The organism is Dissulfurirhabdus thermomarina (assembly GCF_012979235.1).
Taxonomy (GTDB): Bacteria; Desulfobacterota; Dissulfuribacteria; order Dissulfuribacterales; family Dissulfurirhabdaceae; genus Dissulfurirhabdus; species Dissulfurirhabdus thermomarina.
This window is the reverse complement of sequence record NZ_JAATWC010000001.1, coordinates 369,685-478,170: the sequence shown is the minus strand read 5'-3', so window position 1 is coordinate 478,170 and position 108,486 is coordinate 369,685. Positions and strand designations below refer to the sequence as shown.

113 protein-coding genes and 1 tRNA gene (2 of these 114 cut by a window edge) are annotated in these 108,486 nt (G+C 71.9%); 49 read left to right on the top strand and 65 right to left on the bottom strand.

Annotated features, from left to right (window positions below):
* Both aroD and HCU62_RS02300 read left to right on the top strand, forming a co-directional pair.
* Nucleotides 1–423, top strand: the 3' portion of a protein-coding gene (gene aroD / locus HCU62_RS02305; protein ID WP_163298417.1) for a type I 3-dehydroquinate dehydratase. Its footprint begins 282 nt before the window's first position; only the last 423 of its 705 coding nucleotides appear in the window; the start codon falls outside the window, past its left edge; it ends in the stop codon at nt 421–423.
* 104 nt (nt 424–527) lie between these two features.
* Entirely contained in the window at nt 528–815 is a 288-nt protein-coding gene (locus HCU62_RS02300) for an integration host factor subunit alpha (RefSeq protein ID WP_163298416.1), read from the top strand.
* Between the two features lie 35 nt (nt 816–850).
* Here HCU62_RS02300 and fliW read toward each other — a convergent pair whose 3' ends face one another.
* The 17 genes from fliW to mutS form a co-directional block, all read right to left on the bottom strand.
* Nucleotides 851–1,342: a flagellar assembly protein FliW gene (gene fliW, locus HCU62_RS02295; RefSeq protein ID WP_163298415.1), complete on the bottom strand. Its 492-nt coding sequence runs from the start codon at nt 1,340–1,342 to the stop codon at nt 851–853.
* A gap of 35 nt (nt 1,343–1,377) precedes the next feature.
* Nucleotides 1,378–1,617, bottom strand: coding sequence for a carbon storage regulator CsrA (gene csrA / locus HCU62_RS02290; RefSeq protein WP_163298414.1), 240 nt, complete (start codon nt 1,615–1,617; stop codon nt 1,378–1,380).
* A gap of 74 nt (nt 1,618–1,691) precedes the next feature.
* Nucleotides 1,692–2,588 (bottom strand): flagellar hook-associated protein FlgL, encoded by an 897-nt coding sequence (gene flgL / locus HCU62_RS02285; protein WP_163298413.1) that lies wholly within the window; start codon nt 2,586–2,588, stop codon nt 1,692–1,694.
* Nucleotides 2,589–2,637: 49 nt separating this feature from the next.
* On the bottom strand, nt 2,638–5,457 hold the full coding sequence (gene flgK / locus HCU62_RS02280) for a flagellar hook-associated protein FlgK (RefSeq protein ID WP_163298412.1): 2,820 nt from the start codon (nt 5,455–5,457) through the stop codon (nt 2,638–2,640).
* Nucleotides 5,457–6,026, bottom strand: coding sequence for a flagellar protein FlgN (locus HCU62_RS02275; RefSeq protein ID WP_163298411.1), 570 nt, complete (start codon nt 6,024–6,026; stop codon nt 5,457–5,459). The genes flgK and HCU62_RS02275 overlap by 1 nt, the downstream gene beginning before the upstream one ends.
* The gene (locus tag HCU62_RS02270; protein ID WP_163298410.1) at nt 6,023–6,382 is read right to left on the bottom strand and encodes a rod-binding protein; all 360 of its coding nucleotides are present in this window, start codon (nt 6,380–6,382) and stop codon (nt 6,023–6,025) included. Before HCU62_RS02270 ends, HCU62_RS02275 begins: the two co-directional genes overlap by 4 nt.
* Before the next feature lie 36 nt (nt 6,383–6,418).
* Complete coding sequence (locus tag HCU62_RS02265; protein WP_163298409.1) at nt 6,419–7,606, bottom strand: flagellar basal body P-ring protein FlgI; 1,188 nt, start codon at nt 7,604–7,606, stop codon at nt 6,419–6,421.
* A 57-nt stretch (nt 7,607–7,663) separates the two neighbouring features.
* Complete coding sequence (locus HCU62_RS02260) at nt 7,664–8,401, bottom strand: flagellar basal body L-ring protein FlgH (protein ID WP_163298408.1); 738 nt, start codon at nt 8,399–8,401, stop codon at nt 7,664–7,666.
* A gap of 24 nt (nt 8,402–8,425) precedes the next feature.
* Complete coding sequence (flgA, locus tag HCU62_RS12445) at nt 8,426–9,199, bottom strand: flagellar basal body P-ring formation chaperone FlgA (RefSeq protein WP_163298407.1); 774 nt, start codon at nt 9,197–9,199, stop codon at nt 8,426–8,428.
* A 28-nt stretch (nt 9,200–9,227) separates the two neighbouring features.
* Nucleotides 9,228–10,010: a flagellar basal-body rod protein FlgG gene (flgG, locus tag HCU62_RS02250; RefSeq protein WP_163298406.1), complete on the bottom strand. Its 783-nt coding sequence runs from the start codon at nt 10,008–10,010 to the stop codon at nt 9,228–9,230.
* A gap of 51 nt (nt 10,011–10,061) precedes the next feature.
* The gene (gene flgF / locus HCU62_RS02245) at nt 10,062–10,814 is read right to left on the bottom strand and encodes a flagellar basal-body rod protein FlgF (RefSeq protein ID WP_163298405.1); all 753 of its coding nucleotides are present in this window, start codon (nt 10,812–10,814) and stop codon (nt 10,062–10,064) included.
* 69 nt (nt 10,815–10,883) lie between these two features.
* A complete protein-coding gene (locus HCU62_RS02240) occupies nt 10,884–11,252 on the bottom strand; it encodes an EscU/YscU/HrcU family type III secretion system export apparatus switch protein (RefSeq protein ID WP_163298404.1) in 369 nt (122 codons plus the stop codon).
* 13 nt (nt 11,253–11,265) lie between these two features.
* The gene (fliK, locus tag HCU62_RS02235; protein WP_163298403.1) at nt 11,266–11,766 is read right to left on the bottom strand and encodes a flagellar hook-length control protein FliK; all 501 of its coding nucleotides are present in this window, start codon (nt 11,764–11,766) and stop codon (nt 11,266–11,268) included.
* Nucleotides 11,767–13,145: 1,379 nt separating this feature from the next.
* Nucleotides 13,146–13,706: an OmpH/Skp family outer membrane protein gene (locus tag HCU62_RS02230; protein ID WP_163297825.1), complete on the bottom strand. Its 561-nt coding sequence runs from the start codon at nt 13,704–13,706 to the stop codon at nt 13,146–13,148.
* Between the two features lie 248 nt (nt 13,707–13,954).
* Complete coding sequence (gene pal, locus HCU62_RS02225) at nt 13,955–14,530, bottom strand: peptidoglycan-associated lipoprotein Pal (RefSeq protein ID WP_169755388.1); 576 nt, start codon at nt 14,528–14,530, stop codon at nt 13,955–13,957.
* 167 nt (nt 14,531–14,697) lie between these two features.
* Complete coding sequence (locus HCU62_RS02220; protein ID WP_163297826.1) at nt 14,698–16,515, bottom strand: N-acetylmuramoyl-L-alanine amidase; 1,818 nt, start codon at nt 16,513–16,515, stop codon at nt 14,698–14,700.
* An 11-nt stretch (nt 16,516–16,526) separates the two neighbouring features.
* Nucleotides 16,527–19,205: a DNA mismatch repair protein MutS gene (mutS, locus tag HCU62_RS02215; RefSeq protein WP_163297852.1), complete on the bottom strand. Its 2,679-nt coding sequence runs from the start codon at nt 19,203–19,205 to the stop codon at nt 16,527–16,529.
* A gap of 156 nt (nt 19,206–19,361) precedes the next feature.
* On the opposite strand from mutS, the gene HCU62_RS02210 reads away from it, so the two are divergent.
* From HCU62_RS02210 to HCU62_RS02200, 3 genes are read left to right on the top strand one after another with little or no spacing between them, the layout of a single operon-like run.
* Nucleotides 19,362–20,348 carry a polyprenyl synthetase family protein gene (locus tag HCU62_RS02210; protein ID WP_163297827.1) on the top strand — a complete coding sequence of 329 codons (987 nt, stop codon included), beginning with the start codon at nt 19,362–19,364 and terminating at the stop codon, nt 20,346–20,348.
* Nucleotides 20,349–20,379: 31 nt separating this feature from the next.
* Nucleotides 20,380–21,063: a polysaccharide deacetylase family protein gene (locus tag HCU62_RS02205; protein ID WP_163297828.1), complete on the top strand. Its 684-nt coding sequence runs from the start codon at nt 20,380–20,382 to the stop codon at nt 21,061–21,063.
* Nucleotides 21,064–21,072: 9 nt separating this feature from the next.
* Nucleotides 21,073–21,267 carry a hypothetical protein gene (locus HCU62_RS02200; protein ID WP_163297829.1) on the top strand — a complete coding sequence of 65 codons (195 nt, stop codon included), beginning with the start codon at nt 21,073–21,075 and terminating at the stop codon, nt 21,265–21,267.
* Between the two features lie 5 nt (nt 21,268–21,272).
* On the opposite strand, the gene HCU62_RS02195 is transcribed toward HCU62_RS02200, so the two are convergent.
* Nucleotides 21,273–21,773, bottom strand: coding sequence for a 3D domain-containing protein (locus HCU62_RS02195; RefSeq protein ID WP_163297830.1), 501 nt, complete (start codon nt 21,771–21,773; stop codon nt 21,273–21,275).
* Between the two features lie 132 nt (nt 21,774–21,905).
* Here HCU62_RS02195 and HCU62_RS02190 point away from each other — a divergent pair, with 132 nt between their 5' ends.
* Together HCU62_RS02190 and HCU62_RS02185 are read left to right on the top strand one after the other, a co-directional pair.
* A complete protein-coding gene (locus tag HCU62_RS02190; protein WP_163297831.1) occupies nt 21,906–22,388 on the top strand; it encodes a CarD family transcriptional regulator in 483 nt (160 codons plus the stop codon).
* A 52-nt stretch (nt 22,389–22,440) separates the two neighbouring features.
* Nucleotides 22,441–23,385, top strand: a complete 945-nt coding sequence (locus HCU62_RS02185; protein ID WP_163297832.1) for an RluA family pseudouridine synthase — start codon at nt 22,441–22,443, stop codon at nt 23,383–23,385.
* On the opposite strand, the gene HCU62_RS02180 is transcribed toward HCU62_RS02185, so the two are convergent.
* Nucleotides 23,382–24,749 carry a 4Fe-4S binding protein gene (locus HCU62_RS02180; protein ID WP_163297833.1) on the bottom strand — a complete coding sequence of 456 codons (1,368 nt, stop codon included), beginning with the start codon at nt 24,747–24,749 and terminating at the stop codon, nt 23,382–23,384. The two genes, HCU62_RS02185 and HCU62_RS02180, sit on opposite strands and share 4 nt — an antisense overlap.
* A gap of 428 nt (nt 24,750–25,177) precedes the next feature.
* Here HCU62_RS02180 and HCU62_RS02175 point away from each other — a divergent pair, with 428 nt between their 5' ends.
* Nucleotides 25,178–25,921, top strand: coding sequence for a lysophospholipid acyltransferase family protein (locus HCU62_RS02175; RefSeq protein ID WP_163297834.1), 744 nt, complete (start codon nt 25,178–25,180; stop codon nt 25,919–25,921).
* A gap of 6 nt (nt 25,922–25,927) precedes the next feature.
* Nucleotides 25,928–26,818 (top strand): sulfite exporter TauE/SafE family protein, encoded by an 891-nt coding sequence (locus HCU62_RS02170; RefSeq protein ID WP_163297835.1) that lies wholly within the window; start codon nt 25,928–25,930, stop codon nt 26,816–26,818.
* Here the strand turns inward: HCU62_RS02170 and nagZ are convergent.
* On the bottom strand, nt 26,815–27,831 hold the full coding sequence (nagZ, locus tag HCU62_RS02165; protein WP_163297836.1) for a beta-N-acetylhexosaminidase: 1,017 nt from the start codon (nt 27,829–27,831) through the stop codon (nt 26,815–26,817). The two genes, HCU62_RS02170 and nagZ, sit on opposite strands and share 4 nt — an antisense overlap.
* 108 nt (nt 27,832–27,939) lie before the next feature.
* On the opposite strand from nagZ, the gene uppP reads away from it, so the two are divergent.
* Nucleotides 27,940–28,740 (top strand): undecaprenyl-diphosphatase UppP, encoded by an 801-nt coding sequence (uppP, locus tag HCU62_RS02160; RefSeq protein WP_163297837.1) that lies wholly within the window; start codon nt 27,940–27,942, stop codon nt 28,738–28,740.
* Nucleotides 28,737–29,825, top strand: coding sequence for a S1C family serine protease (locus tag HCU62_RS02155; RefSeq protein WP_163297838.1), 1,089 nt, complete (start codon nt 28,737–28,739; stop codon nt 29,823–29,825). Before uppP ends, HCU62_RS02155 begins: the two co-directional genes overlap by 4 nt.
* 9 nt (nt 29,826–29,834) lie before the next feature.
* On the opposite strand, the gene HCU62_RS02150 is transcribed toward HCU62_RS02155, so the two are convergent.
* From HCU62_RS02150 to mobB, 6 genes are all read right to left on the bottom strand, one after another.
* Nucleotides 29,835–30,692 carry a hypothetical protein gene (locus HCU62_RS02150; RefSeq protein ID WP_163297839.1) on the bottom strand — a complete coding sequence of 286 codons (858 nt, stop codon included), beginning with the start codon at nt 30,690–30,692 and terminating at the stop codon, nt 29,835–29,837.
* A 10-nt stretch (nt 30,693–30,702) separates the two neighbouring features.
* The gene (locus HCU62_RS02145; protein WP_163297840.1) at nt 30,703–32,175 is read right to left on the bottom strand and encodes a sigma-54-dependent transcriptional regulator; all 1,473 of its coding nucleotides are present in this window, start codon (nt 32,173–32,175) and stop codon (nt 30,703–30,705) included.
* A gap of 242 nt (nt 32,176–32,417) precedes the next feature.
* Nucleotides 32,418–33,071, bottom strand: a complete 654-nt coding sequence (gene cybH, locus HCU62_RS02140) for a Ni/Fe-hydrogenase, b-type cytochrome subunit (protein ID WP_163297841.1) — start codon at nt 33,069–33,071, stop codon at nt 32,418–32,420.
* A 16-nt stretch (nt 33,072–33,087) separates the two neighbouring features.
* A complete protein-coding gene (locus HCU62_RS02135) occupies nt 33,088–34,788 on the bottom strand; it encodes a nickel-dependent hydrogenase large subunit (protein WP_163297842.1) in 1,701 nt (566 codons plus the stop codon).
* 29 nt (nt 34,789–34,817) lie between these two features.
* Entirely contained in the window at nt 34,818–35,909 is a 1,092-nt protein-coding gene (locus tag HCU62_RS02130; protein ID WP_163297843.1) for a hydrogenase small subunit, read from the bottom strand.
* A 123-nt stretch (nt 35,910–36,032) separates the two neighbouring features.
* Nucleotides 36,033–36,710 (bottom strand): molybdopterin-guanine dinucleotide biosynthesis protein B, encoded by a 678-nt coding sequence (gene mobB, locus HCU62_RS02125; RefSeq protein WP_169755387.1) that lies wholly within the window; start codon nt 36,708–36,710, stop codon nt 36,033–36,035.
* Nucleotides 36,711–36,967: 257 nt separating this feature from the next.
* Between mobB and HCU62_RS02120 the strand changes: the two genes are divergently transcribed.
* The 4 genes from HCU62_RS02120 (at nt 36,968) to HCU62_RS02105 (ending at nt 39,043) form a co-directional block, all read left to right on the top strand.
* Nucleotides 36,968–37,525 (top strand): hypothetical protein, encoded by a 558-nt coding sequence (locus HCU62_RS02120; protein WP_163297845.1) that lies wholly within the window; start codon nt 36,968–36,970, stop codon nt 37,523–37,525.
* The gene (locus HCU62_RS02115; protein ID WP_163297846.1) at nt 37,504–37,884 is read left to right on the top strand and encodes a c-type cytochrome; all 381 of its coding nucleotides are present in this window, start codon (nt 37,504–37,506) and stop codon (nt 37,882–37,884) included. The genes HCU62_RS02120 and HCU62_RS02115 overlap by 22 nt, the downstream gene beginning before the upstream one ends.
* A gap of 4 nt (nt 37,885–37,888) precedes the next feature.
* A complete protein-coding gene (locus tag HCU62_RS02110) occupies nt 37,889–38,812 on the top strand; it encodes a cation diffusion facilitator family transporter (RefSeq protein ID WP_163297847.1) in 924 nt (307 codons plus the stop codon).
* 72 nt (nt 38,813–38,884) lie between these two features.
* The gene (locus tag HCU62_RS02105; protein ID WP_163297848.1) at nt 38,885–39,043 is read left to right on the top strand and encodes a hypothetical protein; all 159 of its coding nucleotides are present in this window, start codon (nt 38,885–38,887) and stop codon (nt 39,041–39,043) included.
* A 105-nt stretch (nt 39,044–39,148) separates the two neighbouring features.
* On the opposite strand, the gene HCU62_RS02100 is transcribed toward HCU62_RS02105, so the two are convergent.
* The 5 genes from HCU62_RS02100 to HCU62_RS02080 form a co-directional block, all read right to left on the bottom strand.
* Entirely contained in the window at nt 39,149–39,421 is a 273-nt protein-coding gene (locus tag HCU62_RS02100; protein WP_163297849.1) for an HU family DNA-binding protein, read from the bottom strand.
* Between the two features lie 358 nt (nt 39,422–39,779).
* Nucleotides 39,780–40,337: an O-acetyl-ADP-ribose deacetylase gene (locus HCU62_RS02095; protein WP_169755386.1), complete on the bottom strand. Its 558-nt coding sequence runs from the start codon at nt 40,335–40,337 to the stop codon at nt 39,780–39,782.
* Nucleotides 40,334–41,359: an HlyD family secretion protein gene (locus tag HCU62_RS02090; protein ID WP_163299795.1), complete on the bottom strand. Its 1,026-nt coding sequence runs from the start codon at nt 41,357–41,359 to the stop codon at nt 40,334–40,336. The genes HCU62_RS02095 and HCU62_RS02090 overlap by 4 nt, the downstream gene beginning before the upstream one ends.
* Nucleotides 41,356–42,039, bottom strand: a complete 684-nt coding sequence (locus HCU62_RS02085) for an ABC transporter ATP-binding protein (RefSeq protein ID WP_163299792.1) — start codon at nt 42,037–42,039, stop codon at nt 41,356–41,358. Before HCU62_RS02085 ends, HCU62_RS02090 begins: the two co-directional genes overlap by 4 nt.
* Nucleotides 42,036–43,169, bottom strand: coding sequence for an ABC transporter permease (locus HCU62_RS02080; RefSeq protein WP_163299789.1), 1,134 nt, complete (start codon nt 43,167–43,169; stop codon nt 42,036–42,038). Before HCU62_RS02080 ends, HCU62_RS02085 begins: the two co-directional genes overlap by 4 nt.
* Before the next feature lie 93 nt (nt 43,170–43,262).
* Between HCU62_RS02080 and hgcA the strand changes: the two genes are divergently transcribed.
* Both hgcA and hgcB read left to right on the top strand, forming a co-directional pair.
* Complete coding sequence (gene hgcA, locus HCU62_RS02075) at nt 43,263–44,480, top strand: mercury methylation corrinoid protein HgcA (RefSeq protein WP_246325176.1); 1,218 nt, start codon at nt 43,263–43,265, stop codon at nt 44,478–44,480.
* Nucleotides 44,471–44,761, top strand: a complete 291-nt coding sequence (gene hgcB, locus HCU62_RS02070) for a mercury methylation ferredoxin HgcB (protein ID WP_163299160.1) — start codon at nt 44,471–44,473, stop codon at nt 44,759–44,761. The genes hgcA and hgcB overlap by 10 nt, the downstream gene beginning before the upstream one ends.
* Here the strand turns inward: hgcB and HCU62_RS02065 are convergent.
* Complete coding sequence (locus tag HCU62_RS02065) at nt 44,758–45,633, bottom strand: NAD(P)-dependent oxidoreductase (protein ID WP_163299159.1); 876 nt, start codon at nt 45,631–45,633, stop codon at nt 44,758–44,760. The two genes, hgcB and HCU62_RS02065, sit on opposite strands and share 4 nt — an antisense overlap.
* 11 nt (nt 45,634–45,644) lie before the next feature.
* Nucleotides 45,645–46,010 (bottom strand): VanZ family protein, encoded by a 366-nt coding sequence (locus tag HCU62_RS02060; RefSeq protein ID WP_169755385.1) that lies wholly within the window; start codon nt 46,008–46,010, stop codon nt 45,645–45,647.
* 46 nt (nt 46,011–46,056) lie between these two features.
* Between HCU62_RS02060 and lysS the strand changes: the two genes are divergently transcribed.
* Complete coding sequence (gene lysS, locus HCU62_RS02055) at nt 46,057–47,673, top strand: lysine--tRNA ligase (protein WP_163299157.1); 1,617 nt, start codon at nt 46,057–46,059, stop codon at nt 47,671–47,673.
* 2 nt (nt 47,674–47,675) lie between these two features.
* Nucleotides 47,676–48,971 (top strand): FtsX-like permease family protein, encoded by a 1,296-nt coding sequence (locus tag HCU62_RS02050; RefSeq protein ID WP_163299156.1) that lies wholly within the window; start codon nt 47,676–47,678, stop codon nt 48,969–48,971.
* Nucleotides 48,972–48,974: 3 nt separating this feature from the next.
* Here HCU62_RS02050 and HCU62_RS02045 read toward each other — a convergent pair whose 3' ends face one another.
* From HCU62_RS02045 to HCU62_RS02035, 3 genes are read right to left on the bottom strand one after another with little or no spacing between them, the layout of a single operon-like run.
* A complete protein-coding gene (locus tag HCU62_RS02045; RefSeq protein WP_169755384.1) occupies nt 48,975–49,961 on the bottom strand; it encodes a DUF4340 domain-containing protein in 987 nt (328 codons plus the stop codon).
* 42 nt (nt 49,962–50,003) lie between these two features.
* Entirely contained in the window at nt 50,004–52,403 is a 2,400-nt protein-coding gene (locus HCU62_RS02040; protein ID WP_163299154.1) for a Gldg family protein, read from the bottom strand.
* Nucleotides 52,393–53,358 (bottom strand): ABC transporter ATP-binding protein, encoded by a 966-nt coding sequence (locus HCU62_RS02035; RefSeq protein ID WP_169755383.1) that lies wholly within the window; start codon nt 53,356–53,358, stop codon nt 52,393–52,395. The genes HCU62_RS02040 and HCU62_RS02035 overlap by 11 nt, the downstream gene beginning before the upstream one ends.
* Before the next feature lie 264 nt (nt 53,359–53,622).
* On the opposite strand from HCU62_RS02035, the gene HCU62_RS02030 reads away from it, so the two are divergent.
* Entirely contained in the window at nt 53,623–54,135 is a 513-nt protein-coding gene (locus HCU62_RS02030; protein ID WP_163299110.1) for an FKBP-type peptidyl-prolyl cis-trans isomerase, read from the top strand.
* Nucleotides 54,136–54,241: 106 nt separating this feature from the next.
* Nucleotides 54,242–54,832, top strand: coding sequence for a flavodoxin family protein (locus HCU62_RS02025; protein WP_163299111.1), 591 nt, complete (start codon nt 54,242–54,244; stop codon nt 54,830–54,832).
* Here the strand turns inward: HCU62_RS02025 and HCU62_RS02020 are convergent.
* A complete protein-coding gene (locus HCU62_RS02020; protein ID WP_163299112.1) occupies nt 54,829–56,655 on the bottom strand; it encodes a GAF domain-containing sensor histidine kinase in 1,827 nt (608 codons plus the stop codon). The genes HCU62_RS02025 and HCU62_RS02020 overlap by 4 nt on opposite strands.
* A 349-nt stretch (nt 56,656–57,004) precedes the next feature.
* Between HCU62_RS02020 and HCU62_RS02015 the strand changes: the two genes are divergently transcribed.
* Nucleotides 57,005–57,250 (top strand): hypothetical protein, encoded by a 246-nt coding sequence (locus tag HCU62_RS02015; RefSeq protein ID WP_163299109.1) that lies wholly within the window; start codon nt 57,005–57,007, stop codon nt 57,248–57,250.
* 82 nt (nt 57,251–57,332) lie between these two features.
* A complete protein-coding gene (locus HCU62_RS02010) occupies nt 57,333–57,692 on the top strand; it encodes a PilZ domain-containing protein (protein WP_163299113.1) in 360 nt (119 codons plus the stop codon).
* Nucleotides 57,693–57,840: 148 nt separating this feature from the next.
* On the opposite strand, the gene HCU62_RS02005 is transcribed toward HCU62_RS02010, so the two are convergent.
* Together HCU62_RS02005 and HCU62_RS02000 are read right to left on the bottom strand one after the other, a co-directional pair.
* Entirely contained in the window at nt 57,841–58,374 is a 534-nt protein-coding gene (locus HCU62_RS02005) for a C-GCAxxG-C-C family protein (protein WP_163299114.1), read from the bottom strand.
* Nucleotides 58,367–59,407 carry a zinc-dependent alcohol dehydrogenase family protein gene (locus tag HCU62_RS02000; RefSeq protein ID WP_163299115.1) on the bottom strand — a complete coding sequence of 347 codons (1,041 nt, stop codon included), beginning with the start codon at nt 59,405–59,407 and terminating at the stop codon, nt 58,367–58,369. Before HCU62_RS02000 ends, HCU62_RS02005 begins: the two co-directional genes overlap by 8 nt.
* Nucleotides 59,408–59,606: 199 nt before the next feature.
* Between HCU62_RS02000 and HCU62_RS01995 the strand changes: the two genes are divergently transcribed.
* The 5 genes from HCU62_RS01995 to scpB all read left to right on the top strand — a co-directional run bounded on the left by HCU62_RS01995 (nt 59,607) and on the right by scpB (nt 63,732).
* Complete coding sequence (locus tag HCU62_RS01995) at nt 59,607–60,269, top strand: hypothetical protein (protein ID WP_163299116.1); 663 nt, start codon at nt 59,607–59,609, stop codon at nt 60,267–60,269.
* Nucleotides 60,270–60,516: 247 nt separating this feature from the next.
* Nucleotides 60,517–62,214 (top strand): indolepyruvate ferredoxin oxidoreductase subunit alpha, encoded by a 1,698-nt coding sequence (iorA, locus tag HCU62_RS01990; RefSeq protein ID WP_163299117.1) that lies wholly within the window; start codon nt 60,517–60,519, stop codon nt 62,212–62,214.
* The gene (locus HCU62_RS01985) at nt 62,211–62,816 is read left to right on the top strand and encodes an indolepyruvate oxidoreductase subunit beta (RefSeq protein ID WP_163299118.1); all 606 of its coding nucleotides are present in this window, start codon (nt 62,211–62,213) and stop codon (nt 62,814–62,816) included. The genes iorA and HCU62_RS01985 overlap by 4 nt, the downstream gene beginning before the upstream one ends.
* On the top strand, nt 62,813–63,112 hold the full coding sequence (locus HCU62_RS01980) for a hypothetical protein (protein WP_163299119.1): 300 nt from the start codon (nt 62,813–62,815) through the stop codon (nt 63,110–63,112). The genes HCU62_RS01985 and HCU62_RS01980 overlap by 4 nt, the downstream gene beginning before the upstream one ends.
* 26 nt (nt 63,113–63,138) lie before the next feature.
* Nucleotides 63,139–63,732: an SMC-Scp complex subunit ScpB gene (gene scpB, locus HCU62_RS01975; RefSeq protein WP_163299816.1), complete on the top strand. Its 594-nt coding sequence runs from the start codon at nt 63,139–63,141 to the stop codon at nt 63,730–63,732.
* A gap of 16 nt (nt 63,733–63,748) precedes the next feature.
* On the opposite strand, the gene eno is transcribed toward scpB, so the two are convergent.
* Nucleotides 63,749–65,032 (bottom strand): phosphopyruvate hydratase, encoded by a 1,284-nt coding sequence (gene eno, locus HCU62_RS01970; RefSeq protein ID WP_163299823.1) that lies wholly within the window; start codon nt 65,030–65,032, stop codon nt 63,749–63,751.
* A gap of 210 nt (nt 65,033–65,242) precedes the next feature.
* Here eno and HCU62_RS01965 point away from each other — a divergent pair, with 210 nt between their 5' ends.
* The 4 genes from HCU62_RS01965 to thrC all read left to right on the top strand — a co-directional run bounded on the left by HCU62_RS01965 (nt 65,243) and on the right by thrC (nt 69,057).
* Nucleotides 65,243–65,440, top strand: coding sequence for a CooT family nickel-binding protein (locus HCU62_RS01965; RefSeq protein ID WP_163299826.1), 198 nt, complete (start codon nt 65,243–65,245; stop codon nt 65,438–65,440).
* An 89-nt stretch (nt 65,441–65,529) separates the two neighbouring features.
* Nucleotides 65,530–67,293 carry a diguanylate cyclase gene (locus HCU62_RS01960; RefSeq protein WP_169755382.1) on the top strand — a complete coding sequence of 588 codons (1,764 nt, stop codon included), beginning with the start codon at nt 65,530–65,532 and terminating at the stop codon, nt 67,291–67,293.
* A 109-nt stretch (nt 67,294–67,402) separates the two neighbouring features.
* Nucleotides 67,403–67,660: a DUF8180 domain-containing protein gene (locus tag HCU62_RS01955; RefSeq protein ID WP_163299646.1), complete on the top strand. Its 258-nt coding sequence runs from the start codon at nt 67,403–67,405 to the stop codon at nt 67,658–67,660.
* Entirely contained in the window at nt 67,657–69,057 is a 1,401-nt protein-coding gene (thrC, locus tag HCU62_RS01950) for a threonine synthase (RefSeq protein WP_163299651.1), read from the top strand. Before HCU62_RS01955 ends, thrC begins: the two co-directional genes overlap by 4 nt.
* A 33-nt stretch (nt 69,058–69,090) precedes the next feature.
* Here the strand turns inward: thrC and HCU62_RS01945 are convergent, their stop codons facing one another.
* From HCU62_RS01945 to HCU62_RS01935, 3 genes are all read right to left on the bottom strand, one after another.
* Nucleotides 69,091–70,653, bottom strand: a complete 1,563-nt coding sequence (locus HCU62_RS01945) for an ASKHA domain-containing protein (protein WP_169755381.1) — start codon at nt 70,651–70,653, stop codon at nt 69,091–69,093.
* A gap of 289 nt (nt 70,654–70,942) precedes the next feature.
* Complete coding sequence (locus HCU62_RS01940) at nt 70,943–71,320, bottom strand: PilZ domain-containing protein (RefSeq protein WP_163299971.1); 378 nt, start codon at nt 71,318–71,320, stop codon at nt 70,943–70,945.
* Between the two features lie 24 nt (nt 71,321–71,344).
* Entirely contained in the window at nt 71,345–71,749 is a 405-nt protein-coding gene (locus HCU62_RS01935; RefSeq protein ID WP_246325174.1) for a PilZ domain-containing protein, read from the bottom strand.
* A gap of 485 nt (nt 71,750–72,234) precedes the next feature.
* Here HCU62_RS01935 and HCU62_RS01930 point away from each other — a divergent pair, with 485 nt between their 5' ends.
* The gene (locus HCU62_RS01930; protein WP_163299890.1) at nt 72,235–72,981 is read left to right on the top strand and encodes a rhodanese-like domain-containing protein; all 747 of its coding nucleotides are present in this window, start codon (nt 72,235–72,237) and stop codon (nt 72,979–72,981) included.
* A gap of 57 nt (nt 72,982–73,038) precedes the next feature.
* On the opposite strand, the gene HCU62_RS12440 is transcribed toward HCU62_RS01930, so the two are convergent.
* Nucleotides 73,039–74,010, bottom strand: a complete 972-nt coding sequence (locus tag HCU62_RS12440; RefSeq protein ID WP_169755379.1) for a biotin--[acetyl-CoA-carboxylase] ligase — start codon at nt 74,008–74,010, stop codon at nt 73,039–73,041.
* Nucleotides 74,011–74,031: 21 nt separating this feature from the next.
* On the opposite strand from HCU62_RS12440, the gene amrB reads away from it, so the two are divergent.
* Complete coding sequence (amrB, locus tag HCU62_RS01920; protein ID WP_169755378.1) at nt 74,032–74,835, top strand: AmmeMemoRadiSam system protein B; 804 nt, start codon at nt 74,032–74,034, stop codon at nt 74,833–74,835.
* Here amrB and bioB read toward each other — a convergent pair.
* The 7 genes from bioB to HCU62_RS01885 all read right to left on the bottom strand — a co-directional run bounded on the left by bioB (nt 74,825) and on the right by HCU62_RS01885 (nt 80,959).
* A complete protein-coding gene (bioB, locus tag HCU62_RS01915) occupies nt 74,825–75,790 on the bottom strand; it encodes a biotin synthase BioB (protein ID WP_169755377.1) in 966 nt (321 codons plus the stop codon). The two genes, amrB and bioB, sit on opposite strands and share 11 nt — an antisense overlap.
* Complete coding sequence (bioA, locus tag HCU62_RS01910; protein ID WP_169755376.1) at nt 75,787–77,133, bottom strand: adenosylmethionine--8-amino-7-oxononanoate transaminase; 1,347 nt, start codon at nt 77,131–77,133, stop codon at nt 75,787–75,789. Before bioA ends, bioB begins: the two co-directional genes overlap by 4 nt.
* Nucleotides 77,130–77,825, bottom strand: a complete 696-nt coding sequence (gene bioD / locus HCU62_RS01905) for a dethiobiotin synthase (protein WP_169755375.1) — start codon at nt 77,823–77,825, stop codon at nt 77,130–77,132. Before bioD ends, bioA begins: the two co-directional genes overlap by 4 nt.
* Entirely contained in the window at nt 77,813–78,586 is a 774-nt protein-coding gene (locus tag HCU62_RS01900; RefSeq protein WP_163299202.1) for a methyltransferase domain-containing protein, read from the bottom strand. The genes bioD and HCU62_RS01900 overlap by 13 nt, the downstream gene beginning before the upstream one ends.
* 60 nt (nt 78,587–78,646) lie before the next feature.
* Complete coding sequence (locus HCU62_RS01895) at nt 78,647–79,168, bottom strand: metallophosphoesterase family protein (RefSeq protein ID WP_343066717.1); 522 nt, start codon at nt 79,166–79,168, stop codon at nt 78,647–78,649.
* 194 nt (nt 79,169–79,362) lie between these two features.
* Nucleotides 79,363–80,388, bottom strand: coding sequence for a DUF2235 domain-containing protein (locus tag HCU62_RS01890; RefSeq protein WP_163299204.1), 1,026 nt, complete (start codon nt 80,386–80,388; stop codon nt 79,363–79,365).
* A 10-nt stretch (nt 80,389–80,398) separates the two neighbouring features.
* Nucleotides 80,399–80,959 (bottom strand): hypothetical protein, encoded by a 561-nt coding sequence (locus tag HCU62_RS01885; RefSeq protein ID WP_163299205.1) that lies wholly within the window; start codon nt 80,957–80,959, stop codon nt 80,399–80,401.
* A 183-nt stretch (nt 80,960–81,142) separates the two neighbouring features.
* On the opposite strand from HCU62_RS01885, the gene HCU62_RS12435 reads away from it, so the two are divergent.
* The 3 genes from HCU62_RS12435 to HCU62_RS01870 all read left to right on the top strand — a co-directional run bounded on the left by HCU62_RS12435 (nt 81,143) and on the right by HCU62_RS01870 (nt 83,423).
* Nucleotides 81,143–82,159: a pentapeptide repeat-containing protein gene (locus HCU62_RS12435; protein ID WP_163299206.1), complete on the top strand. Its 1,017-nt coding sequence runs from the start codon at nt 81,143–81,145 to the stop codon at nt 82,157–82,159.
* 4 nt (nt 82,160–82,163) lie between these two features.
* Nucleotides 82,164–83,018, top strand: coding sequence for an HDOD domain-containing protein (locus HCU62_RS01875; RefSeq protein WP_163299207.1), 855 nt, complete (start codon nt 82,164–82,166; stop codon nt 83,016–83,018).
* A gap of 96 nt (nt 83,019–83,114) precedes the next feature.
* Complete coding sequence (locus HCU62_RS01870) at nt 83,115–83,423, top strand: DF family (seleno)protein (protein ID WP_419722439.1); 309 nt, start codon at nt 83,115–83,117, stop codon at nt 83,421–83,423.
* On the opposite strand, the gene HCU62_RS01865 is transcribed toward HCU62_RS01870, so the two are convergent.
* Both HCU62_RS01865 and bioF read right to left on the bottom strand, forming a co-directional pair.
* Nucleotides 83,386–84,081 carry an alpha/beta fold hydrolase gene (locus HCU62_RS01865; RefSeq protein WP_169755374.1) on the bottom strand — a complete coding sequence of 232 codons (696 nt, stop codon included), beginning with the start codon at nt 84,079–84,081 and terminating at the stop codon, nt 83,386–83,388. The two genes, HCU62_RS01870 and HCU62_RS01865, sit on opposite strands and share 38 nt — an antisense overlap.
* Complete coding sequence (gene bioF / locus HCU62_RS01860; protein ID WP_169755373.1) at nt 84,071–85,246, bottom strand: 8-amino-7-oxononanoate synthase; 1,176 nt, start codon at nt 85,244–85,246, stop codon at nt 84,071–84,073. Before bioF ends, HCU62_RS01865 begins: the two co-directional genes overlap by 11 nt.
* Before the next feature lie 96 nt (nt 85,247–85,342).
* Here bioF and HCU62_RS01855 point away from each other — a divergent pair.
* Nucleotides 85,343–85,416 (top strand) — tRNA-Gln (locus HCU62_RS01855).
* A 51-nt stretch (nt 85,417–85,467) separates the two neighbouring features.
* Nucleotides 85,468–86,094 carry an ANTAR domain-containing response regulator gene (locus tag HCU62_RS01850; protein ID WP_163298778.1) on the top strand — a complete coding sequence of 209 codons (627 nt, stop codon included), beginning with the start codon at nt 85,468–85,470 and terminating at the stop codon, nt 86,092–86,094.
* Between the two features lie 14 nt (nt 86,095–86,108).
* Here the strand turns inward: HCU62_RS01850 and HCU62_RS01845 are convergent, their stop codons facing one another.
* The 7 genes from HCU62_RS01845 to fbp form a co-directional block, all read right to left on the bottom strand.
* Nucleotides 86,109–86,996: a hypothetical protein gene (locus HCU62_RS01845; protein ID WP_163298777.1), complete on the bottom strand. Its 888-nt coding sequence runs from the start codon at nt 86,994–86,996 to the stop codon at nt 86,109–86,111.
* Nucleotides 86,997–87,055: 59 nt separating this feature from the next.
* Entirely contained in the window at nt 87,056–88,849 is a 1,794-nt protein-coding gene (locus HCU62_RS01840) for a RiPP maturation radical SAM C-methyltransferase (protein ID WP_163298776.1), read from the bottom strand.
* 216 nt (nt 88,850–89,065) lie between these two features.
* Nucleotides 89,066–89,941 carry an EamA family transporter gene (locus tag HCU62_RS01835; protein ID WP_309474806.1) on the bottom strand — a complete coding sequence of 292 codons (876 nt, stop codon included), beginning with the start codon at nt 89,939–89,941 and terminating at the stop codon, nt 89,066–89,068.
* Nucleotides 89,938–90,483 (bottom strand): FKBP-type peptidyl-prolyl cis-trans isomerase, encoded by a 546-nt coding sequence (locus tag HCU62_RS01830; RefSeq protein WP_163298775.1) that lies wholly within the window; start codon nt 90,481–90,483, stop codon nt 89,938–89,940. Before HCU62_RS01830 ends, HCU62_RS01835 begins: the two co-directional genes overlap by 4 nt.
* A gap of 13 nt (nt 90,484–90,496) precedes the next feature.
* Complete coding sequence (locus HCU62_RS01825) at nt 90,497–91,351, bottom strand: zinc metalloprotease HtpX (RefSeq protein ID WP_163298774.1); 855 nt, start codon at nt 91,349–91,351, stop codon at nt 90,497–90,499.
* Nucleotides 91,348–91,980 (bottom strand): histidine phosphatase family protein, encoded by a 633-nt coding sequence (locus tag HCU62_RS01820; protein WP_163298773.1) that lies wholly within the window; start codon nt 91,978–91,980, stop codon nt 91,348–91,350. The genes HCU62_RS01825 and HCU62_RS01820 overlap by 4 nt, the downstream gene beginning before the upstream one ends.
* A gap of 7 nt (nt 91,981–91,987) precedes the next feature.
* Entirely contained in the window at nt 91,988–93,001 is a 1,014-nt protein-coding gene (gene fbp / locus HCU62_RS01815) for a class 1 fructose-bisphosphatase (RefSeq protein ID WP_163298772.1), read from the bottom strand.
* A gap of 148 nt (nt 93,002–93,149) precedes the next feature.
* Between fbp and HCU62_RS01810 the strand changes: the two genes are divergently transcribed.
* From HCU62_RS01810 to lgt, 6 genes are all read left to right on the top strand, one after another.
* On the top strand, nt 93,150–94,487 hold the full coding sequence (locus HCU62_RS01810; protein ID WP_163298771.1) for a YhjD/YihY/BrkB family envelope integrity protein: 1,338 nt from the start codon (nt 93,150–93,152) through the stop codon (nt 94,485–94,487).
* 117 nt (nt 94,488–94,604) lie between these two features.
* The gene (locus HCU62_RS01805) at nt 94,605–95,393 is read left to right on the top strand and encodes a sulfide-dependent adenosine diphosphate thiazole synthase (RefSeq protein WP_163298770.1); all 789 of its coding nucleotides are present in this window, start codon (nt 94,605–94,607) and stop codon (nt 95,391–95,393) included.
* A 77-nt stretch (nt 95,394–95,470) separates the two neighbouring features.
* Nucleotides 95,471–97,084, top strand: coding sequence for a sigma-54 interaction domain-containing protein (locus tag HCU62_RS01800; RefSeq protein ID WP_374001943.1), 1,614 nt, complete (start codon nt 95,471–95,473; stop codon nt 97,082–97,084).
* A 1-nt stretch (nt 97,085) separates the two neighbouring features.
* The gene (gene pcnB / locus HCU62_RS01795; protein WP_169755372.1) at nt 97,086–98,468 is read left to right on the top strand and encodes a polynucleotide adenylyltransferase PcnB; all 1,383 of its coding nucleotides are present in this window, start codon (nt 97,086–97,088) and stop codon (nt 98,466–98,468) included.
* The gene (locus tag HCU62_RS01790; RefSeq protein WP_163298340.1) at nt 98,465–98,905 is read left to right on the top strand and encodes a hypothetical protein; all 441 of its coding nucleotides are present in this window, start codon (nt 98,465–98,467) and stop codon (nt 98,903–98,905) included. Before pcnB ends, HCU62_RS01790 begins: the two co-directional genes overlap by 4 nt.
* A 1,014-nt stretch (nt 98,906–99,919) precedes the next feature.
* Nucleotides 99,920–100,765: a prolipoprotein diacylglyceryl transferase gene (lgt, locus tag HCU62_RS01785; protein WP_169755371.1), complete on the top strand. Its 846-nt coding sequence runs from the start codon at nt 99,920–99,922 to the stop codon at nt 100,763–100,765.
* On the opposite strand, the gene HCU62_RS01780 is transcribed toward lgt, so the two are convergent.
* The 5 genes from HCU62_RS01780 to gatC are packed head-to-tail and all read right to left on the bottom strand — an operon-like array spanning nt 100,717 to nt 104,661.
* Nucleotides 100,717–101,664 (bottom strand): GGDEF domain-containing protein, encoded by a 948-nt coding sequence (locus tag HCU62_RS01780; RefSeq protein WP_309474784.1) that lies wholly within the window; start codon nt 101,662–101,664, stop codon nt 100,717–100,719. The two genes, lgt and HCU62_RS01780, sit on opposite strands and share 49 nt — an antisense overlap.
* A gap of 5 nt (nt 101,665–101,669) precedes the next feature.
* Entirely contained in the window at nt 101,670–102,536 is an 867-nt protein-coding gene (locus tag HCU62_RS01775) for an HDOD domain-containing protein (protein WP_163298341.1), read from the bottom strand.
* Nucleotides 102,533–102,877, bottom strand: a complete 345-nt coding sequence (locus HCU62_RS01770; protein WP_181448003.1) for a hypothetical protein — start codon at nt 102,875–102,877, stop codon at nt 102,533–102,535. Before HCU62_RS01770 ends, HCU62_RS01775 begins: the two co-directional genes overlap by 4 nt.
* Before the next feature lie 11 nt (nt 102,878–102,888).
* Entirely contained in the window at nt 102,889–104,349 is a 1,461-nt protein-coding gene (gatA, locus tag HCU62_RS01765; RefSeq protein WP_163298342.1) for an Asp-tRNA(Asn)/Glu-tRNA(Gln) amidotransferase subunit GatA, read from the bottom strand.
* A gap of 18 nt (nt 104,350–104,367) precedes the next feature.
* Nucleotides 104,368–104,661: an Asp-tRNA(Asn)/Glu-tRNA(Gln) amidotransferase subunit GatC gene (gene gatC, locus HCU62_RS01760; RefSeq protein ID WP_163298343.1), complete on the bottom strand. Its 294-nt coding sequence runs from the start codon at nt 104,659–104,661 to the stop codon at nt 104,368–104,370.
* A 177-nt stretch (nt 104,662–104,838) separates the two neighbouring features.
* Here gatC and HCU62_RS01755 point away from each other — a divergent pair, with 177 nt between their 5' ends.
* The 4 genes in view from HCU62_RS01755 to HCU62_RS01740 are tightly spaced (at most 5 nt apart) and all read left to right on the top strand, a layout consistent with a single transcriptional unit that may run on beyond the window.
* Nucleotides 104,839–106,203, top strand: a complete 1,365-nt coding sequence (locus tag HCU62_RS01755) for a TolC family protein (RefSeq protein WP_163298344.1) — start codon at nt 104,839–104,841, stop codon at nt 106,201–106,203.
* Nucleotides 106,204–106,208: 5 nt separating this feature from the next.
* Nucleotides 106,209–106,826 (top strand): TetR/AcrR family transcriptional regulator, encoded by a 618-nt coding sequence (locus HCU62_RS01750; RefSeq protein ID WP_163298345.1) that lies wholly within the window; start codon nt 106,209–106,211, stop codon nt 106,824–106,826.
* A complete protein-coding gene (locus HCU62_RS01745; protein ID WP_163298346.1) occupies nt 106,823–107,983 on the top strand; it encodes an HlyD family secretion protein in 1,161 nt (386 codons plus the stop codon). Before HCU62_RS01750 ends, HCU62_RS01745 begins: the two co-directional genes overlap by 4 nt.
* On the top strand, nt 107,980–108,486 hold the 5' end (the start) of the coding sequence (locus HCU62_RS01740; protein ID WP_163298347.1) for a DHA2 family efflux MFS transporter permease subunit. Its footprint extends 1,086 nt past the window's final position; the window shows 507 of its 1,593 coding nt (coding positions 1–507); it begins with the start codon at nt 107,980–107,982; its stop codon lies beyond the right edge, outside the window. The genes HCU62_RS01745 and HCU62_RS01740 overlap by 4 nt, the downstream gene beginning before the upstream one ends.

The window sequence follows — 108,486 nt, the reverse complement described above, 5'->3', positions numbered from 1 at the left end:
CGGACCGAGGCCGGACTCCGCCGGCGGCTCCGCGAGGCCGCCACGTCCGGCGGCGCCCGCCTCATCGTCTCGCACCACGACTTCGCCGCCACGCCCCCGCCGGAGACCCTCCGCGACATCCTGGCCCGGCAGCACGCCGCCGGCGCCGACGTGGCCAAGCTGGTCACCACCGCCCGCTCCCCGGAGGAGGCCCGGCGCCTCCTCTTCCTCTACCCGGAGGCCGAGACCCGGGACCTGCCGCTCGTCGCCTTCGCCATGGGGCCGTTCGGGCGGACAACCCGCCTCGCCTGCCTCGCCCTGGGCGCCCCCTTCACCTACGCCACCCTCGAGGCGGGCCGGGAGACCGCCCCCGGCCAGGTCCCCCTGGCGGAGCTCCGGGACATCCTGGACCGGCTCCAGGCCCCGCAAAACACGCGCCGGTAGGGACCGCGCGCCCCATCTCGTTATCCTCTTGACTTGACGGAACTTTTTCTTTAGGTTCTTTTCAGTTGATCGCTGCGCCCCGAGAAAGGCAGGCAACCGTCCACATGACCCTCACAAAAGCCGAACTGGTCAACCGCATCTACGGGAAGAACCTCCTCAGCAAGGCGGAGGCCGTCCGTGCCGTGGAGGCGACCCTCGAGCTCATCAAGAGCACCCTCGAAAACGGTGAAGACGTCTTGATCAGCGGCTTCGGGAAGTTCGTGGTCAAGGACAAGAAGGCCCGCCGGGGCCGCAACCCCCAGACCGGCGAGGACCTCATCCTCGCCCCCCGCCGGGTGGTGACCTTCCGCCCCTCCGGCGTCCTCCGGAAGAAGATCAACGGCCGGGGCTGACCCCGGCCGCCGGGAGACACCCGGACTGCGCGCTTCTAGCCGGCGCCGGCGGCCTTGTGCCCTTCGCCGGCGGCCGCCGGTTCCCCGGGTGACGGGGCCGCGTCCGGGATGAGGGGGTGCTGGAGGGGATAGCGGTTGGGATCGAGCACCAGCTGCCGCCCCAGGCGCCGCTCCACGTTGATCACCAGGGGCCCCAGGAGGTTCGCCGTCATGGCCCGAGGGTTCCCCGCCGGGATGGTCACCAGCACCAGGACATCCACCTGCTCCCGCCGCTCGATCTCGAGCTCCCGTTCCACCGCGTCGGGGATATCGAAGCTGTAGTCGGGGGCAAAGAGGAACGGGCTGATCACCACGAAGGCCAGCTCCGGCCGGTCCACGCTCTGGAGCCAGAAGAAGGACGACCCCTCCCGGTGCGGCAGCAGGACGTAGCGCCGCTCGTCCGGAAAGCCCAGGATCCCCTGGGTCATGCGGATCATCTTCTCTTCCTTGATCTCGATGCGTCCAAAACGGGTGGTTGCGATTTCCATGGCGTTCCTTCCGGGGCCGGCCGCCGTCGAGACGGCTATTTCCTATTCCGCCGCCCGGCGAGCAGGGCCTCCAGGTCGCCGAGCTCGGGCCCGACGGCCGCCGCCCTCAGGTTCTCCTCCTGGATCCTCCGGAAGACCTCCTCCCGGTGCACCGCCAGCTCGGGCGGGGCCTTGACGCCGATCCGGACCTGGCGGCCCTTGATCTCCACCACCGATATCTCGATGTCATCTCCGATGGTGATCTTCTCTCCCGCCTTCCTGGTCAGGATCAGCATGGTGCCCTCCCTGGCGCCGGGCTGCGATGGATGCGTCGATCGACGGAACGTACACCGGGGCCGCTCCCATTCTATCAGATGTAGTTGACGAGGCTCAGCCCCGTCACCTTGGCGGCCGAGGCCAGGGCGGCCTGGTAGCTGGTCTGAAGGGCCTGGAGGTCGGCCACGGCCTTGACGATGTCGGTGTCCTCGATGTCCGAGAGCCGCTCCGTGTCGGTGAAGGTGAGCTCGTCGATCATGGCCGCCCGGTTGTCCAGGGTGTTGGTCCGGGCGCCGAGGCCCGCCACCTGGGACCGCAGGTAGTCGAGGCTCTTTTCGAGGTCAGCGAGGGCGATCTCGATGTTGGCGTTGCTGTCGGCCAAGAGACTGTCGTGGAGGAGGTCCAGGGCCTCGAAGGCACCGCTGTCGGCCAGGGCGGTCTTGCCGTCGGTGTTGATCTTCTGGGCCACCCCCGGGGCCACGTCCACGGCCACGTCCCCCTGGTCGCCCAGGTAGCGGACGGCGCCGTCGCGGTCGAGGACGAAGGGGGCCTCCCCCGGCCCGTATCCCCGGGTCTTCTGCCCGCCGAAGATGTAGCGGTCTCCCATCTTGGTGTTGCCGAGGGCCACCACCTCCTCGAGGAGGGTCTGGACCTCCTCGGCGATGGCGGCCCGGCTGGTGGCGTCCTGGGTGTCGTTGGCGCCCTGGACGGCCAGGGACTTGGCACGCAGCAGCCGGTCTTCCACCTGGGAGAGGGCCGACTCCGTGGCCGCCGCCCAGCCCCGGCCGTAGGAGATGTTGCGCGAGTACTGCTCCCCGTCGGCGATGTCGCCCCGGAGGGCCAGGGCGTGGGTCAGGGCCACCGGGGCGTCCGAGGGCCGCCGGTAGATCTTCCCGGAGGTGATGGTGGAGCTGGTCCGCGCGATCCGGTCCGTGAGGCGGCCGAGATCCGTCCGGATCTGGTCGAAGAGGGTGTTCATGGTCACGCGCATCGGGGGTCCTCCATCAACGTATCGGCGCCCGGGGGCCGCGCCTGCAAACCTACTGCTTGGTCTGGAGGAGCGTCACGAAGAGCTCGTCCGCCACGCTCATCAACTTGGCCGCCGCCGCGTAGGAATGCTGGAACTTGATGAGGTCGGCCATCTCCTCGTCCAGGGAGACCGCCGAGATCTCGTCGCGGCGGGCCTGGAGCTCGTCCACGGCGCTGCGGCTGAAGTCGTAGTCCAGCTGGAAGCCCCGGGAGTGGATGCCCACCTCGCCCACGAGGGACTGGTACCCCTCGTTCAGGGTGGCGCCGTCGAGGGCGGCCACGGGAACCCGGCTCAGGTCCCGGATGGCGAGGGCATTGCGGTTGTCGGCGGGCGCCAGTTCCCCGCCGCCCGGCGTGGCGAGGCCGATGGCCCCCGTAAGCCCCGTGGTGTCGTTGTCCACAAGAAAGACCTCGGCGTTTCCCGCCGCCCGGACGACAAGCCGCCCGTCCACCACGTCGGCGGCCAGATCGGCAAAGGCGTCGATCTGGGCCGCCACGGCCCGGAGGCTCTCCGCCGCCCCGCCGAAGCCGTCGTCCGTGAGGGTCACGGTGAAGGGCCCGGAGACCGTGCCCGCCGCGTCCCGGGTATAGAGGTCGAAGGTGCCGGGGGCGACGCCCAGGGCGTGGGAGGCCAGGGGCTCGAAGGTACGCTCCACCTGGTAGGCGCCGGAAAGGCTCTGCTGGCCGGGACCGCCCGGCGGCGTGATGCCGAGGTAGTCGAAGAGGCGGGTGGCGCCGTCGTTCGCGTCCACCGACCAACCCGCCTCCACCGCCTCCAGGTGGAAGAGGCCGTCGCGCACCTCGGCGTGGAGGCCCGGGTCGGCGTTGATGGCGTCCATGACCGCGTCGAGGTCGTCGGTGGCCGCGGTGACCGGCACGGTCAAGGTGTGGTCCAGGACGCCGGAGGCGTTGTAGAGATCGATGGAGAGGACGCCGTTCTGGACCGCCACGCCCAGGGGGCGGTCGCCGTCCCGGACGGCGTCCGTGCTCACCGCCTCCTCGAGCCCGCCGGGTTCCACCCGGGCCGCCGCCACCAGGCGGGGGTCCTCCACGAGGTCGGGGTTGACACCGATGGTGGCCGCGTCCTCCCCGGTGAAGAAGGCATTCATCCCCATGGCGAGGAGGGCGCCCGAGGTGTCCTCGCCGAAGGCGAACCCCGCAACGGAGGTGGTGCCGTCCACCTGGACCACCAGGCGCCCGTTCACCACCCGGGCGGTGAGGCCGAGGCCGGCGGCGTTGATCTGGTCCCGGACGTCGTTCATGGAGGTGTCCCCCGGCGCCCCGGCCGCGGTCACGTTCACGTAGAAGGGATCGTTGACCAGGGGCGTGGCGGGGTTGGTGTCCACCACGTTGCCCGCCGCGTCGTAGAGCCAGATGGCGAATCGACCGGTCTGGACCTGGTCGGCGAAGGGCAGGCCCGAGGCCTGGAAGTCCAGCGGCTGTGCCGGGTCCAGGGCGGTGGCCACACCGGTGCTCTCCTGGAGCGGAACGAGCCCCACCCCCTGGCCGTGGAGTCCGTTGACGGCCTTGATGAGCTCGGCCGCCCAACGGTTGAGCTGCTCCGTGTAGTTGAGGGGGTAGCTCCCGTCGAGGCGCCCGAAGTCCAGGCCGGAGACCCCGCCGGCGATGGCGTCGATCCGGAAGGTGATGGGGAAGGTGCCAGGGGCGAGGTCGGTGAGCGTCAGCCGGCCCTCGTCGTTGATGGAGGCCTGGAGGGTCCCCGCCGGGTAGGCCGCCTCGATCTGGAAGAGGAAGTCCCCCACGCGGCCGGGCGTTCCGTCGCCGTCGTAGTCCACGGTGCTGTCGAAGGTCCCGGTGACCGGGTTCCCGTTCTGGTCCGTCCCGGAGAACTGGATGGTGAAGGGCCCCGTCACGGTCACCCCGTCGATGAGGGCGAAGTCCGTCCCGGCCTGGATACCCTTGCCGCCGGAGGTGTTGACCCGGGAGCCGACGAGCACGCTGGTGTCGCGGGGCTGGATGCGGGTCTTGATGTCGAGCCAGCCCCCCAGTTCCCCGCCCTGGAGATCCTGGGTGGTCAGCCGGGTGCGCTGCCCGTTGGTGGCCACCCAGTTGATCCGCTCGTCGGCGTACTCGATGTGCCAGGACTTGTCGTCCTCCACCAGGGGCTTGCCGGCCCCGATGAGGACGGTGTAGGAGCCTCGCTGGTTCTCGAACCAGTGGATGTCCACCTGTTCCGACAGGCGCCGGATGAGCTGGTCGCGCTGGTCGCGGAGGTCGTTGGCCGGGTGCTGCTCGGATTCCAGGGCCACGATGCGGACGTTGAGGTCGGCGATCTGGTCCGCCAGCCGGTTCACGTCCTCCACGGCGGTCTGGATGTTCAGGTTGAGGTCCTGGGAGAGCTGGAAGAGGGCGTTGTAGCGGTCGTGGATCCCGTCCACCAGGAGCTGGGCCCGCTGGAGCAGCGAGGTCCGCTCCGCGGCGCCCTCGGCGTTGTTGGCGAGATCGTCCCAGGCGGCCCAGAAGTCGTTGATGGCCGCATCGAGCCCGGTGTCGGGCACCTCGTTCAGGATGCCCTCGATGAGTTTCATGCCAGAGGTCCGGGTCTCCAGGCCGGAGTTCACGGAAACCTTGTCGAAGAGCGTGGTGGTGACGAACCGATCGAAGGCCCGGGTGATCTCCACGGCCTCCACGCCGTTGCCGATGGGGCCGATCTCCATGGGGGTCGGCTCCCGGGCGGCGAGGGTGACACTCTGGCGGCTGTAACCCTCCGTGTTCACGTTGGAGACGTTGTGCCCCGTGACCTGGAGGTTCGTCTGCTGGGCGAGGAGACTCGTCTTGCCGATGTCGAGCAGCTTGTTGAGACCGGACATCAGACCACCCCCCTGAGACACCTGGAGGCCGAAGGCCGAAACGGCCCGCGCGGCCCATCGCTCCCGGGCCGCCCGCCTCCGTCGTAGGTGGGCCGGCGCCCGAGGACGCCGCCGGTGAGGATACCCGTGAGGCGCCGGGCGAGGTCCAGCCGCGAGTGGACCCACGCCTCGTGGCGCTCGTTGACGAAGAGCACCTCCCGGCGACGGCGGTCACGCCTGGCCTTCCAGGCCTCGAACCGCCGGAGGTCCGCCGGGTGCAGCACCGCGCGGAGCCGCGCCCAGAGCTGCGCCTCGGGCGGCGCACCGCCGCAGCCGGCCAGGATCCGCTCCACCACCGCGGCCAGCCGGTCCTCGCAAGCCTGGACCCGTTCCGCCCGCCGCCGCTTCTCGGAGGCCACGGCCAGGAGGTCCTCGTGGCGCCCCGACTTGAGGGCCGCCCACTCCGCCTCCAGGATACGGCCCAGGTCCTCCCAGGCCGCGAGCACCTCGGCGGTGAGGTTCCAGAACCGCTCGGGCAAGGGCGGCAGGGGCTGGAAGGCCCCGGTTCCGGGTCGCTTGCGGATCTTCATGGCGTCTCCGGGCCCCCATCGGCGCCGGCGCCTTCCCGGTGCGCAAGCTGCCGGAAGAGCTCGCGTCCGAGGCCGATGCCCCCGCCCTCGGCCATCCGCCGGGCGAACTCCTCGTCCAGGAGCCCCCGGTAGAGTTCTTCCCGGAATCCCCCGTCCAGGAGGCCGGACTTCGGCACGGTCTTCCGCATGGCCTTCAGGAGCTGGCGGAGGAAGACCGCCTCGAAGTCCCGGCAGGCCGCCCGGAGGGCCTCCGGGTCGCGGCGATCCTCCCGGCGGAGGCCCCGGGCCGTCCGGTCCACGGATCGGGCCTCCGTGAGCGAGATCGCATCCGGGGCGGTGATGAAGGAAGGCATCATGGCCGTTGCTCCGTCGAGCCGGGCCGGCGCCCGGCGTCAGATCACCTCGAGGTCCGCCTGGAGGGCCCCCGCCGCCTTGACCGAGTGCAGGATGGCGATGAGGTCCCTCGGGGTCACGCCCACGGCGTTGAGCGCCCGGACGAGCTCGCCGATGGTGGCGCCGGTGTCGAGCACCACCAGGCCGCCGGCCTCCTCCTTGACCCCCACCTGGGTCTCGGGGGTGACCACCGTCTGGCCCCGGGAGAAGGGCGGCGGCTGCGAGACCCGGGGGGTCTCTCGGATCTGGATGCTCAGGTTGCCGTGGGCCACGGCCACGGTGGAGAGGCGCACCTGGCTGCCCATGACCACGGTACCCGTGCGCTCGTCCAGCACCACCCGGGCCCGGTTGTCCACCGCCACCTCCACGGTCTCGACCCGGGCCAGGAAACCCACCACGTCATCTCGGTAGGCGGGCGGGACGGCCACCGCCAGGGTCTCGGCGTCCAGGGCGCGGGCCAGGGGGGCGCCGAGGGCCCGGTTCACCGCGCCGGCGGCTCGGTGGGCCGTGGTGAAGTCCGGGCGGTGGAGGGTCAGCCGGAGTTCCCCCTTGCCGTCCAGAGCCAAGGGGACCTGGCGTTCCACGGTGGCGCCGTTGGGGATCCGGCCGGCGGTGAGGTGGTTCTTCTGGACCCCGGCCCCGGCGCCGCCGGCCCCGAAACCCCCGAGGCTCACCGCGCCCTGGGCCAGGGCGTAGACCTGGCCGTCCACGCCCTTGAGCGGCGTGAGCAGCAGGGTCCCGCCCTGGAGGCTCTTGGCGTCCCCCATGGAGGAGACCAGGACGTCGATCTTCTGCCCCACCTTGGCGAAGGGCGGCAGCTGCGCCGTCACCATCACCCCGGCCACGTTCTTCACCTTCACCGCGTTCGGGTCCACGTTGATCCCCATCCGCTCCATCATGTTCACGATGGACTGGATGGTGAACTCCGCCTGGGTCCCGTCGCCGCTGCCGCTGAGCCCCACCACCAGGCCGTAGCCCACCAGTTGGTTGGCCCGGGCGCCCTGGAGGTCGGCCACGTCCTTGAGCCGGGCGGCCGAGGCGGGCCCGGCCGCGAGGAGGCAGAGGGCGGCAAGAACCGCCGCCAGGCAGCCGGCCGGGGGGAGATTCTTGCCGGGTGCCGGCCGGTGCCGGAGGCCCCGGGGGGCGCCGAAACGGGCCGTCTGGTCGAGGGATCGCCGCTGCTGCATCTCTTTCGTTCCCCGTCTCATGCCATCGTTAAAGTGCAAGCATCGCGCCATGCCCGGCTAGAAGGGCGCCAGGGCGGAGACCAGCCGGGCCAGCCACCCGGGCCGCTGGTTGTCGCTCAGGACGCCGCTCCCGGTGTACTCGATCCGGGCGTCGGCGAGTCGCGTGGAGGAGACGGTGTTGTCGGGCTGGATGTCCTTGGGCCGGATCACCCCGGTGAGGATGAGGTACTGGGTCTCGTTGTTGATCCGGAGCTCCCGGGCCCCCTGCACCATGAGGTTCCCGTCCGGGAGGACCTGGACCACCCGGGCCGAGACGGTTCCGGTGAGGGAGGCGTCGCGGGAGGTCTTGCCGGAGCCGTCGAAGGCGCTCTCCGTGGAGCCGCCGAGGGCCTTCGAGGCGTCGAAACCGGGCAGATCCGGCTGCACGTTCTCGTCCAGCTTGAGGCCGAGGAACCCCGTAAGCCCCACGTCCGTGCTGGACTTCCGGTCGCTCTGGGTCTTGACGTTCTTCGCCCCCTTGAGGTCCTCCTCAATCTCGATGGTGAGGACGTCGCCCACCCGCCGGGCCCGGAAGTCCGCCACGAGGCTGGCGGAGAGGTCCGGCGTGAAGAGCGAGCCCTCGGCGGGATGCGCCGGCGCCGCCGAGTAGACCGGGGGCCGGGTGGGGGCCAAGGCGGCCGGCGCCACGGGATTGGCCGTTCCGGCGCAGCCGGCCGAGAGGACCAACAGCGCCGCGAGGGCCAGGAGGCCGGGATACCGAACGTGCATGTCGAGGCGGGCCTTGTGGATCTTCATGTGGATCTCCTCGCTCGGGCGTCTTCAGAAGGGGACCGCCACCGTCCGGGCGTCCACCACGCGGGCCACGACCTCCTTCCGGCTCATGAGGTTGCGGACCCGGACCATGCAGCCCCTGGCACCGTCCTGCCGGACCTCGCCGGGAACCCGGACGGTGAGCGCCGGCGACTGGGCCAGGATGGTCACGACGTCGCCCCGGTGCACCACCACGGGCGGCATCAGGAGGTCGGTGGTGAGGGCCTGGCCGGCCCGCACCGAGCGGCGGACGGCCTGGCCCACGGCCGCCTCCGGGCTGGAGACGGCCTCGCCCCGGAGCCGCGACAGCGGCAGGCGCGCCACCTCCAGGTCCGAGGCCTCCAGGACGTGCCCCCGGGGCAGCGCCGCCGTCACGCAGACCACCGGGCGGTAGACCTCCACCCAGGCGCTCACCCGGACGCGGCGCCGCGGCACCCCGTCCACCTTCACCGTGACGTCGCAGGTCACCCGACCGATGCCCGTCCCGGTGCGCGGGGGTTCCACGTCGAAGGAGAGCCGGCCGGCAGGGACCCGCGGGCGGGACGGCACCACCTGGAGGCGGAGGATCTCCACGTCAGGGGCGGGCCAGGGGGCCCGTTCCAGGAAGGCCCGGCGAAAGAGCCGGGCGAAGACGCCGTCCGCCACCACCTGTTCACCGCCGGGGCCGCCCGGCGTGGCCGATACCGGCCCCGCGCAGGCAAGGGCCGCCAGAACGACCACCGCCGCCGCGACCGCCGCCCTCGGGCCTCGGGGCCTCCACGCCTGCACCAGTTCACACCGCATCGCCGCCTCCCGGTCCGGGCCGCCGGGCCTACCGCTTGAGGTTCCCCGCCATGCCCAGCATGTTGTCCGCGGTCTGCACCGCCTTGGAGTTGAGCTCATAGGCCCGCTGAGTGATGATCATGTCCACCATCTCCTTCACCACGTCCACGTTGGACTGCTCGAGGAAGCCCTGGCTGATGGTCCCGAAGTTGTCGGTGCCGGGGTTGCCCTCGATGGGATCGCTGGAGGCCTCGGTGGGCCGGTAGAGGTTGCGGCCCACGCTGTAGAGACCGGCGGGGTTGGGGAAGTCGTACAGGGTCAGCTGCGCGGAGGCCAGGGGGGCGCCGCTCTGGTCCGAGGCCACGAGGTTGCCGTAGGCGTCGATGGTGATGCGGGCCGTCCCGTTGGGCACGGCGAACTCCGGCTGCAGGCGGTCGCCGTTGGAGGTCACGATGAAGCCGTCCCGGTCGAGCTTGAAGGCCCCGGCCCGGGTATAGAGCTCCTCGCCGTTGCTGATGATCTTGAAAAACCCCCGGCCCTCGATGGCCCAGTCGAGCTCGTTGCCGGTGTTCTCGTAGTCGCCCTGGGTGAAGATCTTCTGCACCGCGGCGGGCCGGACCCCCATGCCCACCTGCATCCCGGTGGGCACCTGGGTGCCGTCGGCGTTCTCGGTGCCGGGCATCCGAAGGGTCTGGTAGAGGAGGTCCTCGAAGTCCGCCCGGCTCCGCTTGAAGCCGGTGGTGTTCACGTTGGCCAGGTTGTTGGCGATGGTGTCCAGGTTGAGCTGCTGGGCGTTCATGCCCGATGCGGCCGAGTACAGTCCTCGAATCATCCGTGTCCTCCTCCGATCACGCTGATGCCGTCTGCCGGGCCCGGCGGCCCGCTACGCCACCTTGCCCACCTCGTTCACGGCCCGGCCGTCGAGCTGGTCCGCCGACTGGATCGCCCGGAGCTGGACCTCGTAGGCCCGCTGGAGCTCCATGAGCTCCACCATGAGCTTGAGCCCGTTGACGTTGGACCGCTCGATGAAGCCCTGGCGGATCCGGGCCGCCGAGGGGGTGGGGGGACCGGCGGCGGCCGGGGCCTCGTAGAGGTTGCCCCCCGCCGGAACCAGGGCCTCCGGCCGGTCGAATTTCACCACGTCGAGGCGGCCCGTCTGGGCCTCGTCCACGAAGAAGTAGCCGTCCTCGCTGAGCCAGATTCCCCGGCCCGTGGTGTCTTCGAGGGTGATGGGGGCGCCGTCGCCGAGCACCCGGTACCCCTCGGCGGTCACCAGCTCGTTCAGGGCGTTCAGGGTGAAGCCCCCGGCCCGGGTATAGCGGACGCCCGCCGGGGTTTGGACGGCGAAGAACCCCTCCCCGTCCACGGCGAAGTCCAGGGGGTTCCCGGTCTCCACCAGGGGCCCGGGGGAAAAGTCGGTCCAGGCCTTCTCCACCTTGGCCACCCGGCGCTCCCCCGCCTGGGCCGCGGCCAGGGCCTCGCGGAAGGTGACGTCCTGCGCCTTGAAGCCGTCGGTGGAGATGTTGGCGAGGTCGTGGGTCAGGACCTCGAGCTTGCGCTCGAGGATCCGGCCGCCCTCGAGGGCCTCCATGCGGCCCAGCCGCTGGTAGGGATGGAGTCCGGGTGACACCTGCATGGCTCGCCTCCTGCCCGGGAAACAGCAAGGGCCATGCCACCCGTCAAGCACACGGAAGCCAGGAAAAACTTACTTTGATTTCAAAGCGTTATCTGGACGAGATCCGGAGGTCCGCCCCTTTGTCTCCGGGGCAGCTTCTGCCGACCCGGCAGGCCTTGCCCCCCGGGCGGCCTCGTTCACCCCGTAGATCCAGGCCAGGATCTCGGCCACCACCACGTAGGTCTCGGCCGGGATCTCCCGGTTGACCTCGAGGCGGGAGAGGACCTCCACGAGGTCGGGCTCTTCCCGCACGGGCACACCGGCCTCCCGGGCCAGGGCGAGGATCCGCTCGGCGAGGAGCCCTTCCCCCTTGGCGGTCACCCTGGGGGCGGCGTCCCGCGCCTCGTCGTAGCGGAGGGCGACGGCCTTCTTCCGCGGGCCTTCCCTGGACGATCCCATGGCGGGAGACTCCTCAGGTCACGACGTGCAGCGTCCCCTCGGATTCCGGGGGGACGAAGGGGCCGAGGACGGCCGCCCGGTCGATGTCCCGGAGGGCCAGGACGTCGATCTCCGGCCGGTAGCCGAGGCGGACGAAGGTCTCCCGGAGCGCGGCCACCCCGGCCCGAACCGCGGGCAAGACCTCCGGCGCAGCCGCCAGGCTGAAGGCGAGGTCCCGGCCCCGGAGGGTCACCTGGATCCGCACCTCTCCGAGGGCCGCGAGGTGGAGGTCGAAGACCATGTGGCTGGCCGCGCCCCCGGGCTCCGGCTCCTTCCCGGTGTCCCCGCCTTCCTCCCGCCAGTAGACGCACTGTCCCCATCCCTGCCCGTGGCTGAACCAGAAGGGCAGGACCCAGAGGGGAAAGTCCAGCACCTGGCGGACGTCCTGGTGGAAGGACTGGAGTCCCAGGGCGTAGTGGAGGAGCAACTGGGAGGCCGGATCCCGCTCCGCCCGGCCGGGCGCCCCGGAAGACACGCCGGGATCGGCCGGGGCCGCTCCGGCCGGCCGGGCGCCGGGCCCAGCCGGCGGCGGGCCCTCGGCACCGGCGGCGGCCGGGGCCGCTCCGGGAGGCACCCCGGAGGCCGCCGGGCGGCCGACGGGGGCAGGGGAGCCGGAAATCCGCCCGGCCGCGGGAGAATACGCGCGGGCCCCGGCGCCGCGGCCGGGAGCACGGGCCGCCGCCGGGCGGGGTCGGGCGTCGGGGGCACCGGGCGGCATATCGGGGAGGGGGACCCGCCCGCCCGGGTCGGGGCCTGCACCGGCGGCACCCGCCGAAACGCCGCCCACGGCGGGGCCGGGCCCTTGCGGCGGCGCCTCGGAGGCGGCCGCCGGGGCTCCGGTTCCAGGGGTGCCGGAGGCCTCCCCGCGGACGACCGATCCCGGCCCGGGCGACGCGGCTGCCTGCCCCGGCGGAGGCGATGCCGGCGGCCTCGAAGGCGCACCCGCCGCCAAGACGGACGGCGACGGGCCCGGCGAAGACACTCGGCCTGGAAGATCGGCCGCCGGAATACCGCCCGGCATGCCGGGGGATTCCCCGGAATGCCCGCCCGTGGCAGGCCCCGCACCGGCGGCGCCCGCCGAAACGGCCCCGCCCGAGGCCGCGGCGCCCGCCGGGGCCTGGGCAGGCACATCGCCGGAGAAGAAAAGGCGGCCGCCTCCCCCCGCGGCCCCGCCGGCAGGAGGGGCTCCGGTCGACACCCCGGACGGCGCAGGAGCCGCCTCGGCGTCCCCCGCGCCGCCGTCACCGGTGACGGGCCCCAGGAGGACCTGGATCGGGGGCGGCCCCTCCCCGCGGTCGAGGCCCAGGGCCGCAGCCAGGGCCGCAATGCGCTCCGGGACGGCGGCGGCGTCCTGGGCGAAGGCCCGGACCAGGGCCGCCGCCTCCCCGCCCGGGCCGGGAGCCGCCTCGGCCCCGAGCCGCGTCGCCATCTCCGCCCCGAGCCGGCCGAGAAGCGCCCGGAGTCCCAGAAGCTCCCGGGCCAGGCCCCGGACATCACCGGCGGGCGGCGGCCCGGTCTCCGTGTCCACCACCCGGACCTGGAGCGGCGACTCCGTGGAAACCACCTCGAGGAAAATACGAGCGCCCTGGGGCAGGGCGGTCTCGGCGAGGGCCCGAAGCACCTCGCCGCGCACGGCGATGAGATCGTGGGGGCCGTCCCTGCCCACCACCACGGCCTCCACGCGCCCCCCCTGGACGGCCCACGGCGGGGCCTCCCGGCCTGTCCCGGGTGCAGCCGCCCCGCGGAGGGAGGAAAGGTATGCCGTGACGGAATCGATGCCCATACGCCCTGACCAGCTTTTCGGCCGGCCGGAGCGCCGGGATGAGAAAGGGCCCGGGCGGGACCGGACGCGGGTTACTTCCGGGGCTGCCGTGTCTCGGCGTCGTAGGCCGCCACCACGGCGTCCGTGATGTCGATGGCCGAGGAAGAATAGATGACTCCCGGGGTCTTGACGTCCAGGATCAGGTCATAGCCCCGGTCCTTGGCCAGGCGGTCGAGCACCTTCCGAAGGCGCTCCAGGACGGGCTGCATCACCCGGTCCTCGGCCTGGCGCATCTCCTGCTCGGCCTCCTCGCTCTCGTACTTGAAGTCCATGGTCATCTTCCGGAGCTCGCGTTCCTTCTTGGCGCGCGCCTCCTCGCTCATGAGGGCGGCCTTCTTCTGGAGGTCGTCCCGGAAGGACTGGATCTCCTCCTGGCGGGCCTTGAGCTTCTTCTGGAGCCGGCCGAACTTCTCCGCCAGGGGTTTGCGGGCCGCCTGGATGGCCTTGGACGACAGCACCACCCGCTGCATGTCCAGCACGGCGATGCGGACGGGCCGGTCCTGGGCCGCCGCCGGCCCGAGGGCCAACAGCAGGCCGCCGGCCGCAGACACGAGCAGGGTCAAGAGTCGCTGTCCGGAATGCATGGGTTTCATGTCCTCCCTCCGGGGGCCCGGCCGGGAGCGCCGGGCCGGGGATGATGGGGTCGGGAAGTGAAGGCGCCGCGCCCGTCTCCGGCCGCGGCGTGGTCCTTCGCGCCTCTCGCCGCCGCGGTGCGCGGCGGGCGGCCCGAAGGACCGGCCTCGGTGAAGGGCCCTCGCCCCGCCGTCAAGCAAAGGGGCCACGGAGGCGGTCCACCCCCGTGGCCCCTGGTGTCGTCATGCCAACACGCCGGAGAAGGGCCCTACTTCAGGATGACGAGGTCTCCCCGGCGGTTTTTGGCCCATGCCTCCTCGTTGTGGCCCGGGTCCAGGGGACGCTCCTCGCCGAAACTCACCGTCTCGATCCGATCGGCGGCCACGCCGAGATTGACCAGGTAGTCCTTGATGCTCTTGGCACGGCGTTCCCCGAGGGCCAGGTTGTACTCGTTGGTGCCGCGCTCGTCGCAGTTGCCCTGGACCTCGATGCGGATCTCGGGGTGATCCAGGAGGAAACGGGCGTCGTCCTCGAGCCGGCCCTTCATGTCGTCACGGATGTTGTACTTGTCGAAGTCGAAGTAGACGGGGAGCATGGGCGCGTGGGTCCGCCCCTCCGAGATCTCCTCGCCGTAGACCGGGGCCGCGGCCTCCGTCTCGGCGGGCTGCTCCACTGCCGGGGCCTGTGGCTCCTCGGCCACCGGCTCCTCCACCACGGCGGGGGGCGCCGTCTCCTCCGGAGCGGAGACCTCCGTCTTGGCGCATCCCGCCGCCAGCAGGAAGACGGCGAAAAACAGGACGGCTCCCGGAACCCACGTGCGTTTTACGGCCATATTGCAGCTCATGATCACCTCCAGTTGTCTACTGATTGCCGATTCGAAAGGCACCCACCCCAGGTCCTTCCCCGGGCAACACCGCCACCCGGAGACCGAAACCGGAGCTCCCCGGGCGGGGAATGCCCGAAAATTCGACCCCACTTTATCAAAAGGCCGTCAGAATTCAACACGATTTTTCAGGGGCGCCCGGTTTCCCGCACGGCGGAGAGGCGGGCGGGGACGTAGGCGGTGGCCGTCTCGTTGGCGTAGCGCTTGATGCCCTGGACGATCCCCCGGGCCAGGCGGTCGAGGTAGGCACCCTGCCGCAGGCGTTTTTCCTCGGTCCGGTTGGTGATGAAGGACACCTCTGCCAGCACCGCTGGCATCTTGGCGCCCATGAGCACGATGAAGGGGGCCTGCTTCACCCCGAGGTCCCGGATCCCGCTGTAGGCCTGGCCGAGGTCCCGGACCACCTCCGACTGAACGTAGGCGGCCAGGCGGGACGACTCGCTCACCTTGGTATAGCGGAGGATGGAATCGAGCAGGCGCTTCATGTCCGCGATGCGCTTCGTGGACATGGCGTTTTCCAGGGCCGCCACCCGCATGGCCTCCTCGTTGACGGCGAGGTTCAGGAAATAGGTCTCGACGCCCCGAAGCCGCCGGTTGGGGGCGGCGTTGACGTGGATGGAGACGAAGAGGTCCGCCTTCTTGGCGTTGGCCATGGCGGTGCGCCGCTCAAGGCGGACAAAGCGGTCGCGGTCACGGGTGAGGATCACCTCGCAGCCAAGCTCCCGGCGCAACCGTGCCGCCACCTTCTTGGCGAGGCGGAGGCAGACGTCCTTTTCCTTGAGACCGCCCGGGCCGACGGCGCCCGGGTCTCTCCCCCCGTGGCCGGGATCCACCACCACCCGGCGCACGCACAGCCCCAGCTGCTGGGCCAGGGGGATGGGCCGCCCGCCCGGCGCCGCGTCCTCCTCTTCATCGTCGTCGGGTGCCACCTTGGCCGTGACCTCGGGCACCGGGCAGGGCTCGGGCACCTCGGAGCCCGCCCCGAAGACGTCCACCACGATGCGGAAGGGGTCGTCGAGGTAGAAGATGTTGGTGTGGTCGATGTCGTCGATGTCGAAGACGACCCGCACCGTCTGGGACCGGTACTGGGCCAGGCGGATCCCCCGGAGGAGACCGTCCCGGATGTCGAGGTTGTCGGCGAGGTCGGGCCCTTCCCGGGCGGGGAGGATGTCGAGGTAGAGCCGCGGCGGCTTCTTGTTGGCCTTGTCCGCGGGGAGGAATCCCTTCCGGAAGCTCACCTGTCCAGAGGCGTCGAGTACCACACGGGTGTAGTCCTTCCCGGACCAGTAGCGGACCGCCTGGATGGTGGCCACCGGGGCCCCGGGCGGGAGCTTGGGGCTCACCTCCGAGCTGATGGCGGGACGGGGGGCGGCCTTCGGACGGGGACGGCGCCCCCCCCCGGGCAGGCGGCGCAAGGCCGCCCGGGCCCGGCGCGCCATGTTGCCCCGGGGGTAGTCCGCCACCACCCGCGACCAGGCATCCCGGGCCTCGGCGACGTCGCCGAGGCGCTTGGCGATGCGGCCGATATGATAGTAGGCGTCGTCGGCCAGCCCGCTTCCGGGGAAGTCCCGAACGAGGATCTGAAAATACTGGCGGGCGCTTCTCAGGTCCGCCCGCCGGCGGGAGTAGCCGTAGAGCTCGTGGTAGCAGCGCCCTAGCATGTAGAGGGCCCGGGGGGCCACCCGGGCCGCCCGCGGATAGGCCCGGTAGACCGCCTTGAAATCGTCGATGACCCGGATCCAGTTACGCCGGTAGCGCCTGAGGCGCGCGCTCTTCTGGAGGCGATCGTAGCCGGCCTTGGCCTCGCGGTAGGAGGGCGCGGCCGCGGCCGCGGGGGCGACCAGCCCCGCCGGCAGGCACGCGGCCAGGCACAGGAGGAAGAGGAGGCATCGGGCGGCGGCCTGGAGCCGCACCCCGGGGGAGGCCGCTGTCGCCGGGGAGGTCACGCCGCCCGCCACTAGCCCCCCTTCCGCGCCCGGGCCTGGAGCTCGGCGAGCCGCTGGAGGGCCTCGAGAGGTGTCATCTGGTTGACGTCCAGTGCCAAGAGCTCCCGCCGCAGGGCCGATTCACCGTCCGGGAAGAGCGGGAGCGCCATCTGGACGCCAGGGGCCTTGGCCTCTCTGCGCGTCTTGGCGATCCTCGGCTCCCCCCACACGTTGAGTTCGTCCCGCTCGATGTTGGCGAGGATCTCGCGGGCGCGGGCGATCACGCCCCCGGGGACCCCTGCCAGTGCCGCTACTTGAATACCATAACTGCGATTGGTGGCCCCCTCAAGGAGCCGGTGGAGGAACACGATCCGGTGTTCCCATTCCCGCACGGCTACATGCAAGTTCCGCACCTTCGGCCTCTGCGCGGCCAGCTCCGTCAGCTCGTGGTAGTGGGTGGCGAAGAGGGTCTTGACCCCGCGGCCGTCCTTCTCCGCCAGGTACTCCGCCACGGCCCAGGCGATGGCGAGCCCGTCGTAGGTACTGGTGCCCCGGCCGATCTCGTCGAGGATGACGAGGCTCCGCGGGGTGGCGTTGTGGAGGATGTTGGCCGTCTCGCTCATCTCCACCATGAAGGTGCTCTGGCCCCGGGCGAGGTAGTCGGTGGCCCCCACCCGGCTGAAGAGCCGGTCCACCACCCCGATCTCCGCCTCGGCGGCCGGGACGAAGCTCCCCATCTGCGCCATGAGGACGATGAGGGCCGTCTGGCGGAGGATGGTGGACTTGCCCGCCATGTTCGGGCCGGTGAGGATGAGAAGCCGGGCCCCGGTGTCGTCGAGGCGCACGTCGTTGGGCACGAAGGTACCCGGCTCCACCGCCCGCTCCACCACGGGATGGCGCCCGTCCCGGATGTCGATGGCGTCGCCGGCGTTCACCCGGGGCCGCACGTAGCCGTGGCGGTCGGCCGCCTCGGTGAGCCCCGCCAGGACGTCCAGCCGGGCCAGGGCCCGCGCGGTCTCCTGGATGCGGGGCCCCTCTCCGGCCACCCGCCGGCGCAGCTCCTGGAAGAGCTCGTACTCCAGGGCCAGGCGCCGCTCCTGGGCGGTGAGGATCTTGGCCTCCACATCCTTGAGCTCCGGGGTGATGTAGCGCTCCGCCGCCACCAGGGTCTGCTTTCGGACGTAGTGGCCGGGGACCTTCGCCGCGTGGGCCTTCCCCACCTCGATGTAGTAGCCGAAGACCTTGTTGAAGCCCACCTTGAGGGAAGGGATCCCGGTGCGCTCCCGCTCCGCCGCCTCCACCCCGGCGATGAAGGCGCGCCCGTCGCGCTGGATGGCCATGAGCTCGTCGAGCTCGGCGTTGTAGCCTTCGCGGATGAGCCGCCCTTCCCGGAGCTGGAGCGGGCAGTCCTCGCGCAGGGCGGCATCGAGCACCGCCACCAGGTCTTCCAGGGGATCGAGCCCGCCGAGGAGGTCGGCCAGCAGCGGGGCCGAGGCCGCGGTCTCCGCCACGGCGTCGCGGATCCCCGGCACTTCCCGCAGCGACTTCTTGAGGGCCACGAGGTCCCGCCCGCTGGCCGTCCCGAGGGATACCCGGGCCACCAGCCGCTCGAGGTCGGCCACGCGCCGCAGCCGCGCCCGGAGATCCGCCCGGGCGGCCGGGGCCTCGAGCAGCGCCGCCACCGCGGCATGCCGCCCCTCGATGGCGGCCAGATCCGTGAGGGGATAGAGGATCCAGTGGCGAAGCAACCGCCCCCCCATGGAGGTCACGGTGAAATCCAGGACCTCGAGCAGGGTCCCCCGCCGGCCCCCGTCGAGCCCGTTGGCCACCAGCTCCAGGTTCCGCTTGGTGGCCTCGTCCAGGCGGAGATACTCGGAGAGATGGTAGGGTCGAAGGGCCCGGATGTGGGAGAGGTCGCCCTTCTGGGTCTCCTCCACGTAGGAGAAGAGCGCCCCCGCCGCCCCCACCCCCGCTTCGAGGCCCGAGACGCCGAACCCGTCCAGGGAGAGGACGCCGAAGTGCGCCGTGAGCAGGCGGACGCCGCGCCGGGCCTCGAACCACTCGGGCGGCCGGGTGGAGACGAAGAGAGAGGGGAGGACCCGGCGGACCTCCGCCGGAAAGCCGTCCTCGTCCTCCGGGACGAGGATCTCCGCGGGTTCCAACCGGTAGAGCTCGTCCGCCGCCTCCGCCCGGCCGGCGAGCTCCGTCACCCGGAACTCGCCGGTGGACAGATCCAGGCAGGCCAGGCCCCAGGGGGCCTCCCCCGCCCCCGGGCGCACCGCCGCCACGAAGTTGTTGGCCGTGGCCGGCACGCCGCCCTCGGTGGTGAGGAGCCCCGGGGTCAGGACCCGGACCACCTCCCGCCGGACGAGTCCCTTGGCCGCGGCCGGGTCTTCCACCTGCTCGCACACGGCCACCCGGTAACCCGCCTGGACCAGCCGGGTGAGGTATCCCTCGGCCGCATGGACGGGCACCCCGCACATGGGGACCTTCTCGGCCTTGTGCTTGTCGCGGGTGGTGAGGGCGATCTCCAGGACACGGGCGGCGATCTCCGCGTCCTCGAAGAACATCTCGTAGAAGTCCCCCATCCGGTAGAAGAGGATGGCGTCCGGGACCTGGGCCTTGATGGCCCGGTACTGCCGGAGCATGGGGGTCTCGGCCGGCGCCTTGACCTTGGCGGACGTCCCGGCGGGGGAAGCGCTCTCTGTCATCCGGGTCACCCTCTCGCCGTCCGCCCGCCGCCACCTCCGGCGGATCTTCACCTCCGGGCGCCCCGCGCACTGCACGGCGCTGGCCCTCCGGCGCAGTATATGGTATTTCCCTGGAAGACTTCAAGGCGCGCCCGCCTGGGCGCCACGCCCACCGACATGGACGATCGCCAGGACATCACGGCCATCCTCGAGGCCTGCGCCCCGGACTTCGAGCGGATCGAGGCCGCCCTCCAGGAGGACTTCCACTCCCAGGTCCCCTTCGTCACCGAGGTCAGCGGCTACATCCTCTTCGCCGGGGGCAAACGCCTGCGCCCCCTGATCACGGTGCTCGCGGCCCGGCTCTGCGGCCGGGACGACGGCGGCGTCTTCTCCCTCTCGGTGGTGCCGGAATACCTCCACGCCGCCAGCCTCCTCCACGACGACGTCCTGGACGGCGGGCAGCTGCGCCGGGGCAAGCCCCCCGCCTACAAGGTCTGGGGCAACAAGGCGGCCGTCCTGGTGGGCGACTTCCTCTACGCCCGTGCCATCGACATCGCCAGTTCCTTCGGCCTGGCAGAGATCTCCCGCGTCATCGCCGAGACGGTGGCCCTCATGGCCGAGGGCGAGATCCTCCAGCTCCTCCAGGCCAAGAACACCGGCTACGACGAGGCCACCTACGACGCGGTCATCTTCCGCAAGACCGCCGTCCTCATCTCGGCCGCCGCTCGTATCGGCGCCCTCTTCGCCGGCGCGGCCCCGGAACTGGTGGCGGCCGCCGACGCCTACGGCCAGGCCCTCGGGCGGGCCTACCAGATGGTGGACGATCTCCTGGACTACACCGCCGACACCGCCGAACTCGGCAAACGCACCGGCACCGACCTCGCCGAGGGCAAGGTCACCCTGCCCGTGATCCTCGCCATGGCGCGCGCGGGCCGGGAGGAACAGCGGCGCCTGCGGGGTCTCTTCGCCTCTGGAGGCGGGGGTGAAGACGACTTCCGGTGGGTCCGTGGCCTCATCGAGCAGACCGGCGCCGCCGAGGAGGCACGCCGCCGGGCCGAGGCGCAGGTGTCCGAGGCCCTTGCCGCCCTGGCGGCCTTTCCTCCCTCGCGCCCGCGGGGTATCCTGGAAGGGCTGGCCCGTTATGTACTGGAAAGAAAGAAATAGCCCCCCGGAGGCCCGAACGGGGGCCCGGACGGTGGATCCGCGTCTGCTGGGAATCGCGGCCGCGGGGGTCGGCGCCGGCGTGGCCGGCGGCCTGCTCTACCAGGTCTTTTCGATGCGGGCGACCCTCGGCGGCCGGGTCATCACCCACGGCCCCAGGAACCGGCCGGCCGTGGCCTTGGTCTTCGACCGGAGTCCTTCCCGGCACACCGAGGCACTCTGCACCCGGCTCCACGAGCTGGCCGCCCCGGCCGCCTTCTTCCTGGAAGGCCGGCGGATCCTGGCGCACCCGGCGGCCATGAAGGCCCTCCGGGGCTTCGAGATCGGCGTCCAGGGCGCCAGCCAGGCCCCCTTGATCTTCCGGCGGCGCCGAACCCTCCGCCGCCTCCTGGGGCCGGTGGTCCACCGCGTCGCCGAGACCCTTCGGCGTCCCCCGCGGTTCCTCATGCCCCCCCGCGGATGGAAGGACTGGCGGCTGTGCGAGGAGGCCCGCGGAATGGGCCTGGTGGTGCTGAATCCCTCCCTCCGGGTGACCACGCCGGCCGATGCCTCCGCCCGGGGCCTCCGCCGCGTCCGTCCCGGCGACATCCTGGCCCTGGCCGGGGACGGGGCGGACGGCACCCGCATGGAACACCTCCTCGAGACGCTCGTCACCGGCCTCCGCCACCGGGGCCTCGAGATCTGGGGGCTCAACGCGCTCCTGGCGCGCGACTACTGAGGAGATGCCATGACCACCGAAGAACTCCTGCCTCACGGCGAAAAGCTTCGCAAGGCCGTGAAGTGGATCGCCCAGGTCTGCCGGGAGCACCCCGAACGCAGCCGGGATGCGGTCCTCCGGGAGGCCGAGGAACGCTTCGATCTCTCTCCCAAGGAGTGCGAGTTCCTCAACCGAAAGCTGGCCTCGTCCCCGGCGGAGGGCTGACCGGTTCAGCGCCGGATCTCCACCACCACCCGGCGCCGCCCCCAGGCCAGGGCCCGGCGGTGGCTGCGGAAGTAGAGGTCGATCCGATCCGGTCCCCTGATGGCACTGCCGCGGTCTTGCACCACCCCCCACCCGTACCCGGGCACGTACATTCGGGTCCCGAAGGGATAGTAGCGGGTGTCGGCGGCGATGGTCCCGTCCCGGGCGAGAAAGAGCCACGGGAAGAAGACGAGCCGGACGGGGATCATCCAAGGCCGCCGGAGGCTGTCCCACGAGAAGAAGCCGGGGTCGGGTTCCCGGGGTTCGGCCCCGCTGGCGGTCTTGCCGGTGTAGGGCCGCCCCTTCCTCGGGCCGCGGCTGACGTAGCGGTTCCAGAAATCGAGCTTGAGATACCGCCAGCTGCCCCTCTCCCACCCGCAGCACGCCCCGCACCCGCAATAGGCGGTGGCCACGACGGCGCGCTCTTGCCCCGCGGCGCACCCGCCGGCCATCAGGGCGGCCGCCATGAGCACCGCGGCCGCCGCCGGACCGGCCGTCCTTTTCAAAAGGCCAAATATAGGATATAATTTATTTTGTTGAAAGTTCCCCATCAGCATTCCAGCCCCGTGCCCGCAGGCCGCGGGGGAGGGAGGAGGCTCATGTTTTCCGAAGGCGACCTTGCCGTCTACCCCGCCCACGGGGTGGGTGTCATCGAGTCCGTGGAGCAGAAGGACATCTCCGGGGTCGAGCAGCTCTTCTACGTGATGAGGATCCTCGACAACGACATGAAGATCATGATTCCCAAGGCCAACGCCGTCAACCTCGGGCTCCGCAACATCATCTCCGAGGCCGACGTGGAGCGGGTCTATGCCATCCTGGAAGACCGGGACGTCAAGTTCACCCCGCAGACATGGAACCGGCGGTACCGGGAATACATGGAGAAGATCAAGACGGGCTCCATCTTCGACCTCGCCGTGGTCCTCCGGGATCTCTACCTCCTCCAGATGGACAAGCCGCTCTCCTTCGGTGAACGAAAGATGCTCGAGACGGCCAAGGGACTCCTGGTGAAGGAGCTCTCCATCGCGAGAAACACCGAAGAGACCGACATCGAGGCCGGCATCGAGGCCATCTTCAACGGCTGAGGCCCGCGGGCCCCGTCCGCCCTCCCGGGCCGCGGCGCCCGCCGGCGGTCCCATGCATACCTCCGACCCCTGCCGCGTCCATGTCCTGCCCGTGGCGGCCGGCCACCACGGCTGGCGGCTCGACCGCTTCCTCGCCCACCAACTGGAAGGCCTGTCGCGGTCCCGGGTCCAGAGGCTCATCACCGAGGGGCGGGCCTCGGTCAACGGCACCCCGTGTCTTTCCGCCCGCCGGGCCGTTCGTATCGGGGACGAAGTCCGCCTCGAGGTCCCGCCGCCCCGGCCGGCGGCCCTGGAGCCCGAGCCCCTGCCCCTCCGGGTGGTCTTCGAGGACGACCGCATCCTGGTGCTCGACAAGCCCCCCGGCCTCGTGGTCCATCCCGGCGCCGGCCACGCGCGGGGCACCCTGGTCCACGGCCTCCTCCACCACTGCCGGGATCTGTCGGGCATCGGCGGGGAACTCCGGCCGGGCATCGTCCATCGCCTCGACAAGGACACCTCCGGCCTCATGGTGGTGGCCAAGGACGACGACGCCCACGCCCGCCTGGCCGCACAGTTCGCCGCCGGAGATGTGGAAAAGACCTACCTCGCCCTGGTGAAGGGGGAGCCCGGCGCGGACCGGGGACGGATGGAAGCCGCCATCGGGCGCCACCCCGTCCACCGGAAGCGGATGGCGGTCCGGAGGTCGGGGGGAAAGGCGGCGGTCACCGAGTGGGAGGTGGTGGAACGCCTCGGCGGCGCGGCCCTCCTCCGCTTGCGCCTCCACACGGGACGCACCCACCAGATCCGGGTCCACATGGCCGCCGCGGGCCACCCCGTCCTGGGCGACGCCCTCTACGGCGGCGGAACCATCCTGCGTCCCCGGGGGCTTCGCCTGCCCCGCCAGATGCTGCACGCGGCCGCCCTGGCCCTCCGTCACCCCGCCACCGGCGAACGCCTCGAGTGGCGGGCGCCGCTGCCGCCCGACATGGCGGCGGCCCTGGAGTCCCTGCGGGGCTAAGGCCCGACCCCCGTGGCCACGGCGGCGACGTAGCTGGCCAGCATGATCCCCACGAGGGCCAGGACCAGGGCATAGCGAAGGCGGCTCACCATCCCCTGGAACTCCTCCGTCATGAACCGGCGCAGGATGTAGACCCCGGCCAGCCCCCCCGCCGCCAGGATCCCCAGGGCGATGGCCAGGCGCAGGTCCTGCGGGGGGCTGAAGGTCCAGGCGACGAGGTCCCACCCGAACTGCCGGCCGAGGGTGGGCAGGAACGCCGGGGCGTTGACCAGGGCGAAGTCGAGCCGGTACGACAGCTCCCCGGCGAAGGCCAGGGGCACGAAGATGGGGACGAGGGGCGAAAAACGCCCGAAGAGTTCGTCCTCGGTCACGCCGAAGAACCGCGCCCCGAGCCGGATCACCCCGTAGACGTAGTGGAAGCCCACGAAGAGCAGCACGGAGAAGAGCATCATCTGGCACGCCATGGTGCCGCTGCAGAACCAGTCCTCCACGGCCGGGCTCATCTTGACGAACCGCGCCAGCTGGGACCCCATGAGGAAGGGGATGATGTAGGAACAGGTGATGTAGCGCCCCTTGTTGAGGATGAGCTCGTTGAAGGGGTTGCGCAGGTTGAGCCGGGGCGAGTTGCGGTCGCACAGCATGACACAGTGGCCGCAGACCAGGCAGTGGAGGTTGTTCCGCACGTTGAAGGCCCCGAGATAGACGGGGCACCCGGGCACCCCGCCGGCGCCGCGCTTGCAGGCGAAGGTCTTGCAACCGCGGCACTTTTCGTGATCGGGACGAAACTCCGTGAGGGCGAAGGTGGCCGCCACCCCGGTGATCCGGCCCATGGGGCACAGATACCGGCACCAGGCCTGCTTCCGGTAGATCATGGCCGCGAGGGTGGCCCCTCCGAGGATGGCCAAGAGCAAGAGCGCCGTACCCCGGGGCCATTGCTTCATCCCCGTGGATTCCTCCACCCAGATGATCAGCGCCAGCAGCCCCACGGACCAGTAGACCCCCGTCTTCTGCAGCCACCGGGGCACGGGCCGCTCGAGGGAGAGGCCGAGCCGCTGCATCACCCGGCCGATGCCGGGAAACGGGCAGAAACCGCACCACATTCGCCCGAACACGAACCAGCTGAGGACCACCGAGGGCCACCAGACCCCCCAGGCGAGGAAGAGGGCGACGTTCCGGTCCGGCTCCTGGGGCCCGAAGAGCCCCGAGACGATGATGAAGGTGAAGGTGGCGTCCCCGAAGGTCCGCATGGCCGCATGCAGCCGGCGGCGGCGGAAGAACTCCCGCAGGCGCGGGAACCGCTCGAAGAGGTCCACGGGGGCCTCGGGATCCCGGAATGCCGAAAACAGGGAGGGCTTGGGGGGCAAGGGGGCCGTCCTCCTTCCTTCGGGTGGCGCCGGCGGAAATCGTACGCCGCGACGCCTCCGCAGCGCAACCGACGACTCATGCCGGCGGCACGAGAAGCCGCCGACTGCGGCGGTGCCTCGGTGCGCTCGTCACTGCGGCGTATCAGAAGTCCACTTCGTTACCTCGACATCCTCGCGCCGTGCATTTGGCGATTTTCTGCTGAGCCATCCACTCGGAGGCCTTTTACGGGGCCATCGTTCGCGTCCGCCCGCATCGCGCCGGGCCCTCGCGGGACCCGCTCCCCTGGGGCCGCCGCCGGTCCCGGCCGACTTGGGTTGAAAATTATTATTTTTACCGCCCTTTGCCGAAAGAGGGAAGAGGTCGATCCACGATCCAGGGCCGGGGCCCCGCGTTGACCCGCCTGCCGGGCCGGGTTAAGAGAAGGGCCATGTGGCAACGCATCCGGCACATCACCCGGGGGCTCCTCTTCATCCCCTGGTTCCTCTCGCTCACGGCGGTTCTGGCGCCCGTGGCCATCGCTATGTCGCTGGTCACCCGGTCCGGCGACGCCGCCCACCGGCTGGGCCGGCGCTGGTCCCGGTGGCTGCTCGCCGCGGCCGGGGTCGAGGTGGAGGTGACGGGCCGGGAACACCTCGCCGGCCTGCCCGGCGGACTCGTCATCGCGGCCAACCACGCCAGCCAGCTCGACATCCTCGCCCTCTTCGTGGCCCTCCCCATCCAGTTCCGCTTCGTGGCCAAGAAAGAGCTCTTTCACCTCCCGCTCCTCGGCCCGGCCATGCGCTTTACGGGTTACATCCCCATCGACCGCTCCGGCGGCCGCTCCGCGGTGGAAAGCCTCAACCGGGCGGCGGAGGTGGTCCGATCCGGGGTGGCCGTGCTCATCTTCCCGGAGGGGACGCGGAGCCCGGACGGCCGGCTCCGGCCCTTCAAGCCCGGCGGCGTCCTGCTCGCCCGGAAGGCCGGAACGCCGGTCCTGCCCGTCGCCATCAGCGGGAGCCACCGGTGCCTGCCCAGGGGGAGCATCCTGGTCCGCCCCGGGCGGATCCGCGTCCGCCTCCTGCCTCCCGTGGACCCCGTGGGGCCCGGCGGCCCGAAGGGCAAGGACGCCCTGACACGGGAGCTCCACCAGGCCATCCTCTCGGGGCTCGACCCCGGAAACCGTCCCGCCTGAGGCCCCATGTTCCGGTTCACCTTCCCCGTCTCGCAGGTCACCACCTGGGTCTTCCTCCCGCCCCTCGTCACCTTCGTCCTCGCCTTCTTCGGCGCCATGGCCGGGGTGACCGGGGCCTTCCTGCTCCTCCCCTTCCAGGTGAGCATCCTGGGCTACACCGGGCCCGGGGTCTCCGCCACGAACTTCGTCTACAATCTCTTCGCCATCCCCGGGACGGTGCTCCGATACGCCCGGGAGGGGCGCATGAACTGGCCGCTGGCCGCGGTGATCACCCTGGGGAGCCTCCCCGGCATCGGCCTCGGGTATCTCGCCCGGGTCCGCTTCCTCACCGACCCCCGGCACTTCAAGCCCTTCGTCGCCCTGGTGCTCCTCTACCTCGCCTGGCGCATCGGGCGAAACCTCCTCGGCGCCGGCGGCCGCCCGGCCGCGCCCCCCGCCGCCGCGGCCCGGGTCCGGACCCGGTCGCTGGGGCTCCGCCGGGTCGTCTTCGCCTTCGACGGGCGGGACCACGCCTTCGACCCACGCCCCCTCTTCCTCGTGGCCCTGGCCGTGGGGGTGGTGGGCGGCGCCTACGGGATCGGGGGCGGCGCGGTACTCGCCCCCTTCTGCGTCACCGTGCTGGAGCTGCCGGTCCACGCCGTGGCCGGGGCGGCCCTCTTCGGCACCTTCATGAGCTCGGTGGTGGGTGTCGCCGTCTACTCGGCGGGGTTCTTCTCGGGGGGGGTGGAGACCCGGCCGGACATCCTGCTCGGGGCCCTCTTCGGCCTCGGCGGGCTCGCCGGGGGCTACCTGGGGGCCCGGATGCAACGGTTCGTGCCGGAGCGGCCCATCAAGGTCGGCCTCCTCGCGGTCCTGCTCTTCGTGGCGGGGAAGTACCTCCTGGCGGCCCTGGGCTAGGAGGACACCGCCCGGGCAAGACGGCCCCGGGCGGCGTCGATGCGCCGGACGGCGTCGATGAGGCGGCCCTCGGGGAGCCGGCCGTCCCGGAGGCCCCGCTCCAGGGCCTCCACGACGCGCCAGGCCCGGTCGGCCCGGTGGCAGACGAGGAGAAGGTCGTGGCCCGCCGCCAGGGCCGAAAGACCGGCCTCTCCCACGTCTTCGTACCCCAGGACACCGCCCATCTCCAGGTCGTCGGTGAGAAGAAGCCCCTCGAAGCCCAGTTCCTCCCGGAGGAGCCCCCGGGCGATCCGCTCCGAGAAGGTGGCGGGGCGGTCGGGGTCCAGGGCGGGGTAGACCACGTGGGAGGTCATGACCGCGGCCACCCCCGCCGCCACCGCAGCCCGGAACGGGAGCATCTCCGCCCGGAGCACCTCCGCCGGGGCTTCCACCCGGGGCCGGACCTCGTGGGGGTCCCCGCCCACACGGCCGATGCCCGGGAAGTGCTTGGCCGTGGCGCCCACCCCCGCCGCCTGGAGGGCGCGGACGTAGGCGGCCCCTGCGCGGGCCACGGCCGCCGGGTCGTCGCCGTAGGTCCGACCGGCGAGGACGCCCTCCACTCCCGCCGGGGCGAGATCCAACACCGGGGCGAGGTTCAGGCGGATGCCGGCGGGACGGAGGACCTCGGCCGCCGCCATGCCCTGGGCGGCCGAAGCGGCCGCCGGGTCCGGAGACGCCCCGACCTCGGCCGCCGACACCAGGGCCGGCCAGGCGGGCGGGGCCAGGCGCTGGACCGGGCCGCCCTCCTGGTCCACGGCCACGAGGGGCGGCGGCAGCCCGGCCGACCGGCACTCGTCTTCCAGGGCGAGGACGAGATCCCGCACCTGGCCCGGCGAGACCGCGTTCCGGGCGAAGAGGATGAAGTGCCCCACTCCGCCCCGCCGGATGAGCTCCCGGGTCGCCGTGTCCAGCTCCGGCCCCGGCAGCCCCGCCATCACCACGGCCCCCGGGCGGGTGCCCCCCGCGTCGATCATGCCGCCCTTCGCCTCCCTCCGGGCCGGCCGGCTTGAGCTCCGGCCCCTCGACGGAGTATAGTCGGGGGACACGCCAAGGCCAACCGGCCGCCAAGGAGCACCGCCTGCATGACCTCGCCAGAAGCCGTCTTCCTCGGCCTCCTCCAGGGGGCCACGGAGTTCCTCCCCGTCTCGAGCTCCGGGCACCTCCTCCTCGCCGAGCACTTCCTCGGCCTTGCCGGCGGGGGGCTCGCCTTCGACGTCATGCTCCACCTCGGGACCCTGGCGGCGGTCCTGCTCTACTTCCGGCGGGAGTGGTGGCACATGGCCGAGGCCCTGGTCCCGGGGCGGGGGGCGACCGGCGACCGGCGCCTCCTCGCCCTCCTCGTGCTGGCCACCATCCCGGGCGGCGTCTTCGGCTACCTCCTGGACGACCTCGCCGCGACCACCCTCCGAAGCCCCTGGGTGGTCGCGGCCACGCTGGCCGGCGTCGGGGCCCTCTTCCTCGCGGCCGAGGGCGTCGCCCGCCGGGACCGCACCCTCGCCGCCCTCGACTGGCGTGACGCCGCCGTCATCGGCCTCGCCCAGGCCCTCGCCATCGTGCCCGGGGTCTCCCGGAGCGGCATCACCATGACCGCCGCCCTGTTCCTCGGCTTTCGCCGGGCGGAGGCCGCCCGGTTCTCCTTCCTCCTCTCCGCGCCCATCATCGCCGGTGCCGGCCTCCACGAAGGCCACAAGCTGCTCAACGGCACCGCCGGCCCGGGGCCCGAGGTCCTCTGGGGCACCCTGGCCGCCTTCGTCGCCGGCTACGCGGTGATCTCCTGGCTTCTCGCCTACCTCGCCCGGCACACCTTCCACCCCTTCGCCTACTACCGCATCGTGCTGGCCGGGGTGGTGGCCGCGCTGCTCCTCTGGGGGAGCGCCGCATGACGCCCCACCGCCTTTCCCCGGCGGTCCTCGCCGCGGTGTTGGCCGCCCTCCTGGTCCCGCCCCCCGCGGCCGGGCTCACCCCCGGAGAAGAAGCGACGATCCTCCTCTTCCGAAAGGCCGCCGCCGGGGTCGTCAACATCACCAGCACCCAGCAGGAACCCGGGTTCGCCTGGCACCCCGTGCCGGAAAAGGGCACCGGCAGCGGTTTCGTCTTGGACGACCACGGCCACGTGGTGACGAGCTGCGGCGCGGTGGGCGACGGCCAGTCCCTCGAGGTCACCACCCGGGACGGGCGCCGCTGGCCCGCCCGGCTCGTAGGAGCCGACCCGGCCACCGACATCGCGGTGGTGGAGATCCGGGCCCCGAAGAAGGTCCTGGCCGGCCTGCCGCCCCTGCTCCTCGGCCAGGCGCGGGACTTGGCCGTGGGCCAGCGCGTCTGGCGGGTGAGCGATCCCTTCGGCGAGGGACCACAGCTGGCCGAGGGGCTCCTCGCGGCCAAGGGCCGCACCCTCCGAACCCGCGCCGGCCTGAAAATCCGCGGAGTCCTCCAGACCGACATCCCCGTGCATCCCGGGGCCGAGGGCGCCCCCCTCCTGGACTCCTCCGGCCGGGTGATCGGGATGTGCAGCCTCGCCTTCGCCGACACCCGAGCCCTTGCGGGGATCGGCTTCGCCGTGTCCGCCGAGGTCCTCCAGCGGATCGTCCCCGGGCTCCTGGCGGACGGCTACGTCCTCCACGCCTGGCTGGGGGCGGAGTTCGAGACCCTCTCCCCGGCCCTGGCCCGCCTCACCGGGCTTCCCGTGGAAAGAGGCGCGGTGCTGACCCGCCTCTTCCCCCAGGGGCCCGCCCTCGATGCCGGCCTCCGGGCGGGGATGAAGACCGTCCACCTCGGAAACCGCACCCACCGCGTGGGCGGCGACGTCATCGTGGCCGTGGACGGGAAGGACGTGGCCTCTGCGGCGGCCCTGGAGGAGATGATCGACGGGCGCAAGCCCGGCACCGAGGTGACGCTCACCCTCTACCGGGACGGCCGGCGGACCACCGCCAAGGTGCGGGTGGAGGAACGGCCCGCCGCGGCCCCCTGAGGGGCTGGCTCAACGCCACTGCCAGCGTGCCCCCCGGGGCGCCCCGGTCTCGTTGCCCGCCGCGGCCCTTTCCGGGCCCGGAGACGCTGCATCCTCCGGGGACGCGACCTCTTCCGGGGGAGGATAGGGCAAGCCGTCCGCTCGGGCCGCCGGGGCCCGGCGGCCGCCGAAGATCCAGTTGAACCAGCCCCGTTGCCCGCCGGCCGCGGAGGCCCCGGCGGCCGGAAGCGCAGCGGAGGCGCTGCTCGCCGTCACCTCGGGCGGTGGGACCAGCAGGTCGGGATGGAGGCGCCCGGGGGGCTCCCCGGGGAACGGGATGGCCGCCGCGGCCGGGGCCTGGGACGCCCCCGGGGGCGCGGCGTAGGGCCGCCGGAGGAACCCCGCCGCGCGGCGGGCCAGCCGCTTGAGCTGCCCGTGGAGCCCGTCCAGGGGCGCCGGCTCCCCGGCGATGACCCCTTCCGGGCCGCCGGCGGCGGCCGAGACGGCCCGGAGGGTCACCACGTAGCGGCCGCCGGCCACCGCCTCGACCCGGCCCGCCACCACGAAGTCCACACCGGCGTGCCGGGCGAGCTCCGACAGGTGCGCCGCCGAGGCATCGGTCGACCGCTCCGCGCCGCCGCGGCAGAGGATGTCCCCCTCCTGCTCGAGCCGGCCGGCCAGCACGTCCCGGAGGGCCAGATCGAGGTGGGCGAGGCGGGCCTCGGCGGCCGGGACCTCGAAGGGAAGCACGAGGACCCGAAGCTCCCCTGTTTCCGGCGGAGCGGCGACGGCCGAAGCCGCCCCCGCCAGGACCAGCCCGAGGAGGACCAGGAGCCACCCCGGCCGCCCGGCCCGGGAGGCGCCGGGACCGGCCGTCGCCGCCGGCAAGGCAGGCACCTCAGGCACCGGCGGCGGCCCGGGACGGGGCCGTCCCCTCGGGCTTCTTCTTGGCCGGGCGCCCTCCCCGACCCCGGGTGGCCGGGGTCATGAGGCGCTGTTTCTTCATCTTTTCGATCAGGGTGGTCCGGTTGAGCCGCAGGAGCTGGGCCGCCCGGTTCTTGACCCCGCCCGTCCGGTCCAGGGCCTGGAGGATGAGGTTCTTCTCGAAGGTCTGGACCGCGGCGTTCAGGGAGAGGCCCTCCTCCGGCAGGGTCGGGACGGGCACCGGGATGCCCTCGGAGAGGGGGTAGCCGGTGGCCCGGGTGAAGGAGGCCGGCAAGTCCTGGGCCGTCAGCACCGGGCCGCTGGCCAGGATGGACATGCGCTCCATGAGGTTCTCGAGCTCCCGGACGTTGCCGGGCCACTCGTAGGCCATGAGGCACTGCATGGCGTCCTCCGCCACCCGCTCCAGCCGACCCCGGTTCTTCTGGCGGAACCGCTCGAGGAAGTGCTGGACGAGGAGCGGGATGTCCGAGACCCGCTCCCGGAGGGGCGGCACGTGGATGGGGATGACGTTGAGGCGGTAGTAGAGGTCTTCCCGGAAGCGGCCCTCGCGGACCGCCTCCTCGAGGTCGATGTTGGTGGCGGCGATGACCCGGATGTCCACCCGGATGGTGCGGACGCCGCCCACGCGCTCGAACTGCCGATCCTGGAGGACGCGGAGGAGCTTCACCTGGAGGGCGGGACTCATCTCGCCCACCTCGTCCAGGAAGATGGTCCCCTTGTTGGCCAGTTCGAACCGGCCGATCCGGGTCCGGATGGCATGGGTGAAGGCCCCCTTCTCGTGCCCGAAGAGCTCGCTCTCGAGGAGCTCCGGGGGGATGGCGCCGCAGTTGATGGGGATGAAGGAATTGTCGCGCCGGTCGCTGGCGAAGTGGATGGCATGGGCGATGAGTTCCTTGCCCGTTCCGGACTCACCGGTTATGAGCACGGTACTCTCGGTGTCGGCCACCTTCTCGATGAGGTCGAAGAGGTCCTGCATGGCGGGGCTGGCGCCCACGATGCGGTCGAACCCGTACCGGGTGCGCAGTTCCTTCTTGAGGTTCTGGTTTTCGCGGCGCAGCTCCCGGACCTCCAGCGCCCGCTCGATGACCAGGGCCACTTCCTCGGCCTTCACCGGCTTGGTGAGGTAGTCGAAGGCCCCTTTCCGCATGGCCTCCACCGCGTCCCGGATGGAGCCGTACCCGGTCACGAGGATGCAGATGCTGTCCGGGGAATGCTCCTGGATGTAGTCCAGGACGGCCATGCCGTCCTTCCGGGGCATGTTGACGTCCGTCAAGACCACGTCAAAGAACCGACCTTCGAGCATCTCGATGGCCTCCTGGCCATCGGTGGCCGTCTCCACGGCAAAGCCCTCCCCCTGGAGGAGCTCGGTCAAAAACGCCCGGATCTCCGGTGCATCGTCCACGACCAGTACGGACTCGTTGCGCATGGCTGTTCCCCCGGAATGAACTTTTTTCGAACGGACATCACCAAGTTATCGTAACTCCCCAGGATTTGTCAACTTTTGATGTCCATTTTTTGACGCGAAATCACGCCGGCACCGTGTCAAAATACACAACATGTTGGACGATTTTTGTCACCTCCCCCCACATCTTGCGCCTGCACGAAAAAACCGGGCCGGGGCCCGGTGGGAAAACTTCGAGGCCGGGGGCTGTCGGCCCCGGCCCCGGCTCAATAGTCGTAGTGCTTCTTGAGGAACTTGCACCCGTTGAAGATGGCGGAGATCAGCCATTCCGGGAAGTGGATGTCGTTCCAGATCACGATGTAGACGTGGATGAAGGCGAAGGTCAGAAACAGCCAGGTGTTCAGGTGGTGGAAGACCCGGATCTCCATCTGGGTGCCGAGGACCGCCAGCCCCCAGCCCTGCCAGGCGAGGCTCTCGGGGAAGAGCAGGCAGAAGCCGCTCAGGATCTGGAGGAGCGCCAGCCCCATGAGCACCACGTAAGAGATGCCCGCCAGCACGTTGTGGCCGCGCCGGAGGTCCAGCCGGTCGGAGAGGTAGAGGTAGAGGAGGAGGGTCCGCTTGAGGTTGTTGACGTTGCGGCGGTTGATGGGGATGAAGTCGGTGACCCGCTCCTCGGTGTTCCCGAAGAACCAGAGGAAGAGGCGGACGAGGATGGCGGCGGTGAAGACGTAACCCGCCACGAAGTGCACGAAGCGCATGTCCGCCACGGGAAACGCCCCCCGGCCCTCGAGCACCGTGTTGGTCCAGGGATGGTGGATGTAGAAGCCCGTGACCGCCAGGGTGACGATGGAGAGGGCGAAGGACCAGTGGAAGAGCCGAAAGAGGACGCTCCAGACGCAGTGCTTCTCGTATTCCACCATGGCCGGCCTCCCTCGGCTAGAGGACCCGCACCCGCACCGTCTCCCGGCCCGAGGGATCGAGCATGTGGACGGCGCAGGCGATGCAAGGGTCGAAGGAATGGATGGTGCGCAGCACCTCCAGGGGCCGCTCGGGATCGGCCACCGGGTTCCCCACCAGGGCGGCCTCGTAGGGGCCGGGCTGGCCCTTGCCGTCCCGGGGGCCGGCGTTCCAGGTGGAGGGGACCACGCACTGGTAGTTCCGGATCTGCCCGTCCCGGATCACGATCCAGTGGGAGAGGGCGCCGCGCGGGGCCTCGTGGAATCCGAACCCGCGCTGCTCGCCGAGGGGGAAGGCCGGGGGGTTACAGATGGCGTAGTCGCCCCGGCCGATGTTCGCCACCAGCAGCTCCCAGTGCTTGACGGCGAGATCGGAGATGACCGCCGTCCGGATGGCCCTGGCCAGGTGCCGCCCGGGGGTGGAGTGCAGCGCCGCCGGGACCACCCGGGTCTTGGCCAGGGTGCCCACCCGGGCCAGGGCGTCGTCCACGTAGCGGCGGGTCGGCTCGTGGTTCAGGGCGTAGCCCACCAGGACCTGGGCCAGGGGCCCCACCTGCATGGGCCGTCCCTGGAAGCGGGGGGCCTTCACCCAGCTGTACTTGCCCTCGTCCTGGAAGTCGGTGTAGTGGGGGACGGTCTCCTCCTCGAAGGGATGCCGGGTCCAGTCCCCCTCGTACCAGGAATGGGCGATGCTTTCGGCCACGTTGTCCCGGAAGTAGGGATCCTGGAAACCCTTGAAGGCCCGGGCGGTGGAAAGATCCCCGTCGAAGAGGGTGCCCCCGGGAAGATCGAAGCGGGTCCCCGCGGTATCCAGCGGCATGTCCGGCACGGCGAGGTAGTTCATGACCCCGGCCCCGTGGGCGAGCCAGTCCTTGTAGAGGGCCCCGACGGCGATGACGTCCGGGAGATAGACCTGGTGGACAAAGGCCCGGACCTCCTCCAGGAGCTGGCGTACCTGGTAGAGCCGATCCATGTTGAGGGTCGCCTCGTTGTCGGGATTGATGGCCGTGGCCACTCCGCCCACGGCGAGATTCTGGACGTGGGGGTTCTTGCCCCCGAGGATGCCCAGGGCCTGGGTGGCCTTTCGCTGGTAGTCGAGGGCCTCGAGGTAGTGGGAGACGGCCATGAGGTTCGCCTCCGGCGGAAGTGTCATGGCCGGGTGCCCCCAGTAGCCGTGGGCGAAGGGCCCGAGCTGCCCGCTCTCCACCAGGGCCTGGACCTTTTCCTTGACCGCCTTGAAGCGGCTCTTGCCGTTGTTGGGCCAGTCGGAGAGGCCCTGGGCCAGGGCGGCGGTCCGGGCCGGGTCCGCCTTGAGGGCCGCCACCACGTCCACCCAGTCCAGGGCGGAGAGGGTGTAGAAATGGACGATGTGGTCGTGCAGGGCGTGGAGGGCCAGCACCAGGTTCCGGATGTACTGGGCGTTGATGGGCACCTCGAGGCCCAGGGCGTTCTCCACGGCCCGGACGGAGGTGATGGCGTGCACCGTGGTGCAGACCCCGCAGATGCGCTGGGTGAAGAGCCAGGCATCCCGCGGGTCGCGCCCCTGGAGGATGACCTCGATCCCCCGCCACATCTGGCCGGAGGACCAGGCCTTGCGCACCCGGCCCCCCGCCACCTCGGCATCGATGCGCAGGTGCCCCTCGATGCGCGTCACCGGATCCACGACGATTCGCTTGGCCATCGGTCCGCTCCTTTCCCTATGTCAGCATGTCAGCCTTCGCCGCCGCCCGAGCGGGAACGCCAGATCTTGCGCCCCACGCCGATGGCCGCGTGGATGCCCGCCGCGGCCGCGGCCACGGTGAATACGCCCTTGCCGATCCGGTCCGCCGCCGCCACGGTTCCCCGGCCCTGCGGGACGGCCACTCCCGGAAGCCGCTCGTAGAAGGGGGTCATGGTGTCCCAGAAGCCCGGCTCGGAACAGCCGATACAGCCGTGGCCCACGCCCACGGGCCAGGCACCCACGTCGTTGAACCGGACCGCGGGGCAGCTGTTGTAGGTCTCGGGCCCCTTGCAGCCGGTCTTGTAGAGGCAGTAGCCCCGGCGGTGGTTGGCGTCGCCGAAGGCCTCGGCGAAGCGCCCCTCGTCGAAGTGGGCCCGGCGCTCGCAGTGGTCGTGGATCTTGCGCCCGTAGGCGAAGAGCGGCCGGCCCAGGTGATCGGTGGGCGGAAGGCGCTTGAAGGTGAGATAATGGAGCACCGTCCCGAGGAAGGAGACCGGGTTCGGCGGGCACCCGGGCACGTTCACCACGGAGTGGTCCGCGACGAGGTCCCGGACGCCCACGGCCCCGGTGGGGTTCGGGCGGGCCGCCTGGATCCCGCCGAAGGCGGCGCAGTTGCCGATGGCGATGACGGCGGCCGACCGGGGCGCCACGTCGGCCAGGATCTCCATGGCCGTCCGCCCCCCGATCCGGCAGTAGACGCCGCCGTCCTTTGTGGGGATGCCCCCTTCCACCACGCAGATGAACCTCCCCTCGTGCCGCTTGAGGGTGTCGGCCAGGGCCGCCTCGGCCTGGTGCCCCGCCGCGGCCATGACCGTCTCGTGGTAATCCAGGGAGACGAGATCGAGGATGAGACGCGCGATGTCCGGGTGCGAGGCCCGGAGCAGGGCCTCGGAGCACCCCGTGCACTCCTGGAAGTGGAGCCAGACCACCGGGGGCCGGGCGGGAGAGGCCGCCGCCTCGACGAGGCGGGGGACGGCCTCGTCGGCGAGGCCGAGGGCCGCCGCCGCCGCGGTGCAGGCCTTGAGGAAGGACCGGCGGGTCACCTTGGGGTTCAGGGCGTCCAGCTGGGGGTCTCGTGCCATGGCGTTCCTCCCTGTAGGGGATGGGCGCCGGGGACGGCCCGGCGCCGGCTCTTTTCCGATGGTAGGACCAAACTCCGCCGAAGATCAAGCAAAAAAGTCCCTTCGAGGGGCCGGCCGGGTAGGCTACGCACCCGGCCGCCGGCTGCGTCCCCGGCAGAGGCGGATCTCGGCGCAGACCGCCCCGGCCGTGCCCCGGAGCGCGCCGATGAAACCCCAGAGGACCCCGGCCAGGGAACCGCGGACGTAGGCGTTCAGCGGGACCTCCCGGCCGTCCACGAGGAGGCGGGCCCGCCCCGCCGCGCCCCCGCCCGGGCGGAGAAACCGCTCCTCGATGAACCGGGCGACCCCCGCGTGGTCCGCCAGGTCGAAGGACGTCCCCTCCACGGAAAAGTCCGCGGCCACCGCCACCACTCCCGGGACCTCCTCCCGGAGGAGTGAACGCGAGACCTCGGCCCGGGCCACCTCGATCTTGGGGACCCCCTCGGCGTGCTTGAAGCCCTCCCCCAGCACGATGTCGGCGTCCGGGAAGAGGCGGAAGGCCAGGGCCCGCGGCGACTCCCGGAGCCCCTTCCGGCGAAGCACCATCCCGTCGGGGGCCACCAGGGCCACCTCCGCGACTCCCTCCTCCCGGTAGCCGGCGGTATCGGTGCCCGGGGGGTCGTCCGGGAGGAGTCCCGTCTCCTTGGTCGACTTGAGGACGGCGACGCGGTACCCTTTCTTGAGGAGGTGCCGCGCCACGCGCCGGGCCAGGGTGGTCTTGCCGCTGTCGTGGCGGCCGATGAAGGTCACGAAGGGTGCCATGGTTCCGCTCCGGTCTCGGGATCGGGGCGGCCGGGCCGGCGGACCCGGGGCGACGGCCGCCCCCGGTCCCCAGCATAACCCCTCGGGGCCGCACCTTTCACCCACCGGGCGGCGAGGACGCACGGCACCCGAAAAGGACGGGGCCGATCCGGGACGTCGGGGTCTCGAAGAACGCCCCGCCGCCGCGATCGGCGCGCCTCTCTGGCGCCGTCATCGCCCGCGGGCGCGAAATCGGGAAGAAGCAAGGAGGCACCGCCATGCCCCCATCCAAGAAGAAGACCCGCTTCGAACAAAAGGACCGGCTCCCGCCCGGGGAAGCGGCCCGCCGGCTCCGCCGCCTGGCCGACGACCTGGAGGCGGGCCGGATCGAGGTGGGGCGCGAGGCCCTGGACATCGGCGCCCCGGTCTTCATGGAGACGGAGCTGAAGATCAAGGGGGCCGAGGTCTCCTGCGAGATCACCCTGAAGGCCCCCGTCGCCGCACCCCATGGCCCGCCGGAACCCGTGGCGGGGGCCGGCGGCGGAGGGCCGGAGGCCAAGGTGCTCAAGAAGGCCCTCGCCGCCAGGTGGAAGTCCATCAAGGCGTCCCTGTCCGCCGGTCGGGCGCCGGGGGCCGCCGAGGGCCCGGACTTCCTGGAACTGGCCCGCCGCTACGAGCCCCACGTGCAGCCGGACTGGGCCGCGGACTGGCACGCCTGCATCCGCCGGGCGGAGGCCTGTCTCCAGGCCGCCTCCGCCGGCGACATCGACGCCGCCGAGGACGCCGCCGCCGGGGTGGACCGGGACATCCGCCGATGTCACAAGCGCTACAAGTAAAAAGCCCCGGGCGGCTCCACCGGAAGGCCCTGGCCCTGGGGTTCCTCTTCCTCGCCGCCGCCTGCCGCCCGGCGGCGCCGCCCGACCCGGAACTCGGGGCCCGCCTCTACCGGTTGCACCATTGCGGCCACTGCCACGGGCCCCGGGGCGAGGGCCGGAAGGGCGCCCCCCGGATCGCCGCCACGCGCCTGGGCCTGCGGGCGTTCCGCGGGAGGCTCCGCCGCCCCGGCTCCGTCATCATGCCGGCCTTCCCCGCCGGCCGCCTCTCCGACGACCAGGCGGCTCACCTCCATGCCTGGCTCGAATCGCTCGGCCCCCCGGCTGGAATTGAGCCGCCGCACCCGAGGGCCGACAAGTAACTCCATGGAAGCCGCCTGCACCGAACCGCCAAAAGACCGGAGGCTCCGGGAGATCCGACGGGTCCTGGCCGGCGTCCTCGCCCTCAACCTGGCCGTGGCCGCGGCCAAGCTCGGCTACGGTTCCCTCACCTCGTCCCTGGCCATGGTAGCCGACGGCTTCCACTCCCTCTTCGACGGGACGTCCAACGTCATCGGCCTCCTGGGCCTGACCCTGGCGGCCCGCCCGCCCGACCGGGACCATCCCTACGGCCACGGCAAATACCAGACGTATGCCGCGGGCGCCATCGGCCTCCTCCTGCTGGCCACGGCCTGGAAGGTGGGCAGCGGCGCCTGGTCCCGGCTCATCAACGGGAGCGAGGCGCCGCAAGTCACCGCCGCCTCCTTCCTCGTCATGGGAGGCACCGTGGTGGTCAACGCCGTGGTCACCCTGTGGGAGCGCCGCGCCGGCCGGCGGCTCAGAAGCGACATCCTCCTGGCCGACGCCGGACACACCGCCAGCGACCTCTGGGTGAGCCTCGGGGTCATCGCCAGCCTCGCGGCGGTGCGGGCGGGCCACCCCGCCGCCGACCCCCTCGTGGGGCTCGGCGTGGCGGGGGTCATCTTCTGGACCGCCTTCGGGATCCTCCGGGAATGCGGCACCACCCTCTCCGACAAGGCCCGGATCGACCCGGACCGCCTCTGCGACGTCGCCCGATCGGTCCCCGGCGTCCTGGACTGCCACTCCATCCGGACCCGGGGGTCCGCCGCCGAGGTCTACGTGGATCTCCACGTCCAGGTGGCCCCCGAGATCACCGTGGCCGACGGGCACGCGGTGGCCGACGGCGTGGAACGGGCCATCCGCACGGCCCTGGACCAGGTGGTGGACGTGGTGGTCCACGTGGAACCCCACACCCCCGGGGTCGAAAACCGGTCCAAATCCCGTTCTTGAGGCATCCCCTTCAATTTTTTTCCTTGCATTGCCGACAAGAAAGGTGAGAATGCCCTTCAAGGGGGGAAAATCATGGACAGCTATATCGGCTTGGCCGTTTTCGTGGCCCTCCTGTGGGCCATACGCTTGCTCGGCACGGACCGGAAGCCGGACATCGAGGTGACCCCGGAACTGCTGGCCCAGCTCCTGGCACCGGGGGAGCCGCCCGCCCGGAAGCGGCCGCGGCGGTAGGCCGCCGCCCCCTTCCGGAAACGGGACGGCGGAACGCAAAAAGGGCCACGGCGGTGAACCGCCGCGGCCCTTTTCTGTTCTGCCTTGAACTCGCGTCCGGGAGGTCTACTTGACGGAATCCGCCAACTTCGCCCCGGGCTTGAACTTCACGACCTTCTTGGCGGGGATCCGGATGGCCTTCCCGGTGGCGGGATTGCGGCCCTCGCGGGCGTTGCGCTTGACCACGCTGAAGGTGCCGAAGCCCACCAGCGTCACCTTGTCGCCCTTCTTCAGGGCCGCGGTGACGGCATCGAGGGCACCCGCCAGGGCCCTCTCGGCGGCAGCCTTCGTAATTCCAGCGCTATCGGCCATCTTGCTCACGAGTTCGGTCTTGTTCATAGTACCCTCCCGTCACGTTGGTGTGGTTGGCGCCTGTAAACGCCTTTTTTCTTCGCCAATGGTTGGAGCGGACCCAACTCAAGCGGCCTTGCCTCCGCCTTCCGGGCGGGCCTGCTTGCCCCACTTCATCGGAACAAGCGCCCCGGAACATGAACCCGCGGTTCCGGGGGATGTCCGGCCCCGGAAAGGCTGCTGGAACGAAGGTGCACGACCCGTTTCATTCGACTTTCCTGTCCCATGTTACCCGTGAACGCCCGCGAGTCAAGAGATTTCCGCATCAAGGCCCGCCGGACCGGGCTCCCCGGGCACCCGGCCGCCGGGACGGTCATAGATGCCGTATAATCCCGGGCAGTTACCTTCATGATCCGGAGCGGAAAGCCCCGAGGGCCGCGGCGAAGGCCCGTGCCGCGGGCTCGGAGAAGAGGACGAAGCGGATCTCCTCCAGGCGCCCCGGCCGCGCGAGCACCTCGCCGCGGACCGCCTCCAGGGCCACCCGGGCCGCGGCCGCCAGCGGGTACCCGTAGGCCCCGGTGCTGATGGCCGGGAAGGCCAGCGTCCGCACGCCGAGTTCCCGGGCCCGCGCCAGGCTCTCGCGGTAGGCGGCGGCGAGCAGCCGGGCCTCCCCGTGCCCCCCGCCGCGCCAGACCGGCCCCACGGCGTGGATCACGTACCGCGCCGGAAGACGCCCGGCGGGGGTCGCCACGGCCCCGCCGGTGGGGCACCCGCCGATCCGCCGGCAGGCGGCCAGGATCTCCGGCCCGCCCGCCCGGTGGATGGCCCCGTCCACCCCGCCGCCCCCGGCCAGCCGGCTGTTGGCGGCGTTCACCAGGGCATCCGCCCGTTCCCGGGTGATGTCGCCCCGCTTCGTGACCACGAGGACCCGCCCGAACCGGCACGACGCCGTCACTTCGCTCATCCGCCCTCCCCGGTGAAGATCCGGACGTTGACCGGGAGTCGGAGGGGAAAGGGACACCCCTCCGGGAGGGAGACCTCCACGTCGAGGACCCGGTAGTCCACCATGCGCCCGGGGTCGGTGGGGAGGATCCGCTTCGGCCCCATCTGCACCTTGACGTCCACCACCCGCCCCTCGAAGGCGAGGCCCGGGAAGCCGTCCGCGGTGACCCGGGCCCGCTGGCCCACGCGGACCTTGCCCACGTCGGTCTCGTCAATCTCCGCCCGGACGTAGCGGTCTCGGACCGTGGCGATGTCCAGGACCGGCAGCCCGATGTCCAGGGCCTCGCCCTCCTCCCGGTGCTTCCGGGTGACGACCCCGTCGTAGGGGGCGACGATCCGCGTCTCCGCGCGCATCGCCTCGGCCTCCCGGAGCCGGGCGCGGGCGAGGCGGAGCCGGCGGCGAAGGAGCGCCAGGGTCTCCTTCCGCGTCCCCTCCCGGAGGAGGGCGAGCCGCTCGGCGGCGGCCCGGGCCTCGGCCTGCGCCGTGGCCCAGGCGAGCCGCACCCGCTCCCACTCCGACCGGGAGACCAGCCGGCGATCGAAGAGGTCCCGGTAGCGGTCCCGATCGGCCGCCGCCTTCTCCAGGCGGGCCTGGGCCGCCGCCAGGGCCGCCCCCGCCGCCGCCACCTCCTGGGGACGGGCGCCCGCCTCGGCCCGCGCGAGCTCCGCCCGGGCCACCGCCACCGCCGCCCGGGCCGCCGCCACCCGGGCCTCCTGGGGCCCGGCCTCGAAACGGACGAGCTCCTGCCCCTTGCGGACCCGCTCGCCCTCCCGGACCAGGATCCGCTCGATCTTCCCCGGCATCCGGGCGCTCAGGGTGGAATGCCGCCGGGCCTCCACCACCCCGTAGGCGAAGACGGACGGCGGCGTCGCCGCCGCGGCGTTGGCGTCGTCCGGGGCCCGCCCCTCCGGCCCGGAGCAGCTCGAAAGGAACACCAAGAAGGCCAACGCCCAGGGCCCGGCGCACCTCCGCCACCGCATCATGCCGCCTCGCGCATCCGTCCGTCCTCCATCCAGAGCACCCGGTCCACCCGGTCGCGGAGCCGGAGGTCGTGGGTGACCACCACCACGGTCTTGCCTCCCTCCACGGCCAGCTCGGCGAGGAGATCCACCACCGCCCGGCCCGAGCGCGAGTCGAGGTTCCCCGTGGGCTCGTCCGCCAGGATGATGGGGGCGTCGGCGGCCACCGCCCGGGCCACGGACACCCGCTGCTTCTCCCCACCCGAGAGGTCCCGGGGGAGGAAGCCGGCCCGGTCGGCGAGCCCCACCCGCTCGAGCGCCCGGCGGGCCCGCTCCGGGGCCTCCCCGCGGGGGACCCCCTTGAGCTGCAAGGATACCATGACGTTCTCCAGGGCGGTGAGGGCCGCAAAGAGGTTGAAGGCCTGGAAGACGAAACCGAAGTAGCGGCGGCGAAGCGCCGGCAGCCGTCCCTCGTCGTAGCCCGTGACGTCCGTGCCCCCCACCTCGACCCGCCCCGCGTCCGGCCGGAGGATGAGGCCCAGGATGGAGAGCAGGGTGGTCTTGCCGCTCCCGGAGGGCCCCATGATGGCCGTCACCGTCCCGGGCCGGAAGGCGGCGCTCACCCCGGCCACGGCCACCACCTCCCGGCCGGCGGCGCCGTAGGCCTTGCGGACGCCGGTCACCTCGAGCAGCGCCCGGCTCATGCCCGGAAGACCTCCACCGGGTCCACCTGCATGGCCCTTCGCACCGAGACCAGCGAGGCGCCCGCACACATGGCCAGCGTGAGGCCGAGGTCCAGGGCGAAGAGCTGCCACGGCTGCCAGACCATCTGGCCGGCCGCCCGGTAGAAATGGATGACCACGGCGTTGGCCGCCAGACCGATCCCGTAGCCCATCCACCCGCTCAAGAGGGCCTGGCGGAGGATGATCCCGTAGACGGTCCGGTTCTCGGCGCCCAGGGCCTTGAGGGTCCCGAACTCCCGGAGATGCTCCATGGTGGCGCCGTAGATGGTCTGGCTCACGATCACCGCCCCGACCAGGAGCCCCATGAGGACGGTGAAGCCGAAGCCCACGCCCATCCCCGTGTTGAAGGTCCAGTAGCGGCGGGTGGCGGCGGCGAACTCCTCCCGGGTATAGACGTCCTCCCGGTCCATGGCGGCGGCGAGCCGGGCGCGGACGGCCCGGACGTCGGCCCCCGGCCGCACCTTCACCAGGAGGAAGACGGTCTGCCCCTTGAGCCACGGGGTCAGCTCCTGGGCGGTCTTGTAGGAGGCGAAGAGGATGGGGGCCGTGGTGATCCGCTTCGCCCCCCGGCAGATGCCCACCACCCGGACCCGCTTGTCGATGATCTCGCGGTACTCCCCCACCCTGACCCGGCCCAGCTTCGAGAAACTCGACTCGTCCACGATCACGCCCCGGTGGTACTTCACGTCGGCGAGGCGCCCCTCCACCAGGTCCCAGGGACCGCCCGCGCCGCTGTCGGGGTCGAAGCCCACCAGTTCCACGTTCTCACTCCCGCCGTCCCGGAGCTTCATGAGGGACCAGACCATGATGAGCTTCTTCACCGAGGCGACGCCGGGGACGGCCTTGGCCCGGTTCTCGCGGTATTCCGGGAAGGGGAGGGCGAAGTCGAAGTTCCGGTTGTTCCGGGCCGTGATCCAGATGTCGGCGTCGGTGTGGGTGATGAGGCTGGCGGCGTTGTCCATCATCCCGAGGTAGACCCCCACCTGGACCAGGACCAGCACCACGGAGAAGGAGATCCCCACCAGGGTGATGGAGAGGCGCACCCGGTCGTGGAAGAGGTTCTTCCGGGCGATGGAGACGGGATACCGCATGGCCCTCCCTGCCCCGCCGCCTTCTTTGCCGGCGGGGATCGGCGGGCTTATTATAAGAAAAGTACCGTGAAAGCGAACCCGAACCACCCCGCCATGAACCGTCCCGCCTCTCCCCCCCACCCCCCGGCCCGGGGCTGCTGTGGCGGGAGCGGCGCCGCGTGCGGGTGCGACGCCGGAAGGCCGGGGGAGCGTCTCCGGCCGCCGCCGGCCGCCGGCTGCGCCATCGTGGAGCCGGGGCCCGCCGGGGACCCGCGCCAGCAGCCCTTCTACGCGGGCTGGGTGGAGACGCCGGTGGGCATGGTCCCCCGCCTCGCCACCCGCCTCCGCCCGGCCGACCACCTGGGCCGCTTCCGGGTCCGCTGGGGCATCGGGCGGGACCGCTACCGCGTGCGGCCCGGCCTCTACGCGGCGGGCACCCCCGGCCCGGATTCCCCGGTGCTGGTGACGGCCAACTACAAGCTCTCCGTGGACGCCCTCCGCCGGGACCTGGACGGCGTCGACGCCTGGATCCTGGTCCTCGACACCCACGGCATCAACGTCTGGTGCGCCGCCGGCAAGGGGACCTTCGGCACGGCGGAACTCTGCCGCAGGGTGCGGGAGACGGGGCTCGCCCACGTGGTCGCCCACCGGACCCTCGTCCTGCCCCAGCTCGGGGCCCCGGGGGTGGCGGCCCACGAGGTCCGGGCGGGCTGCGGCTTCTCGGTGGTCTACGGCCCGGTGCGGGCCCGCGACCTCCCCGCCTTCCTCGCCCGGGGCATGGAGGCCACCCCGGAGATGCGGCGGGTCACCTTCCGGGCCGCCGAACGCCTGGCCCTGGTGCCGGTGGAGGTCGTGGGGCTGGCGAAGCCCTCCGTCTGGGCGATCCTGGCGATCTTCGTCCTCGGCGGAATCGGCCCCCACGGGTTCTTCCCGGCGGCCGGTGCCTGGCCGCGGCGCCTGGCGGCGCTGGCCGCCTACCTCGCCGGCGTGGTCTCCGGCGCCGTGCTCACGCCGCTGGCCCTGCCCTGGATCCCGGGACGGGCCTTCTCGCTCAAGGGAGCCCTGGCCGGCGCCGCCGTGGCCGCGGCGGCGGCGACCTCCCCCGCCGCCCGGGGACTCGGCGCCCTGGAGACCACGGCCTATGCCCTGATGGTGACGGCGGTGGCCTCCATCTGCGCCATGAACTTCACCGGGGCCAGCACCTTCACCTCGCCCTCCGGGGTGGAGAAGGAGATGCGGCGGGCCATCCCGCTCCAGGCGGCGGCGATCCTGGCCGCCGCGCTGCTCTGGGTGGGCTCCGCCTTCGCCGCGGGAGGTCCGCCATGGAGATGAGGTATCTCGAAGGGGTCGCCACCCTGGCCCTCGACGAGGCGGCCTGCATCGGCTGCGGCCGCTGTACGGAGGTCTGCCCCCACGCGGTCTTCGAGGTGGCCCACCGCAAGGCCCGCATCCGGGACCGGGACCGGTGCATGGAATGCGGGGCCTGCGCCAGGAACTGCCCGGCGGGCGCCCTTCGGGTGCAGGCGGGGGTGGGCTGCGCCGCGGCCATCGTCATGGGGTGGCTCACCGGCCGGACACCGGCCTGCGGTTGCGGTTCGGACGGCTGCTGCTAGCCGCGGCGGCCCCGGACGGCCTCCAGCACCGCCGCGAAGTCCGCCTCGCCGAGCCCCATGCCCCGGGCCCCGACGAAGAGGGCGTTGACCGCGGCGGTGACGGGCAGCGGCCGGGCATGCCGGTCGCCCTCGGCCAGGGCCAGCCGGAGATCCTTCTGCATGTGCTTCAGGGGGAAGGCCGCCGGGAACCGACCCTCCACCATGGCCGCCCCCTTGAGGCGGAAGAGCCCGTTGGCCATGGGCCCGGAGTCGAGGACCTCCAGCAGGGTCTCGGCCGGAAGATCCATGCCCTCCGCCAGGGAGATCCCCTCGGCCAGGGCGGCCATCATCCCGCCCATGACCAGGTTGTTGAGCAGCTTGAGCTGGGCCGCCCGCCCCGTCTCGCCCAGGTAGAAGACCCGCTTCGACAAGACGTCGAAGGCCGGCCGAACCTCCTCGAGCAGAGACGGGTCCCCGGCCGCGAAGATCACCAGCGTCCCCTCCTCCGCCGGCTTCCGGCTGCCCGCCACGGGCGCCTCCAGGAACCGGCCGGCGGCCGCCGCCACCGCCGCCCCGATCCGGCGGCTGGTGCCCGGGTCCACCGTGGACATGTCCACGTAGCCCTTGCCGGGCCCCAGGCCCTCCACCACCCCGCCGGGACCGAGGCAGACCGCCTCCGCGGCCGCCGGGTCCGCCACCATGGCGAAGGTGACGGGGCAGGCCGCCGCCACGGCGGCCGGGCCATCCGCCACCCGGGCCCCGGCCGCCGCCAGCTCCTCGCACTTGGCCGCGGTCCGGTTCCACACGGTGACATCGAATCCCGCCCGGACCAGGTTGAGGGCCATGGCCCGTCCCATGATGCCGAGCCCGATGAAGCCGCAGCGCCGCTGCATGGCCCCCTCCTTCATGTCACCCGGCCCGCCGCCCGGGCGAGGCGCCACGCCACGAGCACCAGCGCCCCGAGCGCCGCCCCGGCGGTGTCGGCCACCCAGTCCATGGGGTCCGGGGTCCGGCCGGGCACGAAGACCTGGTGCCACTCGTCGGCCAGCCCGTAGAGGGAGGCCAAGACCACCGCCCAGAGGAAGGCGGGGGCGGTCCGGGCCGGCGGCGTGGCCCGCCACCGGAAGAGGAGTGCGCCGAAACCGGCGTAGGCCGCGGCGTGGACCGCCGTCCCGATGCGGGTGAGATCCGGCAACGCCTCCCCCGGAACGGCGGAGGCCCCGAAGAGGGCGCCCGCATAGGCGATGCACGCGGCGAGGCGGACGTTCATGGCAGGGTGGCCACCGGCTTGACGCTCCTTGGAGAGTAAACTATGAATGAAGCCGTCTCCGGGACGGCCCCCGAGAGGGCGGCCGTCCTCCCAGTTCATACCCTCCCCGGGGCCGCTTGGCAAACCGGCACCGGGGAAAGGAACCGGCACCTTGGCGAAACCGCCCGACGACACCAACCTCCTGCTGCGCCAGCGCCGCCAGAAGGCCGAGGAGCTGGAACGGGCGGGGGTCCCCCTCTTCCCCAACGACGTGGCGCCCCCCGACCGGGCCTCGGCCATCCTCCGGGTCTACGGCGGCTACGAGGCCGAGGCCCTCGAGGCCCTGGAAGAACGCTTCCGCCTGGCGGGACGGATCATGGCCCTCCGGCGCTTCGGGAAGGCGGCGTTCCTGCACCTCCAGGACGCCACCGGCCGGCTCCAGGTCCACGTCACCCGCGACGGGGTGGGCGAGGCGGCCTATGCCCTCTTCCGGAAGTTCGACATCGGGGACATCCTCGAGGCCGAGGGCCGGCTCTTCCGGACCCGTACCGGGGAACTCACCCTGGAGGCCGAGCGGATCCGGCTCGTCACGAAGTCCCTCCGGCCCCTCCCCGAGAAATACCACGGCCTCACCGACAAGGAACTCCGCTACCGGCGCCGGTACCTCGACCTCCTCATGAACGAGGAGGTCCGGGAGACCTTCCGCACCCGGTCCCGGATCGTCCAGGGCATCCGGGCCTACTTCACGGCCAACGGCTTCCTCGAGGTGGAGACCCCCATGATGCAGCCCATCGTGGGCGGCGCCACGGCCCGGCCCTTCCGGACGCACCACAACGCCCTGGGCGTGGACCTCTACCTCCGCATCGCCCCGGAGCTCTACCTCAAGCGCCTCCTGGTGGGGGGCTTCGACCGCGTCTTCGAGCTGAACCGGAACTTCCGGAACGAGGGGATCTCCCTCCAGCACAACCCGGAGTTCACCATGCTCGAGTTCTACGAGGCCTACGCCACCTTCGAGGACCTCATCCGGCGCACCGAGGAGCTCTTCCTCCGCCTGGTCCAGGAGCTGCGCGGCGAGGCCGAGACCACCCTCACCTACCAGGGCCGGACCCTCGACTTCGCCCCGCCCTGGCGGCGCCTCACCCTCGAGGCCGCCCTGGTGGAGGTGGGCGGCCTCGACCCCGGCGACCTCCGGCGGCCGGCGGCCCTGGCCGACCGCCTCCGGGCCGAGGGCGCCCCGGTGACCGGCGCGGAACCCCTCGGAAAGCTCTGGACCAAGCTCTTCGACCTCCTGGTGGAACCCCGGCTCATCCAACCCACCTTCGTCACCCACTACCCCACGGACGTCTCGCCCCTGGCCCGCCGGAACATCGAGAACCCGGAGGTCACCGACCGCTTCGAGCTCTTCATCGCGGGCCGGGAGATCGCCAACGGCTTCTCGGAGCTCAACGACCCCCGGGACCAGTACGCCCGCTTCGCCGAGCAGATCGCCAACCGGGGCGACGACGACGAGATCCCCCCGGAGCTCGATGCCGACTACGTGCGGGCCCTGGAGCACGGCATGCCGCCCGCCGCCGGCGAGGGTATCGGGATCGACCGCGTGGTCATGCTCTTCACCGACGCCCCCTCCATCCGGGACGTGATCCTCTTCCCGCAGCTGCGGCCGGAACGGCCCGGCGGGGCCTGACCATGGCCTTCGAAGGGATGGTGGCCCGGCGCTACCTCCGGGCCAAGCGCACCCACGCCTTCGTCTCCCTCATCACCCTCATCTCCATCGGGGGGGTCACCCTCGGGGTCATGGCCCTCATCGTGGTGCTCTCCGTCATGGGCGGCTTCGAGGACCACCTCCGGACCAAGATCCTGGGCATCAACTCCCACATCCTGGTCCGGAGCTACAAAGGGCCCTTCGCCGAGACGCCGGAGATCCGCCGCGCCGTGCTCTCGGCCCGGGTGCAGCCCCCGCCCCTGGCGGGCCTCTGGGACCGCCTCCGGGGACAGGGCGGGGCGGCGCGGGTCCTGGCGGCCACGCCGGTGGTCTACGTCCAGGCGCTGCTCACCTCGGGCCGCGCCGTGAGCGGGGCGCTGGTCCGCGGCGTGGACCCGGCCTCGGTCACCTCGGTGGTCACCGTGGGCGATACGGTCCGGGGCCGGGGCCTGGACGCCCTGATGCGGGAAGGGCCGGGGCCGCCGCCCATCCTGATGGGCAAGGAACTCGCCCGCACCCTGGGGGTGGACGTGGGGCACCCGGTCCAGCTCGTCCTCCCCGGCGGGACGCTGACCCCGGTGGGCATGCTCCCGAAGATCCGCCGGTTCCGGGTGGCCGGGCTCCTCACCACCGGGATGTACGAGTACGACGCCTCCCTGGCCTTCGTCTCGCTCCGGACGGCGCAGCGCCTCCTCGGCCTCGGGACCGCGGTCCACGGCCTCGAGGTGCGGGTCTCGGACATCTACGCCGCCGACCGCCTGGCGGACCTCATCCGGGAGCGCCTGGGCTACCCGTTCTGGACCATGGACTGGCAGCAGATGAGCCGGAACCTCTTCGCGGCCCTCAAGCTCGAGAAGATCGCCCTCTCCATCGTCCTGGCCCTCATCGTGCTGGTGGCGGCCTTCAACATCGTCAGCACCCTCATCATGATGGTCATGGAAAAGAAAGAGGACATCGCCATCCTGAAGGCCATGGGGGCGACGGACCGGCAGATTCTCAAGATCTTCGTCTACACCGGCTCCCTCATCGGGCTCACGGGGACGGCCCTCGGAGCGGCGGGCGGGGTGGGACTCTGCGAGTTGCTCGCCCGGTACAAGTTCATCAAGATCCCCAGCGAGATCAGCCAGGTCTATTACACGGACACCCTGCCCATGCTCCTCAACGGGATGGACGTGGTGTTCATCGTGGCGGCGGCCCTGGTGATCTGCTTCCTGGCCACCCTCTACCCCGCCCGGCAGGCGGCGCGGGTGGAACCGGCCAAGGCCCTCCGCACCGGGTAACGATCAGAAGGGGGCCGGAAGCCGCGGCACCCAGTCGCCCTCCAGGCGGTAGACCGTGCCGTCGGCGGTCCGGACCCAGGCCTTGCGGGCCTCGCCGGCCCGCCGGCCCACCTCGAGCCGGACCTCGCCCTTCGCCCCGAGGTCCACGCGCAGCTCGGCCGCCCCGGCCCCCAGCCCGAACGCCGCCGCCTTGGCCGGGTCTTCCACGTCGGCGGCCTGGAGCGGGAAGAGCCGGTCGAGGAAGTCCCGGACCCGGGCCCCGGCCGCCCGGCGCCGCGGGGGGCCCTCGTAGGTGTAGACCCAGGCGGGGCCGCCCTTCGCCTGCGTGGCACCCCCGCCCCCCGGCGCCGCGGCGGGGGCGATCCGCCAGGCGCCCTCGGCCGAACGCCAGGCCACCGCCCGGACGCCCCGGCGGCCCTCCCCGATCACCGTGAGCTCGGTCCAGTCCTTGGGGTCCGGGGAGCCCTTGGCCGGAACCTGCCAGACCTCGAAGAGCCCCAAGACGTTGCGGTCGGCCAGGTAGACCGCGTCGGAACCGGCGGCGCGGACGTAGCAGGTGTCCCAGTCGGGCCCCTGCTTGCCCACCAGGAGGTGCAGCAGCCGCTCCCCGCCGCCCCGCACCTCCACGTGGAAGGCCTCCCGCGACTTCAGCCGGAACCGGCCGACCAGGCCGGGATCCGCCGCCCGCGCCTCGCCGCGCAAGGCCGCCAGGGCCTCGAGGACCTCCTCCACGCGCGCCGCCTTGGCCGGGGCGGGAAAGCCCCGGTCCACCCGCCACCGCCCCTCCTGCTTGAAGAGGCGAAGCCGGGCCCCCTTCGGGTCCGCCGGGGCCCAGGCCACCAGCTTGTCCGCCCGCCGGGCGAGATCCGCCGGGGCCAGGGCGGCGGTGAGCTCGCGGGGCGAGGCGTTCCGCCGGTGCTGCTGCCAGGCGTAGACCGCCACCAGCCCCGCCAGGACCGCGGCCAGCACGACCAGTTGCCGGTTGCCCATCCGTCGCTCCTCCTTCGGGGGGGCCGTCCGCCCCCGGCCGCGTCATCCGCCGTCGCAGGCCTCCCGGCGGCGCCGCCGCCGGACGGCCCGGGCGATCCCGCCCGCCACCCAGAGGGCGGGCACGGCGAACATGACCACCACGCGCCAGAAGGCCTTGGCCTCGTCGGAGACGGGCCCGATGAGGCGCAGGGCCTGGGACTTGGCACGGACGTGGATCAACTCCCCGCCCAGGGCCAGGGCATCCACGGCGTTGGCGGCGAAGAGGGCGTTGCCCGGGTTGGCGAGGAGGTTGTCGGAAAACATCTCCGCGCACCCCACCACCAGGAGGCGGCTGGCGGCGGGTTCCACGGGTTCCGGCGCCGCCGCGGTGGCGTTGGCGCCCGGCCATGCCGGCACGGGCCGGCCCTCGAAGGGGTCCGGGAAGCGACCCTCGAGCAGCACCGCGAGAGGCCGGCTGGCCATCCCCTTCCCCCCGGCCGGGGGTGTCATCTCCGCCGCAGAGAGCGGGCCCAGGTGATGGGGGGCCGTCCAGGCCTCGGGGCTTGAGCGGAAGATCACCGTGGCCTTGAGGCCGAGCCGCTCGAGACGCTCCCGGTCGAGATCCAGGGCGGTGCCCCAGAGGTAGAGGAGCTCGGGGACACCGCTCGTCATGGAGAGGGACCGGTCCATGGTGTCCGGCAGGACCCGGACCTGGACGGGGAAGTCCACCGGGGTCTGCACCAGGGCGGAAAAGATTCCCATCCGGCGGGGCCGGGTCATCTGGAGGACGGCGCTTCGCCGGTCGAAGAGCATCCGGTCCTCCACCCGGACCCCGAAGGGGGCCAGGAGCTCGTCCACGTCGGTCTCCACCGGGACGGCGCTCACCGAGAAGCCCGACCGGCCTTCCCCGTAGTGGTACCGCAGCCGCTGGGCGGCCACGAGGACCGGGTGTCCCCGGCGGAGGAACCGCGCGATCTCGTACCGCCGCCGCTCGCCGAGACGCTCGGGGGCCACGAGGACGAGCAGACGCGCATCGTCGGGCAGAGGCGACCCGGGACCGATCTCCTGCCGCACCACCTCGTAGCCCTGGCCGCGGAGGAGCTCCGCCAGGGCGGCATAGTCCCCCCCGCCGCCCTGCATCCGGCGGAGCAGGGCGGCCATGCCGCCCTTTTCCCCGCCGGGCGTCACCAGCACGACCTTGGGCTTGCGGCCGAGGAGCAGCCGGTGGATGCGCGAGACCAGCTCGTACTCCAGGCTGCCGAGGTCGTCGGGCATCACCTGGGGGATCACCTCCGGGGGCCGGTCCAGGTAGGCCACCTCGATGGCGGAGTAGATGGTCTTGATGTCCAGGGCGTCCCGGGCGATGGTCTGGGTGTTGAACGGCACGATCCCCCGCTTCTCCAGGGCGGAGAGGCGGTCTGGGGCCCGGGCCGGGTCCACCACCCGGTACCGGAACCGGGGCGAGAGGGCCGCGAACTCCTCCAGGAGGTCCCCGACGTCCCGGGCGATGTCCTTCATGGGGGTGGGGAGTTTCTCCCGGGCCGAGACGTAGTAGGTCACCCGGACGGGGGCCTCGAGCCGCGCCAGGAGCCGCCGGGTGGCCGGCGTCACCGTGTAGAGGCCCTCCTCGGTGAGATCGAACCGGGGAAGGGACATCCCCTTCGCCACCCCGCCGGCCACGAGGCCGATCCCGACGAGCAGCGCCACGCCGGCCCCGAAGCCGCGGGCGGCCCGGCGCCGCAGTCGCCCGGCGAGGGTGAGGACGTTCACCGCCAGGAACACCAGGGTGAAGGCGCAGAAGTAGAAACAGTCGGCGAGATCCACCACGCCCTTGGCGAAGGAATTGAAGTGACTGGAAAGTCCCGCGGCGTCCTTCAGGAAGGTCCCCAGTCCGGGGATCCAGCCGTCCGCGAAGGCGGCGATGGCGTCCACCCCCGCCAGGTAGGAACCGAACCCAGCCAGCAGGGCCAGGATGAAGGCCACGATCTGGTCGGAGAAGAAGGCCGAGACCGCCATCCCCAGCGAGATGAGGAAGGCCGAAAGGAGCAGGGCGCCGAGGTAGCCCCCGAGGATGGGGCCCGGATCCGGGTCGCCGAGCACCGCCAGCATCAGCGGGATCACCAGGGTGCCGGCCAGGGCGCAGGCGGAAAAGAGCCAGGCGGCGGCGAACTTCCCGGCCACCAGGACCGCCTCCGGCACGGGGAGACCGAGCAGGAGGGCGATGGAGCCGGTCTTGCGCTCCTCCGCCCACAGCCGCATGGTCAGGGCCGGGATGAAGACCACGAGGAGCAGCGGCAGCAGCCCGAAGAACCCGCGCATGCTGCAGGCCCCCGAGAGGAAAAAGGGCGTCATGAAGAGTCCGCCGGCCACCAGGAGGAAGACCACCGAGTAGACGTAGGCGATGGGGACGTTGAAGTAGGCCCCGAGTTCCCGCCGGACCAGGGTCAGGACGTCACGCAGCATGGCGCACCTCGTCGCCGCCTGTCCGCTCCGCCCGATGGCGCCGGAGCAGTCGGATGAAGGCCGCCTCCAGGGAGGCGTCCGGGGCCAGCTCCCGGACGCGCCAGCCCCTGGCGGCCGCCAGGTCGCCCACGGCGGCGGCCAGGGCCGCGCCGTCCGCCCCCTCCACCCGGAAGGCCGGGACGCCGGCGCCCTCCACCGGCACCACGGCCCGGACGCCGGGCAGCCCTCGAAGCGCCGCCGCCACGTCCCCCTCGGCCGCCACCGCGACCCGGAGCGCCCCCCCCGCCCGGGCGAGGACCGGCAGCGGATCGTCCGCGACGAGCTCGCCGTCGCTCAACACCAGCACCCGGTCGGCCACCGCCGCGACCTCCTGGAGGATGTGGGTGCTGAAGAGCACGGCCTTGTCCCGGGCGAGCCGGCGTACCAGGTCGCGGACCTCGATGATCTGGAGGGGGTCGAGCCCCGAGGTGGGCTCGTCGAGGATGAGCACCGGGGGATCGTGCACCAGGGCCTGGGCGAGCCCCACCCGCTGCCGGTATCCCTTGGAGAGCCGCCCCACCGGCTGGCACCAGACGGCCTCCAGCCGGCACTGGCGCCGGACCCACTCCAGCCGCGTCCGGCGGTGGAGGCCGTGAATCCGCCGGGCCGCCGCCACGAAGTCGAGGTATTCCCGGACCTCCATCTCCTCGTAGAGGGGGACCTCTTCCGGCAGGTAGCCCAGGGCCGAGCGGACCTCCCTCGGCGCCGAGCGCACGTCGTGGCCGGCCACCCTGGCCGTTCCCCGGGTGGGCGCAAGCTGGGTGGCCAGGATCTTCATGATGGTGGTCTTTCCGGCCCCGTTGGGCCCGAGGAGCCCCACCACCTCGCCCCGGCCGACCCGAAAGCTCACCTCGTGCACGGCGCGGAACCGGCCGTAGTCCATGCCGATACCCTGGGCCTCGATCATGGCCTCCATGCAGCCCTCCTTTCGGCGGGGACCGGGAAGGTGCCGCCAGGATGCACGTGGCCGGCGGCAAGCCGGGCGAAAAAAAATTTGCGCACCGGGCGGGGCCTGTCAAGGCCCGGGGGGCGGGGGCTCCGGGGGCCGGAACCGGCATGGCCCCGGCCTGCCGGTGTTGACCTTTGCCGGCCCGGCCACTATGGTGGATTAAGTACACGCAGCGGCCCGGGCCCAGGGGCGCCCCTCCTGGTCCGGGAACATTTTTAAGGAGAAGATGTCATGAAAATCGCGGATCGCACCTACGTCGCCATCGACTACACACTGGCCCTCGATTCCGGAGAGGTCATCGACCGGTCGGAACCCGGCTCTCCGCTGGGCTTCATCACCGGGGTGGGCCAGATCATTCCCGGCCTCGAGCGGCAGCTCATGGGCATGGAGGCCGGCCAGAACGCGCAGATCACCGTGGAGGCGGCGGAGGCCTACGGGGAACGCAACGAGGCCCTCTACCGGGAGATCCCCCGCCAGCAGTTTCCCTCGGACATCGAGGTGCAGGCCGGGATGAACTTCGAGACCATGGGGCCGAGTGGTCCCATCCGGTTCACCGTCCGTTCTGTCACCGACGAGATGGTGGTGGCCGACTTCAACCATCCCCTGGCCGGGGAACGGCTCCACTTCGACATCACCGTGAGCGAGGTCCGGGAGCCCAGCGAGGCGGAGATGGCCGCCCTGGCGGGTCTGGGCGGCTGCGCCTCCGGCGCCTGTGACAGCGGGTGCGGCGGGGGATGTTGCTGACGCCTCCCCGGCGCCTGCCTGCCACCTGCCATCACCGGCGAGGGCCGCATCCCGTGGCCCTCGCCTTTTTCGTGCGCCGGGGGGTCGGCGCCCACGCCCGGGCCCGGTGACCTCCCCGCCCGCCGTCGCCGTCTTCGGGAGCCCGCGCCGGGAGGGGAACACCGCCCGCCTCCTCCGGGAGGCGGTGGCCGGGGCCCGGGAGTCCGGCCTGGAGGTCCGGGAGGTCTTCCTCCGGGATCTCCGCATGTCCCCCTGTCTCGAGCTCTACGGGTGCCGGGCGGAGGGCCGATGCGTGATCGAGGATGACTTCGGCCCCCTGGCCCGGGAACTGGCCGGCGCCCGGGCCATCCTGCTCGCCTCGCCCATCTTCTTCTACACCGTGAGCGCCCAGGTGAAGATCCTCATGGACCGGTGCCAGTCCCTCTGGGTGAAGAAATACTGGATCGAGAAGGCCCCCTTCGGCCGCAAGGACCCCTCCAAGCGGGGGCTCTTCGTCTCGGCGGGGGCCAGCACCGGCGAACGCCTCTTCGACGGGGCCGTGTTGAGCGTCCGCTACTTCCTCGACGTCTTCGACATGCCCCTCTGGAAGACCCTGCTCTACCGGGGCCTCGACCTCGAGGGCGACGTCCTGGCCCATCCCGAGTACCTGGAGGAGGCCAGAGCCGCCGGCAGGGCCCTGGCCGCGGAACTCGCCTAGCCCGCCCCCGCGCCCCCTTCCACCAAGGGCAGGCAGACCCGGAAGACGGTCTCCCCCGTCTCGGTCCATACCTCCATGCGGCCGTGGTTGGCCTGGACGAATCGGGTGATGATGTTGAGGCCCCGGCCCCGGACCTGCCCGCGCCGGACCTGGTCGATGTGCTCCGCCGGTATCTCTCCGGTGTTGCGGAGCTCGAGGCAGGCCCGGCGCCCGTCCCGGAAGACGCGCATGGCGATCCGCCCGCCCTCCTCCGGGACCGCCTTGGTGGCGTTGTTCAGGAGGTTGTCGAGGACGCGCTCGAGGCCGAAGCGGGGGCAGAACACCAGGAGGCCGGGCTCGACCTCCGGCGGCTCCATCCGGAGGCGCGTCCGGCGCGACTCCCGGACCACCTCCTCGTTGATCCGGTAGCGGTCGAGGGCCACCCGGCCCAGGTCCAGGGCCTCTTCACGCCCCTCCGCGGTCATGCCGATGGCGAGGTCCTGGAGGCGGACCGTCTCGCGCACCACGATGTCGAGGTAGCCCTTGAGCCGCTCCCGCACCGCCTCGAGGTCGGGCTCGGCGTCCAGCAGCCGGCGGGCCCGCCCGGCGAACCCCGCCACGGCCACCGCCGGGTTCTTGAAGTCGTGGAGAAGGTCGCCCAGGAACTCGAGCCGCGTGGCCTTCATGATCTCCTTGCCGAAGAAGGTCACCAGCTCGATCTCCTCCTCGGTGAAGGCCTCCTTCTGGTCCCCGGCGTAGAGGGTGATGAGGTGGCGGACGCGCCCCTTGACCCGGAGGGGGACCAGGAGGATGGAATGGATCTGGTGGGCACGGGCGAAGGCCCGCAGGCCCGGGCTGGTGAGGGGACTGGCCAAGGGATCCCGGACGAGCACGTAGGCGGGGGTGATCTTCTCCGTAGGGGTGTCCACGGGCCGCGGGGCCTCCTGCACCGCCCGCTCGAAGTAGGGATGGTGGGCCACGGTGAAGGTGTAGCCGGTCTCGTGGTAGGCGAGATCCGGGGGGTAGGCCGCCTCGAGGTGGATGTAGACGCCGTCGTCGGAGACGGTGAAGAGGGCGCAGCTTCGGACCTGGAGGAACCGCTCCAGCACCGGGATGAGCAGGATGAAGAGGTCCTTGAGCTTGATGCCCTCCCGGTTGCTGATCTTGACGAAGATCTCGTCGACGATCCGTTCCTTCCGGTCGTTGAGTTCCCGGAGGTCGAGGATCTTCTTCTTGGCGAGGACGTAGCTGACGCGACGGGCCATGAGCTCGGCCTGGAGGACCTCCAGGGGGCTGAAGCGCCGGTGGTCCGCCTCGTAGTAGATCTGGAGCGAGCCGAGGACATCGCCTTCCCCCTCGAAGAAGCTCGGGATGCGCAGGGGAACGGCCAGCAGGGACCGGACGCCGCGGCGGCGCACCACATCCTTGTCCCGGTAGTGGGGGGAGTCGAGGATGCTGGGGACCGGGATGCTCCGGTTCTCCCGCACCACGAGGCCGGCCACGGAATCGGCCACGGGCACCTCCCGCTCCCGGTCCGTGTCGGGGATGCCGAACCCGCCGAAACTGGTCATCTGGAGGGTCTCCGGGTCGAAGAGGCGGATGGAGGCCGCCTTGGCTCCCAGGCCCCGGACGATCCGCTCCGCCGCGATCCGGAGGATGTCCTTCAGGGGCAACCGCGGGTCCACGGCCATGACGGCCTCGGTCTCCCGGATGAGTCCGCCGAGGAAGTCCGCCAGGAAATCCTCTTCCAGGAGCTGGGCCAGGCGCTCCAGGACGTCCCCGGGGAGCGCCAGGTCCCGGATGCCGGGGTGAGAGGCGAGGAAACGTCGCAGCGAGGTCTTCATGGGCGGTCGTTTGTCCCGTCGGGCCCGGGCGGTGCGGGTGTCATGGCGGTCACCAATCCCTGCGGGACCTCGATCGGTCGCCGGCGCGGCCCGGCCGGGCGCATTGCGAGACGCCGTCGCGCCGCGCATGGGGCGGCCGGTGCCCGGCTACCCCGTCTCGGGTTCGATGAAGGTCCGCAAGTTCATGCTTATCAAAAAAATAACACAGATTCCCGCGGACCGTGGGGTTCCTTCACGGATCCCCGGCCCGGCACCCGGCAGGCGCCTTGAACCTGGACCCAACCCGATCTAAAGTGGGGTTCATCCTGTATCGTCTCGGCCATACGGCTGCAGACAGGGAGGAGGAACCATGACGGAAGACCGGAGGTTCACCTGCGCCATGTGCGGTTACACCGCCTCGGGTCAATTCACCGGCGACATCTGCCCCCAGTGCCACCAGACCTACTGGAAGTGCGCCAAATGCCACTTCCTCTTCACCGCCGAGTCTCCTCCCGAGGCCTGCCCCGGCTGCGGCGAGAAGTGCGACTTCCTCAACGCGACCTGTTATACACCGGAATGCGGGGGCCCGGGGCACATGGACCCCCGAATCGGCTGAAGGCGCCACCCCGGCACGCTTCTGGCAAGCTTTCCGGTGACCGGGCCGCGGGCGGCCCGGCAGTTCGACGCGGAGGATGCCGATGCCCCACCACCGCCCGTTACTCCGGATCGAGGGCCGGCGGGCACCCCGACGGCCCGCCCACGTGGAGATCAGCTACTCGGACGGAACGCGGCTCTATTCCGACTATACCCGGGACATCAGCCCCGGCGGCGTCCAGATCGAGACCTCGCGGCAGCCGCCCGCCGACCCCCGGCTGGTGGTCTCCTTCCAGCTCGCCGGACAGCCCGTGAAGCTCCAGGGCACCATCCGCTGGATCCGCCGCGACGGGCTCGCCCATCGCTTCGGGGTGGAGTTCGTGGCCATGCTGCCGGAAGACCGGGAGCGGCTCGATGCCCTGATGTGCGCCCTGGCCCCGGAGACGCCGGGGCGGGAATGCTGAGCGGCCGAAAAAGGTGACCCCGGCGTGGGGGCGCCGGGGTCGGGTGGAGAGAGGAGGAGTAAAGCTTGGTCTTGTTATCGGCCGCCCGAACGGCGGCCTTTAATTTTGTCCCTCCTCCGCCCAGCCCTCCCTGCCGGCGGCGCGGCCTTCAGGCAAGTCCCTCCAGGATATCCCAGAGGATACCGGCCGCGCGGCCGGTCAGCTCGTAGCACCGCTCCCGTCCCCCGCCCCGGCGGTAGGCCTTGACCTGGGCCCGGTCGGCCCAGTCCGAGACCCCGGTGATGTCCCGGCATTGGACCGAAGGGCAGCCGGGGACCACCTCCTCGCGGAAACGCCGGTGGTACTCGAGGGCCGCCCGCCGGACGGCCCGGTCGTCCTTGTCCCCGGGCCGGGCCCGGCCGCCCAGCTCGCCCAGGAGCGCCACCCCCCCGAGGAGGGCACCGCACGGTCCCCCGGTGGCCAGAACGCCTCCGCCGAAGAAGGCCATGGCCCGCACGAGCCCCGGGTTCTCCCTCCCGAGCCTTCGCTGGCCGGCGGTCACCACCGCCTGGGCGCAGGTGAAGCCTTCCCGCATGAGCGCCGCGGCCAAGGCCGCCATCTCGTCACGGCCGAGGGCGGCCCCCGCCGCCCCCGCCCCGCGGCGGCCCAGGAGACGGCCCAGGCAGCGCCGCAGGTCATCCATCCAAGGGTGCATGGCGTCCTTCCTCTCCATTTTCTCCTTCCCGGGGCGCCCCCGGCACCAGGACCGCCGCGCCCCGGATCTTTCCCCCGCGGAGGGCCGCCAGGGCCTCGTTGGCCGCCTCCAGGGGAAACACCTGCACCTGGACACGGAACGGTCTCCGCGCGGCCAGGGCGAAGAACTCTTCCCCGTCCCGGCGGGTGAGGTTCGCCACGGAGCGGAGGACCCGCTCCTCCCACAAGATCGCGTAAGGGAAGGCGGGAATGTCGCTCATGTGGATGCCGGCGCACACCACCACCCCGCCCTTGCCCACCGCTCGGAGGGCCGCCGGGACCAGGGCCCCCACGGGGGCGAAGATGAGGGCCGCGTCCAGGGGCTCGGGCGGCGCCTCGTCCGATCCGCCCGCCCAGGCGGCGCCGAGGGAACGAGCGAAGGCCTGCTTCGACCGGTCGCCGGGCCGGGTGAAGGCGAAGACCTCCCGCCCCTCCGCAACAGCCGCCTGGGCCACGATGTGGGCGGCGGCGCCGAAGCCGTAGAGCCCGACCCTGCGGGCCTCCCCCGCCGCCCGAAGGGCCCGGTGCCCGATGAGGCCCGCGCAGAGGAGCGGCGCGGCCGCCGTGTCCTCGTAGCCATCGGGGATGGGAAAGCAGAAGGCCTCGTCGGCCACGGCGTAGTCGGCGTAGCCCCCGTCGCGGTCGTAACCGGTGAAACGCGCCGCCTCGCAGAGGTTCTCCCGCCCGCTCCGGCAGTAGGCGCACCGGCCGCAGGTCCGCCCGAGCCACGGGATGCCCACCCGCGCCCCCGGACGGAAACGGCCGGTCCCGGGCCCCGCCGCCTCCACGATGCCCACGATCTCGTGGCCGGGCACGCGGGGGAGCCCCCCGCCGGAGAGCTCCCCGTCCACCACGTGGAGGTCCGTCCGGCAGACGGCGCACGCCCGGACCCGCACCCGGACCTGCCCGGGACCGGGCTCCGGAACCGGGCGCTCCTCGAGCCGGAGCGGCGCTCCATGCCGATGCAGCACCATGGCACGCATGGCCGCCCATTTTACCCTTTGGCCGGCGCGGGGCAACCGAGGCAACCACATCAATTATCTTTGTTTCTTGATATATAGAGATAATAACGATATTCGGATGTTATTGAGGATTAACATTGACTTTTGGCAGGTTTTGTGCAACTAAAGAGATTAAAGGGTGATTTGTCCCCAATACTTCCGCATCCGGTGCAGCCAGGAAATGCCGGTACCGACCTTCGAAGAGTGGATCCGGTGGGTCTTCGACCTCCCGGCCCCGGACCCCGCCTGGTTCTGGGAGGAGACGCCGCCGCGGCCGCGCCTCCTCACGCCGCCCCTGCGCACCGTGGTCTACCTGACCCGGCTCTTCCGCCAGCCGGACCAGTGGCTTCGCCCCTACTCCGAGGAACAGGTCTGCCGCGGGCTCTGGTTCCTGGCCGACTCGGCCTGCTCCGACCACCTGGGCGTCCTGGAAAGCCCGGAGGTCGCCGCCGAGGAAAAGATCCGCTGCGCCGAGGCCATGTACGGCCTCTTCGAGAGGCTCTTCGCCATCCACTGCTCCGACATCCTCGCCCACCGCATCGGCCCGAGATGCAACCCCATGAACGACATCTGCTACATGTGGTGGGAACTGGTGGACAAGGCCCGGCCGGAGCCCCCCGCCGATCCCGCCGTGGACCACGCCTGCCTCGCCGTCATGGCCAAGGCCCTGGAACTCCCCTCCCTGGCCTGCCTCGAAAGCGCCCTCCACGGCCTCGGCCACTGGCGCGGCCGGTTCCCGGCCGAGGTGGACGCCATCCTCGACGACTTCCTCCTGCACCGCCCGAACCTCGATCCGCCCCTCCTGCACTACGCCGCCGCCGCCCGCGAAGGCATCCTGCCCTGACCCCTCGAAACCCGGGGTCGATCCGGGGTTGAACCCCTCCCGCCGGAAAGGTATAGATAGGGACACGTGAACCCGTCGGCGCGACGACTTCCCCTTCCAGCCTGCCCAGGACGCCCCCTGTCGCCGAGCGGAACCGGCTGACCGGAGGGGCGTGGTGCAGGAACGGTCGTACAGGAGACCCCGGATGCGAAACGGCGCCCCGCGGCGGCCCGGGCCGGAGAGCCGGCCGAAAGACGAAACGAGGTCCATGCACTTCCTCCTCGGCAAGCCACCCGGTGACCGTCTCCTCCTCATGGGGAACGAGGCCATATGCCGGGGCGCCCTGGAGGCCGGGGTGGCGGTGGCGTCCGCCTACCCCGGAACGCCCTCCTCCGAGATCTCCAACAACCTCTTCGCCTTGTCGCAGGAGGCCGGCAACCGGCTCTACTTCGAGTTCTCGGTGAACGAGAAGGTGGCCATGGAGGTGGCGGCCGCGGCCGGGGCCGCCGGCCTCCGAAGCCTCACCTGCATGAAGCACGTCGGGCTCAACGTGGCCTCGGACGTGCTGCTCACCCTGGCCTACGTGGGGACCGAGGGCGGCATGGTCATCGTCACCGCCGACGACCCGGCCATGCACAGCAGCCAGAACGAGCAGGACAACCGGCTCTACGCCCGGTTCGCCAACCTGCCCATGCTCGAGCCCACCACGCCCCAGGAGGCCAAGGACATGACGGCGGCGGCCTTCGAGATCTCGGAGGCGCTCAAGCTGCCGGTCATCCTGCGGACCACCACCCGCACGAGCCACATGCGCGGCCCGGTGACCCTGGGGCCGATCCCCGCCGAGAAACGGACCCGGGGCGCCTTCCAGGCCGACTACATGCGGTGGATCCCCGTGCCCCTCACCGCCAAGATCCGCCACGGCATCCTCCTGGAGCAGATCGAGAAGGGACGGGATCTGGCCGAGGCCTCTCCCTTCAACCGGATCGAGGGCACCGGCCCCCTCGGGATCCTGGCCTCCGGCGCCGCCGCCTGCTACGTGGCCGACGCCATCCGGGAACTCGGCGCGGAGGACGAGGTCACCTTCCTGCGGCTCGGCTTCACCTTTCCGCCGGCCCGCAACCTCTTCCGGCGCCTCCTGGCCGGCACCGAGCGCGTCCTGGTGGTGGAGGAGCTCGAGCCCTTCCAGGAGGAGGCCCTCCGCCTCGTCGCCCAGGAGGCGGGCCTCGCCACTCCGATCCTCGGCAAGGGGACCGGCCACTTCACCCGGCTCAACGAGTACAGCCCGGCCGAGGTGACGCGGGTGATCGCCGAGCTGCTGGGGCGCGACCCGGCGCCCCCCGAGCAACCGGATTTTTCGGAGCTGCCCGAGCTGCCGCTGCGCCCGCCGAGCCTCTGCCCCGGCTGCCCGCACCACGCCACCTTCACCGCGGCCCGGACCGCCCTGGAGGAACTGGGGCTCGCGGAGCGGACCATCTACCCGGCCGACATCGGCTGCTACACCCTGGCGGTGCTGCCCCCCATCCAGATGTCCGACTACCTCCTCTGCATGGGCTCGAGCATCGGCACCTCCGCCGGGTTCTCCGTGGCCACGGACCAGAACGTGGTGGCCTTCATCGGGGACTCCACCTTCTTCCACGCCGGCATCCCCTCGCTCATCAACGCGGTCCACAACCGCCACCGGTTCTGCCTCGTCATCCTCGACAACAGCACCACGGCCATGACCGGTCACCAGCCCCATCCCGGGGCCACCCTCACCCCGCCCGGCTACGACCGCGCCGTGGTCCCCATCGAGCGCGTCGTCCGCGCCTGCGGGGTGGATATGGTGAAACGGATCGATCCCTACCGGACGGAAGAGGCCGTGGCGGCCTTCAAGGAGGCCTTCACCTCCGGTGCGCTCTCCGTGGTCATCGCCGAGGCGCCCTGCCTCCTCTACAAGAAGAAGCTGGCCGGGAGGGCAAAGGCATGAAGCGGCTCCGCGTGCTCTTCCGGGGGGTCGGCGGCCAGGGGACCCTCCTCGCCTCCCGCCTCCTCGGCGAGGCGGCCATGGAACAAGACATCCCCGTCCGGATGAGCGAGGTCCACGGCATGGCCCAGCGGGGCGGCGTGGTGGAATCGGCGGTCCTCCTCGGCGGGCTCGAAAGCCCCCTGGTGGCCGAGGGGCAGGCCGACGTCCTGGTGAGCTTCGAGCCGCTGGAGACCCTCCGGGCCTTGCCCAAGTGCTCCCGCCGCACCACCATCGTCACCAACACCCGGCCCATCCTCCCCTACACGGTGAAGAGCGGCCAGGCCGCCTATCCCGACGTGGAGGCCTGCCTCGACTTCCTGCGGCGGAACTACCGGGCCTGCCACGCCTACGACGCGGAGGCCGAGGCCGAGGCCATCGGCTCTCCCAAGGTGGTCAACGTCCTGCTCCTCGGGACGCTGCTCGGGACGGGCCTCGTCCCCCTGGAGCCCGGGCACCTCCGGGAGACCATCCGCGCCCTGGTGAAGCCCCGGTTCGTGGAGCTCAACCTGGCCGCCCTGGACCGCGGCCTCGCCCTCGCCGACGGGCGGGAGGCCCCCGCATGATCCGGCGCCGCCCACGCCCGTGGCATCCCGCGGCGGCCCTCTTCCTGGCCCTCGCGGTGCTCGCCGCCGGTCTCCTCGGTGCCTGCACCGAGCGCCAGCGGAAGAACCTGAAGCACCTCAAGTCCGACATCATCGGCCTCAAGCGCCGGGTCGTCCTCTACAACTGCGAGGGCGTCCCCATCCGGACATGGGAAGGACGCTTCAAGGTGGAGATCCAGGGCGGCTACCTGTCCTTCATCGACGAGGACGGAAAAGACGTGAAGATCAGCGGCACCGTGGTGGTGGAGGAGCTCTGACCTCCCGCCCCCCGGCCGCCCCCGACATGGCCACCCAGCCCCTCCCCTCCCTCGACGCCGTGCTCGACGCCCTCTTCTTCGTGGCGGAGCGCCCGCTCGCCCTGGCGGAGCTGGTGCGGATCCTCCCCGAGTTTCCCCCGGCGGAGATCCGGGCGGCCATCGGCCGCCTCGAGGCCAAGTACGGGGGAGAAAGCGGCGTCCGGCTCCGGGAGGCCGCGGGCGGCTGGCGTCTCGAGACCCGGGCGGACCTGAAGGACTGGGTCCTGCGCCTGAAACGGGTGACCCCCTTCCGGCTCAGCCGCGCGGCCCTCGAGACCATGGCCCTGGTGGCCTACCGCCAGCCCATCACCCGGGCGGAGATCGAGGAGATCCGGGGCGTGGACTCCAGCGCCACCCTGCGCCTCCTCCTCGACCGGAAGCTTCTCCGGGTGGCGGGCCGCAAGGAGGTCCCGGGCCGGCCCATCCTCTACGCCACCACGCGGCACTTCCTGGAAATCTTCGGGCTCAAGGACCTCGCCGCGCTGCCCGCCCTCGCGGACCTCGACCAGGAGGCGGTCCCGGACGGGGAACAGCCGGGGCTGCCCCTCTTCCGCCAGGAACCGCCCGGCGGCTGGGACTAGCCCGCCGCGGCCGGGCCTACCCCTTGCGGAAGGGGTTCTCGAACCGGGCCGCCGGGCCGAGCTCCCGCTCGATCTCCATGAGCCTGTTGTACTTGGCCAGGCGCTCGCTCCGGCTGGCGGACCCCGTCTTGATCTGGCGCCCGTCCATGGCCACGGTGAAGTCGGCGATGAAGGCGTCCTCGGTCTCGCCCGAGCGGTGGGAGACCACGTAGTTCCAGCCGGCCTCCCGGCAGAGCCGGATGGCGTCCACCGTCTCGCTCACGGTCCCGATCTGGTTCAGCTTGATGAGGACGGCGTTGGCCGTGCCCTCGGCGATGCCCCGCCGGATGAACCGGGGGTTGGTGACGAAGATGTCGTCGCCCACGATCTGGACCTTGTCGCCCAGGGCCTCGGTGAGCATCCGGAAGCCCTCCCAGTCGTTCTCGCCGAGGCCGTCCTCGATGGAGACGATGGGGTAGCGGGAGGCCCAGTCCCGGAAGAGCTCCACCATCTCCTCCCGGCTCTTCTCCCCCTCCCCGGAACGGGCGAGGCGGTAAGTTCCTCGGTCGCCGAAGGAACTCGCGGCGGGATCGAGGGCGATGGCGACGTCCTGCCCGGGGCGGTAGCCGGCCCGCTCGATGGCCTCCACGATGAGCCGGCAGGGCTCCTCGTTGCTCCGGAGGTCCTTGGGGGCGAAGCCGCCCTCGTCGCCCACGGCGGTGGCCGAACCCCGCTCCTTCAGGATCGCCTTCAGGGCGTGAAAGGTCTCGGCCCCGTAGCGGAGGGCCTCGGCGAAGGTGGGCGCCCCCACGGGCATGACCATGAATTCCTGGAAGTCCACGCTGGAGTCGGCGTGGGCCCCGCCGTTGAGGATGTTCATCATGGGGACGGGCAGCCGGTTGGCCTGGACGCCGCCGAGGTAGGCGTAGAGGGGGAGGCCCACGGCGGCCGCGGCGGCCCGGGCGGCCGCCATGGAGACCGAGAGGATGGCGTTGGCCCCGAGCTTCTTCTTGGTCTCCGTCCCGTCCAATTCCACGAGGAAACGGTCGATCTCCTGCTGGCGGGTGACGTCCATCCCCACGAGGCGGGGGGCGATGGTCTCGTTCACGTTGCGGACCGCCTTGAGGACCCCCTTGCCCCCGTACCGGCGCTTGTCCCCGTCCCGAAGCTCCAGGGCCTCGTTCTCGCCCGTGGAGGCACCGGAGGGCACGGCGGCGGAGGCGGCGGTCCCATCCTCGAGGACGATGGTGGTGCGAATGGTGGGATTCCCCCGGGAATCCAGGATCTCCATGGCGTCGATCTTCTGAATGCGGCGTGACATCGGCTCCCCCTGTGATTTGGCGTCTTGGCCCGGGACGTGGAAAGGCGGCGCGGCCCCGGGGCTGGCCAGATAATAGGCCGCGCCCCGCCGGGCCGTCAAGGCGGGCGAGGCCGTCCCCGGCGCCGCCGGCTTTGGCCCCCGCCGGGTTTGTGGTATCTTCTGGACGTGCCCCCGGGCGCCCGAGACGGCGCCCGGCAAAAGGAGCGCCCCATGTGTCAGTCCACCGTCTATCTCCGCAGGGACGGCCGGGAGGAAGAACTCCTCCGGGACGCCATCCTGGTCGAACCCTGCGAGGGGGGCACCCGGATCCAGGGCCTCTTCGAGGGGCCCCAGGTGGTGCCCGCCCGGATCGCCGTCATCGACCTCCTGAAGCACCGGGTCGTTCTCGAGCCGGAGCCCGCCCGCTGAAGGACACCCGCCGGCTTCAGGACCACCCGGATTCGGCCGATGAGGAAACCAGCGGTCCCGGGCCACGGACCGCGGCAACTTGGCGCCGAATGAAGAGACGATCCCTCTCCCGAATCCTCGCGGCCGCGTCGGCCGGGGCCCTCGCCGCCGGCCTGTGCGCCGCCGCCGGCCCCGCCCTGCGGGGAGCGCCGATCTTCCCGGCCCCGCCCGTTCCGTCGGGCCTGGCGGCCTTCGCCCTGGCCCTCGGCCTCCTGGCCCTGGGGGGGGCGCCCCTGGCCCTCGCCCTGGCCCGGGACGGCACCCCCGGCGCCGCCTGGGCCGCTCTCCCGGGCTGGGGCCTGGCCGCGGGCACCGTGGCCGGCCTCCTCCTCGCCGGGGCAAGCACCCCGTGGCCGCCCCTCTTCCAGGGCGCGATCCCGGGCCTTGCGGGGGCGCTGGCCTTCCTGGCGGTCCTCCGCCCCGGCCGCCCCGCCGAACCGCCTCCCCTGCAGAGCGGTATCGCCGTCTCGCTCCCCGCCGGAGAACCCGAGCCGCCCGCGCCCCCCGCCCCGGCCGCGCCGCCCCCGGAGACCGGGGCGGCCGCCGGCGAGGAAGAGGCCGAGCCCGAGCGGCCCCGGGTCCTCGTGGTGGACGACAGCCGCACCATCCGGCGCGCCATCGAGCGGAAGATCGAGTCGGCCCTGGGCTTCGAGGTGGCCTCGGCCAAGACCTTCGCCGAGGCCCGGGAACTCATCGAGTCCGGGGGGCGCTTCTTCGTCGCCATCCTGGACCTCAACCTCCCCGACGCCCCCGACGGGGAAGTCGTGGACTACGTGCTGGCCCGGAAGATCCCGGTCATCGTCCTCACCGCCACCTTCAGCGACGACGTCCGGGACCGGATGCAGGAGAAGAACATCCTCGACTACTTCGTCAAGGAAGGTGACATCGCCGAGAGCATCATCCGCCTCGTCCAGCGCATCCACGACAACCAGGGCATCAAGGTCCTCGTGGCGGAGGATTCCTCCTTCATGCGCCACGCCCTCCGCGCCCTCTTGGAAAACCTCCGGCTCCAGGTCCTGGAGGCCGCCGACGGCGAGGAGGCCCTCCAGGTCCTCGCCGACAACCCGGACGTCAAGGTGGTCATCACCGACTACCACATGCCGAAGATCGACGGCTTCGAGCTGGTGACCCGGATCCGCCGGGACCATCCCCGCGGCAAGCTCGCCGTCATCGGCATCTCCGCCTACGGGCACGGGGCGCTGTCGGCCAAGTTCCTCAAGAACGGCGCCGACGACTTCCTCGTCAAGCCCTTCCTCAACGAGGAATTCTACTGCCGCGTCAACCAGAACATCGAGCTCATCGAGAAGATCCGCCGCATCGAGGAGTCCTCCATCCGGGACCACCTCACCCGGCTCTACAACCGCCGCTACCTCTACGAGGCGGGGGGAAAGCTCTTCGAGAACGCCCGGCGGGGCAATCTCACCCTGACCACGGCCCTCCTCGACATCGATTTCTTCAAGGAGATCAACGACACCCTCGGCCACGACGCCGGGGACCAGGCCCTTCGCCACCTGGCGGCCTTCCTGGAGCAGAACCTCCGGACCGCCGACATCCTGGCCCGGTTCGGCGGGGAGGAATTCTGCATCCTCGCCACCAACATCCAGCCCGGGGCCGCCGCCCAGGTCTTCGAGCGGATCCGCCGAAGCATCGCGGAGACCTCCTTCCGGGTCCGGGGGAAGAACGTCAAGCTCCGGGTCAGCGTCGGGGTGGCCACCCGGCTCCGGGATTCCCTGGCCGAGATGATCACCCGGGCCGACGAGCTCCTCTACGAGGCCAAGAAGGCGGGCCGGAACCGGGTGGTGGTGGAAGACTGACCTTTCCCGCCGCCGGCATTGCCTTCGCCGGTCGTCCGGTTATGATGAGGGCATCCCCCCGCTTGCCGGTGCCGGGCCCCTGAAAACGCCACGAAAAGGGTTTCGATACATGACGGAAATCGAGAAGCTCCGGGTCCTCGTCCCCCACTGGATCGCCCATAACCGGGAACACGCCGCCGAGTTCGCCCGCTGGATGGAGGACTGCAAGTCGGCGGGCCACCGGGAGGTGGCCGTGGCCCTGGAACAGGCCCTCCTGGCCGCCCAGAACGTCACCACCGAGCTCGAGGGGGTGCTGGCCCTCCTCGGCGGACCGGCCGAGGGCGGCGGAGACGGCCACCCTCCCCACCCCCACTCGCACGAGCCATGAACTACCTGAGTACCCGGGGCCGAACCGCCCCCGTCGGCTTCAGCGAGGCGGTCCTCATGGGGCTCGCCACCGACGGGGGGCTCCTCCTCCCAGAGACCGTCCCGGAGGCGTCCCCGGAGACCCTCCGGGCCTGGCGGCGGCTCTCCTACACGGAGCTGGCCCTGGAGATCCTGGCCCTCTTCGCGGACGACATCCCCCGGCGGGAGCTGGACCGCCTCGTCCGGCGATCCTACGCCACCTTCGACACACCGGAGATCACCCCGGTGGTCCCGGTGGGCGACTTCTTCGTGCTGGAGCTGTTCCACGGCCCCACCCTGGCCTTCAAGGACGTGGCGCTCCAGTTCCTGGGCAACCTCTTCGAGTGGTTGCTCGGCCAGCGCGGGGAGCGGATGAACATCCTCGGCGCCACCTCGGGCGACACCGGCAGCGCGGCCATCTACGGCGTGCGCGGGAAGGAGAACATCCGCATCTTCATCCTCCACCCCCACGGCCGCGTCAGCCCGGTCCAGGCCCTCCAGATGACCACCGTCCCGGAGGACAACGTCTTCAACATCGCCATCCGGGGCACCTTCGACGACGGCCAGGCCATCATCAAGAGCATCTTCGAGGACCTCGCCTTCAAGGAACGCTACCGGCTCGGGGCCGTCAACTCCATCAACTGGACCCGGGTGGCGGCGCAGGTGGTCTACTACGTCTACGCAGCCCTCCGCCTCCAGGAGCGGGAGGGCGCCGACCGCGTCCACTTCGCCGTGCCCACGGGCAACTTCGGAGACATCTTCGCCGGCTACCTGGCCCGGCGGCTGGCGGGAGCCGCCATCGGGACCCTGGTGCTCGCCACCAACGAGAACAACATCCTCACCCGGTTCGTCAACGAAGGCCGCTACGTCCGGGGCACGGTGGTCCCCACCATCAGCCCCTCCATGGACATCCAGGTGGCCAGCAACTTCGAGCGCTACCTCTACTACCTCCTCGACGAGGACCCCGAGCGGGTCACCGAGGCCATGGCCCGCTTCGCCCAGAGCGGGGAACTGCGGGTCGGCTTCCGGGCGCAGGCCCGGGTCCGGGAGGACTTCGTCTCGGCCTCGGTGGGCGAGGCGGAGACCCTGGAGACCATCCGCCGGGTGTACGAGGCCCACGGCTACCTCCTCGACCCCCACAGCGCCGTGGGCGTCGCCGCCGCCGCGAAGTGCCGCGGGGAGCTCCCGCCCGGCCCCCTGGTCTGCCTCGCCACCGCCCACCCGGCCAAGTTCCCGGACGCCGTCCGCCGCGCCACCGGGCGCGACCCTCAGCGCCCCCCCGCCCTGCGCGGTCTCGAGGACCGGCCGACCCGCTGCGAGGTCCTCCCCGCGGACGAGCAGGTCATCCGGGACTTCATCGCCCGCCACGCCGCGGTGTGACCCCGGTCGTGGAAGGCCCGCCAGGGCGGCGGTTCAGCGCCCCTGGAGGCGCGCGGCCACGGAGGGGAAGCGCTTGAGGTCCGTGTGGGGCAGGAAGAGCGCGCCGGTGAGCTGGCTCATGAAGTCCCCCCGGACGTTCATCTCGAGGTAGGTGATCCGCTCCCGGAGCTCCTCCACCTCGGCCCGGGCGGACCGCCGGCGGAGTGCCGCGACGGCCCCTTCGCCGGCGGCATTGCCGAGGCCCTGGAACCGGTCGAGGGGCACGTCCGGCAGCATCCCGATGGCCACGGCGCGGGCGGGGTCGATGTAGCTCCCGAAGGCGCCGGCCACGTAGAAGCGCCGGATGTCCTCGAAGCCCACCCCCACGCTCTGGACCACCACGTTCAGGATGGTGTACATGGCCCCCTTGGACCGGATGAGGTTCTTGACGTCGCTCTGGCTGATGTAGACGGGGGTCCCGGCGCCGCCGGCCGCCTCGTCGGCCAGGACGTAGGCCCATTCCCCCCCGATCCGCCGCATGCGCCGGGGATCTCGTTCGGGGACGAGCTTCCCCGTCGGTTCCACGAGACCCGCAAGGAACATGGCGGCCAGGAGGTCGATGACCCCGGAGCCGCAGATCCCGACGGGCGGGCCGCCCCCGATGGTCCGGTAGGTGAGTTCCAGGGTATCGGGATCGATGTCCACCCGTTCCACGGCCCCGGGCCGGGCCCGGGTGCCGCAGGCCAGGATCCCGCCCTCGAGGGCCGGCCCGGCGGCCCCGGCGCAGGCCACCAGCCAGTCGCGGTTGCCGAGCACCACCTCGGCGTTGGTCCCCACGTCCACGAACATGGCCAGTTCCTCCCCCCGGTGGAGCCCCGCCGCCAAGAGCCCCGCCAGGATGTCCCCCCCGAAGTAGCTCCCCGTGTTCGGAAAGCAGTAGACCCACCCGCCGGGATGCGCCTCGAGGCCCAGCTCCCCCGGGCGCACCAGGTCGAAGCCCCCGGCCGCCGGGAGATAGGGCTCACGGCAGATGTGGCCGGGATCGAGGCCGAGGAGGAAGTGGCACATGGTGGTGTTGCCCGCAACGGCCGTGTAGAGGATGTCGGCGGGCTCCCCCCCGGCCTCGGCGGCGAGCGAGCGCATGGCCTCGTTGAAGAGGGAGACCACCTCCCGCTGGAGCACCCGGAGCCCGTCCCCGCGCCCGGCGAAGTGGATCCGGGAGAGGATGTCCTCGCCGTGGGCCGCCTGCGGGTTCGGATGCGAGGCCACCCCCAGGACCTCCCCGTCCCGGAGGTCCACCAGGTAAAAGACCACGGTGGTACTGCCGAGGTCCACGGCCAATCCGAGGGCCCGGGCCTCCGCCCCCGGCGGGGCCGCCCAGGCCACCTCCCACCCGCAGGGCCCGTCCACCACCGCGACCTGTACCCGGTAGCCGTGCCGGGGGAGCACGGCGGCCAGTTCCCGGCAGGCCGCGAGGGGAAGAGCGGGCCGGGCGCCCAGCTCCCGGGCGAGGGCCTCCCGGAGGCGGGCCTCGTGACTCCGGTTGTCGGACAGGGAAGGGGTGGGCAGGGCGAGTTCCATCACCCTGGCCACCGGGTCGAATGCGGTATCGTCCATCTCGGGTCCTGGGGCGCGGCCCGGCGGTCCCGCCCGGGCCTTTTCAGATGGCATCGAAAAATGCGCGGGCTGCTGTGGTGCTTCGGATGCCCTCGTCATTGCGGCGCACCCAAGTACGCCCCATTACTCCACATCCTCGCGCCTTGCATGTGGCGACTTTCGCTTGGCCATCCACTCAGAGGCCTCTTTTAGACGAGGCCATCATCCAAGGCCTTTCAAAAAAGAGAAGGCGCCCTTTCGGGCGCCCCGGGCGGACCACGGCGGCGGGGCCGCGGCCGTAAGGCGCGCCTTACGGGGACGCGGCCAGCTCCTCGTCGATCAGCTCGGGCCGGCCGGTGTTATAGTAAAGGATATTCTTCAGGTGGAAAAGGCTGTCGAGGTCCATTCCACGGAAGGCCACGGCCAACCCCTCTTCGTCCACCCGGGCCACCTCGCCCTCGATCCGGAGGCTGAGCTCCGAGCTGGTACCCGAAAGCCTGAGCTCCACCTCGCAGGCGGTCCCCACGGGGAACCTCCGGTCACAGTAGCAGTAGACCCCCCGGAGGCTGATGTCCCGGGTCCGGTCGCTCTCGATGGGCTCGAGCTCGCCCTCGAGGGCCCGGAGGACCACCGAGCGCCGGAAGGGCACCCGGACGTTCCGGCGGTTGTCCCGCGCGTTTCCCTTCATCTCCAGGCCTCCTCCCCCGCCCGGCTATCCATGGCTCCCCCGGGCGACCCCTCGAGGGGCGGGGGGGACCGGGGCCCGCGAATCGCCGTAGACATCTGCCGCCAGGGCCGTCAGTTCCTCGAGGATGTGCTCCAGGTGGAAACGGCTGTCCGAGTCCAGGGAGCGAAACCGGATCCCCATGCCCTCCCGGTCCCTGCGGACCACCTCCCCGTTCATGCGCAGGACCAGGTCGGAACTCATGCCGGAGAGGCGGAGTTCCACCAGGCAGGCGGTCCCCACCGGGAGCCCGCCCGGCGTGTAACAGTAAAACCCCGTCAGGCTGATGTCCCGGGTCCGGTCGCTCTCCACCGGGGGGGCGGCACGGTCCAAGGCCACCACCCGGGCCCTTCTCCGGAAGCGCACGCGCCGACTCCGTCGATGCTCGCCCATGACCAGCCCCCAGCTCCGGCGCGGCCACCCGCGCCGATCAAATTCATTGTCCGACAACTCCGCCCGGGAATCAAGAAAAAAGTACGGAAAAACCAGGGGCAAGCATCACGGCCGGGAAGGCCCGGGGCCGCCGCCCCACCCGCCGGTTGATCCCCGCGCCGGGTGCCGCACACCCCGTGACCGGCCGCATTGCATCGGTCGTTTTTCCAGGAAACACGAAGGAAGGAGCCATTCTCAAGTCGTTTTACGCATCATTTCCCGAATTCAAACAGCAATATTGAACAATTTCCAACGGGTACGCCAAGGTACATTTTTTATCGCGGGTCTTCCCGGTTCCGAAACAAGAAGAGGTGGATGGAGTCGTCTTTACCCGGATCCGGACCCCGGCGGTATGAACCCCGAACGGCGCAGGCGCCGCCCGGGTGCCGTCCGCCCGGACCGGAAACGCTGCCGGCGCATCCGCGCCGGGACAAGGAGGTACAGGCATGGGAAAGAGAACCGGCACACTGGCCATGGGCGCGTTGGTGGTCCTGGCATGGGCGGGGGCGGCGCTCGCCGTGGAGCTTCCGGCGCCCACCGGCCCGGAACACGTCTTCCACCCCATGGAGGTCACCGTGGGCGGCGCCACCTACTTCATCCCCGACCCGGCCTACAACGTCTGGCCGGGCCCCGGGGGCGTGGTGATCGACTGGACCGCCGGCGGCACCGTGGTCTATTCCGCGCCCTACGAGGCGGCGGCGGAGCTCCTCCGCCAGGACGGCGTCTACCTGGTGGACGTCCGCACCAAGGCCGAGTGGGTCTGGGTGGGGCACCCCGGCCCCAACAAGAAGGGCGAGGGGGCCTGGCTCGAGGGGAAGGTCTTCAACATCTCATCGGCCGTCTGCACCTATGACTCCACCAGCGGCACCTACCAGATCGTCCCCAACAAGTTCTTCACCAAGGACCTCATCCGGACCTTCGACGAGCTCGGGATCGTGGACCCGACCCTGATCACCATGTGCCGCAGCGGGCACCGGAGCGTGGCCGCCGGGGGCGAGCTCCAGGAACCCTCCAGCGTCCGGGCGGCCAAGAAGATCGAGGCCCTCGGGGCCTACCGGGTCCTGAACATGCTGACCGGGTTCGAGGGCGGCGCCGACGAGTTCGGCTACCGGACCCTCCCGGAGGGCTGGAAGAACCTCGGCCTCCCGTACAACAACTCCGGGGCCGGGGCCTATTACCACCCCGGACAGTAACGACCGCCTCGCCGGTCACCGCCGCCGCCCCCGGCCGCCCGCCGGGGGCGGCTCTCTTCATGCCGGGCCGAGGTAGCGGACCTCCCCGGTCTCCACCCGGAGTTCGACGCCGTCCTCCAGCCGGAGGAGGAGGGCGCCGTCCTCCGCCACGTCCCGGGCAAGGCCCGTCCCCTCCGGCGCCCGCTCCGCATCGAGCCCGTAGACCACCCGCCGACCCAGGGTGTCGGAGAGACCGCGCCAGGCCCGCACCACCGGGTTGGCCGGCGCCGCCTCAGGCCCCTCCAGGAGCCAGCCGGCCTCCCAGTGGTGAAGGAGCCCCACCACGTGCCCCGCCCGGGCCAGGATGTGGGCGGCCAGCGGCGCGATGGGCCAGCGGCGCCCGGTGACGCGCCGGAGCGAGGTGGCCTCGGGAGCCTCCGGCGGAAAGCGCCGGGCGTTCACGTTGAGGCCGAGGCCGAGGAGCAGGTAGGGCTGGCCGCTCCCCGGGGCGGTGAGCCCCTCCGCGAGGAGGCCCGCGGCCTTGCGCCCGCCGACGAGGATGTCGTTCACCCACCGGATCCGGGCCGGGACCCCCCACTCCCGGAGGACCTCGCAGACCGCCACCCCCATCCCGAGGCCGTAGAGCCCCCAATGCTCGGCGAGGAGCCGGGGCACCAGGGCGAGGCACAGGTAGATCCCCCCCCGCGGGGCCCACCACGCCCGGTCCATCCGCCCCTTGGCGCCCCGGAGCCGGCCCGCCCACCAGGCCACCCCGGACGGAAAGACCCGCCCCGCCCGGTCCGCCTCGAGAATGGCCGCCCGGGCGAGCGGCATGAGGCGCTCGGCGGCGGCCACGTACCGGACCCGGCGGGCCACCTCCGCCCCGCGCCGTTCCACGGCCTCCGCATCCTCCGGGGCGAGCCCGGCGCAAAGGACGCGGTCCCGGGCCCGGTAGGCCGCCACCAGCCGCTCGAGCGCCCGCGCCTTCTCCTCCGACCGCCTTGACAGGGTCTTCTCCTCGTTCCTATTTTGGATATAGGACCGTCTCACCTGCGCCGGGAGGGCGCCGCCATGATCCGCCAACCCGCCGTCGCCGGCCAATTCTACGATGCCGACCCGGCCCGCCTCAAGGCCGAGATCCTCTGCTACGTCGGCCCGTCGCCGTCCAACGAGCCCGCCGTGGCCGTGGTCGCCCCCCACGCCGGCTACCTCTACTCCGGAGCCGTGGCCGGCGCCGCCTATGCCCGGGCCGCGGTCCCGGAAACCGTCGTCGTCCTGGGGCCGAACCACACCGGCCTCGGCGCCCCCGCGGCGGTCATGGACCGGGGCACATGGACGACCCCGCTGGGCCGGGTCGCGGTGGCCGGGGACCTGGCGGACCTCCTCCTGGCCGCCACCGACCTCCTCCAGCGCGACACCACGGCCCACGTCTACGAACACTCGCTGGAGGTCCAGGTCCCCTTCCTCCAGGTACGCCAGCCCGCCCTCGAGATCGTCCCCATCTGCCTCTCCCACCTCCCCTACCCCGCCTGCCGGGAGATCGGGGAGGCCGTCGCCGCCGCCGTCCGGCGGTTGGGCCGGCCCGTCCTCCTGGTGGCCAGCACCGACATGACCCACTACGAACCCCGGCACCAGGCCGAGGCCAAGGACCGGCTGGCCATCGAGCGGGTCCTCGCCCTGGATCCGCGCGGACTCTTCGAGACCGTGGCCTCTCGGGGCATCACCATGTGCGGCGTCATCCCCACCACGGTCACCCTGGTGGCGGCGCTGGCCCTCGGGGCCACCGAGGCCGAGCTCGCCCGGTACGCCACCTCGGGGGACGTCACCGGCGACGACCGCCAGGTGGTGGGCTACGCGGGCTTCGTCATCCGCTGACTGGCCCGGCGCCGCGCATCCGGCCGATTTCCTCCCGCCACAGGGCCCGCATCTCCGCCACGAAGCGCCGGTCGTCCTCCACCGCCGCCCCGCCCACGGTGAGGTACCCCCCCACCATGAGGGCATCCGCCCCGGCCCAATAGGCGAGCCCCTGGAGACCCCCGAGCACCTGTTCCCGCCCGCCGCAGATCCGGATGGGGCGATCCGGGAGGGCGAGCCGGAAAAGCGCCACCGTCCGCAGGACCTCCACCACCGAAAGCGGAGGCCGGCCTTCGAGGGGGGTCCCGGCGATGGGCACGAGGAAGTTGAGGGGCACCGAGTCCACCTGGAGCCCGGCGAGTTCCACCGCGAGATCCATCCGGTCCTCCAGGGTCTCCCCCAGGCCGAAGACGCCGCCCGCGCACACCTCGAGCCCCGCCCGCCGGGCCGCCCGGACCGTGGCCACCCGCTCGGCGTAGGTGTGGGTGGTGACGATGCGCGGGAAGAACCCCTCCGAGGTCTCGAGGTTGTGGTGGTACCGGGAAAGCCCCGCATCGCGCAACGCGGCCAGCGCCGGGCCGTCGAGGATGCCCAGGGAGGCGCAGGCCTGGATGCCGACCCGCTCCCGGATCGCCCGGACGGCGACCGCCGCAAGATCCACCTCCCGTGGCGAGGCCCCCCGGCCGCTGGCCACCAGGCTGAAGCGTTCCGCCCCGGCGGCCCGGGCCCGCTCCGCCGCGCGCAGGATCTCGTCCAGGTCCTTGAAGGGGTAGACCGGGGCCCCCGTCCGGTACCGGGCCGACTGGGCACAGAAGGCGCAGTCCTCGCCGCAGGCCCCGGAACGCACGTTCAGGATGGCGCAGCACCCCAGGCGGTCTCCCCGGTGGCGGAGCTTGGCCTCGAGGGCCGCCTCCATAAGTTCCCGGAGCGGCCGCCGGGCCCACTCGGCCAACGCCGGCCGGCCGGGCCCGTTCACGCCGCCCCCTCCCGCCCCACCCGGGCCAGGACGCGCCCCGTCCGCTCCAGGATGTCCTCCAGCTCCGCCTCGGTCACGGAGAGCGGCAGGAAGAGGTAGACTACGTCGCCCAGGGGCCGGAGGATGAGCCCCTCCCGGAGCCCTGCCTTGTAGGCCTGCCACCCCGTCCGCCGTTCCGGCGGGAAGGGGGTCTTCCGGGCCTTGTCGGCCACGAGTTCCACGGCGGCCACCATGCCGATGCCCCGGACCTCGCCCACGTGGGGCAGCGCCTCGAAGCGCCGGGCCCCCTCCTGGAGCTGGCGCATCCGGGGCCGGGCCGCATCGAGGGCCCCCTCGTCGAAGAGCTCCAGGGAGGCCAGGGCCGCGGCCGCCGCCAGGGGATTCCCGGTGAAGGTGTGCCCGTGGAAGAAGGTGGTCCCCTTCTCGTAGTCGTCGTAGAAGGCGGAGAAGACCTCCTCGGTGGTGAGGGTGGCGGCCATGGGGAGCATCCCGGCCGTGAGCCCCTTGGAGAGACAGAGGAAGTCGGGGCAGACCCCCGCGTGCTCCAGGGCGAACAGCCGCCCCGTCCGCCCGAAACCCGTGGCCACCTCGTCGAGGATGAGGTGGACCCCGTGGCGCCGGGCCGCCTCGGCGACACCGCGGACGAAGGCCGCCGGGTGGACGATCATCCCCCCAGCCCCTTGAAGCATGGGCTCCAGGATGATCCCGGCGATCTCGTCCCCTCGCTCTTCCAGGAGCGCCTCGAGGGGGGCGAGGCAGTCCACGGCGCAGGTCTCGCGGGTCTTCCCGAGGGCACACCGGTAGCAGTAGGGAGCCGGCACCCGGAAGGCGGGCATCATGAGCGGGGCGTAGGGGCCGTGGAAGTTCGGCGTCCCCCCGAGGCTCATGGTGCCGATGGTGTCGCCGTGGTAACCCCGCTCGAAGCCCACGAACCGGGTGCGGCGCCGCTCGCCGCACAGGTGCCAGTAGTGGAGGGACATCTTGAGCGCCACCTCGCAGGCCGTGGACCCGTCGTCGGAGTAGAAGACCCGGGTGAGCCCGGGCGGGGTGAGGGCCACGAGCCGCTCCGCGAGCCGGATCGCCCCCTCGTGGGTGGTCCCGGCGAGGTGGACCTGGTCGAGCCGGTCGAGCTGGGCCTTGACCGCCGCGATGATCCGGGGGTGACGGTGACCGTGGAGGATGCACCACCAGGACGAGATGGTGTCGTAGTAGCGCCGGCCGTCCCGGCCGTGGAGGACGATCCCCTCCGCCCGGTCCACGAAGAGGAGGTCTTCCCGCTCGAAATCCTTCATCTGGGTGTAGGGGTGCCAGAGGCACCGCCGGTCCACGTCCATGAGGTTCATGCCCGCTCTGCCTCCACCAGGTCGCGGACCGCGCGGACGAGGGGCGCGGCCGCCGTGGCGGCGGCCTCCGGCCGGGCCACCCGGGGAATCGGCCCGAAGACCGCCACGCCGCCGAGCGCGGCCAGGGTCCGCCGGTTGTCCGCCGAGACGACGGGGTCCTCCCCGCCCTGGTCGTTCAAGATGAGGCCCGCCACGGGGATCCCCCGCCGGGCCAAGGCCTCCAGGGTGAGCAGGGAGTGATTCAGGGTGCCGAGTCCGCTCCGGGCCACCACCAGGGTGGTCGGCGCCAGCTCCGCTGCGAGATCCGCGAGGAGCAGCGACCGCGTCAGCGGCACCAGCGCCCCGCCCACGCCTTCGAGGATCACGACGTCCGCCCGGGCGGAAAGGCGCCTCGTGGCCTCGAGGAGCCGCCCGGGATCGATCGCGCGCCCCTCGGCCTCCGCCGCCAGGTGCGGCGAGGCGGGCAGAGAGAAGACACAGGGGGCCGCGTCGGACCCCGCCCCCGGCTCCGGGAGCCCCGCGGCCCGGGCGGCGGCGGCGACGTCCGCCGGCACCGTCCCCCCCGTGCTCACCCACTTCTGGACGGCCACCCGGAGCCCGCCGGCCGCGAGCCCCCGGGCCAGGAGCCCGCAGACGAAGGTCTTTCCCACGTCCGTATCCGTCCCCGTCACGAAGAGGATCACCGTGTCCACCCGTCGCAGTAGAAGACTTCGTACCCGGCCACCACGCCCCCGTGGCGCCGGCGGAAGGCCGCCTCCAGGCATTCGAGGCGGCCGCGGGTCAAAAAGACCCGCGCGCCCCCCGGACCGGTGACCCCGGTCTCCTTGAGCCGCCGGAGGAGTGTTCGGACGTCCGGGTAACGGCGCGTCACCCGGCGCCGGTCCACCCGGGCCCGGGCGAAGGCCTCCTCCAGCATCCCGTGGAGGGCCGGCCGGCCGGGAAACCCCCGGGCCGGGATGGGGACCTCCCGGCCGAAGACCGCCTGGAGGGCCTCGGCGAGCTCCGAGAGGGTGCCGGGCCCGAAGGTGGCGAAGGCGAGCCGCCCGCCGGGCCGGAGCAGGCGGGCGTAGCGGCGCAGGGCCGCGGCCGGATCCCGGAACCACTGGAAGGCCCCGCTGGAGGTTACCAGATCGTAACCGTCCCCGCAGGCCGGCGGGGCCGCCTCGGCGTCGCAGCGGTGGAACCGGACCCGGCCGCCAGCAGGGAGGCGGGCACGAGCCGCCCGGATCATCTCGTCGGCGAGGTCCACCGCCTCGATCCGGGCATCCGGGAAGGCGTCGTGGAGTAACTGTGTGTACAGGCCCGTCCCGCAGCCGATCTCCAGGATCCGGGGATAGGGGCCCGGGCCGAGGCGGGCGGCGAGGGCCCGAGCCACCTCGGCCTGGACGTCGGCGGCGCGGTCATAGGTGGCCGCCGCCCGGGCAAAGCGTCTTTCCAGTCCGTTTCGTTCCATGGGGCCTTGGGCCCCACAGATGAGCACGGGACGGACCGGATGGCAAGCCGGGGCGCGGCTTCAGCCTCGCGGCGGCGGCGGCGCCGAGGCCGCCAGAGGCATCCCCCACGCCGGGGCGCGCTCCTCGGCCACCCCTCCGGGGTCCAGGGGGACCAGGACCCCGGCGACCCGGCCCCGGTGCACCTCGAGAAAGGCCACCCCGGAGGGGCTGCCGAAACGGGCGCGGCCCGCGCTCCCCGGGTTCAGGTAGAGGACGCCCTCCCGTTCCTCGAGGGAGGGCCGGTGCGTGTGCCCGGAGACCACGGCCCGGCAGCCGAGCGCCACGGGATCGGCGTCCAGGGCGTCACCCTGGTGGGCGAGGAGGATACCCGCCCCCGCCAGGGTGACCACCTCGATCACGGGGAGGGCGGCGGCCCACGACCCGAAGTCCATGTTGCCGCGAACGGCCGCCACCGGGGCAATACGGCGGAGCCGGTCCAGGATGTCCGGCCCGCCGATGTCCCCGGCGTGCAGGATGACGTCCACGCCGGCCAAGGCCGCGGCGGCCTCGGGCCGCAACACCCCGTGGGTATCGGAGATCACGCCGGCCCGAACCCGGTCGCGATCACGAAGCGATTTCAATACGTTGTCCATCGCGAGGTCCTCCAGGCCGCCGCCCGGACAAAAATGAGGCGGCATTCATTTTTGGAGAACCAATCTGCCCCATGGGGGGCGGGCCTGCAACCTGTTTTTCTATCAATAGATATTGAAATTCAGAAGAATGCGGCGGAATCGGCCTATTCCGGGCGCCAGTAGGGATCGTCCGCGGTCTTCAGGAACCGGAGAAGGTTCTTGGGCCGGTAGTCCGGGTCGTGTTCCATCCGGCGGCGCACCGAAGGATGCACCTTTTCCATCCCGCGGGCCTCGGCCCCGATGGGCCGCACGTAGCGACCCTTGGCCCAGTAGACCCCCTTCCAGGACCGGTGGCGCTTCCCCATGGGGTCGGGACGGGCGACGGCGGCGAGGTACCCGCGGTCCACCTCGAGGCCCGCCTCGGCGGCCCGCCCCAGCATCCACTCCAGGGTGATGTCGGAAAGGCCCGTCTCGCGGTAGCCCCCGCCCACGTCGCAGTGGACCCCGGTGAACCAGACCTGCTCCACCCGGTGGCGGGCGCCGGGGGTCACCCGCCAGAGGGTGGGGCGGAAGTCCGACCGGCGCTCGTCGATGGCCAGGGCGTGGCAGGCGTGGTCGATGATGCGGCTCGGCGAGGTGTCGTGGAAGGCGTAACGGCGCCGGTTCAGGTCCTGCATGACCCGGAGGGGGATCCCCAGCGCGCCGACGGTGTCCCAGACCCCGACGAAACGGATGCGGACCTCGGCCGCGTAGCGGCGCCGGAACCCGGCCGCCGCCGGGGCGTCGGGGTGGGCGCGGGAGCGGTACATACGGAAGGCGTCCGGGATGAGGTGGGCATGGCGCTTTCGGAGGATGCCGCAGTTGCGGATGAAGCCGGCGGTGCTCCGGGCGGTGTAGGCGCCGCGGCTGAACCCGAAGAGGAAGATCTCGTCGCCCTCGGCCCAGTTGTGGACCAGGAAGCGGTAGGCGTCCTGGATGTTGGCGTCGAGCCCTTCGCCGAGGGCCCCGCCCTCGATCCGGTCGAGGAGGTTCCCCGTCCCGACGCCGCGATCGTAGAAGACCACCTGGGGGCGGCCGTCCCGGGCCGCCGGCAGGACCGCCCGGGCGGTCTTCACCACGTTGGTGACTTCCCGCTGCTCGGGGTTGTTCCAGGTGCCGTCACAACAGACGATGAGCCGCTTCGCCGCCATCGGCCTCCCCTCAGGCGCCCTGGCCGGCGGAATCGCCCGCCACCGCCGCCCGGATCGTCGCGCCGCGGAGATACCGGATGACCACGGCGAACGGAACGGCGAAGAGGAGCGTGATCACCCCGCCCGCCACGAGGCCCACCCAGCGGAAGGTGTCCATGTCCACGGGCATCCCGGGCCCGGGCGCCGCCGCGCCGGTCATGACGGACCACCCCCGCATCCAGAAGACGCCGAAGGCCAAGGTCGACAAGAGGGACAACCAGGAAAGCCCCTCGAGCACCCCGCGGGACCAGGGCCGGAGGCGGAGGAAGGCCGCCCCGGCCACGACGGCGAGGACGCCCAGGAGGCCCTGGACCACGGAGATGGCCCTGACGTGCCGGAAGAGGGTCTCCATCTCGCCCATCACCCCGGCGACGTCCGGGGGAAGCCCCACTGGCGCCCCCATTGGCATCTCGGGGACCACGGACCGCACCGCCAGCCCCATGAGGGCGCCCAAGACCAGCAGGACTCCGTTGGCGATCCAGAACCAGGCGATGACCGTGACGCTGGTGGGGCGAGCGGTCGATCCTTCCATGGGTACCTCCCATCCATCCATTGGGCCCGCGTGCGCGACCCTCGTCCTTTTGTAGCGCCGCCCCCCCGAGGGTTGTCAAGCCTCGGCGCCGGTGCCGCCGGCGCACGGCCGCCCTCCTAAACCAACCCGCCGGTAATGCCGATGAAAAAGACGTCGAGACCTCTTTGGAACAAGGGAGATGCCATGGGTGACGTCCCAGGCGCCGGCTGCAGCCCGGCGGAAGCACTCCTCGCCGAGATCCGCGCCGCCGGGCGCCTGCCCGACCCGGGCGCCCTCCGGGGCCTCGTGCTCGCGGGGGCGGACCTTTCAGGGCTCGATCTCTCCCGGGCGGATCTGGCCGGCCTCGACCTCCGGGGAGCCAACCTCTCCGGCGCCAACCTCTTCCGAGCCGACCTCTCCGGTTCCCTCCTCGACCAGGCGGACCTCGAGGGGGCGGACCTCACCGGGGCGAATCTGGCGGGCGCCTGCCTGGAGGGCGCCCGGGGGACATCGGCCAGCCTCGGGATGGCCTGCCTGCGGGACGCGAGACTCTTCCAGGCGGATCTGGCCGGGGCGAGCCTCGCCAAGGCGGATCTCGCCGGGGCCGACTGCCGGTGCACCCGCTTTGCCGGGGCCCGGCTCCGGGAGGCCGACCTCCGCGGGGGCGACTTCCAGGAGGCGGAACTCGCCGGCGCCGACCTGAGCCTGGCGGCCGTGGCCCGGGCCAACTTCAACAACGCGGACCTCCGCCGGGCCCGGCTCCGCATGCTCAAGGGCTACGAGAAGGCCTCGTGGCTCGGCGCCGACATCCGCGACATCAACTTCGCCGGCGGCTACCTGCTTCGCCGGTTCATCATGGACCAGAACTACCTCAAGGAATTCCGGGACCGGAACCGCTTCACCCGGGTGGTGCACTTCCTCTGGTGGGTCACCAGCGACTGCGGCCGGAGCATGCCCCTCTGGTGCCTCTGGATCGCCGTCCAGACCTTCTTCTTCGCCGGCCTCTACACCCTCGTGAGGGTGGACTACGGCCGTTACCCGACGCCGCTCTCGCCCCTCTACTACAGCGTGGTGACGCTGACCACCCTGGGCTACGGCGACGTGGTCCCCTCGACCCTCGCCGGCCAGTGCGTGGCCATGCTGGAGGTGATGGTAGGGTACATGATGCTCGGCGGGCTGCTCTCCATCTTCGCCAACAAGATGGCCCGCCGCTCGGAATGATGCCATGGACCTCAAGCGCCTCCTCCCCCTCCGGAAGAAAGACCCCCGGGCCGCCCTCAAGGCCGTCCTGGCGGACTTCGACCTCCCCTCCTTCCCCGCCCAGGTGATGAACGTCCTGAAACGCCTCCGGGACCCCGAGGCCTCCATGGCCGAGGTGGCCCGGGAGGTGGAGAAGGACCCGGGCATGGTCCTCAAGGTCCTCCGGACGGTGAACTCCGCCGCCTTCGGCCTGACGAAGGAGGTCTCCAACCTCTCCCACGCCGTCTCCCTCCTCGGCCGGGGGCGCCTCGAATCGCTCCTCCTCCCGCTGGCGGTCCGGGAGGCCCTCCCCGCCTTCCAAAGCCGCGTCCTCACGGCGGACCGGTTTTGGTTCGCCGCCGCGCTGCGCGGCGAAATCGCCCGCGGCCTGGCGCGCCTGGCGCAACCGGCCGCCCAGGAAGAAGCCTACACCGCGGCCTTCCTCCAGGACCTGGGCATCCCCGCCCTGATCCGCGCCAAGGGCGCGGCCTACGACGAGGTGCTCGGCGAGTGGCTGGCGGGCGGCGGGGAGGCCGATCTCGCCGAGTTGGAGGCCCGGCGCTTCCAGGTGGACCACGCCACGGTGGGGGCCCTCATGGCGGAGGCCTGGGATCTGCCGGGCTACCTCGTGGCCAACCTCCAGCATCACCACGGGGGGGAGGCCGGGGGGGCCGACCCGGCGGTCCGGCTGGCGGCGGTGGTCCGCTACCGGGGCCCGGAGGCGGAACGCGAGCCCTTCCTCGCGGCGGCCGAGGCGGCCGGGCTCCCCCCCGCCACCATCGAAGAGATCTACGACCAGGCCGCCGGCAAGGCCGCGGAGATGGCCCGCCTCTTCGCCTAGCCGGCCCGGCGCTTTCCTTCCCCCGCCGGATCCCGTATCCTGAAACCGTCCCCCGGCCCGGGCGCCGGGCCGGCCGCCACGCATGGAGACCCCGCCATGAAGGTGCGAATCGTCCACATCGAGGGCTGCCCAGCCACGCCCCCCACCCGGGACCTCGTCCGGCGGGTCGCCGGGGAACTGGGCCTGGACGTGGAGCTGGAGGACGTCACGGTCACCACCGCGGCGGAGGCGGAGCGGTACCGGTTCATCGGAAGCCCCACCGTCCAGGTGGAAGGACGCGACATCGAGCCGGGCGCGGAGGCCGTCACCGCCTACGCCGTGACCTGACGCCGGTACGGGGCATCGGCGGTGCCCCCGGAGTCCATGGTCAGGGCGGCCCTGCTCCAGGCGGCGGAGGATCGCTGAGGACGCCGGCCGCCTCGGCCAGCGCCCGCCGGAGCGCCGCCCGGCCCTCCCCGCCGAGGAAGGGCAGATGCCCCGCTCCCGGAACGAGCCGGGCCGGGACGCCCTCCGGCAGGCGCGGCCGTTCCGCCACCGGGGCCACGAGGTCGCGCGTGCCGTGGAGGTAGGCGAGGATCCCGTCCCGCTCGGCGAGGTCCGCCCGGCGGCCCGCAAGATATCGCAGCCCCTCGAGGAGCCGGGAAAGGTCGCGGGGAAGCCGCGCCGCGCACCGCGCCCCGGGCGCCAGGCACCGCCGCTCGAAACGCCCGAGAGCCGCTTCCGGGTCGGCCGAAAGCTCCCGGGTCACCCGCTCCACCTCCGCGGGGGGATAGTGGGCCCGCAGGGAGACCAGGACGAGCCCCGCCACGAGGTCCGGGGCCATGGCCGCAAGATCCAGGGCGAGGTAGCCCCCCAGGGACCACCCGAGGATCACCGCCGGCCCTCGGCCCCGGCGGCGGAGGAAATCGGCGAGTTCCGCCGGGGTCCACGGCCCCACGAGCCCCGCCGGCCGCACCTCGTCGAAGGGCGGGTCGAGTCCCTGGAAGACCGAGGCATCGAAGGCCCAGCCGGGGAGGCACACGAGGTCCCGACCGCGGCCCCGCTCCACCCGCTCAAAGGGCATCGGCCAGGGCCTCCGCCAGGCGCCGGAGGTCGGCGGGGTCGTGGCCGGCGGTCACCGAGACCCTGAGCCGTGCGGCCCCGGCCGGGACGGTGGGGGGCCGGACCGCCCGGACCAGGAAGCCCTCGACCTCGAGCCGGCGGGAGATCTCCACGGCACGCCCGCTCTCCCCGATCACCACGGGAACGATCTGGTCCTCGCCCGGGCAGGAAAGACCGGTCCGCCGCCCGACGGCCTCCCGGAAGCCCCGGGCCAGGTCCGCAAGGCGCCGGCGCCGCTCCGGCTCCGCCGCCGCCACCTCCAGCGCGGCCAGGGCGGCGGCCACCACCGGCGGCGGAAGGGCCGTGGAGAAGACGAGGCTCCGGGCCTGGTTCACCAGGTAGTCCACCGCGGCCCGCGACCCGGCCACGAAGGCCCCGTAGCCGCCGAAGGCCTTGCCGAAGGTGCCGAGAACGAAGTCCACCCCGCCGGTGAGGCCGCCCGCCGCCACGAGCCCCCCGCCCTCCTCCCCGAGGACCCCCACCGCGTGGGCCTCGTCCACCAGGAGCCGGAAGCCGTAGCGTTCCCTGAGCGCCGCGAAGTCCGCCAGGGGAGCCCGGTCTCCCTCCATGCTGTAGAGACTCTCCACCACCACGAGGGCCCGCCGGGCCCGGCTTCCTTCCCGCCGGAGGAGCTCCTCGAGGGCACCGGGATCGTTGTGGGCGAAGCGGGCGAGCCGCGCCCTGGAGAGCGCGGCCCCGTCCAGGATGCTGGCATGGACGAGCCGGTCCGCCAGGATGAGATCGTGGCGGCCGCAGAGGGCCGGAATCACCCCCACGTTGGCCAGGAAGCCGCTTCCGAAAAGGAGGGCGGCCTCCGTGCCCACGAGGCGCGCGGCAGCCGCCTCGAGCCGGTGGTGCAGATCGAGGTCCCCGCTCATGAGGCGGGAGCCCCCCGCCCCCACGCCCCACTCCCGGGCCGCCTCGGCCGCGGCGCGGGCGAGGGCCGGGTGGCGAGCGAGCGCCAGGTAGTCGTTGGAGGAGAGGTCGACGAGGACCCGCCCGCCCACCTCCACGCGCCCCGGGCCGGGCCGGCGCCCGGGGACGAGCCGCCGGAGGAGCCCCCGGGCCTCCCGCTCGGCCAGGGCCTCGCGGTAGATGCGATCACCATCCCCGTCACGCGGCGTCATGGGCGGCACTTTACCGCGGCACCGCCCGGGCGCCAACGCGGGGCCGTTCTTGACAAGCCTCCGCTCCCCCCTTATAAACTGGGGGCATCCGGCTGCTGGGGGATCGTCTAACGGCAGGACGGCGGATTCTGGCTCCGCTAATCTAGGTTCGAATCCTAGTCCCCCAGCCATTTCGTCCCCCGGGACGATCGGCTGTTGGTCGCGTTGGAGAGGCTCCACCCATGAACAGAGAAGGAGCGGCCCCGCCTGCGGAGGCGACGGGGCTGCGGGTGCTCCTGGCCGAAGACGACATCCCCGTGGCCAAGGGGTACCAGGACATCCTCCAGAAGGCGGGCTACGAGGTGGTGGGGCTGGCCCACGACGGCCTCCAGGCCGTGGAGATGTGCGAGAACCTCCGGCCGGACCTCCTCCTCATGGACATCAAGATGCCCCGCATGGACGGGCTCGAGGCCGCCCGGGCCATCAACATGGACCCGAAGAGCGCCTTCACGCCCATCGTCCTGGTGACGGCCTACGCCGACCAGCAGCTGGTCACCCGGGCCAAGCGGTGCGGGGTGCTGGGGTACCTGGTGAAGCCCGTCCAGCTCGACGATCTCATCCCGGCCCTCGAGATGGCGCACACGGCGGCCCAGAAGATCTCCGCCCTGGAGGGGGCCGTCCGCAACCTCTCCGAGGAACTCGAGGCCCGCAAGGTGGTGGAGCGCGCCAAGGGCATCCTGATGAAGCGGCTCAAGATCGACGAGGAGGAGGCCCTCCGGATGATGCAGAAGGAGAGCCGCCGCCAGCGCATCAAGCTCAAGGACCTGGCCCGGGCCATCATCTCCTCCCACTCCATCATGAATTCCTGACAGCGCCGCCCCCCTCAGGAGCCCGCCCGCGGGCTCCGCCGCGGCCAGCGCGGGAGGATCCCCCCCCGCGCGCGCCCGCTTCGGTAGGCCGCCCACGACTGCGCCGCCTCCCGGTCGAGGGTCTCGCTCACCTCTCGGAGGCGTTTGTCCAGGACGTCGAGGCCGATCCGGGCCTCGTAGCACTCGGGGTTCAGGACCAGGGCCCGCTGGAAGGCGGCCCGGGCCTCGGCGTACCAGTCCCCCTCCACGTAGCTCTCCCCCGCCAGGCAGTAGGCCATCTCCGGCCCCATGGGAAAGGCCTCGCGGAAGACCGCCTCGATCCCCCCGGCCGCCGCCCAGAGCCGGTCCATGCGCCGCCGGTTCTCGATGAGGAACCGGAGCAGCAGCCCGTTCTCCTTCTCGCCGGCGAAGACCCGGCGCAGGTAGCCCGCCGCCTGCTCGAACATGGCGCCGAGCCTCGCCACCCCCTTCTCCACGTCCTCCATGGTCTGCTCGCAGAAGCGGAGGCAGCCCTCCACGCCCGCCCCGTCCTCCGGGGCCTCCCCGGCCCAGAGGAAGGCGGGCTGGTAGGCGTGGACGAGGTAGGCGTTCTCCTTGAGCTTGACGGCCTCGTGGAAGATGGCCCCCACGGTCCAATCGAAGAGGAAGACCTCCGGCCGCTCGCCCGCGGTTTCAGACCGCCAGAGCCGGTGGCAGTCGTCCTTCAGGCGCCAGAGGGGGCCGCGCCGTCCCTCGGTACCCACCCACTCGGCGATCCGGTCGAAGGAGATCCCGTAGGAGCGGTAGTCGGCTTCGAGGGCGACGAACTCCTCCCGGGCGGCGGCGAAGTCCCGAAAGACGTTTCGGACCAGGAGTTCCCGCCTTTCCCGGGCCCAGTGCCCCTTTCCGTTTTGGCCTCCCATGCCGGATGGTCCCTCCAGGCAAACCCGGCGGCGTGCACCGCCGATCTGTCCCCTTATCGTCATCCGTACCGGCGGTCATGATTGGCGCCCCGGGCCCGGACGGCCAGGGAGAGCACCCGGTCCCCCTCCCGGAACATGATCCGCTTGGCCACGAGGTCCGCCACGAAGGCCGCGATCTCCGCCGCCGGGCGCCCGCCGGCCAGGGGGCCGAGCTCCGCCAGGGGGCGGGGCTCGAGACAGGCCAAGTAGAGCCGGCGCGAGGCCCCGCGGAGCCGGTGGTGCAGGGTCCGGCCGTCAGGCAGCACCTGCCGCACCAGGAGGAAGTCTCCCCCGTCCCGACAGGTGAGCGCCGGACCGGCCCCGGCGCGCCGGGCGGCCCACTGCCGAAGCCGGGTCTCCACCGGCCGCCAGAGGCGCCGCTGGCGCCCCCGGTCGCCCCGGTAGCCGAGCACCATGACCGGGAGCCCGCGAAGGACCTCCGGGGGGAAGAGCCCGGCCCAGGCGGGGTGGGGCCGGACGGCCCGGAGGCCGTAAGCGGCGGGCTCCCGGGCCACCGGGCTCTCGTGGCCCAGCCAGAAGGAGACCGGCTTGAGCGGCTCGAAGGGCCAGACGAAGTCCAGGACCGCCAGGGTCTCCGCCACCTCTTCGGGCGTGCTGCCGGGAAAGTGGAGGATGAGGTTGCCGCCGAGCCGCACCCCGGCCTCCGCCGCGTGCCGCATGGCCGCCACGTTGTCCATGGCGGTGGCCCCCTTGCCGAGCCGCCGGAGCAGCGACGTGCTCAGGGCCTCTATCCCCACCTGGACGTCCCGGAGGCCGCCCCGGGCCATCTCCGCCCACTCCGCCCGCCCGTGCACGGCGCGCAGCTCGGCGAAGAAGGCGAGATCCCCGAGCCCCGCCGCCGCCCGGAAGAACCCGGCGGCTTGGCGCCGGGGGAGCGCGTTGTCCGTGAAGGCGAAGTCCAGGACGCCGTAGCCCCTGGAGAGCGCCCGGACCTCGGCCGCCATCCGCTCCACGGATTTCGCCCGGTAACCCGACCACTGGAGGTTCAGGTTGCAGAACCGGCACCGCCCCCACCAGCAGCCCCGGGAGAACTCCACGGGGAGCACCGGGACGAAACGGTCCCCGGCGGGCAACCGCCCGAGTTCCTCGAAGTAGTCCCGGTAGTCGGGCGGCGGCAGGGCATCAAGGTCCGGGACCTGGTCCCGCCCGGAGGGCGCCGCGCCCGACCCGGCCCGGTGGACCACGCCGGGCGGCAGGCCCCCGTCGCCCCGGAGGTGCCGTACCAGGCCGGCCAGCGGCCGCTCCCCCTCCCCGTTCACCACGAAGTCCACGAAGGGAAAGGCCCGGAGGAGCCCCGCGCCCAGTTCCCCGGCGCAGGCGGACCCGCCCAGGACCACGGCGGTCCCCGGCGACCGGCGCCGGACCTCCCGGGCCAGGTAGAGCGCCGCGGTGAGCTGGTTGAGACAGACGGAGAAGCCGGCGAGTCGGATCCGCCGCCAGTCCACCCCGTCGAGGAAGTCCGACATCGCCTCTGTGAAAGCCGCCCGTACCCCGGCGAAGTCCGGACGGCGCCCGCCGCCGTGGCGCCGGAGGGACCGCCGGAAGAGGGCCTCGCACCGGCCGGCCCGTCCCGGGAAGAGGACGGCGGCCGCCACCGCCTCGGAGGCCCAGCCAGACCGGCTCACCCGGTCGTAGGCCTCGAAGCCGAGCCGCCGGGCGCAGGCCAGGTACGGGTGATGCGCCCGGACCTCGACCTCCGGGACCTCCCGGGCGAGGTAGGCCTTCAAGGCCCCGAGCTGGATGGAGGGACGATTGAAGAGGGGCCAGGGCGGCGCCACCAGGGCGACCTTCATGCGGCCTTACCCTCCTCCGAGAGAAAAGAGAAGTTGATCTCGTCGTCGTCGGACCTGTGAGCGGTGTGGGCAACTCCGCAGGAGTTGTCCAAGCACCTGTGGGCAAGCCGCAGGCTTGTACAAGGAGGCTGTGGGCGGGCGGTGGGCGGGCCTACGACCCCGGCTACCGACCGGAGGTGCGACTTGTGGCTTGACACGAGCATTAGGCTGCCGCCCCTACCCATGCGCGGCGGCGATGACGACCACGCCCGCCAGCATCAGGGCGGCCCCGGAAAGCCGTTCGCCGAGGTCCGTCTCCCCGAACCAGAACCGACCGTAGAGCACGCCGAAGAGGAGACTCGTCCGCTTGACGGCGATCATGTAGGCGGCGGGGGCCAGATGGATGGCCCACATGTGCCCCAGCACCATGGCGGCCTGGCAAAACCCCACGCCCCAGAAGGCCTTCCATGGGAAGGGGGCCGGGGCGCCCCGGGCCTCCCGCCGGGCCAGCGGCCAGAGGAGCACGGGCACCACCACGCCGAGGAGCACGAAGTAGAAGCAGGCGAAGAAGAAGGGAGCGGCGAGCAGCACCGCCCGCTTGCCGAGCACCGAGGTGACGGCGTAGACCGCCGCCACCAGCAGCATGAGCCGCGGCCCCTCCGAGCGGCCCAGGCGGCGCCAGGGCGCCAGCCAGCCCTCGCGCACCGCCCCGAGGTTCAGGATGTAGGCCCCGGCCACCGTGACCACGACACCCGCGGCACCCACGGCACCCGGGCGCTCGCCGAGGATCGCCCAGCCGGAGAGCAGGACGAAGACCGGCGTGAAGGCCAGCATGGGAAGGGTGAGGGAGAGGGGGGAGGCCCGGATGGCCCGCATGTAGAGGACCAGGGCCAGGACCTCCAGGGGGACCAGGGCGGCCACCGTGCTCCAGAAGGCCGCCCGCAGCGGGGGGTGCGGCAGGAAGAAAAGCCCGGGCCAGAGGATGAGCGCCGGGGCCACGGAGCGCGCCATGGCCATGCAAACCGCCCCCCGGGCGCCGAAGCCCGCCTTCAGGACGGCGTCGGCCGTGGCGGCGGCCGCCGCCGCGAGCAGCGCCGCCGGGAACCAGCTCACTCGCCGCCTTCACCGTGGCAGCCGCAGCCGCAGCCCTCGGGGTGCCCCCCCCGGGCCGCCGCCTCGAGCTCGGCCTCCTCCTGGAGGATGGCGTCCCAGTCGGCCTGTTCCACCGGCCGCACCTCGAGGATGGTCATGTCGAAGCGCACCGGCCGCCCGGCCAGGGGATGGTTGAAATCCAGGGTGACCTCGTCCCCGTCCACGGCGACGACGCGGACGTAGCGGCTCCGCCCGCCCTCCGGGTCGGGCAGCTCGACGATCCGGCCCGGGACGCAAGGCTCGTCCCAGGGCAGGAAGTCCCGGGGGCCGGTGGCCACGAGGTCCGGCCGGTGAGGGCCGAAGGCCTCCTCCGCCTCGATGCGGGCCGAGGCCGTCTCTCCCGCGCGAAGGCCGCGGATGGCCGCCTCCAGGGCCTCGGGCACGTGCCCCTCCCCGAAGACGAAGGGGAATTCCCGCGGGCCCACGGGGCCGAAGTCGAGCCCGGGCTCCGCCGGCGAGATGGTGTAGGACATGCGAACGAAGGCCTGGGGCCCGACTTTCATGGCGCCTCCTGGTTCAGGCTCCCCGGAGCTCGAGGAGCCGGCGGATCCGTTCCCGGATGGGGGGATGGGTCTGGAAGAGGCCCTCGAAGGACCGCCCGGAGAGGGGATTGACGATGTACATCTGGGCCGCGGCGGGGTTCACCCGCATGGGAAGGCGCCGGTTCCACTCCTCGAGCTTAGCCAGGGCCGAGGCGAGCCCCTCCGGGGTCCCGGCGATCCGGGCGCCGGTGGCGTCGGCCTGGTACTCGCGGCTCCGGGAGATGGCCATCTGGACCAGCATGGCCGCCAGCGGCGCCACGACGATGGTGACGAGGAGCCCCACGAACCCGAGGACCCCGCCGTCGTCGTCGTCACGGGAGAGGCCGCCGAACATCAGCGACCACTGGGCCATGGTGGCGAGGTAGCTGATGGCGCCCGCCAGGACGGCGGCGATGGAGCTGATGAGGATGTCCCGGTTCCGGACGTGCCCCAGCTCGTGGGCGAGGACCCCCTCGAGCTCGCGGCGGTCCAGGAGCCGGAGGAGCCCCCGGGTGACGGCCACGGCGGCGTGGGCGGGGTTCCGGCCCGTGGCGAAGGCGTTGGGCGTCTCGTCGGGGGTCACGTAGACCCGTGGCTTCGGGATCCCGGCCCGGCGGGCCAGGTCCGCCACCACGGCATGCAGCTCCGGGGCCTCCGCCTCGGAGACGGGCCGGGCGCCCGCCATGGCCAGGGCCAGCCGGTCGCTGAACCAGTAGGCCCCGAGGTTCATCACGGCGGCCATCACCAGGGCGACGGCCACGCCGCCCCGGCCGCCGATCAGGTCCCCGACCACGAGGAAGAGCCCCGTCAGGACGGCCATCAGGATGGTGGTCTTCAGCATGTTCTTCATATCCCGGTGGTCCTCCCGATCCGCAAAGGAACTGTCGCCGCGGGGGGGAATCCCCGCAGCGTAATATGGTCACCCGCCCCCTCGATGACAAGGGGCGCGGCGTTGGCCACCTGGACGGAGCGGTACTCGGCCAGGGGCCGGCCCGACAGGGCGAGGACGAGGCACCGGGCCACGGCGAGATGCGTGACCAGGACGGCCTCGCCCGGAACGGCCGGGGCGAGAAGCCGCCGGACCACCGACAGGGCCCGCCGCTGGAGGGCGGCCAGGTCCTCGGCCCCCGGGAGCCGGAACCGGTGGGGCGCCGCCCGCCAGGCGGCGTAACCCGAGGCGGGGTCGGCGGCCAAATCCGCCTTGAGCCGCCCGTCCCACTGGGGGATGCGGATCTCGGCCAGGTCCGGCTCCTCGACCACCGGGCAGCCGAGCACCCCGGCCATGACCCGGGCGGTCTCGAGGGTCCGCGCCATGGGGCTGGCGTGGATCGCCCGGACGGGGCGCCCCGCCAGTGCCCGGGCGGCCTCGGCGGCCTGGCGCCGGCCCTCCGGGGTGAGGGGCTCGCCGGTACGGCCGGCGAACCGGCCCTCGATGTTGGCCCGGGTCTGGCCGTGGCGGCAGAGGTAGAGGCGCTCCACGGGCGGTTCAGCCGCCCTGGAGGAGGGCGGTGGCGCGCTCCACGTCGGCCCGGCTCCCGATGAAGAGGGGCACGCGCTCGTGGAGGGCCGCGGCCTGGATGTCGAGGATCCGGGTGCGGCCGTCGGTGGCCGCCCCCCCGGCGTGCTCCACCACGAAGGCCAGCGGCGCCGCCTCGCACAGGAGGCGGAGCTTGCCCCGGGGCTTGGCCGGGTCGCGGCGGTCGGCGGGGTACATGAAGATCCCACCGTTCAAGAGATTGCGGTGGAAGTCCGCCACCAGGGACCCCACGTAGCGGGCGGTGTAGGGCTTGCCGAGGTCATTGTCCGGCGACTTGAAGTAGTCCACCACGGCCCGGGTCCGCTCGTCCCAGTAAGGGGTGTAGGCCTCGTTGACGGAGTAGGTCTTGCCCCGCTCCGGGATCCGGATGTTCGGGTGCGAGAGGAGGAACTCCCCGACGGAGGGGTCCAGGGTGAAGCCGTGGACGCCGTCGCCGGTGGTGTAGACCAGCATGACGCTGGTGCCGTAGAGGAAGTAGCCGGCCGCCACCTGCTCCGACCCCTTCCGGAGGAAGTCGTCCAGGGCCACGTAGGCCCGCCCGGATTCCTTCCGCCGGTAGATGGAGAAGATGGTGCCGATGCTCACGTTCACGTCGATGTTGGAGGACCCGTCCAGGGGGTCGAAGACGAGGATGTAGTCGCCGCCGGGGTACCGGTCCGGGATCTCGATGATGTCCGCGTTCTCCTCCGAGGCCATGGCGCAGAGGACGCCGGCCCGCTGCATCCGGTAGATCAGGACCCGGTTGGCGAACTCGTCCAGCTTCCGGACCTGCTCCCCCTGGACGTTCACCTCGCCCGTGAGGCCGAGGATGTCCACCAGCCCGGCCTTCTGGACCTCCCGGGCGATGATCTTGGCCGAGAAGATGAGCTCCGTGAGCAGGCTGGTGAACCGCCCCGTGGCCGCCGGAGAGGCCTTCTGGTGCATGAGCAGGTGTTCGGTGACGGTGATGCCGATGCCTTCCATCTCGTGCCTCCTTCCGCAGGGTTGAGCGTCGGGTGGAAAGGGCCGGGCGGGCTCCTGGTGCCCGGGCGTCGCCCCATTTATATACAATGAAGGGCGAACCGACTAGAGTAGAGAAGGACGCCGGCCGGGCCGGCGCCCCCGCCGTCATATGGAACGGATCACCTGGCCCATCGCGAAACGCCACCTCGTCCTCCTCGGGCGGATCCTGCTCTTCGCCCTGCGGAAGTTCCTCCGGGACCACTGCCTCACCTCGGCCCAGGCCCTGACCTTCACCACCATCTTCTCCCTCATCCCGGTGCTGGCCATCGCCTTCACCCTCTTCCAGCTCTTCGGGGGGCTGTCCCAGCTGGAATCCCTGGTCTTCGACTACCTCTCGGAGATCCTGACCCCGGGCGGCCAGCAGCGGGTGCTCGAGATCATCAAGGGCCTCGTGGCCCGGGCCCAGGGGGCCCCCATCGGCTCGCTGAGCACCCTGGTGCTGGTGGTGCTCGCCTTCTTCCTCCTCATCGAGATCGAGCAGGCCCTGAACGGCATCTGGCAGGCGGACCGCAAGCGGCCCCTCTGGAGCAAGGTCATGGTCTACTGGACCATGTTCACCCTGGGGCCCATCCTCATGGCCATCCCGCTCATCATCATGCTGCTGTTGACCACGTCGCCCAGCATGGCGCTGGTGGCGCAGTACCTCCCCCTGCGCCTCATCCGGGCCATCCCCTACCTCTCGTCCTGGGCCTTCCTCTGGGGGACGTACTTCTTCATGCCCAGCGTCCGGGTCAAGGCCACCTCCGCCACGGTGGGCGCCTTGATGGGCGGGGTCCTGTGGCAGGTGGCCGCCAAGGCCTACACGGTCTACAGCGCCAACATCCTCACCTACTCGAAGCTCTACGGGTCGCTGGGCACCATCCCCCTCTTCATGCTCTGGCTCTTCGTCACCTGGGGCGTGGTGCTCTACGGCGCGGAGGTCTCCTACTGCTTCCAGAACCGCTCCTGGCTCCTCGCCCACGGCGGCGCGGACCCCGAGGCCGCCCCCGCCGCCCCCGAGGTGCTGGGGCTGCGCATGATGACCCTCGTCGCCTGGCACTTCGCCGGGGGGACGGCTCCGGTCCCCCTCGGCACCCTGGCCCGCCAGATGAACACCTCCCAGGCCCAGCTCTACCGCCTGGCCCGGCCCCTGGTGGGTGCGGGCCTGGTGGTCCGCGAGGAGGGGACCGGGCACTTCCTTCCCGCCCGGCCCCTGGACCAGATCTCCCTGGTGGAGGTGGTCCGGGTCTTCCGCCCGCCCTACCCGGCCCAGCCCGTGGAGGTGGCCGGGGTGGACGCCACCCTCCGGGACCTCCTCTCCCGGGCCACGGCCGCCTACGACCGGTCGCTGGCCGCCGTGGACCTCGACCGGGTGCTGAAGGCGGTGGCGAAGCAGGCCCGGGCCGAGGCGGAGGCCGCCGCCCGCCCGGAAAAACCCGCGGCGGAGGCACCCGCCGCCGGCGCCTGATCCCCCTCCCGGCCGGCCACGGGCTTTGCAAATTTGTCGGACTCCGGTAAAGTCCTGGCCACGCCGCCCGGCCCCCAAGGCCCGGGGGCCATCACCGAACCGGGAGGTCCCGCACCCATGTCCCTAGACGAGATCCAGATCAGCCGGGCCATCGTCGACCGCTACTTCTCCAAGCTCTCCGATTGTCTCGACCTCGACGTGGCCGTGGTCGGCGCCGGGCCCTCCGGCATGCTGGCGGCCATGCGCCTGGCGGAGAAGGGCCGCAAGGTGGCCCTGTTCGAACGCAAGCTCGCCCCCGGCGGCGGCATGTGGGGCGGGGGCATGATGTTCAACGAGATCGTGGTCCAGGAGGCCGCCGCCGAGATCCTCAAGGGCCTCGGCGTCCGCGTACGGGAGGCGGGGGAAGGCTACTTCACCGCCGACTCGGTGGAATGCACCGCCACCCTGGCCAGCCTCGCCTGCCGGGCGGGGGCCCGGTTCTTCAACCTCGTGAGCGTGGAAGACGTCCTCGTCCGGGAAAACCGCGTCACGGGCCTCGTGATCAACTGGACCCCGGTGGAGACCCAGGGCCTCCACGTGGATCCCCTGAGCGTCCGGGCGCGCTGTGTCATCGAGGCCACGGGGCACCCCACCGAGGTCCTCAAGGTGCTGCTGCGGAAGAACGACGTCCGCCTCCTCACCGAGACGGGCGGGATCGTGGGCGAGCGCTCCATGTGGGCGGACATCGCCGAGACCACCACCCTCGCGAACACCCGCGAGGCCTTCCCCGGCGTCTTCGTCACGGGCATGGCCGCCAACGCCACCTTCGGCTCCTTCCGGATGGGGCCCATCTTCGGCGGCATGCTGCTGTCGGGCGAACGGGTGGCGGAGCTGGTCGAGGCCCGGCTCGCGGCGGAGGCGGCCTGAGGCACGATGCAGGCACCCTCGACACCAGGCCGCCCCCCCGTCTCCCGGACGCCCCGCCGCCACCGGAGGCGTGCCGCGTGAACGTCCCCCGCTCCGCCGAGACCCGCCGGCCGCGGAAGCGGACCGCCGCGCCCGCCGCCGGGCCGCCGCCGTCGCGGGAGCTCCAGGAACTCGGCTGCCTCTACGAGGTGACCCGCGCCCTGGTGGCGGCCGCCGATCTCAAGGCGGCCCTCCGGGAGGTCATGGAGATCCTCGCCGCCCGCATGGGCATGAGCCGGGGGACCGTCACCATCGTGAATCCCCGGACCGGGGCCCTCGAGATCGAGGTGGCCCACGGCCTCTCCGCCGAGGCCCGCCGCCGCGGGCGCTACCGGATCGGGGAGGGCATCACGGGGCAGGTGGTGGCCACGGGCAAACCCCTGGTGGTGCCGCGGATCAGCGAGGAACCCCGCTTCCTGAACCGCACCCGGAGCCGGGGCGACCTCCACCGCAAGGACATCTCCTTCCTCTGCGTCCCCATCCAGGCCGGGCGGGAGACCATCGGGGCCCTGAGCGTGGACCGCCTCTTCGACGGCACCGTCTCCTTCGAGGAAGACCTCCGGCTCCTCACCATCATCAGCGGCCTCGTGGCCCAGACCGTCAGCCGCCTCCAGGCCATCAACGCCGAGCGGGAACAGCTGCTCTCCGAGAACCTGACCCTCCGGCGGGCCCTCGAGGAGAAATACGGGCTGGACAACCTGGTGGGGAAGTCGAGCCGCATGGTGGAGGTCTTCGAGATGATCCACCGGGTGGCGGGCAGCACCGCCACGGTGCTCCTGCGCGGCGAGAGCGGAACGGGAAAATCCATGGCGGCCCGGGCCATCCACTTCAACAGCCCGAGGAAGGACCGCCCCTTCGTCACGGTGAGCTGCTCCGCGCTCCCCGAGACCCTCATCGAGAGCGAACTCTTCGGCCACGAGCGGGGGGCCTTCACCGGGGCCACCGCCCGGAAGCCGGGCCGCTTCGAGCAGGCCGAGGGCGGGACCATCTTTCTCGACGAGATCGGGGAACTGCCCCACAACGTCCAGGTGAAGCTCCTCCACGTGATCCAGGAGCGGGAGTTCCAGCGCCTCGGCGGGGCGCGGCCCATCCGGTGCGACGTCCGCATCGTGGCCGCCACCAACAAGAACCTCGAGGAGGCCGTGGCGGCCGGGCAATTCCGGGAAGACCTCTACTACCGCCTGAACGTCTTCCCCATCTATCTCCCGCCCCTCCGGGAGCGCCGGACGGACATCCTGCTCCTGGCCGAGCACTTCCTCGCCCAGTTCGCCCGGGAGAACGAGAAGGCCATCCACCGGATCTCCTCCCCCGCCATCGACCTCCTGGTCCAGTACCACTGGCCGGGCAACGTCCGGGAGCTCCAGAACTGCATGGAGCGGGCGGTGCTCGTCTGCGACGAAGACGTCATCCGCGCCCGCCACCTGCCGCCCACCCTCCAGACCGCCGCCAGCGCCCCCGGCTCCGGCCGCCGCGCCCCCTCCCTGGCCGATGCGGTGGCGGCCTTCGAGAAGGAACTCATCGAGGAGGCCCTCAAGGAGAGCCGCGGCAACCAGACACGGGCGGCGGCCCTCCTCGACACCAGCCTCCGCATCATCAACTACAAGATCCACAAGTACGGAATCGATCCCTCCCGGTTCAAGAACCCCGCCTGAGATGCCAGAACGCACCCCCACCCCGAAAAAGGCCGGAAGGCCCCGGCGCGGGCGCCCCCAGGTCCGCCCACCCGCCGGCGGCCCCCCGCCCGCCATCATCCCCCGGCCGGACCACTGCGTCAGCCGGAAGCACATCGACCGGGAGGCCTTGAAGGTCCTCTACCGCCTGAAGGACCACGGCTACATCGCCTACCTCGTGGGGGGCAGCGTCCGCGACATCCTCCTCGGCCGGCAGCCGAAGGACTTCGACGTGGGCACCAACGCCCGGCCCGAGGAGGTCCGCAAGCTCTTCCGGCACAGCCGGATCATCGGCCGCCGCTTCCGCCTGGTGCACGTCTACTTCCGGGGCGGCAAGGTCATCGAGGTCTCCACCTTCCGGCGCCGGGCGGACGAGGACGCCCCCTCGAGCGCCACCGTGAACGCCGACGGCGGCGCCCCGCCCCCCCGGGACGAAAACCTCTACGGCACCCCGGAGGAAGACGCCTTCCGTCGGGACCTCACCATCAACGGCCTCTTCTACAACATCGCCGACTTCAGCGTCATCGACTACGTGGGCGGCATGGAGGACCTCCGGCGGGGCCTCATCCGGGTGATCGGCGACCCGGACGTGCGCTTCGCCCGCGACCCGGTCCGGATGCTCCGGGCCATCCGCCACGCCGCCCGCGCCGGCTTCACCGTGGAACCGGCCACCTGGGCGGCCATCGGCCGCCACCGCGAGGAGATCCGCCTCTGTGCCGTGCCCCGGGTTCGGGACGAGTGGCTGAAGGACCTCAGGAGCGGGTCGGCGGCGGCCTGGGCCCGGCTCATGCTGGAGAGCGGGCTCTTCACCGCCGTCTTCCCCGGCTATGCCCCGGCCCTGGAGGACGACCGCAGCGGCGACGTCCGACACCTCCTCCTCCACCTCCTCGCCCACCTGGACACGCGCATCCGATCGGGGGACGAACCCGCCGAGCCGGAGCTCGTGGCCCTCTTCGCCTTCCCGGCGATGCACCACCGCCCGGAGTGGGCGGCCCTGGCGTCCGAGCGCCTGCGCTGGCCCACCCACGAGACCCGCGCCCTCCTCGAGGAGGTCCTGGCGCCCTACGACTTCCGGAAGGCCACCCGGGACGCGGCGGCGCAGATCCTGGCCAGCCAGTGGGCCATCCGGCTCTGCCTCGAAAGGGGCAGCTGGCCCAAGCGGGTCTGGAACAAGGCGAGCTACCCGGCGGCGCTGCGCCTCTTCAACGCCGTCCGGGACGCCCACGGCGAGCCCCCCGTGGGGGACGCCCCCCACCGCGACACCGCAGAGCGCCCGCCCAAGGCGGCCAAGCCCCGCCGGCGGCGGAGCCGCCGGGGCCGGCGGGGCCGGAAGCGGGAGGCCGAGCGCGCAGAGGCCGAACCATGAAGCTCCAGCAGAACGCAGGCGATCTGGTCCTGATCTGTGCCGAAGGCCTCGGCACCCTCGTGGGCGAGATCCGCTACAACCGGCAGACGGAGACCCCGGCCTTCGCCCTGGAGAAGGCCGCCTACTTCGACCTCCACTTCCCCTGCGCGGTGATCTACGACCCGGAGCGGGGGCCGGTGGTGCACCCCCACCTCCTGGCGGCGCTCGCCACCTCTTCCATCCGGGTCCAGCGGACGCGCGTCACCTGCTTCGTCCTGGGCGACGAGATCAACCCCGCCGTGGCGGAACAATACCGGGCCCTCCGGGCGGCCATCCTCTCCAAGGGGCCGCCGCCCAGCGAGGGCCCGGAGCCGCCGGACGACGGGCCCGGCGGGAAGGGCCCGGGGCCGCGCATCGTCGACATCCACCACCTCCGAGGCAGACCCGGCAAGAAGTGATGCCCCTGCAAAGATGCGCCGATCGGGGCGGTACCTCGCGCACCCTCGTCAGTGCGGCAAAGCTCGGTACGCCTCGTCCCTCGACATCCTCGCGCCGTGCATTTGGCGATTTTTGCCGAGCCATCCACCCAGAGACCCTTTTTACGAGGCCATCGATTTTTACTGAGCCATCCTTTTGCTCTATCTCTGGTCATTTCAATCAGAAAATTCTCCGCTCCGGACCCCCGGGAGAAATGGATTGCCTTCCGGCCCATCGCTGTCCCCCGCCCTCTGTGGCGCCGAAGGCGTCGATGGTGGGCCGGAAGAAGCGCGACGAATTGTCCGAGCCCCGCGGAGCGGGGCGAATTTTTCGTCGCGCCCGGCCCCGCCGAGACGCCGAGGGGACCCTGCCCCCCGCCCCGCCAAGGCGGGGCGGGGGCAGGGCGCTACAGTGGGCTGCCCTTTCTTTTGGTTACTTTTCTTTGGGCACGCAAAGAAAAGTAACGCCTGCCGCAGGCGACGGCGGCACCGCGCTTCCACCGAGGCACCGAATCTTTCCCCTCCGTGCACGTCTGGACCCTGAAAGGCCAAATCCACACGAAGCGTCAAGGAGCCCGGGACTCCTTCTGAAGCTCGCTTCTTTTGCTGGGCAATGTCTGATGGCGTCGCAAAAAATCACAGGCTGCAGCGTTGCTTCGGATATTCTCGTCAGTGCGGCGGAGCTCGGTACGCCTCGTCCCTCGACATCCTCGCGCCGTGCATTTGGCGATTTTTGCCGAGCCATCCACCCAGAGCCCCTTTTCGTCTTACATCATGCGCTCTTAAGTAATATCATCCACTACCATCCGCTCCGAAGCCTTGTTACGAACCCGGCAAGAAGTGATGCCCCTGCAAAGATGCGTCGATCGGGGCGGTGCTTCGCGCACCCTCGGGCCACCCCGTGCAAGTGCCGGAGGACCGGAAAAGACGCCGGCCCGGGGCCCCGACGAAACGCACCTGGCTGGGCCGTCCCCTGATGCCCTTTGAGAGTCCATCATGATCCCCTACCCCGAGATCGATCCCGTCATCTTCCGCCTCGGCCCCTTCGCCCCAAGGTGGTACGGCCTCATGTACGTCCTCGGCCTCACCGCAGCCTACCTCCTCATCCGGCGCCAGATCCGGGAGCAGGCCGGCACGGCGCCCGGGGCCGAGGCGCGGATCCGGGCGGAAGGCGACCTCCTCGACGGTCTCATCGCCGTCCTGGCCCTGGGGGTGATCCTCGGCGGGCGCCTCGGCTACGTCCTCTTCTACAACCCCGGCTACTACCTCGCCCACCCGGCGGAGATACCGGCCATCTGGCACGGCGGGATGTCGTTCCACGGCGGCCTCCTGGGGACCCTGGCCCTGGGGTGGTGGTATCTTCGGCGGCACGGGGCCGACTTCTGGACCTGGGCGGACCGGGCGGCGGTGACGGCCCCCGTGGGACTCTTCTTCGGCCGGCTGGGCAACTTCATCAACGGCGAGCTCTACGGGCGCCCGGCGGACGTCCCCTGGGCCATGGTCTTTCCCGGAGGGGGCCTCGTCCCCCGCCACCCCTCGCAACTCTACGAGGCCGGCCTCGAGGGCCTCCTGCTCTTCGCCCTCCTCTGGCCCCTCCGAAACCGGCCCTGGGCCGCGGGGCGCAAGACCGCCCTCTTCCTCGCGGCCTACGGGGCGGCCCGGATCGCGGGGGAATGCTTCCGCCAGCCGGACCCGCAGCTCGGTTTTCTCTACGGCGGGTGGCTCACCATGGGGCAGGTGCTGAGCGCCGCCATGGCGGCGGCGGGGATCGGTCTCTGGGCGTGGCGGGGGCGTCAGGCCGGGGGCGGCCCGTTGTCCGCCACGCGCCGGTCCACGAGGTAAGCGCTCCCGGTCTCCGCCTTGACCTTCTTCTTGAGCTGGGCCGCCACCGCGGCCACCTCCCCGTAGTGGGAATAGCGCCCGTCCGCGTTCACCACCACGGCGATGGAGACGCTGGTGAGGGGAAACTCGCACCGGTTCCCCCGGCGGTCGGCGGCCACGAAGCAGCCGGCCTCGAGGTCCGGCTCGTCGAGGAAGAGGGGGATCAGGCGGTCGAAGTTCCGGATCGTCTCGCGACAGACCCGCTCGGCGGCCTCCAGCGGCACCACGAAGACGAAGTCGTCACCGCCCACGTGGCCCACGAACCCGTCTTCTCCGGCGGCCTCGTCCACCACGTTCACCAGGATCCGCGCCAGCATCCGGATGACCTCGTCGCCCCGGGAGAAGCCGTAGCGGTCGTTGTAGGGCTTGAAGTTGTCGATGTCCACGTAGCCCACGGCCATGGGGGCCCCGGCGTCCAGGACGCCCTGGATGGTCTTCAGGATGGAGGAGTTGCCCGGCAGCTTGGTCAGGGGGTTGTTGTCCGCCACCCGCCGCATGCGGGCCAGGGCGAGTTCCACCCGGGCGATCACCTCCTCCACGGTGGCCTTGGCCGAGAGAATGTCGTCCACGGCGTAGGCGTCCCAGTCGAGGCCCACGGCCAGCTCCATGCGCTCCACCACCAGGAGGATGGGGAGGAAGGCCAGCTGGAGGTTCTCCTTCAGGGAGCGGATGATGTCCAGTTCCACCCCCTCCGCCAGCCCCTTCTCGAGCATCAGGAGGTCGGGGGGATCGTTCAGGATGTTGTCGAGGGCCCGGGCGAGGTCGGCGTGGAGGGCCACCTTGTGACCCATGGACTCCAGGCAGAGCCGCTCGTCGAGGCTGGCCATGAACCCGCGGGTCACCAGGGCGATGCGGGCCACGGCGGCTAGTCCTCCCCGATGCGCTGGATCTCCATGGTGAAGTCCTGGAGCTCCAGGAGCTTGTCGTCCAGCTCCGCCAGGATCTCTCGGGCGACGCTCCGGCCGAACTTGATCCGCTCCCAGGCCTCGTGGTCGAGGGGCGGCACCCACGGGTCGCCGCCGAAGCCGAACCCCACGGCCCGGACCAGGATGTCGGCGAAGTGGACGATGGCCGCCAGCTCGCGGAACTCCCCGGCCGTCTCCGGGTGGTGGTGGGCCTCGATGGGCCGGACCAGCCGGTCGGGGAGGTTCCACTGGCGGGCCAGCCAGCCGCCGATCTCCCCGTGGCCCACGCCCAGGACCTCCAGCTCGGCCTCCCGCATGGCCACCTGCCGGGCGGCCACGAGGTCCTGGACCCGGGCGTAGTCCTCGGGCAGCTCGGAGCGGACCACGATCTTGCCGAGATCGTGGATGAGGCCGGCGGTGGAGATCTCCTCCGGGTTCTTGACGCCGCGGCGGCGGGCCAGGATGCCCGCGGCGGTGGCGCAGCCGAGGGAGTGCTCCCAGAGCCCCACGTCACTCTCCTGCATCACCTCGAAGATGGAGGAGGTGACGATGAGGGTCTTGATGACGTTGAAACCCAGGAGGACGATGGCGTTGGAGACGGTGCTGATCCGCTGGGGGAACCCGAAGAAGGACGAATTCACCATCTTGAGCAGCTTGCTGGTGAGGACCTGGTCCTTCTCGATCACCCGGCCGAGCTGCTCGGCGGTGACCTCCTCGTCCTCCACCATCCGGTTGAGCTTCGAGACGATGGGCGGCAGCGTGGGGAGGGACTGGACCTCCTTGAGGCGGTGCCGGATGGCCTGGACACGTTCCTCGGAGACGGTCATGGCGCCGGCGTCGGGCCGCCGGCCGGCCGGGCCGGGCCCCGTTCCTCCTCGATCCAGTGCTGGGCGATGAGCTTCATGAGGGCCACGAGGACCGGGTCGTCCTTGACACGGGCGAAACGGGCGTCGAGGTCGCGGAGGCGCTCCTTGAGCGACTTCTCGCCGGGCACCTTGACCGGCCGGCCCTCCACGGTGAGGACCGTGACGCCCGAGCGGGCCAGGCGCTCGATGATCTCGGCGGTGAGGGTGACCCCGGGGCCGCAGAGGACACGCCCGTCCGGGGCGAGCACGTCCTTGGCGGTCACCATGCCCGGCCCGGCCTGTGCGATGGAGATGCGCTGCATGCCTCCTCCCCTCAGAGAGGCGGGGCGCCTCCCGGCCCCAGGGCCCGCTCCAGGTTGTAGGCGGCCCGGAAGAGGCGGTCCTCCCCGAAGTAGGGGGCCATGAGCTGGAGCCCCACGGGGAGGCCGGCACCGGTCCGGCCGCAGGGGACCGACATCCCCGGGATGCCGGCGAGGTTCACCGAGATGGTGAAGATGTCGGAGAGGTACATCTGGAGGGGATCGCCCACCCGCTCCCCGATACGAAACGCCGGGGTGGGGGTGACGGGGGCGGCGATCACGTCGCAGGCCTCGAAGGCCCGGGCGAAGTCCTCCACGATGAGGGTCCGGACCTGGGAGGCCTTCTTGTAGAAGGCGTCGTAGTAGCCGGCCGAGAGGGCGTAGGTCCCGATCATGATGCGGCGCTTGACCTCGGGCCCGAAGGCCTCGGACCGGCTTCGCTTGTACATCTCGATGAGGTTGCCGGCCTCGGCGGCGCGGTAGGTGTAGCGGACCCCGTCGTAGCGGGAAAGATTGGAGCAGGCCTCGGCGGGGGCCACGAGGTAGTAGGCGGCCACGGCGTACTCGTTGTGCGGCAGGTCCACCTCCACCACTTGGGCGCCCCGCTCCTCCAGGGCCCGCACCCCGGCCCGGACCGCCGCCTCCAGCTCGGGGTCGAGCCCGGCCACGAAGAACTGGCGCGGGAGCCCCACCCTCACCCCGTCCATCCCCTCCACGAGGGCCCGGGTGTAGTCCGGCACCTCGCGGGGTACCGAGGTGGAATCCGCCGGGTCGTGGCCGGCGATGGCATTCAGGAGGAGGGCCGCGTCGGTGACGTCCCGGGTGATGGGGCCCACCTGGTCCAGGGAGGAGGCGAAGGCCACGAGGCCGAAACGGGAGACCCGCCCGTAGGTGGGTTTCAGCCCCACCACCCCGCAATGGGCCGCAGGCTGGCGGATGGAACCCCCGGTGTCGGAACCGAGGGAGCCGGCGCAGGTCCGGGCCGCCACGGCGGCGGCGGAGCCGCCGCTGGAGCCGCCGGGGATCCGCTCGAGGTCCCACGGGTTCCGCGTCACATGGAAGGCCGAGTTCTCGGTGGACGAGCCCATGGCGAACTCGTCCATGTTGAGCTTTCCCAGCATCACGGCCCCCGCGGCCTCAAGCCGGTCCATGACCGTGGCGTTGAAGGGGGGGACGAAGCGCTCCAGCATCCGCGAGGCGCAGGTGGTCCGCACCCCCCGGGTGCACAGCACGTCCTTGATCCCCAGCGGCACGCCCGTCAGGGGCGTCACGTCCCGCCCCTCGGCCAGGCGGCGGTCGGCGGCCTCGGCCTGGGCCAGGGCGAGTTCCTCCGTAACCGTGAGATAGGCGCCCACCTTGGGATCCACGGCGGAGATCCGGTCGAGGTAGGCCCGGGCGACCTCCACGGCCGAGACCTCCCGGGCGCGAAGCCGCCGGTGCAACTGGCCGATGGTGAGTTCCGTCAACTCGGACATGGTGCCTCCCCGGCCCCCTCAGATGACCCGGGGCACCACGAACTGGCCGTCCTCGCCCTCGGGGGCGTTGGCCAGAGCGTCGGCCACGTCGAGCCCGGGCCGCACCTCGTCCTCCCGGAAGGCGTTGGTGAGGGCGATGGCATGGGTGGTGGGTTCGACACACTCGGTGTCCAGTTCCTCGATCTTGGCCACGTAGGCCAGGATCTCGTTCAGCTGCCGGGTGAAGCCGTCGAGCTCCTCCGGCGAAAAGTGCAACCGGGCCAGGTGCGCCACGTGCTCCACCTCGGCCCGCGTGATCTTCTCGGCTGCCACCGTGCGCCTCCTTGGAATTCCGTTCGCCGCACCGCCGCGGCTACCTGCTTTTACCACACGGCGCCCTGCCTGCTCAAGTTCGGGCCCGCCCCGCTTGACGGCGGCCGGGACGACCGGTAATCTTACCGAACGTTCGTTAAATAAAGGGTTTCTCCTTCCGCGAAGGAGCTGTAGATCATGAAGCACCCTCTGCCGCCGCGCCGGGGCCGGAAGCCCCCGGTCCTCGCCCTCCTCCTCGCGCTGCTCGTCCCGGCCGGGATCCCCGGCCCGGCCGGGGCGGCGCCCCCGCCCGGGGACGCAAACGCCACCCTCACCCTGGAGGCGGCCGTCGCCAAGGCCCTGGCGGACAACGCGGCCGTCCGCCGCGCCGCCGAGTTGGAGCGGGCCCAGGCCGAGGCCCTCCGCAGCGCCCGGGCCGACCTCCTCCCCAGCCTCTCCGCCTCCTACACCTTCACCGGCCTCAAGGACGCCCCCTACGTGGTCTTCGGCGGCCTCGAGGTCCCCATGGGAGACCGGAACCAGTACCGCTGGGACGTGACGCTCCGGCAGCCGATCTTCACGGGGTTCGCCCTGGTCACCCGCCGACGGATCGCCGAGCTGGGCCTCGCCGGCCGCCGGGTGGAGCGGGCCCAGGCCGAGATGGAGATCACCAAATCGGTGAAGGTCGCCTACTACCGTATCCTCCTCGCCCGGCGCCAGGTCCGCGTGGCCGAGGAGGCCGTGGAACAACTCGCCGCCCACGAGCGGACGGCCTCCCGGTTCTACGACCAGGGCCTCATCCCCAGAAACGACCTCCTCAAGGCCCGAGTCGCCCTGGCCGAGGCCCGCCAGGACGCGGTCCGGGCCCGGCGGACCCTCGCCCTGGCCAAGGCCGACCTCAACCGCCTCCTCCGCCTCCCCATCGACGCCCCCACCCGGGTGGCGGAGCTCGAGGCGCCGCCGCTTCGGGGCTTCGACCTGGCCGCCCTCCAGGAAGAGGCCGTCCGAAAACGACCCGAGCTCAAGGCCCTGCGCCTGGCCGTGCGGCGGGCGGCCCTGGGCGTCACCCTGGCCCGGAGCCGCTACTGGCCCCGGGTCAGCCTGGCCGCCTCGTACGAGCGCACCGGGCAAGGCCCCCTCACCGAGGCCAACGACTACGGCAACCCCTACAACGCCAGCGTCCTGGTCCGGGCCGAGTGGGATCTCTTCGACTGGGGAAAGCGCGGCGCCGAGGCCGCCAGGGCCGAGCACGAGCGAAACGCCCTGGACGAGCGCCTCGCCGAGGTGGAAGACGCCGTCCGGATGGAGGTGAAGCAGGCCGGGCTCGACCTCGAGGTGGCCCGGACCAACATCCGCACAGCGGAGGCGGCGCTGGCCCAGGCCCGGGAGAACTTCCGCCTCACCCGGCTCCGCTACGAGAACCAGCTCGCCACCTCCACCGACGTCCTCGACGCCCAGACCTTCCTCACCCGGGCCGAGACCCACTACTACGCCGCCCGGTACGGCTACCTCACGGCGCTGGCCGAGCTGGAGCAGGCCGTGGGCCGGCCCCTGCCGGAGTAGGCGCCATGGCCGCCCCTTCCCGCAGCCGAACGGACATCCTCGAGGCCGCCGTCCCCCTCTTCGCCCGCGACGGCTACAACGGCGTCTCCATGCGGCGCCTGGCCGAGACGGCGGGACTGACGCCGGCCGCCCTCTACCACCACTTCCCCGACAAGGAGGCCCTGTACCTGGCCGCGGTGCGCCACGCCTTCGAGGGGAAGGCCCGGGAGCTGGCCGCCCCCCTCGACCTCGACATCCCGCCCCGCCGGCGCCTCCGGGCCTTCCTCCGGCGCTTCGCCGAGGTGACCGCCGCCGACCCCGACTTCCGCCGCCTCGTCCACCGGGAGATCCTCGAGGGCGACGAGGCGCGGCTCCGGCTGCTCGCCGAGCGGGTCTTCGGCGGCCTCTTCGCGCGGATCATGGCCCTGGCGGGCGAACTCGCCCCGGGCTTCGACCCGCACCTGCTCGCCGTGTCCCTGGTGGCCCTGGTGGCCCACCACTACGAGACCGCGCCGCTCCGGGCCTTCCTCCCCGGCGCCCGGCCCGAACACGACGACCCGGCCGTGGTGGCGCGGCACGTCGGCCGACTCCTCCTCGGGGGGATCGCCCCCCCGGATGCACCCGAAAGGCTCCGCACGGCATGAACCTCCAACGGATCAAGAAGACCTTCCAGGCAAACGGGCGGCGGATCGCCACATGGGTCCTCGTGGCCGCCGCAGTGGCACTGGCGGCCGGGGCCGTCCGCTTCGTCCTCCACCGGATGGCCTACGCCGTCACCGACGCCGTCTTCGTCCGGACCGACAGCCTCACCCCCGTGGCCTTCGACCGGGTCAGCGGCCGGATCGCCCGGGTCCTGAAGCGCGAGGGCGACCTCGTCCGCGCCGGCGAGGCCCTGGCCCTCCTGGACGACACCGTCTACCGGCTGGCCGTCAAACGGCTGGCCGCCGAGCTGGCCGGGGCCGAGGCCGAAAAGGCCGCCCAGGAGACCCGGCTCGCCCGCATCCGGAAGGCGGTGGACCTGGCCGTCCGCATCGCCCAGGGGCGGGTCACGGAGCTGTCCCGCCGCGAGGCGGCCCTGCGGGCCCGGGTGGCGGCCATCGACGCCGAGATCGAGCAGCTCGCCCGCGACCGCGCGCGCTTCGACGCCCTCCTCGAGGCCGAGGTGGTGGCCCGCCGCCGCGCCGAGGACGTGGCCACCCGGCTCAAGGCCAGGCGGGCCGAGCGCCGCGCCGCCGCGGCAGAGGCCGAAGCCGTCCGGGCGGCCATGGCCACCGCCCGCCGGGAGGTCCAACGGGCGGAGAACGAGCGGCTCCAGGTCCGCGAGGCCGAAAAGGCCCTCCAGGCCCTCGAGGAGAAGGTCAAGGCCCTCACCGCGGCCCTGGCCGCCGCCCGGGACGACCTCGCCCAGTGCGTCCTCAAGAGCCCCATGGATGGACGGGTGGCCAAGCGGTACCTCGCCGCCGGCGCCCAGGCCTCGCCCAAACGCGCGGTCTTCGCCCTGGTGGACCCCCGGGACCTCTACGTGGTGGCCCTCCTCGAGGAGAACAAGCTCCGCGGGGTGACCCCGGGGGCGCCGGCGGTGGTCCGAATCGACGCCTTCCCGGGCGAGACCTACCGGGGCGAGGTGGAGGCGGTCCTCCCCGCCTCGGCGGCCACCTTCGCCCTGGCGCCCCGGGACATCTCCGCCGGGGAGTTCACCAAGGTCGCCCAGCGGATCCCGGTTCGGATCCGGCTCACCGGGGGCGACCTCTCCCGCCTCCGGGTGGGCCTCGGGGGCGAGGTGGAGATCCGCCGGAGATGACCCCCGCCCCGGCCGCGAACGGCGACCTCCCCGTCCATTCCCGGATCAGCCCCGCCTACCGGGCCTTCCTCACGATGATCGTCATGGTGGGGGCCTTCATGGCCATCCTCGACACCACCGTGGTGGACGTCGTGGTCCCGAAGATGATGGGGCCGCTGTCCACGGACCTCTACGGGGTCCAGTGGGTCATCACCGCCTACATGATCGCGGCGGCGGTGGGGCTGCTCCTCACCCACAACCTCGGCAACGTCCTGGGCCTCAAGTGGCTGTTCCTCGCGGGGCTGGCGATCTTCACCGGGGCCAGCGCCCTGTGCGGAACCGCCGGCTCCCTGGCCGAGATGATCGGCGCCCGGGTACTCCAGGGCCTCGGCGAGGCCTTCATCATGGCCAGCGCCCAGACCATCCTCTTCCTCATCTACCCGCCGGAGAAACACGGGCTCGCCATGGGCATCTACGCCATGGGGGTGAGCTTCGCCCCCTCCATCGGGCCCACGGTGGGCGGC

Coding starts and splice junctions, on each gene's coding strand:
- HCU62_RS01840 (WP_163298776.1), bottom strand. CDS start 88,849: ATGAAGGTCGCCCTGGTGGCGCCGCCCTGGCCCCTCTTCAATCGTCCC.
- mobB (WP_169755387.1), bottom strand. CDS start 36,710: ATGGCACCCTTCGTGACCTTCATCGGCCGCCACGACAGCGGCAAGACC.
- HCU62_RS02080 (WP_163299789.1), bottom strand. CDS start 43,169: ATGCGGTATCCCGTCTCCATCGCCCGGAAGAACCTCTTCCACGACCGG.
- HCU62_RS02270 (WP_163298410.1), bottom strand. CDS start 6,382: ATGATGCCTTCCTTCATCACCGCCCCGGATGCGATCTCGCTCACGGAG.
- cybH (WP_163297841.1), bottom strand. CDS start 33,071: ATGGTGGAATACGAGAAGCACTGCGTCTGGAGCGTCCTCTTTCGGCTC.
- eno (WP_163299823.1), bottom strand. CDS start 65,032: ATGTCACGCCGCATTCAGAAGATCGACGCCATGGAGATCCTGGATTCC.
- HCU62_RS01940 (WP_163299971.1), bottom strand. CDS start 71,320: ATGAAGGGAAACGCGCGGGACAACCGCCGGAACGTCCGGGTGCCCTTC.
- HCU62_RS01875 (WP_163299207.1), top strand. CDS start 82,164: ATGGACCTCAAGCGCCTCCTCCCCCTCCGGAAGAAAGACCCCCGGGCC.
- pcnB (WP_169755372.1), top strand. CDS start 97,086: ATGCCAGAACGCACCCCCACCCCGAAAAAGGCCGGAAGGCCCCGGCGC.
- HCU62_RS01775 (WP_163298341.1), bottom strand. CDS start 102,536: ATGACCGTCTCCGAGGAACGTGTCCAGGCCATCCGGCACCGCCTCAAG.
- HCU62_RS01770 (WP_181448003.1), bottom strand. CDS start 102,877: ATGCAGCGCATCTCCATCGCACAGGCCGGGCCGGGCATGGTGACCGCC.
- HCU62_RS02145 (WP_163297840.1), bottom strand. CDS start 32,175: ATGCGCAACGAGTCCGTACTGGTCGTGGACGATGCACCGGAGATCCGG.
- flgF (WP_163298405.1), bottom strand. CDS start 10,814: ATGCAGGTGTCACCCGGACTCCATCCCTACCAGCGGCTGGGCCGCATG.
- bioA (WP_169755376.1), bottom strand. CDS start 77,133: ATGAACCTCATGGACGTGGACCGGCGGTGCCTCTGGCACCCCTACACC.
- HCU62_RS02065 (WP_163299159.1), bottom strand. CDS start 45,633: ATGCAGCGGCGCTGCGGCTTCATCGGGCTCGGCATCATGGGACGGGCC.
- amrB (WP_169755378.1), top strand. CDS start 74,032: ATGATCCGCCAACCCGCCGTCGCCGGCCAATTCTACGATGCCGACCCG.
- HCU62_RS01980 (WP_163299119.1), top strand. CDS start 62,813: ATGATCCGGCGCCGCCCACGCCCGTGGCATCCCGCGGCGGCCCTCTTC.
- HCU62_RS02045 (WP_169755384.1), bottom strand. CDS start 49,961: ATGGGCAACCGGCAACTGGTCGTGCTGGCCGCGGTCCTGGCGGGGCTG.
- HCU62_RS01745 (WP_163298346.1), top strand. CDS start 106,823: ATGAACCTCCAACGGATCAAGAAGACCTTCCAGGCAAACGGGCGGCGG.
- pal (WP_169755388.1), bottom strand. CDS start 14,530: ATGAGCTGCAATATGGCCGTAAAACGCACGTGGGTTCCGGGAGCCGTC.
- mutS (WP_163297852.1), bottom strand. CDS start 19,205: ATGACAGAGAGCGCTTCCCCCGCCGGGACGTCCGCCAAGGTCAAGGCG.
- HCU62_RS01830 (WP_163298775.1), bottom strand. CDS start 90,483: ATGAAAGTCGGGCCCCAGGCCTTCGTTCGCATGTCCTACACCATCTCG.
- HCU62_RS02015 (WP_163299109.1), top strand. CDS start 57,005: ATGACGGAAGACCGGAGGTTCACCTGCGCCATGTGCGGTTACACCGCC.
- HCU62_RS01750 (WP_163298345.1), top strand. CDS start 106,209: ATGGCCGCCCCTTCCCGCAGCCGAACGGACATCCTCGAGGCCGCCGTC.
- hgcA (WP_246325176.1), top strand. CDS start 43,263: ATGAACCGTCCCGCCTCTCCCCCCCACCCCCCGGCCCGGGGCTGCTGT.
- flgK (WP_163298412.1), bottom strand. CDS start 5,457: ATGTCCGGTCTCAACAAGCTGCTCGACATCGGCAAGACGAGTCTCCTC.
- HCU62_RS01930 (WP_163299890.1), top strand. CDS start 72,235: ATGGGAAAGAGAACCGGCACACTGGCCATGGGCGCGTTGGTGGTCCTG.
- HCU62_RS02200 (WP_163297829.1), top strand. CDS start 21,073: ATGACCACCGAAGAACTCCTGCCTCACGGCGAAAAGCTTCGCAAGGCC.
- HCU62_RS01900 (WP_163299202.1), bottom strand. CDS start 78,586: ATGGAACGAAACGGACTGGAAAGACGCTTTGCCCGGGCGGCGGCCACC.
- HCU62_RS02005 (WP_163299114.1), bottom strand. CDS start 58,374: ATGGATGACCTGCGGCGCTGCCTGGGCCGTCTCCTGGGCCGCCGCGGG.
- HCU62_RS02110 (WP_163297847.1), top strand. CDS start 37,889: ATGGAAGCCGCCTGCACCGAACCGCCAAAAGACCGGAGGCTCCGGGAG.
- HCU62_RS02135 (WP_163297842.1), bottom strand. CDS start 34,788: ATGGCCAAGCGAATCGTCGTGGATCCGGTGACGCGCATCGAGGGGCAC.
- HCU62_RS02195 (WP_163297830.1), bottom strand. CDS start 21,773: ATGGCGGCCGCCCTGATGGCCGGCGGGTGCGCCGCGGGGCAAGAGCGC.
- fbp (WP_163298772.1), bottom strand. CDS start 93,001: ATGGAAGGCATCGGCATCACCGTCACCGAACACCTGCTCATGCACCAG.
- HCU62_RS01890 (WP_163299204.1), bottom strand. CDS start 80,388: ATGGCGGCGAAGCGGCTCATCGTCTGTTGTGACGGCACCTGGAACAAC.
- HCU62_RS01850 (WP_163298778.1), top strand. CDS start 85,468: ATGAACAGAGAAGGAGCGGCCCCGCCTGCGGAGGCGACGGGGCTGCGG.
- gatA (WP_163298342.1), bottom strand. CDS start 104,349: ATGTCCGAGTTGACGGAACTCACCATCGGCCAGTTGCACCGGCGGCTT.
- HCU62_RS01955 (WP_163299646.1), top strand. CDS start 67,403: ATGACGGAAATCGAGAAGCTCCGGGTCCTCGTCCCCCACTGGATCGCC.
- HCU62_RS02085 (WP_163299792.1), bottom strand. CDS start 42,039: ATGAGCCGGGCGCTGCTCGAGGTGACCGGCGTCCGCAAGGCCTACGGC.
- HCU62_RS02090 (WP_163299795.1), bottom strand. CDS start 41,359: ATGATGCGGTGGCGGAGGTGCGCCGGGCCCTGGGCGTTGGCCTTCTTG.
- HCU62_RS02185 (WP_163297832.1), top strand. CDS start 22,441: ATGCATACCTCCGACCCCTGCCGCGTCCATGTCCTGCCCGTGGCGGCC.
- scpB (WP_163299816.1), top strand. CDS start 63,139: ATGGCCACCCAGCCCCTCCCCTCCCTCGACGCCGTGCTCGACGCCCTC.
- flgG (WP_163298406.1), bottom strand. CDS start 10,010: ATGATTCGAGGACTGTACTCGGCCGCATCGGGCATGAACGCCCAGCAG.
- HCU62_RS02265 (WP_163298409.1), bottom strand. CDS start 7,606: ATGCAGCAGCGGCGATCCCTCGACCAGACGGCCCGTTTCGGCGCCCCC.
- HCU62_RS01995 (WP_163299116.1), top strand. CDS start 59,607: ATGCCGGTACCGACCTTCGAAGAGTGGATCCGGTGGGTCTTCGACCTC.
- lgt (WP_169755371.1), top strand. CDS start 99,920: ATGATCCCCTACCCCGAGATCGATCCCGTCATCTTCCGCCTCGGCCCC.
- HCU62_RS02275 (WP_163298411.1), bottom strand. CDS start 6,026: ATGAAGATCCGCAAGCGACCCGGAACCGGGGCCTTCCAGCCCCTGCCG.
- HCU62_RS12435 (WP_163299206.1), top strand. CDS start 81,143: ATGGGTGACGTCCCAGGCGCCGGCTGCAGCCCGGCGGAAGCACTCCTC.
- HCU62_RS02115 (WP_163297846.1), top strand. CDS start 37,504: ATGTCACAAGCGCTACAAGTAAAAAGCCCCGGGCGGCTCCACCGGAAG.
- HCU62_RS02190 (WP_163297831.1), top strand. CDS start 21,906: ATGTTTTCCGAAGGCGACCTTGCCGTCTACCCCGCCCACGGGGTGGGT.
- HCU62_RS02240 (WP_163298404.1), bottom strand. CDS start 11,252: ATGGGATCGTCCAGGGAAGGCCCGCGGAAGAAGGCCGTCGCCCTCCGC.
- HCU62_RS01825 (WP_163298774.1), bottom strand. CDS start 91,351: ATGAAGAACATGCTGAAGACCACCATCCTGATGGCCGTCCTGACGGGG.
- HCU62_RS01755 (WP_163298344.1), top strand. CDS start 104,839: ATGAAGCACCCTCTGCCGCCGCGCCGGGGCCGGAAGCCCCCGGTCCTC.
- HCU62_RS02230 (WP_163297825.1), bottom strand. CDS start 13,706: ATGAAACCCATGCATTCCGGACAGCGACTCTTGACCCTGCTCGTGTCT.
- fliW (WP_163298415.1), bottom strand. CDS start 1,342: ATGGAAATCGCAACCACCCGTTTTGGACGCATCGAGATCAAGGAAGAG.
- iorA (WP_163299117.1), top strand. CDS start 60,517: ATGCACTTCCTCCTCGGCAAGCCACCCGGTGACCGTCTCCTCCTCATG.
- HCU62_RS02210 (WP_163297827.1), top strand. CDS start 19,362: ATGGACGATCGCCAGGACATCACGGCCATCCTCGAGGCCTGCGCCCCG.
- HCU62_RS02120 (WP_163297845.1), top strand. CDS start 36,968: ATGCCCCCATCCAAGAAGAAGACCCGCTTCGAACAAAAGGACCGGCTC.
- HCU62_RS01810 (WP_163298771.1), top strand. CDS start 93,150: ATGGAACGGATCACCTGGCCCATCGCGAAACGCCACCTCGTCCTCCTC.
- HCU62_RS01805 (WP_163298770.1), top strand. CDS start 94,605: ATGTCCCTAGACGAGATCCAGATCAGCCGGGCCATCGTCGACCGCTAC.
- HCU62_RS01965 (WP_163299826.1), top strand. CDS start 65,243: ATGTGTCAGTCCACCGTCTATCTCCGCAGGGACGGCCGGGAGGAAGAA.
- HCU62_RS02175 (WP_163297834.1), top strand. CDS start 25,178: ATGTGGCAACGCATCCGGCACATCACCCGGGGGCTCCTCTTCATCCCC.
- HCU62_RS02100 (WP_163297849.1), bottom strand. CDS start 39,421: ATGAACAAGACCGAACTCGTGAGCAAGATGGCCGATAGCGCTGGAATT.
- HCU62_RS02060 (WP_169755385.1), bottom strand. CDS start 46,010: ATGAACGTCCGCCTCGCCGCGTGCATCGCCTATGCGGGCGCCCTCTTC.
- HCU62_RS02035 (WP_169755383.1), bottom strand. CDS start 53,358: ATGGAGGCCATGATCGAGGCCCAGGGTATCGGCATGGACTACGGCCGG.
- HCU62_RS01885 (WP_163299205.1), bottom strand. CDS start 80,959: ATGGAAGGATCGACCGCTCGCCCCACCAGCGTCACGGTCATCGCCTGG.
- HCU62_RS01865 (WP_169755374.1), bottom strand. CDS start 84,081: ATGCCCTTTGAGCGGGTGGAGCGGGGCCGCGGTCGGGACCTCGTGTGC.
- HCU62_RS02300 (WP_163298416.1), top strand. CDS start 528: ATGACCCTCACAAAAGCCGAACTGGTCAACCGCATCTACGGGAAGAAC.
- HCU62_RS01985 (WP_163299118.1), top strand. CDS start 62,211: ATGAAGCGGCTCCGCGTGCTCTTCCGGGGGGTCGGCGGCCAGGGGACC.
- HCU62_RS02155 (WP_163297838.1), top strand. CDS start 28,737: ATGACGCCCCACCGCCTTTCCCCGGCGGTCCTCGCCGCGGTGTTGGCC.
- HCU62_RS02000 (WP_163299115.1), bottom strand. CDS start 59,407: ATGCGTGCCATGGTGCTGCATCGGCATGGAGCGCCGCTCCGGCTCGAG.
- HCU62_RS01845 (WP_163298777.1), bottom strand. CDS start 86,996: ATGGGAGGCCAAAACGGAAAGGGGCACTGGGCCCGGGAAAGGCGGGAA.
- csrA (WP_163298414.1), bottom strand. CDS start 1,617: ATGCTGATCCTGACCAGGAAGGCGGGAGAGAAGATCACCATCGGAGAT.
- HCU62_RS01790 (WP_163298340.1), top strand. CDS start 98,465: ATGAAGCTCCAGCAGAACGCAGGCGATCTGGTCCTGATCTGTGCCGAA.
- lysS (WP_163299157.1), top strand. CDS start 46,057: ATGAAGCCGTCTCCGGGACGGCCCCCGAGAGGGCGGCCGTCCTCCCAG.
- HCU62_RS02020 (WP_163299112.1), bottom strand. CDS start 56,655: ATGAAGACCTCGCTGCGACGTTTCCTCGCCTCTCACCCCGGCATCCGG.
- HCU62_RS01935 (WP_246325174.1), bottom strand. CDS start 71,749: ATGGGCGAGCATCGACGGAGTCGGCGCGTGCGCTTCCGGAGAAGGGCC.
- hgcB (WP_163299160.1), top strand. CDS start 44,471: ATGGAGATGAGGTATCTCGAAGGGGTCGCCACCCTGGCCCTCGACGAG.
- HCU62_RS02030 (WP_163299110.1), top strand. CDS start 53,623: ATGAAAATCGCGGATCGCACCTACGTCGCCATCGACTACACACTGGCC.
- nagZ (WP_163297836.1), bottom strand. CDS start 27,831: ATGATCGACGCGGGGGGCACCCGCCCGGGGGCCGTGGTGATGGCGGGG.
- HCU62_RS02260 (WP_163298408.1), bottom strand. CDS start 8,401: ATGAAGATCCACAAGGCCCGCCTCGACATGCACGTTCGGTATCCCGGC.
- HCU62_RS02130 (WP_163297843.1), bottom strand. CDS start 35,909: ATGGCACGAGACCCCCAGCTGGACGCCCTGAACCCCAAGGTGACCCGC.
- uppP (WP_163297837.1), top strand. CDS start 27,940: ATGACCTCGCCAGAAGCCGTCTTCCTCGGCCTCCTCCAGGGGGCCACG.
- HCU62_RS02105 (WP_163297848.1), top strand. CDS start 38,885: ATGGACAGCTATATCGGCTTGGCCGTTTTCGTGGCCCTCCTGTGGGCC.
- HCU62_RS02010 (WP_163299113.1), top strand. CDS start 57,333: ATGCCCCACCACCGCCCGTTACTCCGGATCGAGGGCCGGCGGGCACCC.
- HCU62_RS01945 (WP_169755381.1), bottom strand. CDS start 70,653: ATGGACGATACCGCATTCGACCCGGTGGCCAGGGTGATGGAACTCGCC.
- thrC (WP_163299651.1), top strand. CDS start 67,657: ATGAACTACCTGAGTACCCGGGGCCGAACCGCCCCCGTCGGCTTCAGC.
- HCU62_RS02095 (WP_169755386.1), bottom strand. CDS start 40,337: ATGAGCGAAGTGACGGCGTCGTGCCGGTTCGGGCGGGTCCTCGTGGTC.
- bioF (WP_169755373.1), bottom strand. CDS start 85,246: ATGACGCCGCGTGACGGGGATGGTGATCGCATCTACCGCGAGGCCCTG.
- flgA (WP_163298407.1), bottom strand. CDS start 9,199: ATGCGGTGTGAACTGGTGCAGGCGTGGAGGCCCCGAGGCCCGAGGGCG.
- HCU62_RS02170 (WP_163297835.1), top strand. CDS start 25,928: ATGTTCCGGTTCACCTTCCCCGTCTCGCAGGTCACCACCTGGGTCTTC.
- HCU62_RS01960 (WP_169755382.1), top strand. CDS start 65,530: ATGAAGAGACGATCCCTCTCCCGAATCCTCGCGGCCGCGTCGGCCGGG.
- flgL (WP_163298413.1), bottom strand. CDS start 2,588: ATGCGCGTGACCATGAACACCCTCTTCGACCAGATCCGGACGGATCTC.
- HCU62_RS02050 (WP_163299156.1), top strand. CDS start 47,676: ATGGCCTTCGAAGGGATGGTGGCCCGGCGCTACCTCCGGGCCAAGCGC.
- HCU62_RS02040 (WP_163299154.1), bottom strand. CDS start 52,403: ATGCTGCGTGACGTCCTGACCCTGGTCCGGCGGGAACTCGGGGCCTAC.